Annotated in this window: 112 protein-coding genes and 1 pseudogene (2 of these 113 running past the window's edge); 62 read left to right on the plus strand and 51 right to left on the minus strand. The window is 70.2% G+C overall.

Going from position 1 to position 109,914, the window contains the following annotated elements; translation table 11 throughout:
• The 7 genes from gyrA to dnaA form a co-directional block, all read right to left on the minus strand.
• Nucleotides 1-1,748, minus strand: the 5' portion of a protein-coding gene (gene gyrA, locus ACIPY5_RS09200) for a DNA gyrase subunit A (RefSeq protein WP_400969513.1). It extends 820 nt beyond the left edge of the window; the window shows 1,748 of its 2,568 coding nt (coding positions 1-1,748); it begins with the start codon at nucleotides 1,746-1,748; its stop codon lies beyond the left edge, outside the window.
• A 45-nt stretch (nucleotides 1,749-1,793) separates the two neighbouring features.
• Nucleotides 1,794-3,881 carry a DNA topoisomerase (ATP-hydrolyzing) subunit B gene (gene gyrB, locus ACIPY5_RS09205; protein WP_400969516.1) on the minus strand — a complete coding sequence of 696 codons (2,088 nt, stop codon included), beginning with the start codon at nucleotides 3,879-3,881 and terminating at the stop codon, nucleotides 1,794-1,796.
• 118 nt (nucleotides 3,882-3,999) lie between these two features.
• Complete coding sequence (locus ACIPY5_RS09210; protein ID WP_400969894.1) at nucleotides 4,000-4,506, minus strand: DUF721 domain-containing protein; 507 nt, start codon at nucleotides 4,504-4,506, stop codon at nucleotides 4,000-4,002.
• A 22-nt stretch (nucleotides 4,507-4,528) separates the two neighbouring features.
• Nucleotides 4,529-5,839, minus strand: a complete 1,311-nt coding sequence (recF, locus tag ACIPY5_RS09215; protein ID WP_400969519.1) for a DNA replication/repair protein RecF — start codon at nucleotides 5,837-5,839, stop codon at nucleotides 4,529-4,531.
• A gap of 53 nt (nucleotides 5,840-5,892) precedes the next feature.
• The gene (locus tag ACIPY5_RS09220; protein ID WP_400969522.1) at nucleotides 5,893-6,345 is read right to left on the minus strand and encodes a GNAT family N-acetyltransferase; all 453 of its coding nucleotides are present in this window, start codon (nucleotides 6,343-6,345) and stop codon (nucleotides 5,893-5,895) included.
• Between the two features lie 4 nt (nucleotides 6,346-6,349).
• The gene (gene dnaN, locus ACIPY5_RS09225; protein ID WP_045271324.1) at nucleotides 6,350-7,489 is read right to left on the minus strand and encodes a DNA polymerase III subunit beta; all 1,140 of its coding nucleotides are present in this window, start codon (nucleotides 7,487-7,489) and stop codon (nucleotides 6,350-6,352) included.
• Between the two features lie 503 nt (nucleotides 7,490-7,992).
• The gene (gene dnaA / locus ACIPY5_RS09230; protein ID WP_400969527.1) at nucleotides 7,993-9,429 is read right to left on the minus strand and encodes a chromosomal replication initiator protein DnaA; all 1,437 of its coding nucleotides are present in this window, start codon (nucleotides 9,427-9,429) and stop codon (nucleotides 7,993-7,995) included.
• A 264-nt stretch (nucleotides 9,430-9,693) separates the two neighbouring features.
• Between dnaA and rpmH the strand changes: the two genes are divergently transcribed.
• The 9 genes from rpmH (at nucleotide 9,694) to ACIPY5_RS09275 (ending at nucleotide 15,776) form a co-directional block, all read left to right on the plus strand.
• The gene (gene rpmH / locus ACIPY5_RS09235) at nucleotides 9,694-9,831 is read left to right on the plus strand and encodes a 50S ribosomal protein L34 (RefSeq protein ID WP_105689046.1); all 138 of its coding nucleotides are present in this window, start codon (nucleotides 9,694-9,696) and stop codon (nucleotides 9,829-9,831) included.
• Between the two features lie 3 nt (nucleotides 9,832-9,834).
• A complete protein-coding gene (rnpA, locus tag ACIPY5_RS09240; protein ID WP_309341899.1) occupies nucleotides 9,835-10,167 on the plus strand; it encodes a ribonuclease P protein component in 333 nt (110 codons plus the stop codon).
• The gene (gene yidD / locus ACIPY5_RS09245) at nucleotides 10,164-10,514 is read left to right on the plus strand and encodes a membrane protein insertion efficiency factor YidD (RefSeq protein ID WP_309341897.1); all 351 of its coding nucleotides are present in this window, start codon (nucleotides 10,164-10,166) and stop codon (nucleotides 10,512-10,514) included. Before rnpA ends, yidD begins: the two co-directional genes overlap by 4 nt.
• A 3-nt stretch (nucleotides 10,515-10,517) precedes the next feature.
• Nucleotides 10,518-11,612: a membrane protein insertase YidC gene (gene yidC, locus ACIPY5_RS09250; RefSeq protein ID WP_309341895.1), complete on the plus strand. Its 1,095-nt coding sequence runs from the start codon at nucleotides 10,518-10,520 to the stop codon at nucleotides 11,610-11,612.
• A complete protein-coding gene (locus tag ACIPY5_RS09255; protein WP_400969533.1) occupies nucleotides 11,609-12,094 on the plus strand; it encodes a protein jag in 486 nt (161 codons plus the stop codon). Before yidC ends, ACIPY5_RS09255 begins: the two co-directional genes overlap by 4 nt.
• 15 nt (nucleotides 12,095-12,109) lie before the next feature.
• Entirely contained in the window at nucleotides 12,110-12,751 is a 642-nt protein-coding gene (gene rsmG / locus ACIPY5_RS09260; RefSeq protein WP_400969536.1) for a 16S rRNA (guanine(527)-N(7))-methyltransferase RsmG, read from the plus strand.
• A 685-nt stretch (nucleotides 12,752-13,436) separates the two neighbouring features.
• Nucleotides 13,437-14,360: a ParA family protein gene (locus ACIPY5_RS09265; RefSeq protein ID WP_309340354.1), complete on the plus strand. Its 924-nt coding sequence runs from the start codon at nucleotides 13,437-13,439 to the stop codon at nucleotides 14,358-14,360.
• Nucleotides 14,360-15,337, plus strand: coding sequence for a ParB/RepB/Spo0J family partition protein (locus ACIPY5_RS09270; protein WP_400969539.1), 978 nt, complete (start codon nucleotides 14,360-14,362; stop codon nucleotides 15,335-15,337). The genes ACIPY5_RS09265 and ACIPY5_RS09270 overlap by 1 nt, the downstream gene beginning before the upstream one ends.
• A gap of 100 nt (nucleotides 15,338-15,437) precedes the next feature.
• On the plus strand, nucleotides 15,438-15,776 hold the full coding sequence (locus ACIPY5_RS09275; protein WP_400969542.1) for a tryptophan synthase subunit alpha: 339 nt from the start codon (nucleotides 15,438-15,440) through the stop codon (nucleotides 15,774-15,776).
• 275 nt (nucleotides 15,777-16,051) lie between these two features.
• Here ACIPY5_RS09275 and trxA read toward each other — a convergent pair whose 3' ends face one another.
• The 5 genes from trxA to ACIPY5_RS09300 form a co-directional block, all read right to left on the minus strand.
• Entirely contained in the window at nucleotides 16,052-16,375 is a 324-nt protein-coding gene (gene trxA, locus ACIPY5_RS09280; protein ID WP_045271334.1) for a thioredoxin, read from the minus strand.
• Between the two features lie 71 nt (nucleotides 16,376-16,446).
• Nucleotides 16,447-17,400, minus strand: coding sequence for a thioredoxin-disulfide reductase (trxB, locus tag ACIPY5_RS09285; RefSeq protein ID WP_309340360.1), 954 nt, complete (start codon nucleotides 17,398-17,400; stop codon nucleotides 16,447-16,449).
• A 135-nt stretch (nucleotides 17,401-17,535) separates the two neighbouring features.
• A complete protein-coding gene (locus ACIPY5_RS09290) occupies nucleotides 17,536-18,183 on the minus strand; it encodes an IMPACT family protein (protein WP_400969547.1) in 648 nt (215 codons plus the stop codon).
• A gap of 22 nt (nucleotides 18,184-18,205) precedes the next feature.
• Nucleotides 18,206-19,822: a murein biosynthesis integral membrane protein MurJ gene (gene murJ / locus ACIPY5_RS09295; protein ID WP_400969549.1), complete on the minus strand. Its 1,617-nt coding sequence runs from the start codon at nucleotides 19,820-19,822 to the stop codon at nucleotides 18,206-18,208.
• Nucleotides 19,815-22,031 (minus strand): DUF6049 family protein, encoded by a 2,217-nt coding sequence (locus ACIPY5_RS09300; protein WP_400969552.1) that lies wholly within the window; start codon nucleotides 22,029-22,031, stop codon nucleotides 19,815-19,817. The genes murJ and ACIPY5_RS09300 overlap by 8 nt, the downstream gene beginning before the upstream one ends.
• 159 nt (nucleotides 22,032-22,190) lie before the next feature.
• Between ACIPY5_RS09300 and ACIPY5_RS09305 the strand changes: the two genes are divergently transcribed.
• The 4 genes from ACIPY5_RS09305 (at nucleotide 22,191) to ACIPY5_RS09320 (ending at nucleotide 26,780) form a co-directional block, all read left to right on the plus strand.
• Nucleotides 22,191-23,732, plus strand: a complete 1,542-nt coding sequence (locus ACIPY5_RS09305) for a methyltransferase (RefSeq protein ID WP_400969555.1) — start codon at nucleotides 22,191-22,193, stop codon at nucleotides 23,730-23,732.
• A gap of 143 nt (nucleotides 23,733-23,875) precedes the next feature.
• Complete coding sequence (locus ACIPY5_RS09310) at nucleotides 23,876-24,931, plus strand: LLM class flavin-dependent oxidoreductase (RefSeq protein WP_400969558.1); 1,056 nt, start codon at nucleotides 23,876-23,878, stop codon at nucleotides 24,929-24,931.
• A gap of 66 nt (nucleotides 24,932-24,997) precedes the next feature.
• A complete protein-coding gene (locus ACIPY5_RS09315) occupies nucleotides 24,998-25,300 on the plus strand; it encodes a hypothetical protein (protein ID WP_400969561.1) in 303 nt (100 codons plus the stop codon).
• Between the two features lie 37 nt (nucleotides 25,301-25,337).
• Nucleotides 25,338-26,780: a CCA tRNA nucleotidyltransferase gene (locus ACIPY5_RS09320; protein WP_400969564.1), complete on the plus strand. Its 1,443-nt coding sequence runs from the start codon at nucleotides 25,338-25,340 to the stop codon at nucleotides 26,778-26,780.
• Between the two features lie 3 nt (nucleotides 26,781-26,783).
• Here ACIPY5_RS09320 and ACIPY5_RS09325 read toward each other — a convergent pair whose 3' ends face one another.
• The 3 genes and pseudogenes from ACIPY5_RS09325 to ACIPY5_RS09335 form a co-directional block, all read right to left on the minus strand.
• Nucleotides 26,784-26,930 (minus strand): hypothetical protein, encoded by a 147-nt coding sequence (locus ACIPY5_RS09325; RefSeq protein ID WP_400969567.1) that lies wholly within the window; start codon nucleotides 26,928-26,930, stop codon nucleotides 26,784-26,786.
• Nucleotides 26,931-26,933: 3 nt separating this feature from the next.
• A complete protein-coding gene (locus tag ACIPY5_RS09330; protein WP_400969570.1) occupies nucleotides 26,934-28,037 on the minus strand; it encodes a hypothetical protein in 1,104 nt (367 codons plus the stop codon).
• Nucleotides 28,038-28,183: 146 nt separating this feature from the next.
• Nucleotides 28,184-28,492 (minus strand): annotated as a pseudogene (locus ACIPY5_RS09335) (PadR family transcriptional regulator); the annotation flags it as partial.
• 143 nt (nucleotides 28,493-28,635) lie between these two features.
• On the opposite strand from ACIPY5_RS09335, the gene ACIPY5_RS09340 reads away from it, so the two are divergent.
• The 3 genes from ACIPY5_RS09340 to ACIPY5_RS09350 all read left to right on the plus strand — a co-directional run bounded on the left by ACIPY5_RS09340 (nucleotide 28,636) and on the right by ACIPY5_RS09350 (nucleotide 32,127).
• On the plus strand, nucleotides 28,636-29,961 hold the full coding sequence (locus ACIPY5_RS09340) for a GAF domain-containing protein (protein WP_400969573.1): 1,326 nt from the start codon (nucleotides 28,636-28,638) through the stop codon (nucleotides 29,959-29,961).
• Nucleotides 29,962-30,114: 153 nt separating this feature from the next.
• Complete coding sequence (locus tag ACIPY5_RS09345; RefSeq protein WP_400969576.1) at nucleotides 30,115-31,665, plus strand: aldehyde dehydrogenase family protein; 1,551 nt, start codon at nucleotides 30,115-30,117, stop codon at nucleotides 31,663-31,665.
• Between the two features lie 81 nt (nucleotides 31,666-31,746).
• Nucleotides 31,747-32,127, plus strand: coding sequence for a DUF779 domain-containing protein (locus ACIPY5_RS09350; protein WP_400969579.1), 381 nt, complete (start codon nucleotides 31,747-31,749; stop codon nucleotides 32,125-32,127).
• Between the two features lie 52 nt (nucleotides 32,128-32,179).
• Here ACIPY5_RS09350 and speB read toward each other — a convergent pair whose 3' ends face one another.
• From speB to ACIPY5_RS09370, 4 genes are read right to left on the minus strand one after another with little or no spacing between them, the layout of a single operon-like run.
• Nucleotides 32,180-33,133, minus strand: coding sequence for an agmatinase (gene speB / locus ACIPY5_RS09355; RefSeq protein WP_400969582.1), 954 nt, complete (start codon nucleotides 33,131-33,133; stop codon nucleotides 32,180-32,182).
• The gene (locus ACIPY5_RS09360; RefSeq protein ID WP_400969585.1) at nucleotides 33,130-34,770 is read right to left on the minus strand and encodes a thiamine pyrophosphate-binding protein; all 1,641 of its coding nucleotides are present in this window, start codon (nucleotides 34,768-34,770) and stop codon (nucleotides 33,130-33,132) included. Before ACIPY5_RS09360 ends, speB begins: the two co-directional genes overlap by 4 nt.
• A 12-nt stretch (nucleotides 34,771-34,782) precedes the next feature.
• Complete coding sequence (locus ACIPY5_RS09365) at nucleotides 34,783-36,453, minus strand: amidohydrolase (protein WP_400969588.1); 1,671 nt, start codon at nucleotides 36,451-36,453, stop codon at nucleotides 34,783-34,785.
• On the minus strand, nucleotides 36,450-37,772 hold the full coding sequence (locus ACIPY5_RS09370) for an MFS transporter (RefSeq protein WP_400969591.1): 1,323 nt from the start codon (nucleotides 37,770-37,772) through the stop codon (nucleotides 36,450-36,452). The genes ACIPY5_RS09365 and ACIPY5_RS09370 overlap by 4 nt, the downstream gene beginning before the upstream one ends.
• 211 nt (nucleotides 37,773-37,983) lie before the next feature.
• Between ACIPY5_RS09370 and ACIPY5_RS09375 the strand changes: the two genes are divergently transcribed.
• The 5 genes from ACIPY5_RS09375 to ACIPY5_RS09395 all read left to right on the plus strand — a co-directional run bounded on the left by ACIPY5_RS09375 (nucleotide 37,984) and on the right by ACIPY5_RS09395 (nucleotide 44,694).
• On the plus strand, nucleotides 37,984-38,880 hold the full coding sequence (locus ACIPY5_RS09375) for an Lrp/AsnC family transcriptional regulator (protein WP_400969594.1): 897 nt from the start codon (nucleotides 37,984-37,986) through the stop codon (nucleotides 38,878-38,880).
• A 207-nt stretch (nucleotides 38,881-39,087) separates the two neighbouring features.
• Nucleotides 39,088-40,722 (plus strand): ABC transporter substrate-binding protein, encoded by a 1,635-nt coding sequence (locus ACIPY5_RS09380; RefSeq protein WP_400969597.1) that lies wholly within the window; start codon nucleotides 39,088-39,090, stop codon nucleotides 40,720-40,722.
• A 96-nt stretch (nucleotides 40,723-40,818) separates the two neighbouring features.
• Entirely contained in the window at nucleotides 40,819-41,895 is a 1,077-nt protein-coding gene (locus tag ACIPY5_RS09385) for an ABC transporter permease (protein WP_400969600.1), read from the plus strand.
• Nucleotide 41,896: 1 nt separating this feature from the next.
• On the plus strand, nucleotides 41,897-42,910 hold the full coding sequence (locus ACIPY5_RS09390; protein ID WP_309341072.1) for an ABC transporter permease: 1,014 nt from the start codon (nucleotides 41,897-41,899) through the stop codon (nucleotides 42,908-42,910).
• Nucleotides 42,907-44,694 carry a dipeptide ABC transporter ATP-binding protein gene (locus tag ACIPY5_RS09395; RefSeq protein ID WP_400969604.1) on the plus strand — a complete coding sequence of 596 codons (1,788 nt, stop codon included), beginning with the start codon at nucleotides 42,907-42,909 and terminating at the stop codon, nucleotides 44,692-44,694. The genes ACIPY5_RS09390 and ACIPY5_RS09395 overlap by 4 nt, the downstream gene beginning before the upstream one ends.
• 133 nt (nucleotides 44,695-44,827) lie before the next feature.
• Here the strand turns inward: ACIPY5_RS09395 and ACIPY5_RS09400 are convergent, their stop codons facing one another.
• Nucleotides 44,828-46,000, minus strand: a complete 1,173-nt coding sequence (locus tag ACIPY5_RS09400; RefSeq protein WP_400969607.1) for a hypothetical protein — start codon at nucleotides 45,998-46,000, stop codon at nucleotides 44,828-44,830.
• A 52-nt stretch (nucleotides 46,001-46,052) separates the two neighbouring features.
• On the opposite strand from ACIPY5_RS09400, the gene ACIPY5_RS09405 reads away from it, so the two are divergent.
• The gene (locus tag ACIPY5_RS09405) at nucleotides 46,053-46,259 is read left to right on the plus strand and encodes a hypothetical protein (RefSeq protein WP_400969610.1); all 207 of its coding nucleotides are present in this window, start codon (nucleotides 46,053-46,055) and stop codon (nucleotides 46,257-46,259) included.
• Nucleotides 46,260-46,284: 25 nt separating this feature from the next.
• On the opposite strand, the gene ACIPY5_RS09410 is transcribed toward ACIPY5_RS09405, so the two are convergent.
• Nucleotides 46,285-47,259, minus strand: coding sequence for a hypothetical protein (locus tag ACIPY5_RS09410; protein ID WP_400969613.1), 975 nt, complete (start codon nucleotides 47,257-47,259; stop codon nucleotides 46,285-46,287).
• Between the two features lie 4 nt (nucleotides 47,260-47,263).
• Nucleotides 47,264-48,115 (minus strand): class I SAM-dependent methyltransferase, encoded by an 852-nt coding sequence (locus ACIPY5_RS09415; protein ID WP_400969616.1) that lies wholly within the window; start codon nucleotides 48,113-48,115, stop codon nucleotides 47,264-47,266.
• A 265-nt stretch (nucleotides 48,116-48,380) separates the two neighbouring features.
• On the opposite strand from ACIPY5_RS09415, the gene rpsF reads away from it, so the two are divergent.
• The 9 genes from rpsF to ACIPY5_RS09460 all read left to right on the plus strand — a co-directional run bounded on the left by rpsF (nucleotide 48,381) and on the right by ACIPY5_RS09460 (nucleotide 55,919).
• The gene (gene rpsF, locus ACIPY5_RS09420) at nucleotides 48,381-48,746 is read left to right on the plus strand and encodes a 30S ribosomal protein S6 (RefSeq protein WP_336628120.1); all 366 of its coding nucleotides are present in this window, start codon (nucleotides 48,381-48,383) and stop codon (nucleotides 48,744-48,746) included.
• Between the two features lie 5 nt (nucleotides 48,747-48,751).
• Entirely contained in the window at nucleotides 48,752-49,264 is a 513-nt protein-coding gene (locus tag ACIPY5_RS09425) for a single-stranded DNA-binding protein (RefSeq protein ID WP_400969619.1), read from the plus strand.
• 71 nt (nucleotides 49,265-49,335) lie between these two features.
• A complete protein-coding gene (gene rpsR / locus ACIPY5_RS09430; RefSeq protein WP_040168021.1) occupies nucleotides 49,336-49,590 on the plus strand; it encodes a 30S ribosomal protein S18 in 255 nt (84 codons plus the stop codon).
• A gap of 11 nt (nucleotides 49,591-49,601) precedes the next feature.
• Nucleotides 49,602-50,054 carry a 50S ribosomal protein L9 gene (gene rplI, locus ACIPY5_RS09435; protein WP_309341056.1) on the plus strand — a complete coding sequence of 151 codons (453 nt, stop codon included), beginning with the start codon at nucleotides 49,602-49,604 and terminating at the stop codon, nucleotides 50,052-50,054.
• A 240-nt stretch (nucleotides 50,055-50,294) separates the two neighbouring features.
• Entirely contained in the window at nucleotides 50,295-51,311 is a 1,017-nt protein-coding gene (locus ACIPY5_RS09440; protein WP_400969624.1) for a Bug family tripartite tricarboxylate transporter substrate binding protein, read from the plus strand.
• Between the two features lie 84 nt (nucleotides 51,312-51,395).
• Nucleotides 51,396-51,962 (plus strand): tripartite tricarboxylate transporter TctB family protein, encoded by a 567-nt coding sequence (locus ACIPY5_RS09445; protein ID WP_400969627.1) that lies wholly within the window; start codon nucleotides 51,396-51,398, stop codon nucleotides 51,960-51,962.
• Nucleotides 51,962-53,566 (plus strand): tripartite tricarboxylate transporter permease, encoded by a 1,605-nt coding sequence (locus tag ACIPY5_RS09450; protein WP_400969630.1) that lies wholly within the window; start codon nucleotides 51,962-51,964, stop codon nucleotides 53,564-53,566. The genes ACIPY5_RS09445 and ACIPY5_RS09450 overlap by 1 nt, the downstream gene beginning before the upstream one ends.
• A gap of 83 nt (nucleotides 53,567-53,649) precedes the next feature.
• Nucleotides 53,650-55,245: an ATP-binding protein gene (locus ACIPY5_RS09455; protein ID WP_400969633.1), complete on the plus strand. Its 1,596-nt coding sequence runs from the start codon at nucleotides 53,650-53,652 to the stop codon at nucleotides 55,243-55,245.
• A complete protein-coding gene (locus ACIPY5_RS09460; RefSeq protein WP_400969636.1) occupies nucleotides 55,242-55,919 on the plus strand; it encodes a response regulator in 678 nt (225 codons plus the stop codon). The genes ACIPY5_RS09455 and ACIPY5_RS09460 overlap by 4 nt, the downstream gene beginning before the upstream one ends.
• Nucleotides 55,920-55,985: 66 nt before the next feature.
• Here ACIPY5_RS09460 and ACIPY5_RS09465 read toward each other — a convergent pair whose 3' ends face one another.
• Together ACIPY5_RS09465 and ACIPY5_RS09470 are read right to left on the minus strand one after the other, a co-directional pair.
• Nucleotides 55,986-57,329, minus strand: coding sequence for a chaplin family protein (locus ACIPY5_RS09465; RefSeq protein WP_400969639.1), 1,344 nt, complete (start codon nucleotides 57,327-57,329; stop codon nucleotides 55,986-55,988).
• A gap of 83 nt (nucleotides 57,330-57,412) precedes the next feature.
• Nucleotides 57,413-58,507, minus strand: coding sequence for a hypothetical protein (locus tag ACIPY5_RS09470; protein ID WP_400969642.1), 1,095 nt, complete (start codon nucleotides 58,505-58,507; stop codon nucleotides 57,413-57,415).
• Nucleotides 58,508-58,661: 154 nt separating this feature from the next.
• Here ACIPY5_RS09470 and ACIPY5_RS09475 point away from each other — a divergent pair, with 154 nt between their 5' ends.
• From ACIPY5_RS09475 to ACIPY5_RS09485, 3 genes are all read left to right on the plus strand, one after another.
• The gene (locus ACIPY5_RS09475) at nucleotides 58,662-59,414 is read left to right on the plus strand and encodes a SecDF P1 head subdomain-containing protein (RefSeq protein WP_400969644.1); all 753 of its coding nucleotides are present in this window, start codon (nucleotides 58,662-58,664) and stop codon (nucleotides 59,412-59,414) included.
• A 467-nt stretch (nucleotides 59,415-59,881) separates the two neighbouring features.
• The gene (dnaB, locus tag ACIPY5_RS09480) at nucleotides 59,882-61,267 is read left to right on the plus strand and encodes a replicative DNA helicase (protein WP_400969647.1); all 1,386 of its coding nucleotides are present in this window, start codon (nucleotides 59,882-59,884) and stop codon (nucleotides 61,265-61,267) included.
• A 69-nt stretch (nucleotides 61,268-61,336) separates the two neighbouring features.
• Nucleotides 61,337-61,999 carry a DUF6518 family protein gene (locus ACIPY5_RS09485; protein ID WP_400969650.1) on the plus strand — a complete coding sequence of 221 codons (663 nt, stop codon included), beginning with the start codon at nucleotides 61,337-61,339 and terminating at the stop codon, nucleotides 61,997-61,999.
• A 39-nt stretch (nucleotides 62,000-62,038) separates the two neighbouring features.
• On the opposite strand, the gene ACIPY5_RS09490 is transcribed toward ACIPY5_RS09485, so the two are convergent.
• A complete protein-coding gene (locus ACIPY5_RS09490) occupies nucleotides 62,039-62,410 on the minus strand; it encodes a nuclear transport factor 2 family protein (protein WP_400969653.1) in 372 nt (123 codons plus the stop codon).
• Between the two features lie 180 nt (nucleotides 62,411-62,590).
• Here ACIPY5_RS09490 and ACIPY5_RS09495 point away from each other — a divergent pair, with 180 nt between their 5' ends.
• Complete coding sequence (locus tag ACIPY5_RS09495) at nucleotides 62,591-63,637, plus strand: hypothetical protein (protein ID WP_400969655.1); 1,047 nt, start codon at nucleotides 62,591-62,593, stop codon at nucleotides 63,635-63,637.
• 64 nt (nucleotides 63,638-63,701) lie between these two features.
• On the opposite strand, the gene ACIPY5_RS09500 is transcribed toward ACIPY5_RS09495, so the two are convergent.
• Both ACIPY5_RS09500 and ACIPY5_RS09505 read right to left on the minus strand, forming a co-directional pair.
• Nucleotides 63,702-63,995, minus strand: coding sequence for a hypothetical protein (locus tag ACIPY5_RS09500; RefSeq protein WP_309357318.1), 294 nt, complete (start codon nucleotides 63,993-63,995; stop codon nucleotides 63,702-63,704).
• Nucleotides 63,996-63,997: 2 nt separating this feature from the next.
• Nucleotides 63,998-64,321, minus strand: coding sequence for a YciI family protein (locus ACIPY5_RS09505; RefSeq protein ID WP_400969658.1), 324 nt, complete (start codon nucleotides 64,319-64,321; stop codon nucleotides 63,998-64,000).
• Between the two features lie 120 nt (nucleotides 64,322-64,441).
• Between ACIPY5_RS09505 and ACIPY5_RS09510 the strand changes: the two genes are divergently transcribed.
• Both ACIPY5_RS09510 and ACIPY5_RS09515 read left to right on the plus strand, forming a co-directional pair.
• Nucleotides 64,442-65,089: a winged helix-turn-helix transcriptional regulator gene (locus ACIPY5_RS09510; RefSeq protein WP_400969661.1), complete on the plus strand. Its 648-nt coding sequence runs from the start codon at nucleotides 64,442-64,444 to the stop codon at nucleotides 65,087-65,089.
• Nucleotides 65,090-65,098: 9 nt separating this feature from the next.
• A complete protein-coding gene (locus ACIPY5_RS09515) occupies nucleotides 65,099-65,458 on the plus strand; it encodes a DUF1801 domain-containing protein (RefSeq protein WP_400969664.1) in 360 nt (119 codons plus the stop codon).
• Nucleotides 65,459-65,476: 18 nt separating this feature from the next.
• On the opposite strand, the gene ACIPY5_RS09520 is transcribed toward ACIPY5_RS09515, so the two are convergent.
• Complete coding sequence (locus ACIPY5_RS09520) at nucleotides 65,477-66,127, minus strand: DUF2461 domain-containing protein (RefSeq protein WP_400969667.1); 651 nt, start codon at nucleotides 66,125-66,127, stop codon at nucleotides 65,477-65,479.
• 1 nt (nucleotide 66,128) lies between these two features.
• On the minus strand, nucleotides 66,129-66,503 hold the full coding sequence (locus ACIPY5_RS09525; protein WP_309357325.1) for a TfoX/Sxy family protein: 375 nt from the start codon (nucleotides 66,501-66,503) through the stop codon (nucleotides 66,129-66,131).
• A gap of 140 nt (nucleotides 66,504-66,643) precedes the next feature.
• Between ACIPY5_RS09525 and ACIPY5_RS09530 the strand changes: the two genes are divergently transcribed.
• From ACIPY5_RS09530 to ACIPY5_RS09545, 4 genes are all read left to right on the plus strand, one after another.
• Nucleotides 66,644-67,210: a dihydrofolate reductase family protein gene (locus ACIPY5_RS09530; protein ID WP_400969671.1), complete on the plus strand. Its 567-nt coding sequence runs from the start codon at nucleotides 66,644-66,646 to the stop codon at nucleotides 67,208-67,210.
• Between the two features lie 78 nt (nucleotides 67,211-67,288).
• Nucleotides 67,289-67,444 (plus strand): hypothetical protein, encoded by a 156-nt coding sequence (locus tag ACIPY5_RS09535; protein WP_400969674.1) that lies wholly within the window; start codon nucleotides 67,289-67,291, stop codon nucleotides 67,442-67,444.
• A 137-nt stretch (nucleotides 67,445-67,581) separates the two neighbouring features.
• Nucleotides 67,582-68,526 (plus strand): Dyp-type peroxidase, encoded by a 945-nt coding sequence (locus ACIPY5_RS09540; RefSeq protein ID WP_400969677.1) that lies wholly within the window; start codon nucleotides 67,582-67,584, stop codon nucleotides 68,524-68,526.
• Between the two features lie 13 nt (nucleotides 68,527-68,539).
• A complete protein-coding gene (locus ACIPY5_RS09545) occupies nucleotides 68,540-68,914 on the plus strand; it encodes a DUF488 domain-containing protein (RefSeq protein ID WP_400969680.1) in 375 nt (124 codons plus the stop codon).
• Between the two features lie 79 nt (nucleotides 68,915-68,993).
• Here the strand turns inward: ACIPY5_RS09545 and ACIPY5_RS09550 are convergent, their stop codons facing one another.
• Genes ACIPY5_RS09550 through ACIPY5_RS09560 form a run of 3 tightly spaced genes read right to left on the minus strand, consistent with a single transcriptional unit; the run spans nucleotide 68,994 to nucleotide 70,223 of the window.
• On the minus strand, nucleotides 68,994-69,164 hold the full coding sequence (locus ACIPY5_RS09550; RefSeq protein WP_309357330.1) for a hypothetical protein: 171 nt from the start codon (nucleotides 69,162-69,164) through the stop codon (nucleotides 68,994-68,996).
• Nucleotides 69,165-69,195: 31 nt separating this feature from the next.
• The gene (locus ACIPY5_RS09555) at nucleotides 69,196-69,780 is read right to left on the minus strand and encodes a putative immunity protein (RefSeq protein ID WP_400969684.1); all 585 of its coding nucleotides are present in this window, start codon (nucleotides 69,778-69,780) and stop codon (nucleotides 69,196-69,198) included.
• On the minus strand, nucleotides 69,777-70,223 hold the full coding sequence (locus ACIPY5_RS09560) for a DUF6194 family protein (RefSeq protein ID WP_400969687.1): 447 nt from the start codon (nucleotides 70,221-70,223) through the stop codon (nucleotides 69,777-69,779). The genes ACIPY5_RS09555 and ACIPY5_RS09560 overlap by 4 nt, the downstream gene beginning before the upstream one ends.
• A gap of 90 nt (nucleotides 70,224-70,313) precedes the next feature.
• On the opposite strand from ACIPY5_RS09560, the gene ACIPY5_RS09565 reads away from it, so the two are divergent.
• The 3 genes from ACIPY5_RS09565 to ACIPY5_RS09575 all read left to right on the plus strand — a co-directional run bounded on the left by ACIPY5_RS09565 (nucleotide 70,314) and on the right by ACIPY5_RS09575 (nucleotide 72,644).
• Entirely contained in the window at nucleotides 70,314-71,027 is a 714-nt protein-coding gene (locus ACIPY5_RS09565) for a MerR family transcriptional regulator (RefSeq protein ID WP_400969690.1), read from the plus strand.
• Nucleotides 71,028-71,124: 97 nt separating this feature from the next.
• Entirely contained in the window at nucleotides 71,125-71,511 is a 387-nt protein-coding gene (locus tag ACIPY5_RS09570) for a YciI family protein (RefSeq protein ID WP_400969693.1), read from the plus strand.
• Nucleotides 71,512-71,588: 77 nt separating this feature from the next.
• The gene (locus tag ACIPY5_RS09575) at nucleotides 71,589-72,644 is read left to right on the plus strand and encodes an RNA polymerase sigma factor (RefSeq protein WP_400969696.1); all 1,056 of its coding nucleotides are present in this window, start codon (nucleotides 71,589-71,591) and stop codon (nucleotides 72,642-72,644) included.
• Nucleotides 72,645-72,673: 29 nt separating this feature from the next.
• On the opposite strand, the gene ACIPY5_RS09580 is transcribed toward ACIPY5_RS09575, so the two are convergent.
• From ACIPY5_RS09580 to ACIPY5_RS09595, 4 genes are all read right to left on the minus strand, one after another.
• A complete protein-coding gene (locus ACIPY5_RS09580; protein WP_400969699.1) occupies nucleotides 72,674-73,660 on the minus strand; it encodes a DUF4328 domain-containing protein in 987 nt (328 codons plus the stop codon).
• 73 nt (nucleotides 73,661-73,733) lie between these two features.
• Complete coding sequence (locus ACIPY5_RS09585; RefSeq protein ID WP_309357339.1) at nucleotides 73,734-74,369, minus strand: response regulator transcription factor; 636 nt, start codon at nucleotides 74,367-74,369, stop codon at nucleotides 73,734-73,736.
• Entirely contained in the window at nucleotides 74,366-75,475 is a 1,110-nt protein-coding gene (locus ACIPY5_RS09590) for a sensor histidine kinase (RefSeq protein ID WP_400969897.1), read from the minus strand. Before ACIPY5_RS09590 ends, ACIPY5_RS09585 begins: the two co-directional genes overlap by 4 nt.
• Before the next feature lie 12 nt (nucleotides 75,476-75,487).
• A complete protein-coding gene (locus ACIPY5_RS09595) occupies nucleotides 75,488-75,922 on the minus strand; it encodes a hypothetical protein (RefSeq protein WP_400969702.1) in 435 nt (144 codons plus the stop codon).
• A gap of 191 nt (nucleotides 75,923-76,113) precedes the next feature.
• On the opposite strand from ACIPY5_RS09595, the gene ACIPY5_RS09600 reads away from it, so the two are divergent.
• From ACIPY5_RS09600 to ACIPY5_RS09610, 3 genes are all read left to right on the plus strand, one after another.
• The gene (locus tag ACIPY5_RS09600) at nucleotides 76,114-76,386 is read left to right on the plus strand and encodes an antitoxin MazE-like protein (protein WP_400969705.1); all 273 of its coding nucleotides are present in this window, start codon (nucleotides 76,114-76,116) and stop codon (nucleotides 76,384-76,386) included.
• The gene (locus tag ACIPY5_RS09605; protein ID WP_400969708.1) at nucleotides 76,383-76,709 is read left to right on the plus strand and encodes a type II toxin-antitoxin system PemK/MazF family toxin; all 327 of its coding nucleotides are present in this window, start codon (nucleotides 76,383-76,385) and stop codon (nucleotides 76,707-76,709) included. Before ACIPY5_RS09600 ends, ACIPY5_RS09605 begins: the two co-directional genes overlap by 4 nt.
• Before the next feature lie 115 nt (nucleotides 76,710-76,824).
• The gene (locus ACIPY5_RS09610) at nucleotides 76,825-78,132 is read left to right on the plus strand and encodes an LPXTG cell wall anchor domain-containing protein (protein ID WP_400969711.1); all 1,308 of its coding nucleotides are present in this window, start codon (nucleotides 76,825-76,827) and stop codon (nucleotides 78,130-78,132) included.
• Between the two features lie 13 nt (nucleotides 78,133-78,145).
• Here ACIPY5_RS09610 and ACIPY5_RS09615 read toward each other — a convergent pair whose 3' ends face one another.
• Nucleotides 78,146-78,367, minus strand: a complete 222-nt coding sequence (locus ACIPY5_RS09615; protein ID WP_400969714.1) for an RNA-binding S4 domain-containing protein — start codon at nucleotides 78,365-78,367, stop codon at nucleotides 78,146-78,148.
• Entirely contained in the window at nucleotides 78,355-78,762 is a 408-nt protein-coding gene (locus ACIPY5_RS09620; protein WP_309357347.1) for a cupin domain-containing protein, read from the minus strand. The genes ACIPY5_RS09615 and ACIPY5_RS09620 overlap by 13 nt, the downstream gene beginning before the upstream one ends.
• A 141-nt stretch (nucleotides 78,763-78,903) precedes the next feature.
• Here ACIPY5_RS09620 and ACIPY5_RS09625 point away from each other — a divergent pair, with 141 nt between their 5' ends.
• Together ACIPY5_RS09625 and ACIPY5_RS09630 are read left to right on the plus strand one after the other, a co-directional pair.
• A complete protein-coding gene (locus tag ACIPY5_RS09625; RefSeq protein ID WP_400969718.1) occupies nucleotides 78,904-79,422 on the plus strand; it encodes a hypothetical protein in 519 nt (172 codons plus the stop codon).
• Nucleotides 79,419-80,285, plus strand: coding sequence for an alpha/beta fold hydrolase (locus tag ACIPY5_RS09630; RefSeq protein WP_400969721.1), 867 nt, complete (start codon nucleotides 79,419-79,421; stop codon nucleotides 80,283-80,285). Before ACIPY5_RS09625 ends, ACIPY5_RS09630 begins: the two co-directional genes overlap by 4 nt.
• Before the next feature lie 150 nt (nucleotides 80,286-80,435).
• Here the strand turns inward: ACIPY5_RS09630 and ACIPY5_RS09635 are convergent, their stop codons facing one another.
• Nucleotides 80,436-81,749, minus strand: coding sequence for a serine hydrolase domain-containing protein (locus ACIPY5_RS09635; protein ID WP_400969724.1), 1,314 nt, complete (start codon nucleotides 81,747-81,749; stop codon nucleotides 80,436-80,438).
• 442 nt (nucleotides 81,750-82,191) lie between these two features.
• Here ACIPY5_RS09635 and ACIPY5_RS09640 point away from each other — a divergent pair, with 442 nt between their 5' ends.
• Complete coding sequence (locus tag ACIPY5_RS09640; RefSeq protein ID WP_400969727.1) at nucleotides 82,192-83,547, plus strand: serine hydrolase domain-containing protein; 1,356 nt, start codon at nucleotides 82,192-82,194, stop codon at nucleotides 83,545-83,547.
• A gap of 126 nt (nucleotides 83,548-83,673) precedes the next feature.
• Here the strand turns inward: ACIPY5_RS09640 and ACIPY5_RS09645 are convergent, their stop codons facing one another.
• Nucleotides 83,674-84,339, minus strand: a complete 666-nt coding sequence (locus ACIPY5_RS09645; RefSeq protein WP_400969729.1) for a response regulator — start codon at nucleotides 84,337-84,339, stop codon at nucleotides 83,674-83,676.
• Nucleotides 84,330-86,075 (minus strand): sensor histidine kinase, encoded by a 1,746-nt coding sequence (locus tag ACIPY5_RS09650; RefSeq protein WP_400969732.1) that lies wholly within the window; start codon nucleotides 86,073-86,075, stop codon nucleotides 84,330-84,332. The genes ACIPY5_RS09645 and ACIPY5_RS09650 overlap by 10 nt, the downstream gene beginning before the upstream one ends.
• Nucleotides 86,076-86,869: 794 nt before the next feature.
• Here ACIPY5_RS09650 and ACIPY5_RS09655 point away from each other — a divergent pair.
• Together ACIPY5_RS09655 and ACIPY5_RS09660 are read left to right on the plus strand one after the other, a co-directional pair.
• Complete coding sequence (locus ACIPY5_RS09655; RefSeq protein ID WP_400969735.1) at nucleotides 86,870-87,058, plus strand: hypothetical protein; 189 nt, start codon at nucleotides 86,870-86,872, stop codon at nucleotides 87,056-87,058.
• Nucleotides 87,055-87,636: a carboxymuconolactone decarboxylase family protein gene (locus ACIPY5_RS09660; protein ID WP_400969738.1), complete on the plus strand. Its 582-nt coding sequence runs from the start codon at nucleotides 87,055-87,057 to the stop codon at nucleotides 87,634-87,636. Before ACIPY5_RS09655 ends, ACIPY5_RS09660 begins: the two co-directional genes overlap by 4 nt.
• A gap of 385 nt (nucleotides 87,637-88,021) precedes the next feature.
• Here the strand turns inward: ACIPY5_RS09660 and ACIPY5_RS09665 are convergent, their stop codons facing one another.
• Nucleotides 88,022-88,993: a J domain-containing protein gene (locus ACIPY5_RS09665; protein WP_400969741.1), complete on the minus strand. Its 972-nt coding sequence runs from the start codon at nucleotides 88,991-88,993 to the stop codon at nucleotides 88,022-88,024.
• A 106-nt stretch (nucleotides 88,994-89,099) separates the two neighbouring features.
• Between ACIPY5_RS09665 and ACIPY5_RS09670 the strand changes: the two genes are divergently transcribed.
• A complete protein-coding gene (locus ACIPY5_RS09670) occupies nucleotides 89,100-89,639 on the plus strand; it encodes a VOC family protein (protein WP_400969744.1) in 540 nt (179 codons plus the stop codon).
• Nucleotides 89,640-89,714: 75 nt separating this feature from the next.
• Here ACIPY5_RS09670 and ACIPY5_RS09675 read toward each other — a convergent pair whose 3' ends face one another.
• On the minus strand, nucleotides 89,715-90,350 hold the full coding sequence (locus ACIPY5_RS09675; protein WP_400969747.1) for a TetR/AcrR family transcriptional regulator: 636 nt from the start codon (nucleotides 90,348-90,350) through the stop codon (nucleotides 89,715-89,717).
• Between the two features lie 80 nt (nucleotides 90,351-90,430).
• Between ACIPY5_RS09675 and ACIPY5_RS09680 the strand changes: the two genes are divergently transcribed.
• Both ACIPY5_RS09680 and ACIPY5_RS09685 read left to right on the plus strand, forming a co-directional pair.
• Nucleotides 90,431-91,825, plus strand: a complete 1,395-nt coding sequence (locus ACIPY5_RS09680; RefSeq protein ID WP_400969750.1) for an MFS transporter — start codon at nucleotides 90,431-90,433, stop codon at nucleotides 91,823-91,825.
• Nucleotides 91,822-92,628, plus strand: coding sequence for a 2-phosphosulfolactate phosphatase (locus tag ACIPY5_RS09685; protein WP_400969752.1), 807 nt, complete (start codon nucleotides 91,822-91,824; stop codon nucleotides 92,626-92,628). Before ACIPY5_RS09680 ends, ACIPY5_RS09685 begins: the two co-directional genes overlap by 4 nt.
• Before the next feature lie 21 nt (nucleotides 92,629-92,649).
• On the opposite strand, the gene ACIPY5_RS09690 is transcribed toward ACIPY5_RS09685, so the two are convergent.
• Nucleotides 92,650-93,300, minus strand: coding sequence for a GntR family transcriptional regulator (locus ACIPY5_RS09690; protein WP_400969755.1), 651 nt, complete (start codon nucleotides 93,298-93,300; stop codon nucleotides 92,650-92,652).
• 78 nt (nucleotides 93,301-93,378) lie between these two features.
• Between ACIPY5_RS09690 and ACIPY5_RS09695 the strand changes: the two genes are divergently transcribed.
• A complete protein-coding gene (locus ACIPY5_RS09695; protein WP_400969758.1) occupies nucleotides 93,379-96,228 on the plus strand; it encodes an FAD-binding and (Fe-S)-binding domain-containing protein in 2,850 nt (949 codons plus the stop codon).
• Between the two features lie 247 nt (nucleotides 96,229-96,475).
• On the opposite strand, the gene ACIPY5_RS09700 is transcribed toward ACIPY5_RS09695, so the two are convergent.
• A complete protein-coding gene (locus ACIPY5_RS09700; RefSeq protein ID WP_400969761.1) occupies nucleotides 96,476-97,231 on the minus strand; it encodes an SDR family oxidoreductase in 756 nt (251 codons plus the stop codon).
• Nucleotides 97,232-97,335: 104 nt separating this feature from the next.
• Between ACIPY5_RS09700 and ACIPY5_RS09705 the strand changes: the two genes are divergently transcribed.
• The gene (locus tag ACIPY5_RS09705; RefSeq protein ID WP_400969764.1) at nucleotides 97,336-98,175 is read left to right on the plus strand and encodes a LysR family transcriptional regulator; all 840 of its coding nucleotides are present in this window, start codon (nucleotides 97,336-97,338) and stop codon (nucleotides 98,173-98,175) included.
• 57 nt (nucleotides 98,176-98,232) lie between these two features.
• On the opposite strand, the gene ACIPY5_RS09710 is transcribed toward ACIPY5_RS09705, so the two are convergent.
• On the minus strand, nucleotides 98,233-98,577 hold the full coding sequence (locus tag ACIPY5_RS09710) for a hypothetical protein (protein ID WP_400969767.1): 345 nt from the start codon (nucleotides 98,575-98,577) through the stop codon (nucleotides 98,233-98,235).
• A 32-nt stretch (nucleotides 98,578-98,609) separates the two neighbouring features.
• The gene (locus ACIPY5_RS09715; protein WP_400969769.1) at nucleotides 98,610-100,928 is read right to left on the minus strand and encodes a hypothetical protein; all 2,319 of its coding nucleotides are present in this window, start codon (nucleotides 100,926-100,928) and stop codon (nucleotides 98,610-98,612) included.
• A 166-nt stretch (nucleotides 100,929-101,094) separates the two neighbouring features.
• On the opposite strand from ACIPY5_RS09715, the gene ACIPY5_RS09720 reads away from it, so the two are divergent.
• From ACIPY5_RS09720 to ACIPY5_RS09740, 5 genes are all read left to right on the plus strand, one after another.
• Nucleotides 101,095-102,144: a LacI family DNA-binding transcriptional regulator gene (locus ACIPY5_RS09720; protein ID WP_400969771.1), complete on the plus strand. Its 1,050-nt coding sequence runs from the start codon at nucleotides 101,095-101,097 to the stop codon at nucleotides 102,142-102,144.
• Entirely contained in the window at nucleotides 102,141-103,745 is a 1,605-nt protein-coding gene (locus ACIPY5_RS09725; protein ID WP_400969774.1) for an FAD-dependent oxidoreductase, read from the plus strand. Before ACIPY5_RS09720 ends, ACIPY5_RS09725 begins: the two co-directional genes overlap by 4 nt.
• Nucleotides 103,746-103,773: 28 nt before the next feature.
• Nucleotides 103,774-105,060 (plus strand): ABC transporter substrate-binding protein, encoded by a 1,287-nt coding sequence (locus ACIPY5_RS09730; protein ID WP_400969777.1) that lies wholly within the window; start codon nucleotides 103,774-103,776, stop codon nucleotides 105,058-105,060.
• 98 nt (nucleotides 105,061-105,158) lie between these two features.
• Entirely contained in the window at nucleotides 105,159-106,031 is an 873-nt protein-coding gene (locus tag ACIPY5_RS09735; protein ID WP_400969780.1) for a carbohydrate ABC transporter permease, read from the plus strand.
• A complete protein-coding gene (locus ACIPY5_RS09740; RefSeq protein WP_400969783.1) occupies nucleotides 106,021-106,932 on the plus strand; it encodes a carbohydrate ABC transporter permease in 912 nt (303 codons plus the stop codon). The genes ACIPY5_RS09735 and ACIPY5_RS09740 overlap by 11 nt, the downstream gene beginning before the upstream one ends.
• A 31-nt stretch (nucleotides 106,933-106,963) precedes the next feature.
• Here ACIPY5_RS09740 and ACIPY5_RS09745 read toward each other — a convergent pair whose 3' ends face one another.
• The 4 genes in view from ACIPY5_RS09745 to ACIPY5_RS09760 are tightly spaced (at most 26 nt apart) and all read right to left on the minus strand, a layout consistent with a single transcriptional unit that may run on beyond the window.
• Entirely contained in the window at nucleotides 106,964-107,305 is a 342-nt protein-coding gene (locus ACIPY5_RS09745; RefSeq protein WP_400969786.1) for a CHY zinc finger protein, read from the minus strand.
• Between the two features lie 26 nt (nucleotides 107,306-107,331).
• Nucleotides 107,332-108,126, minus strand: a complete 795-nt coding sequence (locus ACIPY5_RS09750; RefSeq protein WP_400969789.1) for an ABC transporter ATP-binding protein — start codon at nucleotides 108,124-108,126, stop codon at nucleotides 107,332-107,334.
• On the minus strand, nucleotides 108,123-109,178 hold the full coding sequence (locus ACIPY5_RS09755) for a FecCD family ABC transporter permease (protein WP_400969792.1): 1,056 nt from the start codon (nucleotides 109,176-109,178) through the stop codon (nucleotides 108,123-108,125). The genes ACIPY5_RS09750 and ACIPY5_RS09755 overlap by 4 nt, the downstream gene beginning before the upstream one ends.
• Nucleotides 109,175-109,914: the 3' portion of a FecCD family ABC transporter permease gene (locus ACIPY5_RS09760; protein ID WP_400969795.1), read on the minus strand. 310 nt of this gene lie beyond the right edge of the window; the window shows 740 of its 1,050 coding nt (coding positions 311-1,050); its start codon lies beyond the right edge, outside the window — the gene reads right to left on this strand; the stop codon is at nucleotides 109,175-109,177. The genes ACIPY5_RS09755 and ACIPY5_RS09760 overlap by 4 nt, the downstream gene beginning before the upstream one ends.

Raw genomic sequence — 109,914 nt, forward strand, 5'->3', positions numbered from 1 at the left:
TAGACCCGGCCCTTGTCCGTGAAGAACAGCAGCCAGTGGTGCGTGGTGGTCACGAAGAAGTGCTCGACGAGGTCGTCGGCCCGCAGCTGCGCGCCCTTGACGCCCTTGCCGCCGCGGTGCTGCGACCGGTAGTTGTCGCTGCGCGTTCGCTTGACGTAGCCCTCACGGGTGACCGTGATGACCATCTCCTCCTCGGCGATGAGGTCTTCCATCGAGACGTCGCCGTCGAAGCCGTGCAGGATGTGGGTGCGACGCTCATCCCCGAAGCGGTCGACGATCGCCGTGAGCTCCTCGCGGATGATCTCGCGCTGGCGGCCCTCGTCGGCGATGATCTCCTTGTAGTCGGCGATCCGGGCCTCGAGCTCGGTCGCCTCGTCGATGATCTTCTGGCGCTCCATCGCCGCGAGGCGACGCAGCTGCATGTCGAGGATCGCCTGCGCCTGCTCCTCGTCGATGTCGAGGAGGCGCTGCAGGCCCTCGTTCGCCTCGGCCGCGGTGGGCGAGCGGCGGATCAGCGTGATGACCTCGTCCAGCGCGTCGAGCGCCTTGAGGTAGCCCTGCAGGATGTGCATGCGCGCCTCGGCCTTGGCCAGGCGGAACTTCGTGCGGCGCACGATGACGTCGATCTGGTGGTCGAGCCAGTGCGTGATGAAGCCGTCGAGCGCGAGCGTGCGCGGCACGCCGTCGACGATCGCGAGCATGTTGGCGCCGAAGTTGTCCTGCAGCTGCGTGTGCTTGTAGAGGTTGTTCAGCACGACCTTCGCGACCGCATCGCGCTTGAGCACGATCACGAGACGCTGACCGGTGCGGTCGCTGGACTCGTCGCGGATGTCGGCGATGCCCGTGATCTTGCCGTCCCGGGCCAGGTCGCCGATCTTCACCGCGAGGTTGTCGGGGTTCACCTGGTACGGCAGCTCGGTGATCACGAGGCAGGTGCGGCCCTGGATCTCCTCGACGCCGACCACCGCGCGCATCGTGATGGATCCGCGTCCGGTGCGGTACGCCTCCTGGATCCCCTTCGTGCCGAGGATCTGCGCGCCGGTCGGGAAGTCCGGACCCGGGATGCGCTGGATCAGACCCTCGAGCAGCTCCTCACGGGGAAGTCCGGGGTTCTGCAGCGCCCAGAGCGCCGCGTCCGAGACCTCGCGCAGGTTGTGCGGCGGGATGTTGGTCGCCATGCCGACCGCGATACCGATCGAGCCGTTCACGAGCAGGTTCGGGAACCGCGCCGGCAGGACGTCGGGCTCCTCGGTCTGGCCGTCGTAGTTCGGCGAGAAGTCGACCGTGGCCTCTTCGATGTCGCGCACCATCTCCAGCGCGAGCGGGGCCATCTTGGTCTCGGTGTATCGCGGTGCGGCGGCGCCCATGTTGCCGGGAGAGCCGAAGTTGCCCTGCCCGAGCGCGAGCGGGTAGCGCAGCGACCAGGGCTGCACGAGGCGCACGAGGGTGTCGTAGATCGCGGAGTCGCCGTGCGGGTGGTACTGACCCATGACCTCGCCGACCACGCGGGCGCACTTGGAGAACGACTTGTCCGGGCGGAATCCGCCGTCGTACATGCCGTAGATCACGCGGCGGTGCACAGGCTTGAGCCCGTCCCGCACATCGGGCAGCGCGCGGCCGACGATGACCGCCATCGCGTAGTCGAGGTAGGACCGCTGCATCTCGGACTGCAGGTCGACCTGGTCGATCTTGCCGTGGTTGTGCCCGTCGGGGCCGGTCACTGAGCCGGTCGAAGTGTCGTCAGTCATGAATCAATCTCTCGTGTGGATCGCCGCTGTCGTGGAGCATGCGGATCAGATGTCGAGGAAGCGGACGTCCTTGGCGTTGCGCTGGATGAAGCTGCGGCGGGACTCGACGTCCTCGCCCATCAGCACGCTGAAGATCTCGTCGGCGGCGGCCGCGTCGTCGATCGTGATCTGGCGGAGCGTGCGCGTGGTGTGATCCATCGTGGTCTCCCACAGCTCCTTGGCGTTCATCTCGCCGAGACCCTTGTAGCGCTGGATGCCCGCTTCCTTGGGGATCCGCTTGCCGTTCGCGAGACCGTCGTTGAGGAGGGCGTCGCGCTCGGCGTCCGAGTACACGTACTCGTGCGGCGAGTTCGTCCACTTCAGCCGGTACAGCGGCGGCATCGCCAGGAACACGAAGCCGGCCTCGATGAGTCCGCGCATGTAGCGGAACAGCAGCGTCAGCAGCAGCGTGGTGATGTGCTGGCCGTCGACGTCGGCATCCGCCATGAGCACGATCTTGTGATAGCGCGCCTTGTCGAGATCGAAGTCCTCGCCGATGCCCGTGCCGAAGGCCTGGATCATCGCCTGGACCTCTTTGTTCGCGAGCGCCTTGTCCAGGCGCGCGCGCTCGACGTTGAGGATCTTGCCGCGCAGCGCCAGGATCGCCTGGGTGTGCGGGTCGCGGCCCTGCACCGCGGAGCCGCCGGCCGAGTCGCCCTCCACCAGGAAGATCTCGCTGATCGAGGGATCCTTGCTCGTGCAGTCCTTGAGCTTGTCGGGCATCGCGGCCGACTCGAAGACGCTCTTCCGCCGCGCGGTCTCGCGCGCCTTGCGGGCGGCCATCCGGGCGGTCGCGGCCTCGACGGCCTTCGTCACGACGTTCTTGGCCTGCTTCGGGTTACGCTCGAACCAGTCGCCGAGCTGGTCGCCGACCACCTTCTGCGTGAAGGCCTTCGCCTCGGTGTTGCCGAGCTTCGTCTTGGTCTGGCCCTCGAACTGCGGTTCGCCGAGCTTGATCGAGATGACCGCGGTGAGTCCCTCGCGCACGTCGTCGCCGGTGAGGTTGTCGTCCTTCTCCTTGAGGATGTTGTTGGCGCGCGCGTAGCGGTTGACGAGCGTCGTCAGCGCCGCGCGGAAGCCCTCCTCGTGGGTGCCGCCCTCATGCGTGTTGATCGTGTTCGCGTAGGTGAACACGTTCTCCGTGTAGCCCGTGGTCCACTGCATCGCGACCTCGAGCGAGATCTTGCGCGCGGTGTCCTCCGACTCGAAGGCGATGATCTCGTCGTTGACGGCCTCGGCCTTGCGCACGTGGTTGAGGTACTCGACGTAGTCCACGAGACCGCGCTCGTAGAAGAAGACGTCGGCGCGCTGGCGGGTGACGACGGTGCCGTCGACCTCCTCGTCGACCGTGGCGCCCTCGCGCTCGTCGAGCAGCTCGATGCGCAGGCCCTTGTTCAGGAACGCCATCTGCTGGAAGCGGGTGCGCAGCGTGTCGTACTCGAACTCGACGGTCTCGGTGAAGATCTCCGCATCCGGCCAGAACGTGATGGCCGTCCCGGTCTCGTCGGTCGCCTCGCCCTTCTCGAGCTGCTGCTGCGGGGCGCCGCCGTCCGCGAAGCTGTGGCGCCAGACGAAGCCCTTCTGCTTGACCTCGACGTCGAACCGGGTCGACAGCGCGTTGACCACGGAGGATCCCACGCCGTGCAGACCGCCGGAGACGGCATAGGCGCCGCCGCCGAACTTGCCGCCGGCGTGCAGGATCGTCAGAACGACCTCGACCGTCGACTTGGTCGGGTCGGAGGAGTGCGGGTCGACCGGGATGCCGCGCCCGTTGTCGATGACGCGGACGCCGCCGTCGGCCAGGAGCGTCACGAGGATCGTGTCCGCGTAGCCGGCGAGGGCCTCATCGACCGAGTTGTCGACGATCTCGTACACCAGGTGGTGCAGCCCCCGGGGTCCGGTCGAGCCGATGTACATGCCGGGGCGCTTGCGCACCGCCTCGAGACCCTCGAGGATCTGGATCGAGTCGGCGCCGTACTCCACATCCGGAGCAGGCGCGGTCGGCTTCGTCGCGGATCCGGGTGCTTCAGCCCCCGTCTGGGTCGAGTCGTTCGCGGTCGATTCGTTCGCGTCAGAGGGGGTTTCAGGCGTCATCTGAGGGGAGGCTCCACATCGAAGATCTAGACGCTCAGTCTATCGGAAAGACCCCTTCCTGTCTCGTTGTACGCGCTTCTGCGCGCCTGAAGTCCCCCAGGACGGGATGGATCATGTCCTAACCGTAGGTATCGCGCGGACCGCGCCCTGGAGCGACTCTGGGGCCCCATTTCCACGAAGGGACGTCCGGCCCGACGAAGCGGATGTTCTGAACACCGGCCTCCGGATACCGGCGCCCGATCTCGGTGATGATCACCGCGCGCATGTACTGCAGGTTCTTCGCCCAGGCCGTCGAGTCGCACTTGACGGTGAGCATGCCGCCGTCGAGCGACACGGGCTCGGAGTGCTTCGCGGTGTCGGGACCGGCGAGCTCCGCCCACTGGAGGACGAGATCCTCCCGGCTCAGCGCCGCCTCCCAGCCCGCATCCTTGGTGAGCTTCGCGAGCACGTCGCCGAGCGTGCCGGGATCCCGGCCGGCGGTGAACGGCGCGTTCTCGTCGTCGACGAGGCGCTTCTTGCGCTTCCAGTTCTTCGAGCTCGGCTTGAGCCCGCGCAGGCGCAGGTAGGTCGCGATGGTCTCGGGCACGTCCGACTCGGGGACGTCGGGTACGGCGACGTCGGACACGGAGCGTTCCGGTTCGGAGCGTTCAGGCACGATCATCGTTCACCTCCCGGTCCTCCGTCGTGGTGGCCGTCGCCTCTGTTTCGGGGCGCATCTCTTCGTTTTGGGGCGCATCCTGCCGGGATTCCGTGGGATCCTGCGCCCCAAACGTCGATTCTGCGCCCCGAACCTCACGTTCGTCCGTGATCATGCCGGCCGAGACCCGGACGACGTGGCGGTGCAGCACGTCGGGGATGTCCTCCTCGACCGCGGCGGTCACGAGCACCTGCTCGTATCCGGCCGTGATCCCGGCGAGGCGGCGGCGGCGCTCGGCGTCGAGCTCGGCGAACACGTCGTCGAGGATGAGGACCGGATCCCCCGCGGGGGACTCCGCGCGGAGGAGCTCGGCCGACGCGAGGCGCAGCGCGAGTGCGATCGACCACGATTCGCCGTGCGAGGCGTATCCCTTCACCGGGAGGTCGCGCACCCGCAGCACGAGGTCGTCGCGGTGCGGCCCGACCAGCGTCAGCCCGCGCTCGAGCTCGGCCGAACGCTTGGCGGCGAGGGCGGTGCGGAAGAGCTCGGCCGTGGATCCGGCTCCGGCATCCTGATCCGGTCCCTGCGCCTGCCGAAGGGCGTCGCCCTCCTCGGGATCCCCGCCGCGGATCGACTGGGCCCAGTGCAGGCGGGGGTCGTGGTCCGCCCCCGCGATCGCCGAGTAGGCGCCGGCGAGACCGGGCTGCAGGTCGGCGGCGAGGCGGGACCGCGCGTCGATGATCTCGGATCCGAGCGCGATGAGCTTGTCATCCCAGACGTCGAGCGTCGTCAGGGCCTCGGCCTTCATGCCGCGGGCGCGCGCGGACTTCAGCAGCGCGGTGCGCTGGCGCAGCACCCGGTCGTAGTCGCCGAGCACGGCCGACATCCGAGGAGTGCGCTGGATGAGCAGCTGATCGGCGAAACGGCGTCGGGCCGACGGATCCCCGCGCACGATCTGCAGATCCTCCGGGGCGAACAGCACGACGTGCGCGTACCGGGGCAGGTCCGCCGTGCGACCTGGAGCGCCGTTGATGCGCGCCTTGTTCGAACCCTGGCGGTTGATCTGCACCTCGACCAGGACTTTTCTCTGTGCATGCGCGAGCCGGGCCCGGACGAACGCGGCCTCATGGCCGTCGCGCACCATGGGCGCGTCCGACGACACCCGGTGCGAGCCGAGCGTGGCGAGGAAGACGATGGCCTCGGCGAGATTCGTCTTGCCCTGGCCGTTGCGGCCGACGAGCACGTTCGGACCGCGGTGCAGCGTGAGCTCGGCGGTCGCGTAATTGCGGAAATCCACGAGGCTGAGATGCTCCACAATCACCCGAGCAACCTTACCTGCGGGCCCCGACACCGGGTGGGGCCGGAGGATCCGCCTCAGAGATCGCGTGCGACGTAGACCATGCCGCCCTCGCGGCGGATCTCCGACATGCCGGCCCGCGTCAGGACGGCGAGCGAGGCGAGGTTCGTCTCCTCGGTGTCCGCGATCGCGCGGATCGCGCCGTGGCCGGCGGCGATCCGCAGTCCCTCGGAGACGGCGGCCGTCGCGAGACCCCGGCCGCGGGCGGCGGGGACGAGCCCGTATCCGAACTCGACCGTTCCCGTCTCGTCCGGAGGCCCGAAGAATCCGAAGCCGCCGACCGCGACGCCCTCCTCGTCCCGGATCGCGTACATCGTGAAGACCGGATCCGCGCTCTCGCGGGAGGCCAGCGACCGCAGTGGCACGAGTTCGTCGGCGAACGGGTACTCCGGATGCCAGTCGTCCCCGGCCCGCTCCGCGCGCGCGACGATCCGCGCGGCGAGAGCGGGATCGATCGGATCCAGCCTCATCCGCTCAGCGGAGCAGCAGGTTCGGCTGCAGCAGGTACTTGTACGAGTCGAGGCCGGCCTGGTCGACCGACGTCTGGCTGGTGATCAGCACGGGGCTGAGCTTGTTCGCGTTGTCGGACGAGGTGAACGTGACGCGGACGAACTCGCTCTTGAGCGCACCGAGAGCCTCGAGCAGGTACTGCGGGTTCAGGCCGAGGGTGACCTCTTCGCCGTTGAGGTGCGCGTCGACCGACTCGGAGGCGCGGGCCTGCTCTCCGCCCGAGGCGTCCATCGTGACATCCGAGGTGTCGAACGTGAACCGCAGCGGCGCGGAGCGGTCCAGCACGAGCGCGACACGACGCACGGCTTCCGTGAGGTCCGCGGTGCTGACGACCGCGTGATGATCGGTCTGCTCGGGGAAAAGGCGCCTGACCGGGGGGAAGTTGCCCTTGATCAGCAATGAGGTCACGGTCTTGTTGCCCGCGGTGAACGCGATGATCTCGCGGTCGCCGGCGCCGGAGAACGAGATCTGGATCGTGCCTGCGTGGCCGAAGGTCTTGCCGACCTCCTGCAGCGTGCGGGCGGGGACGAGCGCCGTCTGCTCCGCGGCTTCGCCGTCCCACGGCACGTCGCGCAGCGACACCCGGTATCGGTCGGTGGCCACGAGGCTGAGGGTGTTCTCGCTGACCTCGAGCTGGACGCCGGTGAGCACCGGAGTGACGTCATCGCGCGAGGCGGCGAACGCGACCTGTGCGATCGCGGTGCCGAAGTCCTCGGCGGGGACGACGCCGCTGGTGCCGGTGACCTCGGGGATCGAAGGATATTCCTCGACCGGCATGGCCGCGAGGGTGAAGCGCGCGGATCCGCAGCGCACGGCGATGCCGCCGTCCTCCTCGACGGAGATCTCGATCGGGGCGTTCGGCAGACGGCTGGCGATGTCGGACAGAAGGCGGCCGTGCACGAGGATCGTGCCGGGTTCGTCGACCGTGGCCTCGATCGTGGTGCGCGCGGAGGCCTCGTAGTCGAAGGCCGAGAGGGTGAGCCCTTCGTCACCGGCCTCGATCAGGACTCCGGCCAGGATCGGCTGCGGGTTGCGCTGAGGCAGCAGCTTGACGACGAAGGACACAGCTTCGCTGAAGACATCGCGATTGACCTGGAACCTCACCGGCGCTCCTCCGTCGACTGAAGGCGGAGGAATGACACGTTCCTCCGCGCCCTGGCAGACACCAGGGGATCCCATGCTAATGCCACGCGGCGTCAGGTCCAGGTCCAAGTGCCTCGGATCCGGATCCATCCCCAACCGGGCACCCGGTGGTGATCGATGGACCGGGATTCGAAAGGAGTTCTTAACAGTGTTAACGCCTGTGGATACTGTGGATAACTCTGGGGATGCTTTGCGGCTCTAGGGAACTACAAACGTGTGAGTTGTGGAGATCCTGCGGAAACAGTGGGGTTCCGGGGGATCGTGCGCGGATCCGATTCCCCGAGTTATCCACAGATCGTGGTCCCGGATGGGGATTCCACGCCGTGCTGATCCCGAGATATCCCCAAGTTATCCACATGTGGACTTCCGGGCGAGGCGGATGCCGGAATTCGCGGCGGGATCGCCGAACGGCCCTCAGCGTCCGTCCTGCGGACGCGTGGAGGCGGCTGAGCGCGGGGCGGGCCTCAGCGCCGGCTGAGCTGGGCGGTGATCTCGGTCACCTGGTTGAAGATCGCGCGGCGCTCCTTCATGAGCTCGCTGATCTTCTTGTACGCGTACATCACGGTGGTGTGGTCGCGGTTTCCGAAGAGCTGGCCGATCTTCGGGAGGGACAGGTTGGTCCGTTCGCGGCAGAGATACATGGCGATCTGCCGTGCGGTCGCGATCTGCTGCGAACGGCTGGATCCGTACAGATCGTCCTCGGAGAGCTTGAAGTAGTTCGCCGTCGTCGTGATGATGTCGGTCGGCGAGACGATGCTGTCCTCGTCCTGGTCGACGATGTCCCGCAGCGCGGTCTGCGCCGTGGCGATGTCGAGGGCGGAGCGGTTGAGGTTGGCGAAGGCGGTGGCGCGGATGAGGGCACCCTCGAGCTCGCGGATGTTGGACGAGACCTTGGTGGCGATGTACTCGAGCACGTCGTCCGGAACATGGAGCTGCTCGCTCTGCGCCTTCTTGCGGAGGATCGCGATGCGCGTCTCGAGGTCGGGCGCCTGCACATCGGTGATGAGGCCCCACTCGAACCGGCTGCGCATCCGCTCCTCGAAGCCCGTGAGGTGCTTCGGCGGAAGGTCGCTCGTGATGACGACCTGCTTGTTGTGGTCGTGCAGCTGGTTGAAGGTGTGGAAGAACGCTTCCTGGGTCTCCGCACGGCCCTGCAGGAACTGGATGTCATCGATCATCAGGATGTCGACCTCGCGGTACCGCGCCTGGAAGGCGGATCCGCGGTTGTTGGCGATCGAGTTGATGAAGTCGTTCGTGAACTCCTCGCTCGAGACGTACCGCACCTTGACCCCGGCGTACAGGGACTGCGCGTAGTCGCCGATCGCGTGGAGCAGGTGGGTCTTGCCGAGTCCGGGGCCTCCGTAGATGAACAGCGGGTTGTAGGCCTTCGCGGGTGCTTCGGCCACGGCCACGGCGGCCGCGTGCGCGAAGCGGTTGGACTGGCCGATGACGAAGTTGTCGAAGACGTACTTCGGGTTCAACCGCGACTCGTGACGGGTGGGCGTCGGCTGCTGCTCGATGGGGGAGTCGACGCGGGTGGGCTCCTGCCGCCCCGGCACGAAGTCGGCGACCGGGATCGGCAGGGTCTGCTGCTCGACCATGTCGTGGTTGACGGTGACGCGGAAAGAGGTGACCTCGTCGCCGATGCGGGCGAGCGCTTCCATGATCGGAAGGCGCAGGCGCTTGTTGATCTGCCCCGCGGTGAGATCGTTCGGCACCTCGAGGTAGAGCGTGGCCGTCATCACGCCGGCGGGGACGGCCAGGTTGAGGAAGCCCTGGAGAGGCGCCGTGACGCGCTCGTCACGGGCGAGCTCCGCGAGAAGTTCGTCCCAGATGGGGACCTCGGACTCTGCGGCTGCGGACATGGTTCCCCCGGGCGACTCGGCACAGCGGGCGGACATGGACACGCTGCCTGTGGATAACTGCTCGTGCCACGGTAGTCAGCCTGGGCCGCGAGGGCAACCTGCGACTGGGAACCACGGACGGCGTGTCCCTGTTGAAGGATCCCTCCACAGGTGTGGATAATGATCCTTTCGGCTGCTCGGTTTGCGATGTCGGGGTGGACGTCGTAGCCTTAATCGGTTGACTTATGCCATTTCGGCAGTCTTTGTCCACCGTCTCCGGCCGCATCGATCCCGGTGACAGCTTCCCTTCCCGGAGAAATCATGAGCAAGCGCACTTTCCAGCCCAACAACCGTCGTCGCGCCAAGAAGCACGGCTTCCGCGCCCGTATGCGGACCCGCGCCGGCCGCGCCATCCTCTCGGCCCGCCGCACGAAGGGCCGTGTCGAGCTCTCGGCGTAACCCGTGCTCGCCCGCCCGCATCGCCTCGTCCGCGGGTCCGACTACCGCACGGTGGTTCGGCGCGGGCGGCGGTACGGCGGGCCGCGGTTGGTCGTCTCGGTGCTCGACACCGGTGAACAGCGCCCTGTGCGCTTCGGCTTCATCGTGAGCAAGCAAGTGGGAAACGCTGTGACCCGGAACACCGTCCGGCGACGCCTGAAGGACGCGTGCGCCCGCCAGCTCCCGCTGCCCGACGGCCTCGACATCGTGATTCGCGCCCTGCCCTCCGCGGCAGAGGCGCGTTTCGCGGATCTGCTCTCAGATCTCGCACGGGCCGTGGAACGGGGTGCGCGATGAGCGCTCTTCCGGCGTACTCACGGGGGACCGCGCATCTGCACGCTGCGGACGCGCTGCGGGCGGTCCCGCTGGTGCCGCGCAACCTCGTGCTGGGATTCCTCACGGCCTATCGCGCGGTGGTCTCGCCGCTGTACGGCGATGTCTGTGCGTACTACCCATCTTGTTCCGCCTACGCTGTAGGTGCGGTGCAGCAGCACGGCGCGGTGAAGGGCGCAGGCCTCTCGGCGTGGCGGATCCTGCGCTGCAATCCCTGGAGCCACGGCGGCGTGGACGACGTGCCACCGCATTCCGACTTCCGACACGCCCTCACGCCACGAGGATTCGTCGTACCCTCCCGAAAGGACTGATCAGTGGGTTCCGACCTCCTGTTTGCCGCGTCAACGACGCCCGCTGCCTCGAGCGGCGGCTTCGATCTGCTCGGCATCGTCATGTGGCCGTTCAAGGCGCTGGTCGAGGCGATCCTCGTCGCCTGGCACTGGCTGTTCACCGCGATCGGCCTGCCGGGCGCTGCCGGTCTCACCTGGGTGCTGTCGATCGTCGGCCTCGTGCTGGTCATTCGCGCGGCGGTCTTCCCGCTCTTCGTGCGGCAGATCAAGAGCCAGCGCAAGATGATGGAAATCGCCCCTGAACTAAAGAAAGTTCAGGAGAAGTACAAGGGCAAGCGTGACCAGCTGAGTCGCGAGGCGATGAGTCGCGAAACCATGGCGCTGTACAAGAAGCACGGCACGACGCCGATGTCGAGCTGTCTTCCGCTGCTGGTGCAGATGCCCTTCCTGCTCGGCATGTTCTACACGCTGAGCGACGTGAAGAAGCACGCGCAGGCGGGTGAAGGCGGTGTCTGGCTGCTCACGAAGCAGCTCACGAAGCAGTTCTACGACGCGACGCTGTTCGGCGTCGCCCCGCTGCACACCAGCCTCACCGACGCCGTGCAGCAGAAGCCGGCCGGCTGGGAGACCACGGTCGCGATCCTCGTCGTCCTGGTGATCCTCATGATCGGATCCCAGTTCTTCACGCAGCTGCAGATCATTTCGAAGAACCTGTCGCCCGAGGCCAAGACCGGTCAGGCGTACCAGATGCAGAAGATCATGCTCTACATCCTGCCGCTGGGCTTCATCTTCTCCGGTCTGTTCTTCCCGCTCGGCGTCGTCATCTACTGGTTCATCAGCAACCTGTGGACCATGGGCCAGCAGTTCCTCGTGCTCCGAGAGATGCCCACACCCGGATCCGATGCCGCCAAGGCGCGCGAGGAGCGTCTCGCCCGCAAGGGCAAGGCCATCAACTCCGAGGGCAAGGTCGTGCCCATGGCCGCCTACGAGGCCGAGCAGCAGAAGATGCTCGAGGACGCCGAGCGTCTGCGGGCCCAGCAGCCCAAGAGGCAGCAGCCGAAGAGCGCCAAGCGCGCGAAGAGGGATCAGGACAAGACCCCGAACGGAGACAAAGCATGACCGAGCAGGATGTCGCCGAGCCGACCGTATCCGACCTCGAGAACGAGGGTGACGTCGCCGCGGACTTCATCGAGGGTCTGCTGGACATCGCCGACATCGACGGCGATCTGACCCTCGACGTCAAGCAGGGCCGCGCTTACGTCTCGGTCGAGGCGGAGGGCGACGGTCTCCGCCTGCTTTCCGCTCCCGACACGGTGCAGGCGCTGCAGGAGCTCACCCGCCTCGCGGTGCAGAGCAGCACGGGATCCTTCTCCCGCGTGATCCTGGACGTGGCCGGCTCCCGGGATGCCCGGCGCTCGCAGCTCGAGCGTCTGGTCGACTCGGCCGTGGTGAAGCTCGACGAGGGTGCATCGCAGGCATCTCTGCCGTCGATGTCGAGCTACGAGCGCAAGCTGGTTCACGACATTGTGGCGGAGCGGGGCCTCATCTCCGAGTCCTACGGCGAGGGTCCGACCCGGCACACCGTCATCCGTCGGCACTGACGTTTCACGTGAAACATGTCTGAACCCGTGTCGTCCGAGCTCGAGCAGGAGCCGGCTGCCGCGTCGGCCCTCTTCGGTGATCGGATCGATCTGGCGCGCGCCTTCACCGCAGCGCTGTCCGAGCAAGGCGAGGAGCGCGGCCTGATCGGCCCGCTCGAGGTGCCGCGACTGTGGACCCGGCACATCCTCAACAGCGCGATCGCCGCCCCTCTGTTCCACGGCTCTGTCGCTGACGTGGGATCCGGTGCCGGACTGCCCGGGATCGTGCTGGCGATCGCTCGACCGGATGTGCGGTTCACGCTCGTCGAGCCGATGGAACGCCGTGTGGCATGGCTCGACGAGCAGGTCACGGCACTCGGGCTCTCGAACGTCTCCGTCGTGCGCGGGCGTGCGGAGGAGGTCGGGCTCAGCGGGACCTTCGACATGGTCACCGCTCGGGCGGTCAGCGCGCTGCGCACGCTTCTCCCGTGGACCGCACCCCTGGCTCGCAGCGGGGGAGAGCTCGCGCTGCTCAAGGGTGTCAATGCCGAGAACGAGATCACGGCGGCTCAGAAGCAGATCCGGAAGTTCCTGCTGAGCGACGTACGCGTCGAGATCCTCGGTGAGGGCGTGCTCTCCGAGACCACGCGCGTGCTGCGCGCGACCGTCCGCGGCTGAGTCTTTCGTTCGGGCGGCATCCCTTTGCGACTGTTGGCTACGCAGCCTCGATCAGTGGCGCCCGGGCTGCGGGGTGTGCGGTCCGCGAATCGGCGGGTTCCTTCCCGCTTCGCGGGCCCCTCCCGATATTCGCGGACCGCACACCCCTTCGCCCTCCTTCGGAATCGCCATCGTCGTGGTTGATCCGTGTAGGACGACGTACCGACCCACCTATCTGGCCGTACGTTTCACGTGAAACGTTGAGAGAGCCGAGGGTAGGTGGCTTTGTGTCTTCGGCGAAGAAGGCCTTGGCTACGCGCAATGCACATTCGACGGCGTGGCCCTACAGCCCGCGCCACCGGTCTGGGGTTCGCACCGCCTCGTTTCACGTGAAACATCCCTATCTCACCCAAGGTGACCGACCCCGGCAGGGGAGGGCGCAGGGGTGTGCGGGTGACGAACATAGGGAGGGGCCCGCGGAGCGGGAAGGAACCCTCCGATTCGTCACGCGCACACCCCGGAGCCCGGGTCCGCAACGAGGCCGAATCCCCTGAACGAGTGCCGGCCGAGGTTAGCGTCGCCCTGCGAGCGCCATGTTTCACGTGAAACATCACACTGATTCGCCGATGCACAAGGGGATTGTCGGCCGCGCAAGTTAGAGTGGAGATTCCGTCGTTTCCCCGTCGGAGATCGTCGAAAGGAGTGGATGTTTCACGTGAAACAGTCCTCAAGCACCTCGACTGCTGGATACGGCGTGGACACCCCCCTTGCGCGGGAACTCGCGGATCTGACCGCTCGCCGCAGAGCATTGGACTCCGTCACGGTTCGCTTCGATGGACCGACCCGTGTCTTCACGATCTCGAACCAGAAGGGTGGCGTCGGCAAGACGACGACGGCCGTGAACATCGCCGCGGCGATGGCGGATCTCGGGGCGAAGGTCCTGGTGATCGATCTGGATCCGCAGGGGAACGCCTCGACGGCATTGGGGGTTCCGCACACTGCGGATCTGCAGAGCATCTATGACGTGCTGATCAGTGATGTCCCACTTGTCGACGTGGTGCAGGTGAGTCCGGAGTCGCCGAACCTGCTGTGCGCTCCGAGTACGATCCACCTCGCCGGAGCGGAGATCGAGCTCGTCTCCCAGGTCGCGAGAGAGCACCGTCTGCGTACTGCGCTCAACGACTACCTGGCTGCGCACCCCGCCGACGTCGTCATCATCGACTGCCCGCCCTCGTTGGGCCTGCTCACGATCAATGCCTTCACTGCCGCGACCGAGGTCATGATCCCGATCCAGTGCGAGTACTACGCACTGGAAGGCTTGAGCCAGCTGCTCGGCAACATCCGGATGATCCAGAAGCACCTGAATCCGGAGCTCACGATGTCGACGATCCTTCTGACGATGTTCGATGGACGCACCCGTCTTGCGCAGCAGGTCGCGGAGGAGGTGCGTGGTCACTTCCCGCACGAGGTGCTGGACACCGTGATCCCGCGTTCGGTGCGCGTCTCCGAAGCGCCGAGCTTCGGTCAGACGGTGATCGCCTATGACGGACAGTCGGTGGGCGCGGTCGCCTACAGGGAAGCAGCAGTGGAGATCGCCCGTCGGGCGACGGAAAACGAGAAGGGGCACTGATGGCCAAACGCACAGGACTCGGCCGGGGGATCGGCGCACTCATCCCCACCTCGGATGCCACAGAGCGTCCTGTCGATGTGTTCTTCCCCGGCGCCCGACTCGAGGCCGTGCCCGACACCGCGGCTGCCACCAAGGTCGCGGAGCCGGAAGAGGACCTCATCGCGGTGCCCGGTGCACGTCTGATCCGCGTGGATCCGCATGACATCGTCCCGAACCCCCGTCAGCCGCGCACCCACTTCAACGAGGGCGATCTCGCGGAGCTCGTGCACAGCGTGCGCGAGTTCGGTGTGCTGCAACCGGTCGTCGTGCGCGAGAACGAAGACGGCAAATACGAGCTGATCATGGGGGAGCGGCGTACCCGTGCGGCCCGTGAGGCCGGACTGGAGTCCATCCCCGCGATCCTGCGCGAGACCGCGGATGAGGATCTGCTGCGCGACGCGCTCCTAGAGAACCTGCACCGCTCCCAGCTGAACCCGCTCGAGGAGGCATCCGCCTATCAGCAGCTGCTCGAGGACTTCGGCATCACCCAGGAGGCGCTCGCGCTCCGCATCGGGCGTTCGCGCCCGCAGGTGAGCAACACCATCCGCCTCCTGCGCCTCCCGGTCCCCGTGCAGCAGCGAGTGGCAGCCGGCGTGCTGTCGGCAGGGCACGCCAGGGCGATCCTCTCCCTCGATGACGCCGACCTCATGCAGCGTCTGGCGGACAAGGTCGTCAACGAGGATCTCTCGGTGCGCGCCACCGAAGAAGCCGCGAAGACCATCGCCGCGGCGGGCGAGGTGGCGAAGTCGGTCAAGCCGCAGGCCGGTGCGCGGCGTGCCTACCTCGACGATGTCGCAGGGAAGCTCGGTGACCGCCTGAACACCCGTGTTCAGATCGCGCTCGGGGCGCGGAAAGGCCAGGTCAAGATCGAGTTCGCCTCGATTCAGGACTTGAACCGCATCCTGGCGGAGATCGGCGAGGAAGGCTTCGGCTCCTAAGCGAGGATCCGCTGTCCCTGCCCCGACGAAGGCCCGGTGACGATCCGCGAGAGTGGATCCTCCGGGCCTTCGTCCATCTGGTGCCGCGTAGGCTTGGGGGGTGACTGAATCCCCGACGCGCCGTGCCAGCCTCGAAGTGCTGCGCGCCGAAGCGGCGGATGAGCTCGCCGTCCTCGTTCAGGAACGGCTGCTCGGGGGAGAGGACCCGTGGGCGTTCATGGAGGAGCTGCCCAGCGTCGACGAGCTGGTGGTGTTCCTGCTGCGCGCCGACGAGATCGTGGAGAACGGCGGCACCCGGCCCGACGAGGCGGGGAACTTCGACGTCCTCCGCCGGATCGCCCTGGACTACCCGGAGCTCACTCCGATCGTCTGGAGTCTGCTCGGGGACGGCCCGAAGTACCGACGGTGGGATCTCCTCGCGGACGACACGCGTCCTTGACCCGAGGCCTCTGGTCTCGTTTCACGTGAAACATCGTGCGTGCGGGTCTGTTTCGATGGCTCGCGATCCACGTCGCGGATGCGCTGGCGGATAGATCGGAACCTGCTCGACGGCCGGCTCTACATCCCCGGGGACCGTTTCACGTGAAACGGTCGAGTGCACGCGCTTGCCGAGAGGGCTCCTGGAGGCTCGGGGCGTTTCACGTGAAACATCACCCCAGAAAACGACGAAGCCCGCCCTCCGGATGGAGAGCGGGCTTCGAGGTTGTCGGTGGATCAGCCGAGGAATGCGGCCAGATCCTGCTCGAGCGCGAACTTCGGCTTGGCGCCGATGATCGTGGTCTTGACCTCGCCGCCCTGGAAGACCTTCATCGCCGGGATCGACGTGATCTGGTACTTCATGGCGAGATCCGGGTTCTCATCCACGTTGAGCTTGAGGATGGTGATCTTGTCGCCGTTCTCGGCCTGGATCTGGTCCAGGACGGGCGCGACCATACGACAGGGACCGCACCACTCGGCCCAGAAGTCGACCAGAATGGCGCCATCGGCCTGAAGCACGTCCTGCTCCCAGGTCGCCTGGCTGGTTGCCTTGGCAGTCATGATTCTCCTTTGTGAAAGCGTGAGACGCTCAGAGGCGTCAACAGCGATAGGGGCTGAAGTGTTCCCGAGGCCTAGACGAGAACGGACTCGGCGGAGGTTCCGTCCGAGAGGGCGGCGAGGAAGTGCTCGACGTCGAGTGCTGCGACCGTGCCGGATCCGGCTGCCGTGATCGCCTGGCGGTAGGTCGGGTCGATCACGTCGCCGGCGGCGAACACACCGGGGACGGACGTGCGCGAAGTGCGCCCGTCGACCCAGATCGTGCCCTCGGCGGTCAGGTCGAGCTTGCCGTGCACGAGGTGCGTGCGCGGGTCGTTGCCGATCGCGATGAAAAGGCCGTCGACGGGCAGGTCGGTGGTGGTGCCGTCGACGGTGTTGCGCAGGCGCACGCCGGTGGTGGCGTCGTCGCCCAGGACCTCTTCGACGGCGCTGTTCCAGATGAACTCGATCTTGTCGTTCGCGAAGGCGCGCTCCTGCATGATCTTGGAGGCGCGGAGCGAGTCCTTGCGGTGGATGATGTAGACCTTCGAGGCGAACTTCGTGAGGAAGGTCGCCTCCTCCATCGCCGAGTCGCCGCCGCCGACGACGGCGATCGTGCGCTCGCGGAAGAAGAACCCGTCGCAGGTCGCGCACCACGAGACGCCGTGGCCGGAGAGGCGCTCCTCGCCGGGGATGCCCAGCGTGCGGTAGGCGGATCCGGTCGCGTAGATCACGGACGCGGCCTCGAGGACCGTCCCGCTGCCGAGCGTGACCTTCTTGATCTCGCCGTCGAGCTCGAGCTCGGTGACGTCGTCGTAGAGCACCTCGGTGCCGAATCGCTCGGCCTGCTCCTGCATCTTTGCCATCAGATCGGGGCCCTGGATGCCCTCGGGGAAGCCGGGGAAGTTCTCGACCTCGGTGGTCTTCATCAGCTCGCCTCCGACCTCGACCGAGCTCGCCACGAGAACCGGGTTCAGGTTCGCGCGAGCCGCGTAGATCGCCGCGGTGAACCCCGCAGGTCCCGAACCGATGATGATGACCTGTCGCATTGCCTCTCCTTGCTGTCGCACGCTTCAACACATGGTACCGGCGCGGCATTCCGCGGAGCTGGGCGAGCCTTTCGAGGCGGGGGATGCAACTTCCACCCCGAGACGCGGGAGTGATCGTGTGAGGAGGAACCCGCGTCAGGCGACGACGTCGACGACGCGGGTCTCGCCGAAGACCGGGGCGAGGGATCCTGCCGACAACGCCGCCAGATCGTCGACGAGCAGCGCCTGGTCGGTGGGAGGCACCCAGAGGGTGAATGAGGCCACGGAGCCGTACACGACATCGCCGAAAGAGGATCCGTGCGCATCGGCCCAGTCCCTGAGGCCGTTGTCGATGCGTCCGGCGTCGCCGTGCGGAACGTCGATGCGTGCCTCGAGGAGCTCACGACGATGCAGCAGCGCTGCCTCGTCCAGCGCGTCCGAGACCGCCGTCGAATAGGCCCGGATCAGTCCGCCCGCACCGAGCTTCACGCCGCCGAAGTACCGCGTGATGACCGCGACCACGTCGGTGAGGCCACGGCGCCGCAAGACCTCGAGCATCGGGATCCCCGCCGTGCCGGAGGGTTCGCCGTCATCGGAGGATCGCGCCTGGTCACCGGTCACGCCGGTCACCATCGCGGTGCAGTTGTGACGCGCGTCCCAGTACTGCCGGCGGACGGAGGCGATCACCTCATCCGCCTCGGCCACGGATCGGACGGGGACCAGGTGGGCGATGAAGCGCGACTTCTTCACGACGAGCTCGCGCGTGAGGGGCGCGGCGATCGTGTCGGGATAGGTGCGGGTCACGAGGGTGCCTGGACGAGGGCGCTCATCGGGACGGCGCGAACCGGCGGACGAGACCCTTGAGCGCGTCGAGCTCCGGCGCGCGCAGCAGGGCGAGCAGTCCGATGTAGACCACGAGGACCACGAGGCCGACGATCGCCGCACCGAGCGCGCCGGTCAGCTGCGATGCCAGGGTCCATCCCGTGGGGCCGCCGAGAAGGAGATAGGTCCCCCATCCCGCGGCGGCAGCAGGAATCGCTGCGACCGCGAACCGCCCGATCGCGAGTGTCCAGCTCGCGGTGCCGATGCCGCCGAGCCGTCGGTGCAGCAGCCACACGGCGAGGATCGTCTGGATGGTACTCGCGAGCGACTGCCCGAGAGCGATCACCGCAGCGAGGTTCTCGACCGGGACGGTGTCCGTGGAGACCAACAGCTGAGCGCTGAAGGCCGTGGCGACGATGAGCGAGCACTGCACCAACGTGAACAGGAACGGAGTGCGCGTGTCGCCGTAGGCGTAGAACGTGCGCTGCACGATGAAGAGCACGGCGAGTGGGATGAGCGCGGGGAGGTAGGCCACGAGGACCAGAGCGGCTTCCGGGGCGTCGATGCGGAACTTCGTGAACACCCGTGATGCGGGCACAGCCGCGGCGAGCACGGCAGCCAGAGCGCCCATCAGGAAGAAGGCGAGGATGCGGATCGAACGCGTGATGTCCTCACGCACCAGGCCGTGATCGCCCGCGTGCGCATGTTCGCTGAGCTGTGTGAAGTAGGGAGTGCCGATCGAGAGCACGATGATCGAGTACGGGAGCATGAACACGAGCCAGGCATTGGCCATGACGGCGATGGACGGTCCTGCGCCCGAGGCCATGCTCGCGACATTGTTCTGGTAGATCCCGGCGCCGAGGCCCATGAGCGCCATGAGCAGGGTCCACCCGGCCATGCGACCGACGTTCCCGAGGCCCACGCCGCGCCAGCGAAAGTCTGGACGTAGACGAAGACCGGTGCGCGGCCAGAAGGCGAGCAGGATGCCAGCCTGAATGGCGATGGCGCCCGTCACAGTGACGCCGAGCCACGCGATGCGGTCCGGCGTCCACTGTGCAATGTGCTCCAGGGGTGTGCCGAACAGGGCCCCGATCACCAGGAAACCGGCGATCGAGACGATGTTGTTGGCGACTGGTGCCCAGGTGAACGGACCGAAGATGCGACGAGCGTTCAAGGTTTCGCCGACCAGTGAGTAGAGGCCGTAGAAGAAGATCTGCGGCAGGCACCAGTAGGAGAGCGCGATCGCGAGGGCCTGCTGCTCTGGCGGCCGGTGGCCCAAGGTCAGCCACACCAGCCACGGGGCTGCCAGCATCGCGAGCGCGGTCGTGATGAGGAGAACCACGGTGCCGAGCGTGAAGAGCTTGGAGATGAATGCGTTGCCTCGGTCGCTATGGGCTGCCGCCTGCACGATCTGCGGCACGATCACGGCGGTGAGCACGCCCGCGGAGATGATTGCGTATACGTCGTTGGGCAGCTGGTTCGCGACGTTGAACGCATCTGCGGCGGGCGCGGCATTGGCGCCGATGAGCCCGACCAGCACGATCGTGCGCAGCAGCCCGGTGACCCGGGACACCATCGTGCCCGCCGCGAGCAGCGCGCTTGCGCGACCGAGGCTACTCATTCGTCTCCCTGTCCGCCGGAGCGGATCCGGCATTCCCGTCTGCGAGGGCCTGCGTCTGCGGTCCCGTCTCAGGATCGGAGGCCGCGTCCGCGGGGTCCGTCGGGCCGTCCTCCGATGCGCCGGAATCGTCCATGCCGTCTGCGGCATGGACCGCGGCGGCAGCCCTGCGGCGGCGGATCGTGCGGATGATCCCCGCGCCGATGAGAAGCACGCCGAGGCTGCCGAAGACGATCAGGCCGATCGCCTCCCACTCCGCGCGGATCGTGAGTCGAGCCGTCTGCGTCGGACCGATCGCGACGCCCGTCGGACTCGTCAGCGACATGCTCAGCGTGAGTTCCGTGTTCGCCACGTGCGACTCGAGGGGGAGCCGCACGCGCGTGGTGCTCGAGGGCTGCGCCTCGACCTCGGTCTTGGCGGGCACGTCGATGCGGCTGTCGCTGGAGGACACGTTGAGCGTGACCCGCACCGGATACGGGAGGTCGTTGCGCACCCACGCCGGCACGTCGACCTTGGGGCTGATCAGGATCGGGTTCGACGGCTGGATCCCGACCGCGCCCATGGTCTTCTGCGTCGACGTGCGGTGCGTCTTGAGAGCGGCCGCGAAGTCCTCGGGCGTCGTGTGCACGCCGACCCCGAGCAGGCGCAGCATGGAGATGCGCTCGCGCACGGTGAGGTCGGCCGGGCGCTCCAGGATCGTGGCGAACTGGGCCAGGCGATCCGCGTCCGCGTTCAGGGCGACGACCGCGGCGGCACGGTCCTCGGCGGACTCCGTCGAGACCGTCAGCTCCGTGGGCGCGCCGGACAGCACGCGGTCGAGCCGGCCGTCCTGCCCCCCGCTGAACGTGGTGATGGCGCTGGACAGCCCCTCCTCGGATCGCGTGTCCGCACGGGAGAGTCCGGCGAGCACGGTCGAACCCGGCGCGTCGAACCACAGCATCGCGTTCGCTTCGGTCAGTGCGCCGCCGCGTGCCACCGCATCCGACTGGCCGGCGGCGGTGCTGAGCGCCTCTGACACGGCTTCATCGCTGACGAGCACCGGGGCTCCGTCGACGGCGCCGCGCGAAGCGACGGGCGCATCCTTCGCTCCCGCGGCGAACGTCGTCGACGGGAGGATGGAGAGCGTGCCGGTTCCGGGCGCGCCGTAGTGCGACATCGTCGCGATCTGACCCGCGGTCACCTGACCGCGCGGCCACAGGATGTCGGTGCGGGCGCCGGCGATCGCCGCGGGCGAAGCCGGACTCTGCCCGGGAGCCGCGGTCGTCGACGGGGTCGGAGCAGGAGTCGTCGGCGTCTTGCCCGTGGGATTGACGAAGGGGTCGAAGTCGTCGACCGTGAGCGGCGCGTTCAGGCCGGCTGCCGCCTGGGCCGTGGCGTCCGCATCGCCGAACTGCAGCGTGAAACGCTCGTTGGGCAGGGCCTCGAGACGCGCGAGCCATGCCGCCGCCGTGGCGGGGGCACCGGCGCCGAGCACGCGGATCGCCGCGGGGATCGACGGGTCGACGGCGAGCACGGCCCCCGTTCCGGCCACGCCGTTCAACTGCGCCGTGAGTGCGCCGGCGGGCGCGGTGAGGGCGGTGAGCTCGGCGGCGCTCAGCAGGTCGCCGGCCGGCGTCGCGGTGAAGGGCACCACGGTGATGACCGTCGCCGGCGCGCCCTGCGCGACCACGAGGGCGCTGCGCGCGGGGGCGGGAGCGTCCGTCAGCGCCGGGGTGGTGTCGAACCGGGCCTGCAGGGGGTAGACGCCGGGTGCGAGCGCGCCGACGTCCGTCCCGGGGACCACGACCTGGGTGCGCGAGGTCCCCTCGGCATCCAGCACGGTGGTGCTGACGTCGCCGATCGGACTGAGCGCCGGAGCGTCGCCGGATCCGTCCAGCCAGGCGCCCACGGCACGGCGGTCGCCGAGCGGAGCCCGTCCGAGCTCCAGGTGCACCGTGCCCGCGCCGAGGCCCGTCGTGGCGTCGTTGCGGAGGATGAGCGTCGCCGTCAGGGGCGATCCGGGCGCATAGGAGCCGTTCCCGTCCGGCTGGAGGGAGAGCTGCACGCCGGCGTGCTGCGGCGTCGGCGTCGGACTCGGCGTGGGCGTCGCCTCTGCCGACGCGGGCGATGCCGCGACCAGGGGGAGTCCCAGACTCAGCGCGACGAGGAGAGCCCCCGCCGTGCGGCGCAGGCGCCGTCGCGGAGAGGCGGGTTCGGTCTGAGTGGAAGTCATCGGGGATCCGTCGGGCGCGGGGCGCGGGGGAGTGCCGGTGGAGTGCTGGCCCTGAGATTCTAGGCGGCGCGCCGTGCCGATCCCTGGAGGCGGGCAGGGTGCGCGGCATCCCTCCACCGCTGTCGCGTGTGCGCGCGGCGTCGCGCGTAGGCTGACGCCGTGGTCCGACACCTGCTGCCCCGCCCCGATTCCGTGCTCTGCGCGGCGCTCGCCGCCGATCTCGATGCCGCCGACCTGCGCTCGGAGCCGTTGCGTGCCGCGTGGGGCGCGGAGGCCGACGACGCCCTGGCCCGCGGCGTCCGCTCTCCGCTGCTGCGTGCGATCGAGGGCCGCACCGACGCCCTGGCCACGCTCGGGCGCCTGTTCGTGCTGGGCATGCCGCAGCCCGAGGCCGACGTCGCCGCAGCGCTCGCTCGTACCGGGCTGGAGGGCCTCGAGTCCCTGGGCCTCGGCTATCGCGAGGACGGGCGCGTGGTGCCGGCCGCCCTGATCCGACCCCAGTCGTTCGTCGACGCCGACGGTGTCGGGGAGTGGTGGATCGCGAGCGACCTCGACGAGCTCGCCCTGCACCACCTGGACGGGGGCGGCGCGCTGCCGCCCGACCACGTGCTGGGCGTCGGCGGCGCCTCCCGCACCCTCGCGTCGCTCGTCATGCCGGTCGAGGTCGAGCGCGCCCTGGACCTCGGTACGGGCTGCGGAATACAGGCGCTGCTCGTCGCGCGGCACGCCGGAACCGTCATCGCGACGGACATCTCCGCGCGCGCCCTCGCCTATGCCGAGCTCAACGCGATGCTCGCCGGCGTCCGCAACATCGAGTTCCGCCAGGGCAGCATGTTCGAGCCGGTGGCCGGGGAGAGCTTCGGGCTCATCGTGTCGAATCCGCCGTTCGTGATCACGCCGCGCGGCGCCGGCGTGCCCGAGTACGAGTATCGCGATGGCGGACTCGTGGGCGACGCGCTCGTCGAGGCGTTCGTCACGCAGGCTCCGGCTCATCTCGTCCCCGGCGGATCCGCGCAGCTCCTCGGCAACTGGGAGTCCCTCGGATCCGCGCGAGGGATCCGCCGTCTGGAGTCGTGGATCGCACCGGAGCTGGACGCCTGGGTCGTGCAGCGGGAGACGCTGTCGCCGCTCGGATATGCGGAGCTGTGGATCCGCGACGGCGGCACGACGCCCAGGGATGCCGCGTTCGAGCCGCTCCTGGATGCGTGGCTGGCGGACTTCGCCGCCCGCGGCGTGACCGAGATCGGGTTCGGGTACGTCCTGATCCGCAGACCTGCGGTTCTGGAGAGGGGCGAGACCGCCGCCGCGCCGCTCCGCCGGTTCGAGACGGTTCCGCAGCCGGTGACGAGCGTCGGCAGAGCGTTCCGCGACGGCCTCGCCGGGCACGACGCGCTCGCCGAGGGGATCCCGGACGTACTGCTGGTGGCCGCGGATGTGACCGAGGCCCGCCATCACATGCCGGGCCAGGAGGCGCCGAGTGTGATCGAGCTGCGCCAGGGCGGTGGTTTCGGGCGCACGATCTCGGTCGACCCCGCTCTCGCCGGCTTCGTGGGCGCGTGCGACGGCGATCTCAGCGTCACGCAGATCGCGGCCGCGCTCGCCGACCTCTTCGAGGTCCCCCTCGTCGACCTCTGGGCGGACCTCGAGCCGCGCCTGCGCGTCCTCGTCACGGACGGCTTCCTGATCCCCGCCGACCGATGACCCAGATCCGATGACCCAGATCCGCGAGACTCCAATTGGGCGACGAGACTGCGGTTCTGCAGTGCAGTCTCGTCGCGGAGTTGGAGTCTCGCGGATCGAGGAACCGGGGAATGTGAGGCACAGTCCATGCGTTTGAATGAATCATGAAGGCTTTCGGATTCCTGTCCTTCGGGCACTACGCGAACGTGCCCGGATCCGTCACCCGCACGGCCGGGGAGATGCTGCACCAGACCATCGAGATCGCGCAGGGCGCGGATGAGATCGGCGTGAACGGTGCCTACGTGCGCGTGCACCACTTCGCACGCCAGGCCGCCTCGCCCATGCCGTTGCTCTCCGCGATGGCCGCGACCACGAAGCGCATCGAGGTCGGCACCGGCGTGATCGACATGCGGTACGAGAACCCGCTGTACTTCGCGGAGGAGGCCGCCGCCCTCGACTTCATCGCCGACGGCCGGATCGCCCTCGGCGTGAGCCGCGGCTCACCCGAGACCGCGCTGCGCGGCTATGAGACGTTCGGCTACGTGGACGAGGAGGATCGCGAGCGCGGCAGCGTGCTCGCCCGCGACAAGTTCGACCTGTTCCTCGAGGCGATCGACGGCGCCGGCGTCGCGCCCGGCGATCCGCGGATGGTCGGCGAAGGCCGCTACCTCCCGGTCGAACCGCGCTCCGAGAGCCTGCGCGACCACATCTGGTGGGGATCCGGCTCCCGCGCGACCGCCGAGGAGACCGGCCGGAAGGGCCTCAACATGATGAGCTCGACGCTCGTCACGGAGGCGACCGGCCAGCCCTTCCACGAGCTGCAGCGCGAGCAGATCGACCTCTTCCGCGCCGCGTACAAGGACGCCGGCCACACCGGCACCCCCCGGGTGTCGGTGAGCCGCAGCGTGTTCCCGCTCATCAGCGATCAGGATCGGGCGTACTTCGGGCTGCGCAGCGAGGAGAACGGGGACCAGATCGGCGTGATCGACGGGTTCCGCTCCACGTTCGGCAAGACCTACGCGGCCGAGCCCGACGTGCTGATCTCGCAGCTGAAGCAGGACGAGGCCGTGATGGCGGCCGACACCCTCATGCTGACGATCCCGAACCAGCTCGGGCCCGAGTACAACCTGCACGTGCTGCAGGCCTTCGCCGAGCACGTGGCGCCGGCGCTCGGCTGGAAGCCGAACACCGAGGGCCCGGTGCAGGGCGACCCGGTCTGAGTCCAGGCGCAGGCCTCGAGGGGCGGGCATCACGACGATGCCCGCCCCTCGCCTACGCTGTCGGACATGACCGACTACTCGACCGAGGCGCAGGTGCGCCGCATCTCCGAGGAGTTCGCCCGCAAGCGCTCCCGCATGTTCGTGGCGTTCGCCTGCATCGAAGGTGCGCTGCTGGCGGGTGCGGTCATCGTGATCTATGTCCTGAACCTCGTCGATCCCGACGTCGGCGTCTGGATCCTCGTGGCGCTCGCGCTGATCGGATCGCTGGTCCTCAGCACCGCGATCGTGCGGCAGATCAAGGCCCAGCAGCAGGCGATCCGGGATGCGGGCGGCACGCCGTTCCCCGGCTCGACCGGCCCGACCTTCTGACGTATCGGGGCGAGCCCGCCCCGGTACCCTTGAGACCATGCTCAACATGGCCGATTCTCTCGCGCGCCTGGGCGCCCTCGCCGAGAATCCGGTCGTGCGGACCCTGGCCACGGCGTTCGCCGACGCCGGGTTCGACCTCGCCGTGGTGGGCGGTCCGGTGCGCGACGCGCTGCTCGGCCGTCCCACGCACGACCTCGACTTCACCACGAACGCGCGTCCCGACGACATCCTCCGCATCGTCACGCCGATCTCGACCACGCAGTGGGACATCGGGCGCGAGTTCGGCACGATCGGCGCCAGGGTGCCGTCGCCCGATGGTCCCGCCGAACAGGTCGAGATCACGACCTATCGCGCCGACGCCTACGACGGCGTGACCCGCAAGCCCGTCGTCTCGTTCGGCGATGACATCCACGGCGACCTCGTGCGCCGCGACTTCACGGTCAACGCCATGGCGTTCCTGGTGCCGCAGCAGAAGCTCGTGGATCCGACCGGGGGAGTGGAGGATCTGCTCGCGGGCCTCCTGCGCACCCCGACCGCTCCGGAGGTGAGCTTCGGCGACGATCCGCTGCGCATGCTGCGAGCCGCCCGCTTCAGCGCGCAGCTCGGCTTCCGCATCGAGGACGCCACGCTGGCCGCGATGGCCGAGCTGCGGTCGACGCTGAGCATCGTGAGCCCGGAGCGCATCCAATCGGAGCTGATCCGCCTGCTGCAGTCCGACGATCCGGTGCGCGGGATCCGCGTGCTCGTCGAGACCGGACTCGTCGACGAGTTCCTGCCCGAGGTGAGCGCGCTCCGACTCGAGATCGACGAGCACCACCATCACAAGGACGTCTACGAGCACTCCCTGACCGCGCTCGAGCAGGCGATCGCGCTTGAGCACGCCCGCCACCCGGACGAGCCGGCGGATGCCGTGCTGCGTCTGGCGGTGCTGCTGCACGACATCGGCAAGCCGCGCACCCGCAAGCTCGAGCCGGGGGGCGTCGTGAGCTTCCACCACCACGACGTGGTGGGATCCCGGCTGGCACGCAAGAGACTGCAGGCCCTGCGGTTCGACAAGGAGTCGACCGACGCGGTGGCGAAGCTCATCGAGCTGCACCTGCGCTTCTTCGGCTACGCCGAGGGCGCGTGGACCGACTCGGCCGTCCGCCGGTATGTCCGCGACGCCGGCGACCAGCTCGAACGGCTGCACATCCTCACGCGCGCCGATGTCACCACGCGCAACAAGCGCAAGGCCGGTCGCCTCGCCGCGGCCTACGACGACATCGAGGCGCGGATCGCGACCCTGCGCGAGCAGGAGGAGATCGACGCGATCCGCCCCGAGCTCGACGGCAACGACGTGCAGCGCATCCTCGGCATCGCCCCGGGTCGAGAGGTGGGCGAGGCGTACCGGTACCTGCTCGAGCTGCGCCTCGACGAGGGCCTCATCGGCCCCGAGGCCGCCGAGCAGCGCCTGCGCGACTGGTGGGCAGCGCGCGGCTGAGGCTCAGCGCAGCCCGGGGATCCGCGGATCCCGGTCCGCCGCGACCGGTCCGTCTTCCTCCCGGTCGCGGGCCTCGCCGGGGTGCTCGCCGCGCAGCGCGGCCTCCACGAGGTGGGTGAGATCGATCGAGACGATCCGCGGCGCGGCCATCGCTCAACCCGCCGGGGTGGGGGTCGGGGTCGGCGCGGCCACGGACGGCTGCGGGGTCGGGGTTGCGGTGCCGGACGTCGCGGGGTTCGTCGCCCCGGGCGAAGGTTCGGGTATCGCGATCATCCGAGCGGGAGCTCGCAGGAACGGCGGCTTCGCATCCACATAATCCCCGATGGTGTCCGCCGCGCCCGAGGGCTCGTACTGCGCGACATGCAGCGGATAGATGTTCCAGATCGGGCGGCCCTGGTTGTCGCGGAACGGCACCGTGACCATGTCGGCGGACTGCCAGGGGCCATTGACGCCGTTGCTGAGGTCGGCGCTGTCGGATCCGTACAGGTTCACCGGGGTCCCCTTGTCGGTGTAGAGCTGCGCACCGGTGATGGGGTTCCCGTCCCGGTCGTAGACGAAAAGGTTGCCGATCTGGGCGCCATCCAGGAGGAGGCCGCGTGGGGCCTCATACGAGTAGTCGCGCACGCTGGTCGAGTTGACGACGATCGTGGTGAAGTACCCGAAGAGTGCGGGCATCGCGAGGAGCGCGATGATGCTCGCGACGACCCGGACGTGCCGCAGCCAGTTCTTGGGGAGCCAACGTCCACGCCCCCACTGCACGCTGACGAGCGCGAACAGGACGACCAGTGCCCAGGTGTACACCTGGGCCGGCATGCCGGAGTATCCGGTGAGCGTTCGGGGACCGAGACCTGCGGGGAGGAGGACCAGCGCGGCCAGCACCAGGCCGCGCAGCACCCACCACACCGGGCGCAAGGCGATCAGCAGATCCAGCAGCCAGGCGCCGAACGCCGAGGATCGGATCCGCCCCGCTGCTCGCCCCGCCCTCGCGGCGATGCGCTCGTGCCATGGCGTCTTCGTCTCCGCGGCGAGCGGGCCGCGCTCCGGCAGACCTGCCGCCGAACGCAGCTCCTCGGCGTACGCAGCCGGATCGCCCAGCTCGATCGCGCCGTCATGATCGGCGGCCTGATCGGTGAGGTCTCCGACGAGGCCCTCGACGAGGTCGTCGACCTCGTCGGCGGGCAGGTCCGCGAGCTGGGCGCGGACGGCGTCGGCGAACGCGCGGATCCGTTCCGCGGCCGTCAGGGTGGTCTCGTTCATCGCTGCGCTCCTTCGGAGAGGATCCCGGTGGGTTCGGCGGGGGGATGGAACAGGGCGGGTGCTGCGGCGCCGGAGGCCGCGTCGGATCCGGGCGGAGCGGCGTCCGCGAGAGGGGCGGCAGCGGCGGAGGGCGGGACGTGCGGGGCGAGCAGGCCGGACATCGCCACGGCGAAGTGCGACCACGTCGCGATCTGCTCGTCGAGCATGTGCTTGCCCTGCCCGGTGATCGCGTAGTACTTGCGGTGCGGCCCGCCGTCGGAGGGCACCACATAGCTCGAGAGCGCTCCGCCCGAATAGAGGCGGCGCAGCGTCCCGTAGACCGAAGCGTCGCCGACGTCGCCGATCCCGGCGTCGCGGAGGCGCCGCACGATGTCGTAGCCGTATCCGTCCTCATCGCGCACGACGGCGAGCACTGCGAGATCCAGCACGCCCTTGAGCAGCTGCGTCGTATCCATTCCGCCTCCTCCGCCACGGCCCCGTGGCTGCGTCGCTCCGCACACTACCACGTGAAGCGCAGTAGTGCCGAGAGCGGCACAGTCGGGGAGCGGAATCGCGGTCGTACACTGGACCCACTCCGTCGCCGATGATCGGAGACCCTGTGTCCTCTGGCTGGCAGCCCTCTCGCGACCACGCGCCTGCGGCGTCGCGCCTGCTCATCGAGCGTGCGCACGAGGAGCTCGTCGCGGGCAACATCGACGACGGCCGGCTGCAGAACGTGCGCTCGCTCGTGCGGGAGTCGTGGGAGAGGTCCTGGCGCCAGCGGGTCGGTGCGGAAGGTCTCCCGCCGCTCGACTTCACCGCGGACGCCCTCGACGCCTATCGGCGCGCGCATCCGCTCGCGGGTGCGATGGACACGATCCGCGCCCTGCTGCTGCCCGGTTCCGTCGACGATGCGGGCGTCATCGTCGCGGTCGGCGACCACGCGGGGCGGCTGCTCTGGGTCGAGGGCGATCTGAACCAGCGGATCCTGTCCGGCGAGATGGGCTTCGTCGAGGGCGCGAACTGGTCGGAGCGCGCGGTGGGCACCTCCGCTCCCGGCACCGCGCTCGAGCTGGGCGCCTCCGTGCAGATCCACGGCGCCGAGCACTACAACCGACTCGTGCAGCCGTGGTCGTGCACCGCCGCACCCGTGTTCGATCCGGAGGACCGTCGCATCCTGGGCGTGATCGACGTGACGGGCGGGGCCGAGGCGGCGAGCCCGCAGGCGCGCATGCTGGTCGACGCCACGGCTCGCGCCGTCGAGGCCGAGCTGCTCGTGGCGCGGCTGCGGGCCAGGGCCGAGCCGGCCGCCCTCGCCCCGGCCCCACGGCGTCGCCCTGTACCCGAACGTGCGGCCCTGCGGGTGCTGGGCAGGGATCGGGCCAGACTCGAGGTCTCTTCGGGCGATGGTGAACGGTCCGTCGCGCTCAGCGCGCGGCATGCCGAGATCCTGCTGCTGCTCGCCGTGCACCGGCAGGGTCTGTCGGTCGAGCGCCTCGCCGAGCTGGTCTACGGCGAGGGATCCTCGGCCGACACGCTGCGGCCGGAGATGGTGCGCCTGCGGAAGGCGCTGGAGCGGATCTGGCCCGCACTCGTGCCCGAGTCGCGCCCCTACCGCCTGCCGGTGCCGTTGGAGACCGACGCGCAGGACGTGCTGTCGTTGCTCGACCGCGGGGCGCACCGCGTGGCGCTCTCCGCCTACCGCGGCCCCGTGCTGCCCGACTCGACCGCCCCCGGGGTGGAGGAGTACCGCGAGACCGTGCGCTCGACCCTGCGCGAGACGATGCGCACCGAGGCGAGCGTCGACGTGCTGCTGTCGTACGCGGAGATCCCCGAGGGATCCGAGGACGCCGAGATCCTGCGGCTCTGCCTGGAGCTCCTGCCCGCGCGCTCGCCGAAGCGGGCGGGCCTGGTCGGCCGGATCGAGCGCCTGGAGCAGGCCTGACCCTCGGGTCGCGACGTCGCCCCGACCCCGAGAGGGGCAGCGTCTGCAACCCGTTGCAACGTGACGCACCGGGGTGCAACCTCCGCGCGCCTACCGTCGAGGCACACATCCACCCGCGCGGCGATGCGGCCGCGGAACGTCGAAGGAGACGCGATGACCATCATCGAGGAGAGCGTGTCGACCGCCTATGCAGCCCCGGGGCAGCCGGGCGCGCTCGCGAACTACCGCCCGCGTTACGGGCACTACATCGGCGGCGAGTTCGTCGAACCCGTCAAGGGGCAGTACTTCGAGAACATCAGCCCCGTCAACGGCAAGCCGTTCACCGAGGTCGGACGCGGCACGAGCGAGGACATCGACCGCGCCGTCGACGTCGCCTGGCAGGCGTTCGCGAGCTGGGGCAAGACCAGCCCGACGGAGCGCGCCAACGTCTTGAACCGGATCGCCGACCGGATCGAGCAGAACCTCGAGGCGATCGCGATCGCCGAGACCTGGGAGAACGGCAAGCCCGTGCGCGAGACGCTCGCGGCCGACATCCCGCTCGCCGTCGATCACTTCCGCTACTTCGCCGGCGTGCTGCGCGCGCAGGAGGGCGGGATCAGCCAGCTCGACGAGAACACCGTCGCCTACCACTTCCACGAGCCGCTCGGCGTGGTCGGTCAGATCATCCCCTGGAACTTCCCGCTGCTCATGGCGACGTGGAAGCTCGCCCCGGCGCTCGCCGCGGGCAACTGCGTGGTGATCAAGCCGGCCGAGCAGACGCCCGCGTCGATCCTGTTCCTGTTCGAGATCATCGGCGACCTGCTGCCCGCCGGCGTCGTGAACATCGTCAACGGCTTCGGCATCGAGGCCGGAGCTCCCCTGGCGCAGCACAGGAGGATCCGGAAGGTCGCCTTCACCGGCGAGACCACGACGGGCCGCCTGATCATGCAGTACGCCTCGCAGAACCTCATCCCCGTCACGCTCGAACTCGGAGGCAAGAGTCCGAACGTCTTCTTCGAGGACGTCGCGAGCTCGACCGCCGACCCGTACTACGACAAGGCGCTCGAGGGCTTCACGATGTTCGCGCTGAACCAGGGCGAGGTGTGCACCTGCCCGTCGCGCGCGCTCATCCAGCGCTCGATTTACGACGGCCTCCTCGCCGACGGCCTGGAGCGCGTGAAGAAGGTCGTACAGGGCAACCCGCTGGATCTCACCACGATGATCGGCGCACAGGCGTCGAACGACCAGCTCGAGAAGATCCTCAGCTACATCGACATCGGGAAGCAGGGCGGCGCGAAGCTCCTCACGGGAGGAGAGCGGGTCGACCTGGGCGGCGACCTCAGCGAGGGGTACTACGTCGCCCCGACCGTGTTCGAGGGCACCAACGACATGCGGATCTTCCAGGAGGAGATCTTCGGACCGGTGCTGTCGGTCACGAGCTTCTCCGACTTCGATGACGCGATCTCGATCGCGAACGACACGCTCTACGGGCTCGGCGCCGGAGTGTGGAGCCGCAGCGGTGACACGGCCTACCGGGCCGGCCGTGCGATCGAAGCGGGTCGCGTCTGGACCAACACCTACCACCAGTACCCGGCGCACGCCGCGTTCGGCGGGTACAAGCAGTCGGGCGTGGGCCGTGAGAACCACAAGATGATGCTCGACCACTACCAGCAGACGAAGAACCTCCTCGTCTCCTATGCCGAAGGGCCGATGGGCTTCTTCTGATCCGGATCCGTCCCCCCACCGGTCGTTGAGCGAGTCGAAGCGTCGCTCAACGACCGGTGGGGCATACGAGAGGAGCGGGTGATGCCCGAGTTCCACCGCGTCGACGTCTCGGCGGAAGCGGCGGCGCTGCTGCGCACGCTCACCGCGCAGCACGGTCCGCTGATGTTCCATCAGTCCGGGGGCTGCTGCGACGGCTCCGCACCCATGTGCTATCCGGTCGGGATGTTCCTGACCGGATCCGGCGACGTGCTGCTGGGCGACCTCGAGATCGGTCTCGACGAGACGGTGCCGGTCTACATGTCCGGGTCGCAGTTCGAGTACTGGAAGTACACGCACCTCACGATCGACGTCGTCGACGGGCGCGGATCCGGCTTCAGCGTCGAGTCGCCGACCGGCAAGAGGTTCCTGACCCGCTCGCGGATGCTCGATCAGGCCGAGCTGGAGCACTTCGCCCTGGCCTGAACGGATCAGGGGCCGCCGTCGAAACGACGGACGGCCCCCGATACCGCGGAAGTCAGCGGGTGCGGTCGATCTGCATCGCCAGCAGGGTGATGAGCTCGTAGACGACGTGGCTCGCCGCGATACCAGTCATCTGCGCGTGGTCGTAGGCGGGCGAGACCTCGACGACGTCCGCGCCCACGATGTTCGTGTCGCGCAGGCTCCGCAGGATCCGGAGCAGCTCACGGCTGGTGAGGCCGCCGGCCTCCGGCGTCCCGGTACCCGGCGCATGCGCGGGGTCGAGCACGTCGATGTCGATCGAGACGTACAGCGGTGCGTCGCCGATGCGGGTCAGGATCCGCTCGATCGCGGCCTCGACGCCGTGCTCCTCGATCGCCTCGCTGGTCACGATCGAGAATCCGAGGCGGGCGTCGTCCTCGAGGTCGCTCTTGTCGTAGAGCGGGCCGCGCGTGCCGACGTGGCAGCTCGCGGTCATGTCGATGAGGCCTTCCTCGCTCGCGCGGCGGAACGGGGTGCCGTGCGTGATGGGCGCGCCGAAGTAGGTGTCCCAGGTGTCCAGGTGCGCGTCGAAGTGCAGCACGGCGACCGGCCCGTGCGTGCGGGCGACCGAGCGCAGCAGCGGCAGCGCGAGGGTGTGGTCCCCGCCGATCGTGACGATGCGGGATGCACGCTCGCGGAGGGCGGTCACCGCCCGGTCGGTCTCCTCGACGGCCTCGGTGATGTCGAACGGGTTGAGGGCGATGTCGCCCGCATCGACGACTTGGGTGCGCGCGAAGGGGGAGAAGTCCTGGGCCGGGTTGTACGGGCGCAGCAGACGCGAGGACTCGCGCACGTGCGAGGGACCGAACCGCGTGCCGGGGCGGTAGCTCACGCCCGAGTCGAACGGGGCCCCCACCACGGCGATGTCGGCGCGCTCGACCTCCTCCAGCCGCGGCAGGCGGGCGAAGGTTGCGAAGCCCGCATAGCGGGGGGTGAGGGAGGCATCGACGGGGCCGATCGGAGTGGTCATGCACGGTCCTTCTGTTCTTCCGGGGAATGGGACGGGGCGGGCTGCACGACGTGCACGAGCCGGACGCCGCCGGCGGCGATCGCGGCGCGGATCGCGGGGGCGAGGTCGTCGCCGGCGGCGACCCGTTCGCCCTGGGCGCCGAAGGCCCGCGCCAAGGCGGCCCAGTCCGGCTGCACGAGGTCGACCCCCACCGGGGTCATCCCGCGATCCACCTCGTTCTGGCGGATCTCTGCGTAGCCGCCGTTGTCGACGCACACGATCGTCAGGTCGAGGCGCTGCTCGACCGCCGTCACGATCTCGTTGACGGCGAACATGAGCGCGCCGTCGCCGACGACCGCCACGATGGGGCGCTCCGGCTGTGCGACGCGAGCGCCGATCGCCGCGGGGAGGCCGTACCCGAGCGTCGCGTACGTGGGCGTGTAGAGGAGCGCGTGCGGGCCGGAGCGGCGGAGCACGTTCGCGAGCGCGAGGTAGACGATCTGCGACGAATCGCCCGCGACGATCGCGTCGTCGGGCAGCGCCGCGGCGATCTCCTCGGCGAGGGCGACGGTCGTCGGAGCGGCGTCCCGGATCTCCCGGAGGATCTCGGCACGGACGACGTCGAGCGCAGGCGTGCGCGGCGCGACGGGAGGCAGGGCGTCCAGGATCCGCTCGAGGACCGCGCGGGCGTCGCCGCGGATCCCGACCGCGGGGTCCAGGTTCTTCGCGAGCTGCGCCGCAGCGATGTCCACCCGCACCACGGCGCCGCGCGCCTCCAGCCGCGGCGCCCACAGCTCGGCCTCGCCGAGCTTGGATCCCACGACCAGGAGCACGTCGGCGTCTTCGGCGACCGCGCGGGCCGCCGCGAGGCGCAGGTTCGCGCCGAGCGCCAGTGGATGGTGCTCGTCGACCGCGCCCTTGCCGTTGAGAGTGGTGAGCACGGGGGCGCCGAGGCGTTCGGCGAGAGCGGTGAGCGCAGCGGCGGCACGGGTCGCACCACCGCCCGCGACGATGACCGGCCGCTGCGCCGCCCCGAGCAGGGCGGCGGCTTCGGCGACCGCCTCCGCGTCTCCGCCGTCGGCGGCGGGAAGGGGACGGGGCAGGCGGTCCGCCGCGGGAACGCCGGCCGGAGCTTCGAGCACGTCCAGCGGAACCTCGATGTGCACGGGCCGCGGGCGTCCGGTGCGGAACAGTGCGAACGCGTCGTGCACGGCTGCGACCGCCTCCGCGGCCGAGCCGACGCGGCGCGACCACTCGGCGATCGCGCCGACCATCGCGGAAGCGTCCTTGGTCTCGTGCAGGGTGCCGACATCGGCGAACTCCGCACCGCGGGCGACGCCGGGGGAGAGCACGATCAGCGGACGCGACTCGCAGAACGCCGTTCCCACGGCGCTCATCGCGTTCTGCAGTCCGGGACCGGAGGTGGTGATCACGACGCCGGGGAGTCCGGTCTGCTGCGCCCAGCCATCGGCGCCGTAGCCGGATCCCTGCTCGTGCCGGTTCGTCACGACCCGGAACCCCAGGTCGGCGAGCGGGCGGTAGAACTCCAGGTTGTGCGTGCCGGGGATCCCGAACACGGCGCTCACCCCGTAGCCGCGGATCGTCTCCAGGACGGCGCGGCCGGCGGTGTCGGCGTACGGGTCGGTCTCGTTCGTCATCTGTTCGTCCCCTCAGGCCGCGCGGTGCCGCGGCTCGCCGTCGACCCAGGTCTCGAGCACCCGGATGCGACCGATCCGCTCGGGATCCGCCTCGAGCACATCCTCGTCCAGCACGACGAAGTCGGCGAGCTTGCCGACCTCGAGGCTGCCCAGGTCGTCCTCGCGGCCGAGCGAGACGGCGCCCTCGATCGTGTGCGCGCGCAGGGCGGAGAGGGCCGAGATCCGCAGGTCGTCCGGACCGAGGCGGTGGCCGCGGCGGGTGACCCTGGTCACGGCCGCCTGGATCGCCTCGAGCGGGATCGGGTCGGCGACGGGGGCGTCGGACGAGATCGTGACCGGAACCCCGGCACGTTCGAACTCGCCCAGCGGGTTGAAGCGCTCGCCGGGTGTTCCGATCGCCTCCTCGACGCCCTCGCCCCAGTTGTAATAGTGCTGGGGCTGATTGACCGGGCGGATCCCGGCCGTCGCCATGCGCGCGATCTGCGCGGGGGTGGGCAGCCCGCAGTGCTCGATCCGGTGACGCGCGTCGTCGTCGGGATGCTCCGCGAGGGCGGCCTCGATCGCCGAGACGACCATCTCGATCGCCGTGGGCGACTGGGCGTGCGTCGCGGTCTGCAGCCCGGCCGCGTGCGCGCGCCGGATGAGCGCGGCGTACTCGGCGGGCTCGTGGTACAGCTGCCCGGTGCGGCAGGGGTCGCCCACATAGCCGTCGGGGAAGTACGCGGTCCAGCCGCCGAGGGTGCCGTCGGCGTAGAACTTGATGCCGGCGAAGCTGAGGTGGGCGTTGCCGAACTGGCCGACGAGCCCCATCTCCAGCGCCTCGTCGAGCAGGTGCGAGAGCAGGTACATCGACACCCGCAGCGGCAGCCGTCCGGCCTGCGCGAGTCGCAGGTACATGTCGAACTCGCGGCGGCTCACCTGCGCGTCGCCGATCGCGGTGACGCCGCCCGCGAGGAAGCGGGAGGTCGCGACGTCGAGCTGACGCAGGTGCTCCTCCGGCTCATCCGCGAGGTGGAAGTTGGGGCCGTGGTGGCCGACCTTCACGCCGTGCACGCCGGTGAGGATGTTGCAGGCCGCGTCCGAGAGCTCGCCGGTGAGCTCGCCATCGGCGTCGCGGAAGAACTCGCCGCCCGCGGGGTTCGGCGTGCCGCGGTCGATCCCGCTGCGCTCCAGCGTGTAGGAGTTCACGACCCCGCCGTGCCCGGAGGCGTTCATGAGATACACCTCGCGGTCGGTCGCGACCTGGTCGAGCTCGAACCGGGTAGGGTGGCGCTGCTCGGCGAGGTTGCGGTGCTCGTAGCCGTAGCCGCGCACCGGGCGCCCCGCAGGGAGCGCGGCGGCCGCCTCCTGCAGCAGCGCGACGATCTCGGGGATGCTCCCGGCCTTCTCCGGGCCGCAGTCCACCCACGTCATCATCTGGCCGTACATGAGGGGATGCGCGTGCGCATCGATGAAGCCCGGTACGACCGTGGCTTCGCCGAGGTCGACCCGCTCCGGCGTCAGCCCGGCACCCTCGGCCGCGGCCGCGCACTCGGCGGGCGAGCCGGTGGCGAGGATCCGCCCGCGATCGACGAGCATCGCCGTCACGGTCGTGGCGGAGGGGTCGAGCAGGTGGATCGCGCGGGCGAGGACGAGCCGGGGGGTCGTCTGGCGGGACTGGTCGAAGGGGACGAGCTTTCTCATGGCAGCCTGTTCGCGGTGGTGTCGGTGCGGGCGGTGAAGGAGGACGTGACGGGGGCCTCGTCGGAGTGCTGGGGAGCCAGCCTGGTGCAGATGCCGGCGAGCACGGCCATGCCGACGAACATCGCGATGACGGACCAGATGCTGCCCGTCCAGGCGACGAGCTGGGTCGCGAACCACGGGGAGAACCCGGCCCAGACCGCCGCGCCGACGCCGTAGGAGAGCGCGATCGACGTGTAGCGCGCCTGCGGGCGGAACATCTGCGCGAGGATCGCGGCGATCGGCGCATAGGTCGCGCTCATCGCGATGCGCACGAGCGAGGCGAAGAGGAAGATGAGCGGCTCGACCCGGCCCGGCATGAGCAGCAGGAACGGCGTGAAGGTCAGCACGGAGGTGAGCAGGCCGATGTACATGACGTTCTTGCGGCCCCACTTGTCGCCGAGCCACGCGACCGGAAGCGTCACCACGAACTCCACGAAGGAGGCGATGGTCATCGCGTCGAGGATCACCTGCTCGCTGATCGAGATCGGCGCCCCCGTCGCGTAGGCGGTCGCGAAGGTCGTGGCCAGGTAGTACCCGCCCGTCGAGATCGGCAGGATGCCGATGCCGAGCAGGATCGGACGCCAGTTGGCGCGGAGCGCGAAGGCGAGCGGCATCGACTGCTTGCGGCCCTCGATCTTCTCCTCGAAGACGGGCGACTCCTCGACGCGGTAGCGCACCCAGAGACCGACGGCGATGAGCACGATCGAGAGCAGGAAGGGGATCCGCCACCCGCCGTTGCGGATGAAGTCGTCTCCACCGCGCGACATGATCGCGAAGATGCCGGAGGCGAGCAGGGCGCCGGCCGGGTTGCCGAGCTGGGTGAAGCCGCCGTAGAACGTCTTCGACTTCTCCGGCGCGTGCTCGACGCTCATGAGCACGGCGCCGCCCCACTCGCCGCCGACCGCGAGTCCCTGGAGCGCACGCAGCAGGATCAGCAGGATCGGGGCGAGGATGCCCACGTTCTCGTAGGTGGGCAGGCACCCGACGAGCACGGTCGAGGCGCCCATGAGCAGCAGGGTGATGACGAGCGAGACCCGACGGCCGAGCTTGTCGCCGATGTGGCCGAACAGGATCCCGCCGATGGGGCGGACGAGGAAGGCCACGGCGAAGGTGGCGAATGCCGCCGAGGTCTCCGCGAGCGGATCCTTGCTGGGGAAGAACAGCGGGCCGAACACGAGGGCGGCCGCCGTGGCGTAGACGTAGAAGTCGTACCACTCGATCGTGGTGCCGACGAAGGCCGCGAGCCCGGCGCGCCGGGCCTTTGCGTGGGTGGAGGTCATGCCCGCTCCTTTGCGGTGTCAGGGATGCGAAGGATGCTAGGGCCGGATCTGCACCTGCGCAATGTCAAAAGTTGCGTGCGAATGGACCCCGACTGAAGTAATGTTCGCGAGAGTTCGCATCCTGATTCCGTTCCACGTCAATCCCGGGATCATGACTGCGATTGTGACAAATACGGAATCCAAACCGGGAAAGTCGGGGATCGCCTGAATCATGACCGATTTCGATGCAGAACTCATCCGCGCGCTCCGCGAGGACGGGCGCGCGAGCATCCGCTCGCTCGCCGTCGACCTCGGCCAGACGAGGACCGCGGTGGCGTCCCGGCTGCGCCTGCTGCTGGGCGACAAGACGATCCGGATCATCGGCGCGGTCGATCCGTTCTTCCTCGGGCAGCACGTGATCGCGCATGTCTCGATCCGCACCGCCGGCGCGAGCGCCGGGGTCGCCGCTGCGCTCCAGGCGCGGGAGGAGACCGTGTTCGTGTCGGCGATCGGCGGCGTCTACGACCTCGTGGCAGAGGTGCGCCTGGGCACGATGTCCGAACTGCACGCGGTGATCGAGGACATCAGGGCGATCCCGCAGGTGCTGGACGTGAGCACCCTCGTCTACACCTCGGTCGTCAAGGGCCCGTTCGTGTCGAGCTACCGCGGCGACGTCGTGCTGGACGAGACCGACACCGCCCTGATCGAGCTGCTGCAGGAGGACGGACGGATCAGCTTCCGGGCGCTCGGCGAGGTCGTCCGACTCTCGCCCTCGGCGGTGGCGACGAGGGTGCAGCGGCTCCGTGCCGCGCACGTCATCCAGATCGGCGCCGTGGAGGCCCGCGGCCCGGCCCACCGGAGGCAGTCGATGGGCGTGGGGCTCAGCCTGCTCGGCGACGACGACGCCGTGCTCTCGATCGTGCGCACCTGGCCCGGCGTGGACTTCGCCGCGCGCACGATCGGCCGCTTCGACGCCGTCATCACGTTCGTGGAGCCCACGCCCGGGGCGCTGCATGCCGGTCTCGAGCAGCTGCGCTCGCTGCCCGGGGTGTCCCACACCGAGGCGTGGCTGCATCTCGCGGTGCTCAAGGAGGACTACGCCCGCCAGTTCCCGCACGTCCCGGAATAGCGCGGGATCCCGGGCTCCCGGGCCAGCCGGATCCGCGTCGGTGGAGCGGCAGGAAGATCTGCGGTCGACATCACGTCTCGGCGTCGGATCTCCCGTGAAACGCCGAGCCGTGTCTACAATCGGGTGTCCCGTGCGCCGTGAACCCTGACGGCCATGGATGTTGCGGCCGCGCTGAACTGCGGCCACGGAACCGATACAGAGGTGTATATGTCATTCCACAGCACTCGAGGCCGTCTCGGCCTCGCCATCGGCGCGCTCGGCGCCACGGCCCTCGTTCTCGCGGGCTGCGCGACGAGCAGCACGGGCGGCGGGGGATCGACCGGGGGGTCCTCCGGCAGCACGATCACGGTCGGCACGACCGACAAGATCACGTTCCTCGACCCGGCCGGCTCGTACGACAACGGCTCGTTCGCGGTGATGAACCAGATCTACCCGTTCCTCATGAACAGCAAGTACGGCACGGCGGAGGTCACCCCCGACATCGCCGAGTCGGCCGAGTTCACCTCGCCGACCGAGTACACGGTGAAGCTCAAGAAGGACCTCAAGTTCGCGAACGGCGACCCGCTCACTTCGGCGTCCGTCAAGTTCTCCTTCGACCGCATGGTCAAGATCAACGATCCCAACGGCCCGGCCTCGCTGCTCGGCAACCTCGACTCCACCGAGGCTCCTGACGCCACCACGGTGGTCTTCAAGCTGAAGAACGGCAACGACCAGATCTGGCCGCTCATCCTCTCGAGCCCCGCAGCCCCCATCGTCGACGAGAAGGTCTTCTCGGCCGACAAGGTCACCGACGACGACACCATCGTCAAGGGCAAGGCCTTCGCCGGTCAGTACGAGATCACCGACTACAAGAAGAACCAGCTCATCTCCTACAAGCCGTACGCCGGTTACCAGGGCGAGCTGGGCAAGGCCGCCAACAGCCAGGTCAACGTCAAGTACTACGCGGACGCGTCGAACCTGAAGCTCGCGGTCGGCAACGGCGACATCGACGTGGCCTTCCGCAGCCTGTCGGCCACCGACACCGAGGACCTGAGCAAGAACAAGAAGGTCAAGCTGGTCGAGGGCCCCGGTGGTGAGATCCGCTACATCGTCTTCAACTTCAACACGATGCCCTACGGCGCGACGACCCCCGAGGCCGACCCGGCCAAGTCGCAGGCGGTCCGCCAGGCGGCGGCCGACCTCGTCGACCGCGCGGCGATCGCGAAGGACGTCTACAAGGACACCTACAGCCCGCTGTACTCCTTCGTCGCCGACGGCATGGCCGGCGCGACCCAGCCGCTGAAGTCGATGTACGGCGACGGCAACGGCGGACCCTCGCTCGACAAGGCGAAGAAGGTCCTCGCCGACGCGGGCGTCACCACGCCGGTCACGCTGAACCTGCAGTACAACGGCGACCACTACGGCCCCTCCTCGGGCGACGAGTACGCCGCGATCAAGGCTCAGCTCGAGCAGGGCGGTCTGTTCGCCGTCAACCTGCAGAGCACCGAGTGGACGCAGTACTCGAAGGACCGCACCGCCGACGTGTACCCGGCCTACCAGCTCGGCTGGTTCCCGGACTACTCCGACGCCGACAACTACCTGTCGCCGTTCTTCCTCACGAAGAACTTCCTCGGCAACCACTACGACAACACGGCGGTCAACGACCTGATCGTGAAGTCGCAGACCGAGACCGACAAGGACAAGCGCATGGCCGACCTCGCACAGGTGCAGGACATGGTCGCGAAGGACCTGTCCACCCTGCCGCTGCTGCAGGGCAAGCAGGTCGCGGTCGTCGGCACGGGTGTCAACGGCACCACGCTCGACGCCTCGTTCAAGTTCCGCTACGCGCCGCTGACGAAGTAGCGCACCCTCAGACGGGGCACCGCCGCACTCGCGACGGTGCCCCGTCTTCGTTCCCGGGGCGCAATGCCGCGCCCGCCCTCCTCACGAAGGTTCTCCATGGCCGTTGATGTCCTCGCCGCAGATCCCGCGGCGACGCGCCCCAAGTCCTCCGGAGGAGGACTGTGGCGCTACATCCTGATCCGCCTCGTGCTGATCATCCCCACCGTCCTCATCCTGATCACCCTGGTCTTCTTCCTGATGCGGGTCACCGGCGACCCGATCACCGCGGCCCTCGGCGGTCGCCTCCCCGCCGACCAGCTCGCGCAGCGCGTGCACGAGGCCGGATACGACCGGCCGGTCCTGATCCAGTACTTCGAATACCTCGGCAACATCCTGCACGGTGACTTCGGCACCACCATCACGGACGGCCAGAAGGTCACCACGGTGCTGCTGACCTACGGATCCGCCACGCTCGAGCTCGCGATCTACGCGCTCATCGTCGCGTTCGTGGTCTCGATCCCGCTCGGGCTCGTCGCCGCGCACCGCCGCGACAAGTGGCAGGACGCGTCGCTGCGCATCATGGCGATCCTCGCCTACGCCACGCCGATCTTCTTCGTCGGCCTGCTGCTGAAGCTCGTCTTCTCGGTGTGGCTCGGCTGGATGCCGGTCTCCGGGCGCGCGAGCACCCAGACCGAGCTGCTGATGAGCGGCGTCAGCACTCCCACCGGCATCTACCTGCTCGACGCGATCCGCCTCGGCAACGGCCCGGCGATCCTCGACGTGCTCTGGCACGCGATCCTGCCCGCGCTCGCGCTCGGCCTGCTGACCGCCGGCATCTTCCTGCGGCTCATCCGCACGAACGTGATCGGCACGCTCGGCCAGCAGTACGTCACCTCCGGCCGCTCCCGCGGCGTGAGCGAGTACCGCCTGGTCACCAAGCACGCGTTCCGTCCGGCCCTCATCCCGATCATCACGGTCATGGGCCTGCAGATCGCGCTGCTGCTCGCGGGGGCCATCCTCACCGAGACGACCTTCGAGTGGAAGGGCATCGGATTCATGCTGAGCGAGTACCTGAAGGCCCGCGACTTCGTGGCCGTCCAGGGCATCGTCGTGATGATCGCGGTGATCGTCGCGGTCACGAACTTCATCGTCGACATCGTCGCCGCCGTGATCGACCCGCGGGTGAGGTACTGAGATGACCATCGACAACACACCCGAACCCGTGATCCACCGCGACCTGCCGACGCCGAAGACCGAGGCGCTCGCCGCCCAGGCCCCTCGCAAGCGCCGTTGGAGCGAGCGGCTCCCCGTGGTCTCGCAGCTGCGCCAGAGCGTCGGACTGCAGCGCGGAATGCTCGTCGCCGGCCTCGTCATCACCGGCGTCTTCGTGCTGGTCGCGATCCTCGCTCCGTTCATCGCCCCGTACTCGTGGGCGCAGCAGTCCGCGAACGGAGTGAAGTTCGGCACGCAGCAGCCGCCGAGCGCCACCAACATCCTCGGCACCACCGTGAGCGGGTTCGACGTCTTCTCCCGCGTGATCTGGGGCTCCCAGACCGCCCTGCTCGTGATCCTCGCGGCGATCGCCTGCTCGATCTTCATCGGCATCGCGCTCGGCCTGGTGTCGGGGTACTTCGGCGGGTGGCTGGATCGGACGCTCGTCGTGATCGCCGATGCGATCTACGCGTTCCCCTCGCTGCTGCTCGCGATCGTCATGTCGATCGTGATCAGCCGCGGCCAGTCGAACCTGTGGTCGGGCATCATGGCCACGGCCCTCTCGATCACGGTCGTGTTCGTGCCCCAGTACTTCCGCGTGATCCGCGCGGAGGTGGTGCGCGTGCGCGCCGAGCCGTTCGTCGAGTCGGCGAAGGTCATCGGCGTGCCGACCGGGCGGATCCTGACCCGTCATGTGCTGCGCAACTCGACGCGCTCGCTGCCGGTCGTGATCACGCTGAACGCCTCCGAAGCGCTGCTGACCCTCGCCGGGCTCGGCTTCCTCGGCTTCGGCATCGAGGCGACCTCGGCCGCGGAGTGGGGCTACGACCTGAACCGCGCCATTGCGGACGTCACCAGCGGCATCTGGTGGACGTCCATCTTCCCCGGCCTCGCGATCGTGCTGGTGGTGCTCGGCATCACCCTCGTCGGCGAGAGCCTGAACGACCTGAGCGATCCGCGACTGCGCACCCGCCGTCGCGCGGGAGGTGCGGCATGACCGGCACGACCATGAACACCGGCCTGCCCGACGTGGCGGACATCCGCGGGCTCAAGGTGCGCTTCGCGACCGACGGCGACCCCGTCGACGCGGTCAAGGGCATCGACATCCAGGCGCACGCGGGCGAGGTGCTCGCGATCGTCGGCGAGTCCGGATCCGGCAAGACCGTCACCGCCAACGCGCTGCTCGGCCTGCTGCCGGAGACCGCGACGATGTCGGGTGCGGTCATCGTGCGCGGCCGCGGTGGCGAGACCGACGTGGTGCATGCGTCGGCGGCCAAGCTGCGCGCGATGCGCGGGCGCGACGCGGCGATGGTGTTCCAGGAGCCCTCCACCGCGCTGAACCCGGTCTACACGGTCGGCTGGCAGATCGCCGAGGGCCTGCGCGCGCATCACGACGGCCGGCTCTCCAAGAAGGAGGCGAAGGCCAAGGCGATCGAGATCCTCCGCAAGGTGGGCATCCCGGATCCGGACAAGCGCGTCGACGAGTTCCCGCACCAGTTCTCCGGCGGGCAGAAGCAGCGCATCGTGATCGCGATGGCCCTCGTGCTGAACGCCGGGCTCATCATCGCCGACGAGCCGACCACGGCCCTCGACGTCACGGTCCAGGCCGAGATCCTCGAACTGCTGCGCGCCTGCCGCGACGAGTTCGGCGCGACGATCGTGCTCATCACGCACAACATGGGCGTGGTCGCCGACCTCGCCGACCGTGTCGTCGTGATGCTGCGCGGCGACATCGTCGAGCAGGCCGCGGTGCGGGACCTCTTCGCGAACCCGCAGCAGGACTACACGCGGGAGCTGCTCGCCGCCGTGCCGCACGTCGGCCAGGGCAAGTCGGCCCTGGGGGCATCGGTCGTCGAGCGAGCGCAGCGAGACGGAGCGCCGCACGCCGCGGATCCCGTTTCGTCTCGGTCGCCTTCGGCGTCCTCGCTCGACGACCGGGATGAGGCGCCGGAGGGCAGCCTCATCGTGGCGCGGGCGTGTGAGATCGGCTACCCGGGCCGCTTCGGACGAGGCGGCGTCGTCGCGGTCAAGGGCGTCGATTTCCACGTCGGCCCCGGTGAGGTCGTGGGCCTCGTCGGCGAATCCGGATCCGGGAAGACCACGATCGGTCGCGCCGTCGTGGGCCTCACCACGGTCGTCGGCGGATCGCTGCGCGTGCTCGGCCAGGAGATGAACGGCGTGAAGCAGCGCCAGCTCACCCCGTTGCGCCCCGAGATCGGATTCGTGTTCCAGGATCCGGCGACGAGCTTCAACCCGCTGCTGTCGATCGCCGAGTGCATCGCCGAGCCGCTCGTGGTGCACGGGAAGGCGTCGAGCGTCGCCGTCGCCCGTGCCCGCGTGGACGAACTGCTCGACGCGGTGCGGCTGCCGACGAACTTCGGCGACCGGTTCCCGCACGAGCTCTCCGGCGGACAGCGCCAGCGCGCCTCGCTCGCCCGCGCGCTGGCCCTGGATCCGAAGCTGCTCATCGCGGACGAGCCCACGAGCGCGCTCGACGTCTCGGTGCAGGCGAAGGTGCTCGACCTGTTCGTGCAGTTGCAGGCCGAGCTCGGTTTCGCATCGCTGTTCATCAGCCACGACCTCGCCGTGATCGACGCCGTCGCCGACCGGATCATCGTGCTGCAGCACGGCCGGATCCAGGAGCAGGGCACGACCGCGCAGGTGCTGAACGACCCGTCGAACGCCTACACGAAGGAGCTGCTGGCGGCCCTCCCGGTGCCCGATCCGGTCGAGCAGGCCGAGCGCCGTGCCCTGTGGCAGGCGGTACGCCGCAGGGCCTGACGCGCGCCCTCGATCGGGTCGTTGAGCGACGACCCCGATCCGGCGCGACGGAGACGAAACGCGGTGCTCTTGCGAGAGCGCCGCGTTTCGTCTCTCCTTCGGCTCGCTCAACGACCCCGGAGCAGACGACGCGTCAGTGTCCGAGCACCAGGCGGAACACGAGCCAGGCGATCCCGACGCCGGCGAACACCAGCACCGACACCCAGGGGAAGGCGCGCTTGAGCCGGCGTCCGCCGGGCGCGACGCCGGGCGGGGGAGACCACGGCTGGGCAGGATCTCCGGGCGTCGGCGCGACCGGCCCGGCGAACTGAGCCGGGGCCGACGCCGCGGCGGTGGCCGGAGAGGCGCCGGACTCGTCCGGCGCGGTGACGCCGTCGCCGCCGGTGGCCGTGCGCAGGCGCTTGTCGCGCCAGCGCGCCCACTGCTGCAGCTTCGTGAGCACCGCGCCCACGGTGCCGAACATCTGCGCCCACACGGCCGGATCCAGAGTGGTGACCTGACGCTTCTGGGCGTAGAGGAAGAGCCAGTCGTCGACGATCTCGACGTCGAACGACGACGCGCTGTCCATGAACCGGGCCATGATGTCGGGCGTGAACAGGTAGAGCGCGTCGCGCTCGTAGCCGGCCGGACAGTAGAGGGCGAAGTACCGGTCGAAGTCGCCCTCGAGCGAAAGACGCTGGTGGCCGTCGTAGCTCGCGGGCAGGTTGGATCCGAAGAATCCGTTGTTGGACTGGGCGTCCAGCACGATGTTGGGCAGCGGCACGTCGAGCTTGATCGCGATGTAGCCCCACTCGTGCGTCTGGCTCTCCTTGCCCGAGCCGGTCGTGTATCTGAAGTTCGCGAACTCGACGAAGCGCGGTGAGGAGCCGCGCACCAGATCCGTGGCGATGCGGCTGTGACCGAGGTCGAACAGCATCCCCGGCAGCTGCGGATCCTTGAGCTCCGGCAGGTAGGTCATGGCGTTCGCGCTCGCGAACCCGGCGAGCCGGTAGCCCCGCACGAGCTGACGGTTCCACCAGGCGATTCCGCCCCACACGGCGAGCCCGACCACGACGAGGATCAGCAGCGGCACCACCACGCCGCCGGAGGAGCCGAGCGCGACCGTCAGGAAGACGCTGAACACGCCGAAGCCGACGAAGGCGATGAACAGGACGACCACGAGGAAGAGCACGATCTGGCCCGTGCGAGGGCCCTGACCGCTCGCCCTGGCCTCGCGCGACCACGCGGCGAGCCGCGCGCGGTCGACCGGTTCGGTCAGCGCACGGGCGTCGAAGGGAGCGGCGGCGCCCGGCTGCGGAGTGGTCACCCGTCCACGCTATTCCGAGACCGCTGCTTTCCGGAGATGACGGTGCATCTTCGTGGACGTCGGAGCCCTCACATTCCAGGCAGGGATCGGGCGCTCCGTCGGGGTGAGTGATCTGCAGATCGCGGCGACGGCGATCCGGCACTCGCACGCGCAGCAGACGGTCACCGTCGTGCACTACGACGCCGACTTCGAGAACGTCGCACGGGTCGCGCCGGAGTTCTCGCATCGATGGATCGTGCCCAGGGGGACCGTGGCCTGACGCGCACCGAGCGCATCCGGCCGGCTCAGGGATTCACGTCGTCCGCGTCCCACTGCAGGTTCGCGCCCTCGGGGATCGGCAGGGCCTCGAGCCGGTCGTCCGCGCACAGGGCGGCGATGAGGGCCCGGGATCCGCCGACGACCGTCGAGTCGAAGTCGATCTCGCTGACCAGGATCCAGGCGTGATCCGCCGGCCAGATCAGGTTCGGATGCAGCGCGCTGGGCGGGAAGCCCCGCTCCTCGGCGATCTTGTCGCTCCAGGGGACGAAGGCCACCCAGTCCGGATCCGCGAAGGTGCGCGGCGGCGCGGCGAAGAGCACATGGTCGCGCTGCGGGAGTTCGAGACGGGCGCCTTCGGAGATCTCGCGGGAGAGGATCCCGTCCTGCCAGACCGCCTTCTGGTACGGGTTGTTGAACGGATCGTGGATGCTCTCGGCGAGCATGGCCGCGTGCGCCTGGACGGGGTCGTCGGTGAAGGTCAAGAAGGCGCGACCGGTGGACCCGAAGCCGCCCAGCAGGCCGCCGTGCCCCTCCCAGACGGCGGCGAACCCGTCGTCCGGGGTCGTCGTGTGCGCGACGAGGTGCTCGGCGACGGGGGCGAGGAGTGCGGGCGGCAGGTCGCCTTCGATCGGCCCGTGGAACTCCCGGCCGTTCGGAGCGCGGCGGTGGCGCCAGTCCTCGCCCTCGGGCGTCCGCACGATCCGGTTCCACTGCGCGAGCGGATGCAGCACCGTGCCGAACGCCGCGGCCGCGTCCGCCCACGTCGCCTGCTCGTCGCGGAGCCCGGAGAGGATCCGCGCCTCCTCGTCCTCCGGCATCGCGCGCAGCTCGTCATGCGTGGGCACGACTCCGCCCGGCACGCTCCGCACCCAGGGCGGATGGAAGATCCGGGCATACGCCTCGAACCCGCGCGGCACGACCGAGTGCATGTCGGATCCGATGACGGGATCCAGCCGTTCCCGGATCCAGCGGCCGACCTCGACGTCGTCTTCCCAGCGCATGCGCTCAGTCCTTCGTCGCGACGATCGTGAAGGTGCAGGGGATCAGGTCGCGCTCCGCGTCCGGCCAGACGAATCCGCCGTCCGCGGGCAGCATCCGCGGACTGAACCGCCACGGCAGCGTCCTGCCCTCGTCGAGGCGACGGATCCGCAGCCCGGCTCCGATCAGGGCGTTCACGACGGAGGAGAGCGGATGCGGCCATTCGTACGTGCGCGGATGCGCGACGGTGCCATCGCCGGCGTAGGTGCTGTCGTCGTCCCAGGCCTGGGCCTCCCCGGTGTCGAAGTAGGGATAGCGGAGCACCGGCTCGTCGCGGGTCTCGTCGAGCGCGTACAGCACGGGGTGCCCGTCGCGGATGTAGAACGTGCCGCCGGGGCGCAGCAGCCCGGCGACCTGCGCGGCCCAGCGCTCGAGATCGGGCAGCCAGCAGATGGCGCCGATGCTCGTGTAGACGAGGTCGAACTCCGTGCCGACCGCCGCCGCGGCGTCGAGCACGTCGGTCTCGACCCAGTCGGCGTCGAGGCCGAGCCGGGTCGCGAGCGCGGCGGCCGTCTCCAGAGCGGGCGCGGAGAAGTCGACCCCGGTCACCCGCGCGCCGAGCCGGGCGAAGGAGAGGGTGTCGGTGCCGATGTGGCACTGCAGGTGGCAGACATCGAGGCCGTCGAAGCCCTCCGGCAGGAACGGCGCGAGCCCTGCGGCGTCTTCGCGCACGACGTCGGAGAGGTGGGCCGGATCATCGAACGCCTGGAGCCCGTAGGCCTCCGCGTGCAGCGCGACGCGGTCGTCCCAGTTCTCACGATTGGCATCCCGCGCCGGCTCCCAGTCGATCCGCACGGCGTTCACAACGGGTTCGCTCATGCCGCCACGCTACTCGGCCGCTCCCGAGCGCGACCCGTCCGGGTGCACGACGGATGAACGGATGCACGACGGATCCGCCGTCTCGTTCGTGCATCCGTGATCCGGTCGTGCATGTGTGACTTCCTCGGCGCCCGATTCGGCGCACCCGGCCGGATCCGCTAAGCTGTTCAGGTTGCCTGGGCGAATCATGCCCTGGCACGTGCTACACACCCTCCTGCTTCCGGGAAAGTCCCGGAAGCCGTTCTAGTCCGAAGGAGGTGGGTAAGTGACGCACCAGTACGAGCTCATGGTCATTCTGACCCCCGAGCTGGACGAGCGCCAGGTTGCCCCCAACCTCGACAAGTTCCTGAAGGTCATCACCAACGATGGTGGCTCGATTGACAAGGTCGACATCTGGGGCAAGCGTCGTTTCGCCTACGAGATCAACAAGAAGACCGAGGGCATCTACGCCGTCGTGAACTTCACCGCGACCAGCGAGGCCACCAACGAACTCGACCGTCAGCTGAACCTCAGCGAGCTCGTGTTCCGCACCAAGGTGCTGCGCGCTGAAGAGGCGCATGCGATGGTCGCCGCCGAGGCCAAGCGGGCCGAGGAGAAGGCCGCTCGCAAGCCCAAGGCCGCGAAGGTCTAAGGATCATGGCCGGCGAGACCGTCATCACCGTGGTGGGAAACCTCACCGCCGACCCCGAGCTGCGGTACACGCAGAACGGGCTGCCGGTGGCGAACTTCACCATCGCGAGCACGCCGCGCACCTTCGACCGCCAGGCGAACGAGTGGAAGGACGGCGATGCGCTGTTCCTCCGTGCGTCCGTGTGGCGCGAGTTCGCCGAGCACGTGGCGGGTTCGCTGACGAAGGGCATGCGGGTCATCGCATCCGGACGCCTGCGTCAGCGGTCCTACCAGGACCGCGAAGGCCAGAACCGCACCGCGATCGAGCTGGAGGTCGACGAGATCGGCCCCTCGCTCCGCTACGCGACCGCCCAGGTCACCCGTGCCGCCTCGAACGGCGGCGGCGGGAACTTCCAGGGCGGCCAGGGCGGCGGACGCCCGCAGCAGCAGGTCTCGGAGGAGCCGTGGTCGACGCCCGGTTCCTCGAGCGCCGATGCGTGGAGCACTCCCGGCTCGTTCGGCGACGACACGCCTTTTTGAGCGTCGTCTCCGGACACAACAAGATTCCGGATCCTGACGGATCCGAAAACCATTTCTCGTAAGGAAGACTCATGGCTGGAAAGTCGAGCGGCGACCGCCGCAAGCCGCGGAAGGGCGCGAAGAACGCCGCTCCCGCGAAGTCCATCCGCGTGGGTGTCATCGACTACAAGGACGTCGCGACCCTCCGCAAGTTCATCTCGGAGCGCGGCAAGATCCGCGCCCGTCGCATCACCGGTGTTTCCGTGCAGGAGCAGCGTCTGATCGCCAAGGCGATCAAGAACGCTCGCGAGATGGCTCTCCTGCCCTACGCCGGCGCTGGCCGCTAAGGGGTACCGACATGGCAAAGCTGATTCTCACGAATGAGGTCGCCGGGCTCGGTAGCGCCGGTGACGTGGTCGAGGTCAAGAACGGGTACGCCCGCAACTACCTCGTGCCGCAGGGTTTCGCTGTCGCGTGGACGCGCGGTGGCGAGAAGCAGGTCGAGCAGATCCGTGCCGCCCGTCAGGCGCGCGCGATTCACGACCGTGACGACGCCGTGGCGCTGAAGAACGCGCTCGAGGCCGCCAAGGTCCGCCTGGCCGTCAAGGCCGGCGCCGAGGGCCGTCTGTTCGGCTCGGTCAAGACCGCCGATGTCGCCGCCGCCGTCGAGGCCGCGGGCATCGGTGCGATCGACAAGCGCAAGGTGCACATCACCACGCCGATCAAGTCGGTCGGCGAGCACGAGGCCACCGTTCGTCTGCACGACGACGTGACCGCCGTGATCACGCTGCAGGTCGTCGCCGCCAAGTAATTCATGGCGACGCTGTAAGCGCCGACACCCTGTCAGGGGCCGTCTCCTCCGGGAGACGGCCCCTTTCGCGTACCCGGGATCCGCGAGGGGCGTGCCAGGAGATCCGCGGAGAAGCCGCGGGCTTTTCTTAATGACCAGAACCGGTTCCGGGAGAGGTGCCTCAGTACATTCATCGGGTCCGGCAGCGTCGCCGGCTCCGCACACCGGCGAAGGCGCCGGTGACAGTGAAAGGCATCGTCCGTGAAGATCTCGACATTCGCCAGGGCCGCGGCGGTGGGGACGGTTCTGCTCCTCGCCCTGACGGCGTGCAGCTCCCCGAAGACCGACAAGACCGCCACGGCCGACTCCGGCGCCGCGGCGTTCGCCCCGCTCACCCGCCTCGAGCTCATCGCACCGGCCGCGCCGGGCAGCGGATGGGACCAGACCGCACGCGCGACCCAGGGCGCGCTGCAGACCGATGAGCTCGCCAAGACCGTGACGGTCAACAACGTGCCGGGCGCCTCTGGCACCGTCGCCCTCGCCCAGGTCGCGCCCAAGAAGGGCCAGAAGGACCTGATGATCATGTCGGGGCTCGCGATGATGAGCGGCGTCGTCACGAACGGCACCTCGGTCTCCCTCGACGACCTCACCCCGATCGCCCGTCTCGTCGGCGAGCATGAGGCGATCGTCGTCCCCAAGGGCTCGCCGTTCGCGAACGCCGACGACCTCTTCGCGGCGATCAAGAAGGATCCCAAGTCCGTCGCGATCGCCGGCGGCTCCGCCGGATCCGCCGACCATCTCTTCATCGGCCTGCTCGCGCAGCATTACGGAGTGAAGCCCTCCGACGTCAACTACGTGCCGTACTCCGGCGGCGGCGAGGCCACCACCGCTCTGCTCGGCGGCAAGGTGCAGGCGGGCATCGCCGGCACGGGCGAGTTCGCGGCGCAGATCGAGAGCGGCGAGCTGACCGGGCTGCTCGTGTCGTCGCTGAAGAACGACGGCGCCCTCACCTTCGCCCAGGCGGCGGGGGAGATCGATCCGAAGCTCGAGTTCGCCAACTGGCGCTCGATCATGGCGCCGGGAGGGATCGACGCCAAGCTGCGCACCCAGTACCTCGCCGCGATCGAGAAGATGCACGCCGGCGACGCGTGGAAGGCCGAGCTGAAGAAGAACGACTGGCTCGACAACTACATCGCCGGCGACGAGTTCGCGGGCTGGCTGAAGACCGAGAACACCCGGGTGCAGAGCGTCCTCAAGGACCTCGGTCTCGCGAAGTAGCACCGGCGCTCGCGGAGGAGGACATCCGCCTCCTCCGCGAACCGCCTTGCCTGCGCCGCATCAAGCCGCATGAAGGAGCATCCGATGAGCGACGTCTCTTCGCCCCAGGGAACCGCCACGCAGGAGGACCCGAACCCGGAAGACCTCGGGGCCGCACCCCGTCCGACATCGACGAGAGGACTCGGCGAATGGGCCGTCGCCGCGGCCGTGCTCGTCCTGGGCGTGGTCGTCCTCCTCGACGGTCTCGGCCAGCGCCAGTCGACCTCCGCATCGGGGATCGGCGCCGGCTTCATGCCGATCGTCGTGGGGAGCCTGCTGCTCGCGCTCGCGGTGGTGCTGGCCGTGCAACTGGCCCGCGGGCGGCGCGGTGAGCCGGAACAGGCCGAGGGTGACGTCGACGTCACCCGCACGCACTGGACCGCACTCGGCATCGCCGCCGCCGGCCTGCTGTTCTTCCTGTTCACCGTGGAGCCGCTCGGCTTCATCCCCGCGACCACCGTGATGTTCTTCCTGATCTCCCTCGCGATGGGTTCCCGCCGGTATCTGACCGCGCTCGTGATCGCTCTGGCGACCGCCTGCGTGATCTTCTTCTCCTTCACGAAGCTGCTCTCGATCGATCTGCCCGCGGGCTTCCTGGAAGGGATGATCTGATGCCCGGCCTCGAAGGACTCATGCACGGGTTCGAACTGGCGTTCCAGCCGCAGAACCTGCTGTTCGCACTGATCGGCACGATCGTGGGGACGCTCGTGGGCGTGCTGCCCGGGATCGGCCCGGCGCTCACCATCGCCCTGCTGCTCCCGCTCACCTACTCCGTCGATCCGTCCGCCGCGTTCATCATGTTCGCCGGCATCTACTACGGAGCGATGTACGGCGGTTCGACGACGGCGATCCTGCTGAAGACCCCCGGCGAATCGGGATCCGTCATCACGGCGATCGACGGCAACCGGATGGCGCGGATGGGAAGGGGGGCCACAGCTCTGGCGACCGCGGCGATCGGATCCTTCATCGCCGGCACGATCGCGACGATGCTCGTGGCGTTCTTCGCGCCATGGATCGTCGACATCGCGGTGCAGCTCGGCCCGCAGGATTATCTCGCCCTCATGGTGGTCGCCTTCCTCACCGTGAGCGCACTGGTCGGCAGCTCGCCGCTGCGCGGGCTCATCTCCATGGCGGTGGGCCTTGCGATCTCGCTCGTCGGCATCGACTTCCAGAGCGGGCAGCAGCGCCTCACCTTCGGCCTGCTCCCGCTGCTCGACGGCATCGACACCGTGGTCCTCATCGTCGCGCTCTTCGCGATCGGGGAACTGTTCTACGTCGTCGCGCACCAGTCGACGCTGATCTTCAAGGTCATGCCCTTCGCGGGGCGGTGGATGAACCGCGAGGACTGGCGGCGCTCCTGGAAGCCCTGGCTGCGCGGCACGGCGATCGGATTCCCCCTGGGTGTCATCCCCGCCGGAGGATCCGAGATCCCCACGTTCCTGTCGTACACGCTGGAGCGCCGGCTTTCCCGGCGCCCGCAGGAGTTCGGCCACGGCGCGATCGAGGGCGTGGCGGGTCCTGAGGCGGCGAACAACGCGAACGCGGCCGGCACCATGGTGCCGCTCCTCACCCTCGGGATCCCGACCTCCGCGACCGCCGCGGTGATCCTCGTGGCGTTCCAGCAGTACGGCATCCAGACGGGGCCCCAGCTGCTGGAGACCAACGGGCCGCTGGTGTGGAGCCTCATCGCGAGCCTCGTGGTCGCCAACGCGATCCTGCTGCTGCTCAACCTCCCGCTCGTGGGGCTCTGGGTCAAGCTGCTGAAGATCCCCAAGCCGTACATGTTCGCCGGCATCGCGACCTTCGCCGTCCTGGGCGCCTACGCCGCGGGAGGGTCGACCTTCGACGTGGGCCTGCTCCTCGTACTGGGCGTGCTCGGATACGTCATGCGCCGGTTCGGATACCCCGTCTCGCCGCTCATCGTCGGGGCGATCCTGGGGCCGATCGCCGAGGTGCAGTTCCGGCGTGCGCTCGACATCGCCGGCGGCGATCCCGCCACGCTGATCTCCACCCCGTTCACCTGGGCGATCTACGGCACGCTCGCCCTGGTCTTCATCCTCACCTTCGCGCTGCGCCGCCGGCCGTCCAAGCGCGACGTCCTGGTCGAGGTGGGAGGACTGCCCACGACGCTCACTCCCACGATCGAGGTGCCGGAGTCCGCCGCCGACGAGGCCCCGGAGCGGGAGGCGGCGCGCACGAAGAGCGATCAGGGGTGAGCCTCGCCCAGCGCACGAGCGGCGCCCTCGCGGAGACTCCCTTCTCCGGAGGGCGCCGCATCCCCGCGTGGGACACTGGTCACGTGCGTCGATCGATGTCGTTGAGCACGCAGCTGCTGGTGCTGCAGATCGCCATCGTGCTCGTCATCGTCGCAGGGACCGGCGCTGTCGCCGCCGTCCTCGCTGCCCAGGCGAACCGGGACGCCTACCGGGACCGCATGGTCGCGATCGCGCAATCGGTCGCCGGCCTGCCCACGGTGGTGGAGGCGCTGCTGGCACAGGATCCCCAGGGTCAGATCCAGCCGATCGCGGAGGCCGTGCGGAAGTCGTCCGGGCTCAGCTACGTGGTCGTGACGGACGATCACGGCATCCGCTACTCCCACCCGAATCCGGACCGCATCGGCGAGATGGTCTCGACGGATCCCTCGGTCGCGCTCTCCGGAAAGGTCCAGATCGAGACGCAGACGGGCACGCTGGGCGAATCCTGGCGCGTGAAGGTCCCCCTGCGCGGGCCGGACGGCGCGGTGATCGGGATCGTCTCGGTCGGGATCTTCGAGGTCGATCTCCAGGCGCAGTTCGTCGACGACCTCCCCGGCCTGATCATCGCGCCGATCGCCGCCGCCGTCATCGGCGTGATCGGCTCGGTCTGGATCGGCTGGCTGCTGCGCCGGCGCATCTACGGCCTCGAGTCCGAAGAGATCCGCACGATGCTGGACACCAGGGAGGCGATGCTGCACGGCATCCAGGAGGGCTTCATCGCCGTGGATGCGGACGGCCGGCTCGTGGTGGTCAACGACGCGGCCGCACGGCTTCTCGGCGTGGAGTCGGACCAGATCCTCGGCAAGGACGCGGCCGAGGTGCTCGACGAGGAGCTGGCGGGGTTCCTGCTCTCCGGCGAGACCGCGGAGACTCCTGTGCTCTCGGGCGAGCGCGTGCTCGTGGTGCACGGCGCCGCGGCGCGCGTGAAGGATCGCGACGTCGGGCACATCGCGATGCTCCGCGACCGCACCGAGCTCGAGGAGACGCTGCGCGATCTGAGCGGCGCGCGCAGTCTCGCCGATGACCTGAGGGCGCAGTCCCATGAGTTCTTCAACACGCTCCAGGTGCTCAGCGGCCTGCTCGAGACGGATCAGACCGACGCCGCGCTGTCGTTCATCCACCGCGTCGGCGGAGGCGGGGCTCTGCCCGCGGGGCAGCTGCTGCACGGCATCGACGACATCGAGGTCTCGGCGCTCGTGCTCGCCAAGTCCGCACGGGCGCAGGAGCTGGGGATCGATCTGGTCGTGGATCCCGCCTCGCATCTGCGCGAGGTCGAGCAGGACGACGACCTGTTGACGATCGTCGGCAACCTGCTCGACAACGCGATCGAGGCCCTCGAATCCCGGGGCGGGCGCGTGGTGCTGCGGATCAGCGATGACGTCGCGCCGGACCGGATCACGGTGAGCGTCGACGACGACGGCCCCGGGGTCCCGGCGCACCTGCGCGACGCGGTCTTCGAGATGGACGTCTCGGACAAGGGATCCGTGCCGCGCAAGGAGAGGCGGGGCATCGGGCTCACGATCGTCAAGCGCGTGGCGCAGCGGCTGGGCGGCACGGCGGTCGCCGAGGCCTCCGTGATCGGGGGCGCGCGCTTCGTGGTCGATGTGCCATGGGCGTTCGAGGCGGGGTCGCCGCGATGAGTCCCGCACGGGTCGTGATCGTCGAGGACGATCGGATGCTCGCCGCCCTCAACGCGACGCTGGTCGACGCCCATGCTGGCTTCGAGGTGGTCGCGGTCGCGCACACCGCGTCGGCGGGCCTCAGGGAGATCGAGCATCATCGCCCCGATCTGCTGCTGCTCGACGTGTACCTCCCCGACCTGAACGGCCTCGAGCTGCTGCGCCGGCTGCGGACCACACGCACCGACGTGGAGGTGATCGCGGTGACCGCGGCCCGCGATCTCGAGACGGTCCGCCGCGCGCGTGTGCTCGGTGTACGTCACTATCTGGTGAAGCCCTTCACGAAGGTCGATCTGCACCGCAGGCTGAACGAGGTGCAGCGGGCGCTCAGCATGACGGCGGGGGACGTCGACCTCGATCAGCGCGCGGTCGATCTGATGCTGGGCGGCGGATCCGATGATGCCGCGGCAGCACCCAAGAACCTCTCCGCCGCGAGTCTGCAACGGGTCGCGACGCTCCTCGACGACGCAGAGGGGGACATGTCGTCGGCGGAGATCGCCGACGCCCTCGGGATGTCGCGGGTGAGCGCGCGCCGCTATCTCGACCATCTCGCCACGATCGGGCAGGCCGAGGTCGCCCCCCGCTACGGAGCGGTGGGGCGACCGGAGAATCGCTATCGCGCGATCCGCCGCTAGCGCTTCCGCGGACGCTCACGGCGGTGCGGCGGCCACCCCTCCTGGGCCGTCGCGCCGCCGAACCGGTCAGCGGGTGAGCGTGCGCCGCGTGAGGATGCCGCCTCCGATCATCATGAGCAGCAGCGCCGCCAGGACCAGCGGTGCCGGGGACGCCCCGCCCGTCTGGGCGAGACCCGGGCCGCTCTGCGCGGCCATCAGGTGCGACACCGGGACGAACGCGGCTCCGTGACCCCCCGGGGTTCCGGGCGTTCCCGGGGTGCCGGGAGTGCCGGGAGTGCCGGGAGTTCCGGGCGTTCCCGGGGTTCCGGGCGTTCCCGGGGTTCCGGGGGTTCCGGGGGTTCCCGGGGTGCCGGGCGTCGTCGTGGTGCTGGTGCTGGTGCCGACCACGGCGATCGCGTTGCCGCCGATCGTGATCGGCACGGTCACCGGCAGCACGAGCTGGGTGCCGCCGAGCAGCGATCCGATTCCCGACGTCGTCGGTTCGGAACCACCGCCCGAGCCGCCCGTTGCGGGTGCGGATCCGGTGGTGCTTGCCGTGCTGCGGCCGAGCACCGCGAGCGCATTGTCTGTGGCGGTGACGGGTGCGGTGACGGGGGCGATGATCTGGGTGCCTCCCAGGATCGCGTCGTCGCCGCTGGTGCGCGGCCCGGTGCCGGTCGGGGCGCTCCCGCCGACTGCGGGTGCGGATCCGGTGGTGCCGGCCGTGCTGCGGCCGAGCACCGCGAGGGCGTTGCCGACGGCGGTGACGGGTGCGGTGACGGGGGCGATGATCTGGGTTCCGCCCAGGATGGCGTCGTCGCCGCTGGTGCGCGGTCCGGTGCCGGTCGGGGCGCTTCCGCCGGTTGCGGGTGCGGATCCGGTGGTGCTTGCCGTGCTGTCGCCGAGCACGCTCACGGCATTCCCTGTGATCGTGATCGGCACGGTCACGGGGACGATCGCCTGGGTGCCCGAGAGGACCCCGTCGTCGCCGCTCGTGGTCGCGGCCGGTGCCGGAGGCGTCGTCGTCGCGGGAGGCGCGGCCGGTGCGGCGGCGGGTGCCGTCGCCGTGCTCTGCGACTCGCCCAGCACGCTGATGGCGTTGTCCGCCACGGTGATCGGCACGGTCACGGGGACGATCGCCTGCGTGCCCGATCCGACGCTGTCGTCACCGGACGTCGTGGCCGGTGCAGGCGCGGGTGCGGGGGCAGGCGCCGGCGCGGCCGGGCCGGTCGCCGTCGAGACCCCGAGGACCGAGATCGCATTGCCGGTCACGCTGATGGGGATCGTGATCGGCGCGACGACTTGCGTCCCGGATCCGATCCCGTCGTCTCCTGAGGTGTGGTCGGCCGCGTTCGCGGCCGTCGCGCCGAGCAGGGTGATCCCGCCGGCGATGAGCGTGCCCCACAGGGCATGCTTCACGAAAGTGCGCATGGTGCTTCTCCTGACTTCGAATCGATGGGGGGAACGCGCGGAATCGCGCGTCTGCTGCTGCCGCGAAGGTAGCCCGGATCGACTCAGTCAGGAGAGACGTCGGTGGCGAACACCGGGGAGGAAGGCAGGGCGTCGTCGGCAGCGCCGCCGGCGGGCACGGAGAGCCCGGGCGCGGCGGTCGTGAGAGCCGAGAAAGCGGCGAACCACGGAGCCGCGCCGCCGCCGGTTCCGGCGGAGGACGAGGAGGTCCCCGCGCCGACGGGAGCCGCCCACGGATCGGGCGCGCTCGGAGTTGTCGGCGCGGACGGGGGCGAGGCGGCGGAGTGCGGAGGGCCGGAAGCGGGCAAGGCGTCGCGGAGCGCGCCGACGGTTCTGTCGATGCTCCGCACCGGCGGTCCTGCGGCGGACCCTGCCACCACGCTCGTGATCGGCGGCGGGAGTGCCGACGCGGAGGCGAGCGGAGTCGAACCCGGCATGCCAGGATCAGCCGCGCCGCCGGGCTCGGTCGGCGGAACGACCGGCGGAACGGTCGGGCTCACCGCGCCCAGCACGGGAGCGAGGGATCCGGTCACGTGGTCGACGGCCCCGCTGACCCTGTCGATCACCGCGGGGAGGCCGAGCTGTGTTGCCACCTCGCCCACGACGGGGACCGATGTGAGGGCGGTGACCACCGGGGCGGTGAGCGACGAGACGGGTGACGACCCGAGGGCCGTCGACACGGGGGCGAGCGCATTCGGAACGGCGGTCGAGACGGTGCTCCCGAGATCCGACACGGCGTTCGCGATCTGATCCGCGACGACCGGGGTGGAGGAGGCGGCATCCGCGAGCGCGGACCCCACATCCTGTACGACGCCGGATGCGGATGCGGATGCGGGGCCAGCGGACGTGCTGGAAGAGCCCGTCGCGGGGGCGATGGCCTGCACGGCGCTCTGCACGGGAGTGACGACGCTGTCCACCGTCGCGGCGACTGCGTTCACGGTCCCGCTGACGGCGGACGTCACCGCGGACGAGGCATTGCCCACCACCCCGCCGGCACCGTCGAGCAACCCTCCCGAGTCGTCCGCGTGCGCGGATGAGGATCCGAGGATCACGGAGAGCGCGGCCCAGCCCAGGGCGAGGAAGGCGCCGGAGAGCAGACCGACACGGAGCCGGTGACCGGTCGAAGCGGTCACGTCCACGGTCACCTCCTCCAGAACCCCAGAAACAATGCGAGGACGACGTCGCTTGGCGCCGACTGTACGCCCGTCGGCGGTGCACGTCCAGGGGTCTGCCGAGCTCTTTCGAGACCGCGCGCTCCAGGGATCTCCCCGACGCCGGGTTAGGCTCCGGAGCATGAGCCGCTCGATCCGTTCCTGCGTCCTCGTCGCCGCGGTCGTCCTGCTCGCGTCGGGCTGCAGCGCCTTCCCCTTCGCGGCGCCGGCGCTGTCGGACGAGGTCGTGCTGAGCGTTCCGAGCGGTGAAGCAGGTACGGTCGCCGAGCAGCTGGGGCATCGCCTCGACGTCGCCCAGATCACCGAGCACAGCATCAGCACCGACGGCGATACGGTGACGGTGCGCTACAACCCTCCGCGGAAAGGCGGGAAGCCGACCGCCGTGAGGCCGGAGCTCTTCCAGGCCGCGGGGGTACTCGGGATGAGGCCTGTCGTCGCGGTGGCGGCCGGTGCCTCCGCGTCCGACTCCGCGTGCACGGCCGATGCCGCGAGCTGCACTGCCGAGACCGCGTACAGGGAGATGCTCGAGCTGGGACGATCGTTCGTCACGAACAAGCATCTGCGCACGGCGCAGCCCGTCGATGCGCAGGGGCAGTGGGCCGTGCAGCTCGACTTCACGAAGGACGGCGCGGCAGCGCTGAAGACGCTGACGGATGCGGTCGCCTGCCAGGACGATGCATCGCTGCAACGGTTCGCGATCCTCGTCGACGGGAAGATCCTCACGGCTCCCCAGCTCGCACTCGAGTGCGGGGCGTCCCTCGGGGAATCGGCGCAGATCGCCGGCGGTCTCGACCGCGATGACGTCACCCAGCTCGCGGCGCTGCTCAGCACGCCGTTGCCGGAGGGCGTGACCGTGGTGTCGTCGAGGCCGTGAGCCGCACCGCCACCTGAGCGGGTCTCCGCACTCGTGCGCTCGGATGAGCGGCGCCACACCCGCCGAAAAGCCGACTTGACAAACTGGTGGACGCGTGGGTGTTGTCCCCAAGTTGTGCACATCCGACCATCCGTGGCGTGAACCTTAAACACTCGGTTGAACCAGGATTCCATCCACAGGCTGGGGAATAGGAAAAGTGCTGGTCCTGGGCGAATAAATAGTCAGGCGTCGCAACCCTCCCCACAGTTATCCCCAGGTGTTCTGCACAGACACTCCAGAGTTTCCCGCAGACTCTCCACAGAGTTATCCACAGGCACTCTTGCATGGGGAGAACGGTGCTTCTAGCGTTGTCGAGCATCCCGATGTCGGACCTTGGTGATGTGCTTTGTGCGGCGGGGATCATCCCGCCCCGAGCATGGATCCGACAGGGATGTGCTCGGCAGTCGGTGGAGAAGAAGGGGGCGCGCGTGTCGATCGCGGACATCGCGGAGGAGCGGCTCGGTTCAGGGCGCGGTCCCGAGCGGACCCCGCCGCACGACCTCATGGCCGAGCAGAGCACCCTCGGCGGCATGCTGCTGTCGAAGGACGCGGTCGCCGACGTGATCGAGTCGCTGCGCGGATCCGACTTCTACATCCCCAAGCACGAGCTGATCTTCGACGCCGTGCTCTCGCTGTACTCGCACGGCGAGCCCACCGACGTCATCGCCGTCACGGATGAGCTCATCAAGACCGGCAACCTCTCGCGCGCGGGCGGGGCCGACTACCTGCACTCGCTGACGTCGATCGTGCCGACCGCCGCCAACGCCGGCTTCTACGCCGGGATCGTCTCGGAGCGCGCGATCCTGCGCAAGCTCGTCGACGCCGGCACCCGCATCGTGCAGATGGGGTACGACGGCCAGGGCGACGCGACCGACCTCGTCAACACCGCCCAGGCCGAGATCTACTCCGTCACCGGCACCGAGACCGCTGAGGACTACGTGCCGCTCACCGTCGCGGTCGATGCCGCCGTCGAGGAGATGGAGGCCGCGAGCGGCCGCGACGGATCCATGACGGGCGTGCCGACCGGGTTCCGCGAGCTCGACGAGCTCACGAACGGCCTGCACGGCGGCCAGATGATCGTCGTCGCCGCTCGACCCGCGATGGGTAAGTCGACGCTCGCGCTCGACTTCGCCCGGGCGGCCTCGATCGGCAACAACCAGCCGTCGATCTTCTTCTCGCTCGAGATGGGCAAGGCGGAGATCGCCATGCGCCTGCTCAGCGCCGAGGGCGCCGTGCCCCTGCAGAACCTCCGCAAGGGCACGCTCGACCAGCGCGACTGGACGACCGTGGCCTCGACCCGCGGGCGCATCAACGACGCGCCGCTCTACATCGACGACAGCCCGAACATGACGCTCGTCGAGATCCGTGCGAAGTGCCGCCGACTCAAGCAGCGCGTCGGTCTGAGGATGGTCGTCATCGACTACCTGCAGCTGATGACGAGCGGCAAGAAGGTCGAGTCCCGTCAGCAGGAGGTCTCCGAGTTCTCCCGTGCCCTGAAGCTCCTCGCGAAGGAGCTGCAGGTGCCCGTGATCGCGCTCTCGCAGCTGAACCGTGGTTCCGAGCAGCGGCAGGACAAGAAGCCCGCGATCAGCGACCTGCGTGAGTCGGGCTCGATCGAGCAGGACGCCGACATGGTGATCCTGCTGCACCGCGACTCCGTCTACGACAAGGACGTGCGTCCCGGCGAGGCCGACCTCATCGTGGCGAAGCACCGTAACGGCCCCACCGCGACGATCCAGGTCGCCTTCCAGGGCCACTTCTCCCGCTTCGCCGACATGGCCAGCGACTTCCAGGGCGGCGGCGACTTCCACTAGTCGGGCTGCCGCCGCGCGGTGAGGGAAACACCAGCGGGCTCTTGCCATTGTGGCCTTGTGGATACGAAGGTGGACCCCGGCAGGGGTGCAAGGCCCGTGAGTGAGCCGGCGTTCCGTTCTGCTCTTGCTGGGCTGGGATGGGTCGGCATCGCGGGAGCACTGGGGTTCCTGTGGGGTGGGGCGACCTCCTTCGCGCAGGGATCCCTGCCGGAGGAAGTGGTGTCGTTCGCGAACTCGGTGTCCGGCTGGACCGTGCCGACGTTCCTCTGTGTCCTCGTCGCGGGGAGGTGGCGTATGCCTCGGACTCCGACGGTCGCCGCGTTGATGGGCATGGCGATGTTCTCCCTGCTGCTTCAGGGGTACGCGGTGGTCTCCACCGCGCGGGGGTTCCCGGACTCGTACGGGCCCGGAACCTTCTTCTTCTGGGCGGCGGTGATCGGCGGGCCCATCATCGGCGTCTGTGCGGCCTGGCAGCGTTCGGAGCACCCGTGGCAGAGAGCCCTAGGGCTCTCCGTCCTTGTCGCGATTCTTCTGGGTGAGGGCGCGTACGGGTTGCTGTTCCTGCTCGGCACCACGAGCTGGGTGTACTGGACCGGGGCGCTCGTATCCGGCATCGTCGTTCTGGGCGCGGGGATGATCTTCCGCGTCACGCGATCGCGCTGGCGGGCCTTGCTCCTGGCTCTCAGCGCTTGCGGCGCCGGCGCGTACCTCCTGCTGTTCTGGCCACGCTGAACCCCTCGTGTCGGCCACGTACGTGTGCGGGCGGCGACGTCAACCGATCGGACTGCCGCCGTGCGGCCGCGCCATGTACCACTCGGTGAACTCTTCGGCGCGCCCGTCCTCGTCGATCTGGACGATCCAGAGGTTCAGGTAGTCGCGCTCCGCGGGGTACTCGGTGCGCCCCTGCACCAGGAACCAGCCCGCGTCCTCGCGGAGGATGCTCCATTCGAACGTCCATGAGCCCGGCTCATCCAGGTCTTCCAGCCACCCCGCCACGATCGCGTCCCGGCCGACGCGGGGCTCGGAGTCGGGGTTGGTGAAGTACCTGGCGTCCGCGCCGAAGAGCGCTCCGATCTGCTCAGGATCGTTGGAGCGCCATGCCGCCACGTAATCCGCTGTCCACTTCGCGCCCGCCGTCGTCATGGATCCTGCCTACCGCCGTCGGGCGCGGGGGTCAATGTCGTCGCGGCCTGCCACGGGCCGCGACGCAACCGCCCGCAGGGGCTGTCCAGGCGCTGCCGGATACCCTCGAAGCGGCGAGTGAAGCCGCACGAAGGCCCATCGGGCCGAGACGACCGTCCACAGACCACCACCGGGGATCCCATGTCGACCACCGAAACTCCACGACCCGACGAGACGCGCACACCGGGTCTCACCCGCCGCTCGATGATGAAGGGCGCCGCCTGGTCCCTCCCGGTCCTCGCGGCGACCGCGGCTGCGCCCAGCCACGCGGCATCGGTCCCCGTCACCCCGCCCTGCCCGACGTTCGACGCCTGCGGTCTGTACGGATCCTCGGGGAGCGTGGTCTTCCGCTACTCGGGCTCGCCCGCGACCACGGGCGGCGGCTTCACGGTCAATGAGAACAGCGGGCCCTTCGCCGGCTCGTACTGGTCGTCGAATCTCGCGTTCGGACCATACGTGTCGCCCGATTGCACCGGAGTCTCGTACGTCTTCTACGGATCGCGGTACAACAACTCCTTCCTCAACATCTACCGCGCCAAGGCGGGGGCGGCCGGTCAGAACCCCACCGTGGAGGTCGTCGGTCCGATCCCCTCGGGTCCGTCCTGGGCGGCCTGGGGCGGAATGGCCTGCGATCCGTTCGGCGACCTGTGGATGATCTCCAACCTCACCGCGCTGTCGACGACGCAGATCGCCCGGGTGACGCCGCAGACCGCGAGCACGCTGAGCAGCACGTTCGTGATGAGCGCCGTCGGGCTCGTCGCCGGCGGACCGAACGCCGCGGTCGCCGCCTCCGGCACGATCGTGCCGGACATCACCTTCACGGGCGACGGACGGATGTACGGGCTGATCTACAGCACGGCGGCCGGCAGCTCCGGGCAGGTCTGGCTCTGCGAGTACCTCACCGACACCTTGACGGCAGGCGGGAAGATGACGATCTCGCCGATCCGGCAGGTCACCGGACCGGCGGCGACGGTCAGCACCTCGAACTACGGGTTCGCCTGGCTCGGGTCAGCCACGACGGCGGACAGCGGCGCGTTCTACGCGGTCAACGGCGGTACCGGGGAGCTCTACCGGATCGACCCCGCAACGGGCGTCTCGGTGAGCGCAGGGACCAAGACCTCGCCGGCCACCTACGACTACGCGGCGACCGATCTCGCCTCGGCCCCCGTCGGGGGCTGCAGCATCTGAGCGCCGCAGACGCGCTGCCGGCCGCCGCTCTGTTCGCCAGAGCGACGGCCGACGAGCGATCGCGTCAGAGGAGCTGGTTGATCTGGAGCGTGCCGCCCCGCGAGACGAAGGGGTGCGATGCGAGCGCATCCTGCACCTCGCCCACGGTGTCGGCCTCGAGGATCGAGTAGCCGCTGAACGCCGGCGCGGGAGCCGGCTCCTGCGCCGAGACATCGCCGACGTGGCTGACCGGCGCGCCAGGATCCACCACGATCGGCCCTGCCTGGGCGAGCCAGGCGCCGAAGGCCGCACGCGCGGCCTCCATCTGCGCCGGATCGGGATGGCCCATACCCGCGTACGTGACCAGGAACCTCGCCATCGTCACTCCATCCCGGGGACGCCGAGCAGCTCGAGGGCCTCGATCGTGCCTCCCCAGGTGAGATGCGGGTGGCCCTCGAAGAGCGCCGTGAGGGCCTCGGGCGACTCCGCCTCGATGATCGAGTAGCCGCCGATGAACGTGGTGGCGCCCGGGTCGGCTCCGCTCACGGTCTGCGTCGGCGAACCGAGGTCGACGATCGCGTCACCGGCGCGCTGCGCCCAGTCCATCCACGCCTTCATGCCCTCGGCGGCAGCCGCAGGATCCTGATCCTGCATCTGCTCCGCGGCGGAGACCCCCGACCGGTACAGCACAAGGTACTTGCTCATTTCGCATCCATTCCTGGTTGGCGGCACGGAGCTCCGTGCCGACCGATGGGCCGCGCGCCGTCATCGGCCGCTAGCATTGGAACTATACGATTCATATAGTTGCTACGAAAGGGCTGAGAAGTGACGTCTCGGAGCTACCGCGAGCTGTGCCCGATCGCGCGGACGTCGGATCTGCTCGGGGAGCGATGGACCGTGCTCATCATCCGCGAGCTCCTGCTCGGCCCCAAGCGCTTCTCGGACTTCCGCGAGCGGCTCCCCTCGATGGGTACCAACCGACTGTCCGAACGGCTCACGACCCTGTGCGACGCCGGCGTCGTCGAGCGTCTCGGCCGTACCGAGGGGTACGCGCTGACGCCCTGGGGGGAGGGGCTGCGGCCGATCCTGTTCGACATCGTCCGCTGGGGCTTCCCGCTCCTCCTGCAGCGCGAGGAGGGCGACGCGTCGCGCGCGGAGATCATCACGCTGGGGCTCACCGCGCTCCTCCCACCCGCGGCGGATGCGATCGGCGTCCGGGAGACCTACGCGTTCTCGATCGACGACGAGCGCTTCCACGTCTCGTTCGAGGAGGGCCGGTACCGCGCGGCGTCCGGGTTCCCGGACGCACCCGCGGATGGCACGGTCACCGGATCGATCGCGGCCTTCCTCGACACGGTGATGGGCGGCGAGGGCGGGGCGGAGCAGCTGCAGATCGTCGCCGATCCGGCCGCGCGCGATCGGATCCTCGCCCTTCTGGGCGCACCGGCCGTGCTGGCGGCCGCGCATGCGTAGGGTGATGCCGTGAGCAACCGGAACCCCGAGGTCGATGCCTGGCTCGCCGCCTACGACAACCCGCAGCGCGATCTCGTCGCGCAGGTGCGGGAGGTCGTCCTGGGAGTGGATCCCGCCATCACCGAGGCGATCAAGTGGCAGGCGCCGACGTTCATCTTTCGCGGCAACATCGCCTCGTTCTTCCCGAAGTCCAAGAAGACCGTGACGCTGATGTTCCACCAGGGTGCGACGATCGCGGATCCCGGAGGCCTCCTCGAAGGGGACGGTGCGGTCTCGCGTGTGGCCCGTTTCGCGGATGCCGCGGAGCTCGAGGCGAAGCGCGAGGCGCTGACCGCGATCATCCGGGCGTGGGTCGACGACCGACGCTGAGCGCCTGCGGTTCGCGTCTCAGCGACGCCCCTCCCTCGTGCTGGCGCCGACGTTCTCGTCGAGCCACCGCACCAGCGGGCGGGCGGCGCGGAGCACCGCGACCACGTGGTCCGCGGCCTCCGGGGAGTGCAGCCAGGGCGTCGTCGGGTCCCAGTGGACCCGGGCGGCGAGGTCCTTGTTCCGGAGCAGTTCGATGCGCGGATGGTCCTTCGCGTATCCGCGTGGGGCGGTGGCCAGGCGATCGTGCGAGGTGACGTCGATGCCCGACGCCTCGAGGTCGCCGATGATGGCTTCGAGTCGAGGGCCCGTCTCGTCGTCGGCGACGGCGGAGCGCAGGCGCGTCAGCTGGTCGGCGGCCAGCATGTGGCACCCCGCGCCCGTGCCGAGTCCGCGGGCGGAGAACTCGACGTAGCCCTGGCCGAGCATGGCTCCGATCGACGTCTTGTAGGGCGACTTGTCGGCGCTGAAGCGGATGTCGCGGTTCGGGCGGAAGATCCGTCCCTCGCCGAACTCGCCGGACAAGTCGTCGAGCAGGGCCTGCATGGGCGCGAGGACCTCGGCGTCGTAGACCGCGCGGTTGCGGGTCCAGTAGTCCTTGCTGTTGTCGGCTTCGAGGCCGATGTAGAAGGCGCTCGCGCGCTCCGACCACCCGGGGAACGTCGCGCTCATGTCAGGCCTTCTTCCTCGGGGCACGTGTCTTGGGCTGCTTGGCCGGAAGGCGCCCGACCTGCTCGAGCGCGGCGGACACCCATTCCGCGGCGCGCTCCGGGTCGCCCCGCCACTCCGGCGGCAGCGCGAGATAGCCGCCCATCGGCCTCTCCGCAGGGCCGAACGGGCCCACGCCGGGGACGTCCCGCAAGGCGCTGAGCGAGTCCTCGTCGACGAGGCGCACGCCGAGATCGTCGCCGAAGAGCCCGGCGAACATGTTGCCGTTCACGAACGCGCCCAGGTTGCCGAACATCGGCTTGACCTCGACGCCGGGTGCCGCAGGGATGACGCTGCGGAAGAAGTCCTTGGAGTCCTCGGACGGTCGCGGGATCTGCATGGCTCTGTTATCTCACGTCCGGCGGGGGAGCGTAACCCGCGGATCCCTTCCGCAGGCGACACCCCCGACCTAGACTCCTGCGCGAAGCCTCCGCACGCACCGGAGATCCTCGGCGCCCCGGCGGAGCTGAAGGAGAAGACATGCAGAACCTGACGATCGACTTCATCTGCTCCCTCGACGGCTACGGCGCCGCGGAGGGCTGGCCCGGACTGTGGGGGATGGGCGGTCCCGAGTACTTCGAGTGGCTCGGCACCGCGCCGGATAAGGACTATCCGATCCTCATGGGGGCGACCACGTACCGCCTCATGTCGGGGTTCGCCGCGGGAGGCGAGGAGGGCGTGGGCGTGCTGGGCGCGATCCCGAAGTACGTGTTCTCCTCGACCCTCGACGAGCCGCTGACCTGGGCGAACTCGACCCTCGTCCGCGACGATGCCGTCGACGTCGTGCGACGGCTGAAGGAGGAGTCCGATCGCCCGCTGCGCACTCTCGGCAGCATCGCGCTCTGCCGCGCTCTGCTGAACGCGGGACTCGTCGACCGGTACCGCGTCGTGCTCTTCCCGGTGATCACGGGCGCCACGGGACGGGATCGGATCTTCGAGGGCTACTCGGACGTGCGGCTCGAGCTCGTCGAGTCGCGCACGTTCGACGGGCGGCTGCAGCTGCTCGAGTACATCCCGACGGTGCTCGACGGACCGCCCGGACGCTGAAACCCATGCGCCGCAGGTCGCGGAGGCGCATCCTGGACTCAGGTGCACGCAACAGCGCGCGAACGCGAGGAGGACCGCATGGGGCACGACAAGAACGACGAACTGCGCGAAGACCGTGAGGACCAGGAGGAGCGTCGACAGCACCATCGCGACGAGACCTTCGCGGAGACCGGCGACGTCGACGACGAGGGATCCCAGGACGAGCGCCGCAAGGAGGGCCTCGACCGGCTGTGACCCTGCGCCGCCACGGGAGGATGCGCCCGGAAGCCGGTCGTGTCGGGCGCATTCCGCCGCCCGTCGCGCTTGAAGCACGCGCGGGCCCGTGACAGGCTGACCCTGCGTCGCGAACGCGCGCGGAGGGGACGGATCCGATGGTCACGCAGCAGGTCGTCGCACCGCCCGCCCGGGCGGCGCTGTTCCTCGTCTTCACGGTGCGCGAAGGGGGCGAGGATGTCGTGCGCGACCTTCTCGCCGACCTGTCCGGCATCACTCGCTCGGTGTCGTTCCGCACGCCGTCCGACCACCTGAACGCCGTGCTCGGCATCGGCGCGCTGCTCTGGGACCGGATGTTCGGCGCGCCCCGGCCGAAGGCGCTGCACCCGTTCGAGGCGCTGCACGGCCCGCGCCATGTGGCCCCCGCGACCCCGGGCGATCTGCTCCTGCACGTGCGCGCCCATCACATGGACGTGTGCTTCGAGCTGTGCCGCCAGGTCGTGGACCGCCTCCGCGGTCATGCCGACGTCGTCGACGAGACGCACGGCTTCAAGTACTTCGACGAGCGAGACCTGCTCGGCTTCGTCGACGGCACGGAGAATCCCGAGGGATCCGCCGCCGCGGCCGCGGTGCTCATCGGCGACGAGGATCCGGACTTCGCCGGCGGCAGCTACGTCATCGTGCAGAAGTACACGCACGACCTCTCGTCGTGGGGCGAGCTGCCCGTGCACGAGCAGGAGAAGGTCATAGGCCGCAGCAAGCTCGAGGACATCGAGATGCCCGATGCGGTCAAGCCGCGGAACTCGCACGTGCACCTCAACACGATCGAGGACGCAGACGGCACGCAGCGCCAGATCCTGCGCAGCAACATGCCGTTCGGCGAGCTCGGCAGCGAGGAGTTCGGCACCTACTTCATCGGCTACGCGGCGGATCCGGAGGTGATCGAGCGAATGCTGCGGAACATGTTCCTCGGCGACCCGCCGGGCAACACCGACCGGATCCTGGACTTCTCCACGGCGCGCACCGGATCGCTCTTCTTCGTTCCCACGGTGGACTTCCTCGACGACGTGCCGCCGGCTCCGGCCGCCCCGGCCGCCCCGTGACAGGAGCCCGGGGATGACGACGAGCGGAGCGCCGCGGGTCAGGGTGCGCCGCATCTACGACCCGGTCGAACCGGACGACGGCGCCCGCGTGCTCGTGGACCGGCTGTGGCCGCGCGGGGTGAGCAAGGAACGCGCCGACCTGCACGAGTGGTGCAAGGACGTGGCGCCCTCGACCGAGCTGCGCCAGTGGTACGCGCACGACCCCGAGAGGTTCGCCGAGTTCGCGCGCCGCTACCGCGACGAGCTCGCGGATCCGACGCGCGCCGAGGCGCTCGACGGGCTGCAGGCGCTCCTGCGGCAAGGGCCGGTGACGCTGCTGACCGCGGCCAAGCGCTCCGACATCAGTGAGGCGACCGTGCTGCAGGAGGTGCTGCGCGGATCCGGGTGACAGGATCCGGGTGACAGGACCCGGCGGGGCGGCCCTCGGCGGGGCGGCCCTCGGCGGGGCGGCCCTCGGCGGGGCGGCCCTACTTCCGGACGTCGCCGCTGTCAGGCTCCTCCTGCTGCTCGAGCGGCTCGTCGGGCTCGAACGAGGCGTCGTCCGTCTCGCTGTCCTCGACCGCGGCGGCGGCCTGCTCCTTCGCCTCCGCGAGCGCTTCGGCCTCGCGCTTCTCCTCGCGTCGCTTCTCTCCGAACATCGCGTCTCCTCTGCATCGGACGGCTTCGGTGTCACCCTACGCCCGGCGCGCTCGGGCGTAGGGCGACTCCGGGGCGAACGTCCAGTGCCTCTTGGATGTCGCGGATGATCGCCCCGAGCTCTCCGGAGGCGAGCAGCCCCTGCCCGAGGGGGCCCGAGCCATCCGTCCCCACCGGAGGGAGTCCGCGCAGGGCCGCCGCGACCCCGTCGGACAACCGTCCGCGCTGCCAGAGGAGCTCTGCCGCGAGCGCCGCCGACCGGTCCTCGGCGGCGGCACCGGCGGCGCGCGCGGCGTAGGCCGCTGCCCCCAGGGCGTGCGCTCCCATGTGTGCGACTCCCGCCGCCTGCGCCGCCGCACGGGCGGCGGACACGGCTCCGACGGAGGACGCGGCGTGCGCGGCCCGGCCGGCGACGAACCGGCGGCGGATCTCGCCCGCCGCATCGAGCTCGCCGCGGGAGAACGCCCGCGCCCTGGCGATCGCGTCGCGCGGGCGGTCATCGCCGGGTGCCTCCGCCTCGAAGAGCGGCAGCACGTGCTCGGCGCAGGTCGCGGCCCACTCCGCCACGAGGCGCCGGTCCGCTTCGGACAGCGACTGCGCGGAGAGCGCCCGGCTCATCGCCCGCTCCGGTCCCGTCGCTCCGTGCGGGCGCGCGCCGCGTCGTGCGCCTCGCGCAGCAGCGCGAGGACCAGCGCTGCGGTCCCGGATCCAGGGTCGACCACGCTCACCCAGCCGGCGTCGCCGTACTGCGGGTGCCGGGCGAGGGCGTCGCTCGCGGCCGGATCCTCGCCGAGGAGAAGCTGCCCGGCGCGCTCCCGTCCGACATGGATGTTGACCCGGAAGCGATCGGGCGCATCCAGGGCCGAGGCCCGGTCGTCGGGATAGTCCTTCGTGACGATCGTCCCGTAGGGCTGGGTGCGTTCCGGCACGGCGCCGTCGGGGGCGTAATAGAAGAACGCGTCGCCCCACGCGATCTCGGGAAAAGGGCCTCCGGGCTCCGGGGCGAGGACGAGGACGCCGTCGAACGTCCTGACATGATCCACGATCTGCTGCATCTCCATCCCTCCATCGTGAGGTTGACGTGCTTATGTGGACTCATGCACTCAGCGCTTCCGGAATCACCGGGGATCAGCGGTGCCAACCCTCCAGGGGTGTTCTCCACCGCGGAGGTCGGGCGGCTCGCCGGGTACTCGGTGCAGCAGGTGCGCGACCTCGAGCGCCTCGGGGTGCTCCCACCCGCGCCGCGTGCTGCCAACGGCTACCGCCGTTACGACGCGCGCCATGTGATCGCGGTCAGGGCCTATCGCGCCCTGGCCGCCGCGATCGGTCCGGTCGCGGCGAGGACCGTGCTGCCGGCGCTGGCGGCCGGACCGATCGACGACGCGGCCTCCCGCATCGACGAGCTGCACGCCGATCTCGCTCTTGAGCGGCGCAGGGTGCGCGAGGCGCTCCGCGGTCTCGACACCGTGCTGGCAGAGGTCGCGGAGGAGTTCGACGACCGCGATGTGATGACCATCGGCGAGCTCGCCCAGGCCCTGGGCGTGCGTGCATCCGCGCTCCGGCACTGGGAGCGCGAGGGACTCGTCCGCACGACCCGATCCGCGGGCTCCGGCGCCCGGAGCTTCGGTGCGCTCGCCGTGACCGAGGCGCGCATCACCGCAGCCCTCCGGGCCGGCGGGTACGGGATCCCGGCGATCCGCAGCATCCTCCAGGAGGTTCGCGCACACGGGGACCCCGGCGACGCGCAGCGGATCCTGCAGCAGCGACTCGCGGAGCTCACCCGCCGCAGCGTCGCCCTCCTGGAAGCGGCGGGCCCGTTGCACGATCTCCTCACGTCGACGCCGGCTGAGACGCGCGGGGAGTGATCCTCACCCTCCCGATCCGCGCCTCCGCGGAGGAGGATGTCGATCGGCGGATCCTTGGATCGTCACCATGATGTCGATACCTACGAAAGGACGGATCATGCGTTACACGCTTCTGCTGCAGTATCCCGAGATGAGCGCCGAGGACCTCGGCCCCGAGGCGCTCGCCGAGGGCATGCGCGCCTTCGATCTCTACGCCAAAGCCCTGGACGACGCCGGTGTCCTGCGCAGCGCCGACGTGCTGCACCCCTCCACGGCGACGACGACCGTGCGCGTGCGCGAGGGACAGCCTGTCGTCCAGGACGGGCCGTTCGCCGACACCAAGGAGCAGCTCGGCGGCAGCTTCGTGATCGAGGTGGACGACCTCGACGCCGCAATCGCCTGGGCGGCCCAGGCGCCGTCGGTCGCCTGGGGCGCGGTCGAGGTGCGCCCCGTGGCGACCCACTTCGCGGACGGCGCCTGGCAGGGCGCCTCCCCGGTCCAGTAGGCGCCCGTGCTGGCACTTTCGCCGACCATCGCGCTCGCGCGCCGGATCCGCCGGATCCGAGAATCCCGGGAGGCGGCGTGAGCGCGGCCGAGGAGGCGCGGGCCGCCGCCGAGCGCGCGGTCCGCGCCTCCTACGGCAGGCTCGTCGCGCTCCTCGCAGCGGGGAGCGGAGACCTCGCGCTCGCCGAGGACTGTCTCGCCGACGCCCTCGAACGCGCCCTGCGCACCTGGCCCGATGCCGGCGTGCCGGACAACCCGGAAGGATGGCTGCTCACCGTGGCCCGCAACAGACTGCGCGACGTGTGGGACTCGGCGGCGCGCCGCACGAGCGCCCCACTCGACGACGCTCTGGGCGACGCCGATCCCGGCAGGGACGTGGCCGCCCTCGTCGAACGGGGAGACGCGATCCCGGACCGCCGCCTGGAGCTGCTGTTCGCGTGCGCGCACCCCGCGATCGATCAGGGCATCCGCACGCCGCTCATGCTGCAGGCCGTGCTCGGCTTCGATGCCGCCCAGGTCGCGCGGGCGTTCGACGTCGAGCCCGCGGCCATGGCGCAGCGCCTCGTGCGGGCCAAGCGGAAGATCCGCGACGCCGGGATCCCGTTCGCCCTCCCCGTGCGCGCCGACATGCCCGCTCGCACCACCGCGGTGCTCGAAGCGATCTACGGCGCCTACGCCCTGGACTGGCTGGACCGGCACGACGACGTGCGCACGTCGCTCGCCGACGAGGCGCGCTGGCTCGCCGTCCTCACCGCGACCCTGCTCGACACGGATCCCGAGGCGTGGGGGCTCGCGGCGCTGCTCACGCTCGCGCAGTCCCGTGCGCCCGCGCGCCTCGGCGATCGCTGGCCCGCGCTCGACGAGCAGGATCCGGCGCTGTGGGACCGTGAGCTCATCGCGGAGGGCGAGGCGCTGCTGCATCGCGCGGCGCGGCTCAGCGGCGTCGCCGGGGGCGGTGAGCCCGGGCGGTTCCAGCTCGAGGCGGCGATCCAGTCCGTGCACTGCGACCGGGCCCGCACCGGGATGACGGACCGGGCGGCGCTGCTGCGGCTCTACCGCGGACTCGTGCGGATCGTGCCGACCCGCGGCGCGAGGGAGGCGCTCGCGGCCGTCGAGGGGCGAGACGAGGACTAGGCGCGGCCGGCCGGGGAGATGCGGCCCGATCAGCGTCGCTTCGGGTCGATGGCGTCGGTGATGCGCGCGACGATGATCCAGGCGAACACCGCCGCCGCGATCACGAGCAGTTCGCCCAGCATGGAACCGGCCAGGGCGCCGGTCAGCCCTGGGATCGACCTCGCCGAGGATGCGGCCTGAGTCGCGAACGTGCTCACCAGATTCGACGCGAGCCACAGCGTCCACCAGGTGCCTCTCACCCCGCCGCTCAGCTCGGCGCGAGAGCTGCGTGCGAGATCGGAGACGTTCTGGAACGGGAAGAACAGCGACACGACCGGGATGAACCACGACCCGACGTGCCAACCCGGACTGCGCCGCAGACCACTCCGCGGAACGGACGCGGCGGCGCGGTACTGCCAGACGACCCAGCAGATGCCGGCCGCGAGGAGCACGCCGACGGAGAACAGGCTGAGCGCCACGGAGACCCGGTCATAGGCGTTGAGCGCCTCGGCACCGACCGATCCGCTGTTGTAGGCGTCGAGCGTCATGATGCCCCACCCGTCGATGAGGACGGTCACCAGCGACAGGGCCGCGTAGACCGCGATCAGGATGCGGGTCGCCGTTCCGATGCCGCGCAGCGGACGGAGGGCGGTCGGCGCCGACATCCAGACGCCTGGTTGCATCGCCGGGGCGCCGGGAGACCCGGGCTGAGCGGCCGGGTACGTCGGGGCAGTGGGGTAGGTCGGGGCGCCCGGATAGGTCGGGGCGACCGAGTACGGGGTCTGCATGCCCGAGGGCGTTCCCGGGGCGCCCGGATAGGTCGGCTGGGAAGCGGGGGAGGTCGGCTGGGCGGCGGGGGAGGTCGGCGCGGCCGGGTACGCGGGGGCGGCGGGCTGCGCGCCGTGGCGCTCTCCCGGCGCGGCCGGGGGCGCGTATCCGCCGGCGCCGTAGGCAGGCGATGGCGGCGGTGGTGGGAAGGCAGGAGCGCCGTAGGGAGGCTCCGGCTGCGGGGCGGCAGGAGGCTGGGGTTCGCTCATGGGAGTCCTCGTGTTCGACGGCGATCGAGATCTTGCCGAACGCTATCAGTCGGCGGCCGACCCGGGGAGGCTGTCAGCGCGTCGTGTCGAGGAGGCCCCGTCGGAAGCCTTCGGCGACCGCCGACGCCCGGTCGCCGACGCCGAGCTTCGCGTAGATGCTCAGCAGGTGCGTCTTGACCGTGCCCTCGCTCACGTGCAGGCGGTCGCCGGCCGCGCGATTGGTCGCGCCATCGGCGATGAGGCCCAGGATCTCGAGCTCCCGCGGCGTGAGCAGGCTCGCCTCGGGGGTGCGCACGCGCCCGACCAGGCGCGACGCCACGTCGGGAGAGAGCACCGTCTTGCCCGCGGCAGCCCCGCGGATCGCGGCCAGGAGCTCATCGCGCGAGGCGTCCTTGAGCAGATACCCGGTCGCCCCGGCCGCGATGGCGGGCAGCACGTCGGCGTCGGCGTCGAACGTCGTCAGCACCACCACCCGGCTGGGGATGCCGCGGCGCGCGAACTCGCGCAGGGCCGCGACGCCGTCCATCCGGGGCATCCGCAGATCCATGAGCACCACATCGGGCGCGAGCACCTCGGCCAGCGCGATCGCCTCGGCGCCGTCCGAGGCCTCGCCGACGACCTCGATGTCCTCCGCGGATCCGACCATGCCGACGATGCCGTCCCGCACGACCGGATGATCGTCGACGACGAGCAGGGTCAGCGCGCTCATGCCGGCACCTCCGCCCGCACCACGGTGCCGCGCCCGGGGCGGGCCTCGACGGTGAGGATGCCGGCGGACGATTCCAGCCGCTCGCGCATCGCGATGAGTCCGTAGCCGCCGGATCCCGCCGCGGCGTTCTGCAGGCGCTCGACGGCATCGAAGCCGCGGCCATCGTCCCGCACCTCGAGGCGCACGCCGGCGGGATCCGTCCGCAGAGCGATCGTCACCCGGTGCGCCGCGGCGTGCTTCTCCACGTTCGTCAGCGCCTCCTGCGCCATGCGCAGCAGGGCGACCTCGGTCTCGGTCGGCAGCGGGCGCGCGGTGCCGGTCACCGTGACCGCGGACGGGACGCCGGTGCGCGCCGACCACGAGCGCGCGACGCCGGAGAGGGCGTCGGCGAGCGAGGTCTGCTCGAGCGCGGTGGGGCGCAGGGCCTGCACCGATCGGCGCGCCTCGGCGAGCCCTTCGCGGGCCAGGCCGAGAGCGGACTCGGTGTGACGGCGGCGGATCGCCTCGTCGGAGGCCTGCTCGGCCGCCTGCAGCTGCGTGATGATGCCGGTGAAGCCCTGGGCGAGCGTGTCGTGGATCTCCCGGGCGAGGCGGGCGCGCTCATCCTGCACGGCGGTGCGGTGCAGGGTCTGCTCGGCGCGATGCAGGCCGAAGGACAGCCCGCACATCACGACGACGTTCAGCAGGATCACCGCGATCGTCCCCGCGACGCCGGCCGGATCCCCGCGGAACCCGGAGCTCTGCGCGAGGCCCGCGACGACGGCGGTCCCCGCGACCGGGAGCAGTTCCCACGGCCAGTCGACGAGCGAGTACGCGAACGAGAACGTCGCGATCGCGAGGAACCCGAACGTGCCCTCGCGGAGTACGAGCAGGAGGTTGAGCGCGATCGCCCCGGTCAGGAACACCGCGATCGCGGCGGGTCGATCGCGCCAGCGGAACGGCAGGGTGCGCATCACCAGGACCCACAGTCCGTAGGTCGCGCAGAGTGCCAGCGTCGGCCCCAGCCGGGACCACTGCCCCCACTGCACGGGCACCACGAAGGCGACGAGCAGCCCCAGCACGACGTACGGGGCGATCGCGAGCACGCTCCGCCAGCGCGAGTCCATCACGGCCCGACCCTACGCCGTCTTCGGGAAATGAGCGCTCATGCGGGGCAGGTTCACCAGGATCGCGACCGGCAGCAGGAGCAGTCCGCAGACCGCCTGCTCGAGCCGCACCCAGTCGGGGAGGAAGCCCGGGATGGAGACGATCACGACGACGGCCGTGACGATGATCGGGCTCACGATCCGCAGACGCACCCAGGCGCCGCGGGATCCGCGGGCGGCGGAGATCGCGATCGCCAGCACGACGATCGCGCTCGCCAGCACGAGCGAGCAGCGGATCCAGATCGCGGTGTCGAAGCCGATCCCTGCGGCGCTCGCGACGCCGAGGTAGGCGATCATGGCGGCGCTGACGGCGACGAAGGCCGCGCTGAGGAGGAGGACGGGGCGGAAGGCCGCGCGGCGGGTGGTCTCGAGGACGCGGCCGGCGGTGTGGGGGAGTGTCTTGTTCATGTCTCCAGCGTCCTCAGGCGCGGGATCGCGGGGATCCACCGATCGGCCAGGGTCGCGCACCGATCGGTCGGGGCTCCGTGGGCGCGGACTCAGAGAACGGTTCGGTCCGCACAGATCGCGTCGCCCGTCCGTTGCACACCGATCGCGTGAATCGCGGCCCCGGGAAGGCCCCGCCCGCCGACCATGGGGTCATGGCAGAGCGCATTCGATCGAAGTCGACGTTGTACCGCTCATCGTTACATGTAACGATGAGCGGTATGGGCGTCAACGATCGGGTAGGTGAGTATCGGCGACGCATGCGCGAGCGCGGCTTCCGTCCGATCCAGGTCTGGGTGCCCGACGTCCGGAACGCCTCGTTCGCCGGGGAGGCGCAGCGCCAGGCCGCGCTGATCGCGGGCGCGGCATCTGCGACCGAGGATCAGGCCTTCGTCGAGGCCGTGTCGGTCGAGTGGGATGACGAGTGATCCGCGGCGAGCTGTGGACGGTCGCCGGAGGCGTGTACGCGTCGAAACCCCGGCCGGCGCTGATCATCCAGGATGACCTGTTCGCCGGCACAGAATCGGTGACCGTGCTGCCGCTGACCGGCGCCTTGATCGATGCGCCGTTGCTGAGGGTCCGTGTCGGCCCCGGGGAACTCTCCGGGCTGACCAAGGAGAGCGACATCATGATCGACAAGGCCACCACCGTTCGTCGCCAGAACGTCGACGCTCGGATCGGGCGGCTGTCCGCGGACCAGATGACTCAGGTCGAGCGGCTGCTCATGGTGTTCTTCGGAATGGCGCGCTGAGCCCGTACACCCGCGAGGCTGAGGCCGTGCACACGCGAGGAGGGGCTAATAGTCTGCTCTCAGCTCATCCGCGAGGCTCCGCCCCGACCGAGCATCTCGACGAAAGGGACGCGCCATGACGAGCGATGAGGATCCGGCGGCGCGCATCGCGCGGCTCGAGACGGAGAACGAGGCGTTGCGCAGCAGTGCGGAACGGCGATCCGGGGCGTGGTGGCGCAGCGCGGGCTCGGCGATCCTGATCGTGCTCGGCCTCGTCCTCGGATCCGTCAGCGCCGTCACCGGCTACGTCAACGCGCTGCTCACCGACACGGACCAGTTCGTCGCGACCTTCGCCCCTCTCGCCGCGGATCCCGCGGTGCAGACGGTCCTGGTGAACGCGACCAACGAGGTGATCGACCGGCAGGTCGACATCCCCGCCCTCACGGGAGACGTCTTCGACGGCCTGCGCGCCCTGGACATGCCGCCCAAGGCCTCGGCGGCGCTGGGCCTGCTGGAGGCCCCCGTCGCCCAGGGTGCGCAGAATCTCGTGCACGGCATGGTCCAGAACGTGATCGTCTCGCCCGCGTTCGCCGAGGTGTGGAAGCAGGCGCTGAGCGTCTCGCACACGCAGGCGCTCGCCGTGCTGCGAGGCGCCCCCGACGCCGCGCTCGCCGCAGGGTCGGACGGGGCGCTGCGGCTGCAGCTGGGTCCCATCCTCGACGGCGTCCGCACCCGCCTGCTCGCCGAGGGCGTAACGTTCGCCCAGGCCATCCCGACGACGGACCAGACGATCGTGCTCGTCCACAACGCGTCACTGGGCAAGGCCGTGACCGTGTACGGCCTCGTGGTGACGGTGTCGACGTGGCTGCCGTGGATCGCACTGGCACTGCTGCTCGCGGGAGTGCTGGTGGCGCGGCGTCGTCGGCGCACGGTCCTGGCCGCCGGCATCGCCGCGACCGTGATCATGGTGCTCATGCTGGCGGCGGTCGCCCTCGGGCGCGCGGTCGGGGTCGGCGCGCTCGCGTCCGGCGGATCCGTCATCACGCCCGCAGCCGCCGGATCCGTGTTCGACCAGATCACGGCGCCGCTCACGCAGCGCATCCTCGCGCTCGGTCTGCTCGCCCTCGTGGTGGCCCTCGTCGCGTGGGTGATCGGCTCGTCCCGGTCGGCTCTGGCAGTCCGCCGCGCCGGAGGTCGCGTCGCCGGCGCCGTGCGCCCCGGATCCTCCCGCACGTCGGACGACGGCGCACCGACCGCGGCAGCCCGCCTCGGCGGCTGGATCGACCGCTCGCACCGGTGGATCCTCGTCCTGGTCGCGCTGGTCGCCGCGGCCGTCGTGCTGCTCGTGCACCCGCTCACGGCCTGGCTCGTGCTGTGGGTGCTGCTGGGCGCGGTGCTCGTCCTCGTCGCGGTGGAGTTGCTGCGCCGGCCCGCGCGGGCCTGACGCGCGTCGGCCGTCAGGGGCGGACGCGCACCGTACGACCGTCGTACGTCACGAGGTCGCCGTCGACGAGCTGCCGGCCGCGGCGGCGGTCCACCTCGCAGTTCACCTGCACGTATCCGTCGATGATCGCCTCCTTGGCGTCCCCGCCGGAGTCGAGCAGTCCGGCGAACTTCAGGAACTGTCCGAGCCGGATGCTCTCGCCGCCGATGGAGACGTCGTCGTTCACACCGCCCACGGGAACGTGCGCTCCTTGTCGAGCTCGCCGTCGCGCCCGATCGCGGTGAGGCTGTCGCCGCCCCCGCGCAGGCACAGCCACTTCAGCGGTCGGTCGGCATCGACCGCGCTGTGCACGGCCCGCCAGGTCTCGGGTGCGACGCGCACCACGGTGCCCGCCTGCACGTCGACCACCTCGTCGTCGAGAGCCATCTGACCGTGGCCCTCGAGGAAGACGTAGAGCTCCTCGAACCGGTCGTGCCGGTGCCAGAACGGTGAGCCGGAGCCCGGATCCGTCGCGTTCGCCGACATTCCGAGGTATCGTGCCGACTCCCCGTCGACGAACCTCTTCCCTGTCCCCTCCGCGACACCCCAGGTGTCGATGGCACCGATCTCGCTCACGTCATAGCCGCTCATGCCGCCACGCTATCCCAGGGCAGCGACGCCGCGGCTGATCCGCACCGAATGCAGGACCTCGCCCCGTCTGCAGACATGGCGAGAGCACGAGATGACACAAAAACCTGTCATTTCCGATGAGTCAGGCGTAGCATCCATCGCATGACCACTCTCGAGGATCGCCTGGCCTATGCGGAGCGGGTCGGCGCCGTCTGGGCCGCGCGCTATCGCGTCGCCCCCGTGACCGGCCGGATCGCGGGCTATCTGTACGTGTGCGAGCCCTCGGCGCAGACCATCGAGGAGCTCGCGACCGCGCTGCAGGCGAGTCGCACGGCGATCGTCGGCGGCGTGCAGACGCTCGAATCCCGCGGTCTCGTGCGGCGCACGCGCACCGCGGGGGAGCGGGCCGACCGGGTGCGCATCGTGTTCGACGAGGCGCGCGGATTCGACCCCGCCCCCTACCGGGAAGCGGCGGACATCGCCGCCGCCGGACTCGCGCTGCTCGGCGAGGACAGCGCCGACCAGCGCGCGCTGCTCGAGCGCACGGCCACGCTCAACGCGTACCTCGCGGAGCGGCTGCCGCAGGTGCTGGCCGAATGGCAGGCGCTCCAGGAGCCCCAGGGCAAGACCGCCGCGCATGCCGCCCAGGATGCGCAGGCGATGAAGGAGGGCCCGCGATGACCGCCGTACCGCGCACGATCGCGCTGAGCGACGGGCGGACCCTCGCCTGGTACGAGCTCGGCGACGCGACGGGCCGTCCGTGCCTGTTCCTGCCGGGGTCGTCGAGTTCGGGTCTCGCCGGGGCGCCGCTGCACGAGGCGGCGATCCGCGCCGGGATCCGCCTGATCTCCCTCGACCGTCCGGGGCTCGGGCATTCGGACCGGGGTCCGGTCCGGGCGCTCGAGGACTGGCCGGCGGACGTCGTGGAGCTGCTCGACGCCCTCGGGGTCAGTCGCGCCGGCGTGCTCGGCCACTCGGCGGGCGGGGCGTTCGCGCTCGCCCTCGCGCGGGGCGTCCCGGAGCGCGTGTCTGCCACGGTCGTCTGCGCCGGATCCGGACCCTACGACGAGGCGTGGTACCGCGAGGCGGCCGCGCAGTCTGCGACGTCGCGCGTGTTCTACGGGCTCGCGCGGCACGCGCCGCGGCTGTTCGGCGCGCTGCTGCAGTCGAGCACGGCGCGCACGCCGCCCGCGATCGACCGCACCCTTGCGCTGATCTCCCGAGGCACTTCGCCGGATGCGGAGTTCGCGCGCACGCACCCCGACGACACGAGGCCCGCCCTCGAGGCCGTGGCGGACGGATTCCGGCAGGGATCCGGCGGTCCGACCGACGACGCCCGGCTCGTCTGCCTGCCGTGGGGGTTCCGCGTGGAGGACGTGGCGGCGCCGGTCGTGTGGTGGCACGGCGAGCAGGACGGCAACGTGAAGCCCTCCTCCGGGCAGGCCATGGTCGCCCGGCTCCCGCAGGTGACGGCGCACTTCGTCCCCGGCGGGCATGCCGTGCTGTTCGCGGATCCGGATCCGATCCTCGCCGCGTTCGCGTAACACCCGCGACCAGCAGGTCGACGCCCCCTCGCAGCATCCACGCCCCCCTGTGGTGGCGTCTATGCGAGGGGGCGCCGACGCTCAGAGGGGGCGTCGACGCATCCCGCTCCGCGAGCCCGGTGAGCCCGGCGAACCCGGCGAGGCGGCTGCCTACTTCTTCTGCGGGGCGAACGGGGTGCCGAGCTCCTGCGCGAGGGATTGGAAGATCCGGGTCGCGGGAGAGCTGCAGGGCAGATCCGTCGGGTTGTCGGTCAGTGTCCTGGCACCGCTCGGGCAGTCGCCGGAGGGGATGTCGCTGTTGACCATCGTGATGATCGTGGTGTCGTCCTTCGTGCTGTAGAACATCGAGGTGTTGTAGCCGGGGAGCTCCCCGGTGTGGCCGACCCAGCCGTTCTGGCAGCCCCAGCCGATGCCGTAGCCGCCGTTCCCGGGTCCGTTGAACTCGCGGAACGACGTGAGCCGCTCGATCTGGTCCTTCGCCGGCACGAGACCCGCACCCGTCGCCTCCGCGCGTCCGAACGTCAGCAGGTCCTGAGCGCTCGAGATCAGCTCACCGGCCGTCCAGCCCCAGGAGGGGTTCCAGTTCGTCGTGTTCGCCGGATTCTCCGGGGAGCCGTGCCCGCCCTGCAGGGTGAACCCCTGCGCGTGCGGATCCGGGAACGCGGCGGATCCGGCCGGGAAGATCGTGTGCGTGAGGCCGAGCGGGGTGAGGATCTTCTCCGTCAGCACGTCCTGGTAGCTCTTGCCCGTCACCTTCTCGATCACGAAGCCCAGCAGGATCGTGTTGGTGTTCGAGTAGTCGAAGGCGGTCCCGGGCGCGAAGTCCTGCGGCTTCAGGCTCAGCCCGGCCTTGAGCAGCTCCTCCGGCTTCCATACCCGGTCGGGCTCGGAGAAGAAGATCTTCTGCCAGGCCTCGTCCTTCGTGTAGCTCGTCACAGAGCTGCTCATGTCCGCGAGCATGCGGATCGTGACCTCGTCGCCGCGCGGCACGCCGTCGACGTACCTGGAGATGGGGTCGTCGAGGCTCAGCTTGCCCTCGGCGGCGAGCTGCAGCGTCAGCGTGCCGGTGAAGGGCTTCGTGATGGATCCGACCCGCTGGTAGATGTCGGTCGTCATCGGGGCGCCGGTGGAAGGATCCGCCACGCCGTAGGCCTTGAGGAACAGTCCCTTCGGCGATTGCACGGCCACGACCGCGCCCTTCGCCGAGGTCTGCGCGAAGGCGGCCTGCGCGGTCTTGTCGATCGTCGCGGTCAGATCGCCGGGGAGCGGGGTCGTCGGCAGGTCGGTGGTGCGCGTCACGACGGCGGCGGGGTCGGCGACGCAGGTCGACACCGCGGGCACCGTCGACGAGGGTGTGCCGGCGCCCGTCGCCGTGGGGCCGGTCGAGGGCTGCGCCGAGCAGCCGGCGAGCACGAGCAGGGCGGCCGCGAGCGCGATCGGCCTTGCGAGACGAGCGGTGACCATGGCGGAGCTCCTTCCGGCGATCGGTCCTCTCCCACAGGAGACTCTGACACCCGCGGCGTCCGCGAGGAATAGACGTAGGCCCATTCCGGTGCGCGCCCGGTCCCGGGAGACTGGGGTTCGCATGGGGATGCTCGAGGGGGATCGGGGGTCGGAGCCGCGCATGCGGTGTTCCTGCGTGTGCGACGAGGAGGCTCACGATGATGGCGGCGACCGGAGTGCGGCGGGGCGCGGCGGCGGCCGCCCTCCTGGCGAACGGAATGATCGCATCGGGATGTGCGAGCGGCGGCGCTTCGGGAGCCGTCGCGCCTCCGTCCGCATCCGCGGGCAGCGCTGCACCGGGCAGCGCGACCACGGCGCCCGCGCCCTGCGTGCGCTGCCGACGGGCGCCCGCCCGCGGCCACGATCGCCACGTCGCTCCTGAAGAGCATCTACGGAGGTTGAGATGATGTCGTCCCCCCGCCGCGCCCCGCGCAGCCCCCGCCGCGCCCCGCGCAGCCCCCACACCCCGCGCGACCTGCGCCGGATCCTGGCACTCGCCGCCGTCGCCGGAGCGCTCGTCCTGGCCGGGTGCTCCGGTCCTTCCGGCGCGTCATCGGGCACGCCCTCGCCGTCCGCGTCCGCGGCGAGCACGGCGGCGGCCGCCTGCGTCGCCGATCCGGCCAAGACGATCGCCGCGAAGCCCGGCGCGAAGACGATGTCGGCGCTGTCCGCTCAGACGGTCGCCTCGCTCGACGCGGCGGCCGCCAAGGCGTTCGCCCTGGGTGCCTCACCGGGCGCGATCGTCGGCGTGCGGACACCGGAGGGCACCTGGACGAAGGCCTACGGATCCGCGGATCCGGCCGCCGGCACGCCCATGCAGGTGGGCATGCACACCCGGATCGCGTCGCTCACGAAGATGTACACCGCGACGATCGTCCTTCAGCTCGCGCACGAGGGCGCGCTGAAGCTCACCGACACCATCGCGAAGTACGTGGACGGCATCCCGAACGGCGACAGGATCACGCTCACCCAGCTGGCCGACATGACCAGCGGCGTCGCGAGCTACACCATGAACGAGAAGCTCCTGCAGAAGTACTTCGCGGATCCGACCGCGGTCTACACGCCGGAGGAGGTCATCGAGGCGGGTGCCGCCGTCTCGCCCCTGTTCCCGCCGGGGGAGAGCTTCGCGTACTCGAACACGAACACGGTGCTGCTGGGGAAGGTGATCGAGAAGGTGACCGGCAAGGACATCGGCGCGGTCATGCAGCAGCGGATCTTCGACCCGCTGCACCTCACGAACACGTCGTGGCCCGGCACTTCGGCCGCGCTGCCGGAGCCCTATGCGCACGGATACACGCTGAACGGCAACACCGCGACCCCCGATGCGCCGGCCGACTCCACGGACTGGAACCCGTCGTGGAGCTTCACCGCCGGCGAGATCATCTCCGACATCGACGATCTGCTGACGATGGGCCGTGCCCTCGGCACCGGCCAGGGGCTCGTGGACGCGAAGACGCAGAACCTGCGGCTGACGTCCTTCTCGCCGATCGGCTACGGCTTCGGGCTGAGCTGCTCCCAGGGCTGGGTCGGACACACCGGCGACCTCTCCGGCTACAACACCTCGCTCTTCTACGACACGGCGACCGACACCACAGTCGCCGTGCAGACCAACAGCGACATCGCCTCGGGCGGCTGCACGACCTCGCCGACGCTCACCGACGATCCGGGCGACGCCATCTGCCAGACCCCGGCGGTGCGGCTCCTGGTCGCCCTCACCACCGAGCTCGGCACAGCGTACGCGCCGCCGCCGCGGTCGTAGGCGTCGGCTCCGGTCAGCGCAACCGCCCGCCGGGGTCGTTGAGCGAGCGCAGCGCCCGCCCGGGGTCGTTGAGCGAGCGCAGCGAGACGAAACGCGGCGCTCCCTCGAAGCGGGGGGCGGATCCCGCTAGCGGTACTCCTCCGCGACGGAGGCCAGGAAGCGCAGGACCGCGAGCACCCGGCGGTGGTCCTCGCCGTCGACCGGCAGGCCGAGGGCGGTGTAGATGTGCGAGGTGTGCTGCACGACCGCCTTCTCGGAGAGGAACAGCTCGGTCGCGATCCGCGCATTGCTGCGCCCCTCCGCCATGAGCGAGAGCACCTCGAGCTGGCGCGGGGTGAGGGATCCGACCGCGCCGCTCGCGCGGCTCGCGCGGGTGACCAACACGGCGACGACCTCGGGATCCAGTGCCGTGCCCCCGGCGGCGACGCGCCGGAGGTCGGCGGTGAACGTCGTGACGTCGGCGATGCGCTGCTTGAGCAGATAACCGAAGCCGCCGCCGTTCTGATCGAGCAGCTCGGTCGCGTAGCGGCGCTGCACGTACTGCGAGAGCACGACGACCGGGATCCCGGGATGCGTCTCGCGGATCCGGAGGGCGGCGATGAGCCCTTCGTCGGAGTGGGTCGGCGGCATCCGGATGTCGGTGATCACGAGATCCGGTTCGAGCAGATCCACCTGCTCGAGCAGCGCTGCGGCGTCGCCCACCGCGGCCACGACCTCGAAGCCGTCCTGCGCGAGCAGGTGGCGCAGCCCCTCGCGCAGCAGCACCTCGTCCTCGCCGATGATCACGCGCATGGCAGCTCCACCCTCACCTCGGTGCCGTGTCCCGGATCCGATCGCATCCGCAGGCTGCCGCCCAGGGCGTCGACGCGGTCGAGCAGACCGCGCAGGCCTGCGCCGCGCTCGACGCTCGCCCCGCCCACCCCGTTGTCGCGCACGACGATGTGCAGCCGGCCCGCGTCCGCATGCAGGGCGACGCGCACCCAGGATGCCTTCGAGTGCTTGACGGTGTTGGTCAGGGTCTCGGCGATGATGAAGTACGCGGTGTGGGCCGTCGTCGATGAGATCGCGGCATCCTCCACGTCGGTCTCAAGGGTCGCGGGGATCGCCAGCCGGTCGACGAGATCCTCCGCGGCGGCGGTCAGCCCGCGTTCGGTGAGGGTGACCGGCAGCACGTTGTGCACGAGACGGCGGAGGTCTGCGGCGGCCTCGTCGATGCCGTGCCGCAGTCGCGCCGAGGCCTCGCTGGTCTCCGAGCTCGCGTCCGGGGCGTTGGCGATGGTCTGCGCGGCGAGAGCCAGCAGGACGAGCTGCACCTGGATGCCGTCGTGCAGGTCCTGGGCGATGCGCGAGCGCTCCCGGTCGGCGGTCTCGACGAGGCGGATCCGCGACTGCGTGAGCGCGTCGTTGCTCGCGAGCAGCTCGGCGGTGAGCCGCTCGCGATCGATCGCGATCGCGAGGACGTCGCCCGCGCGTCGCACCGGCGCCGGATCGGCGGTCAGCCGGGTGTCGTAGACGATCGCGCCCACGAGCCGGGAGTCCACCCGGATCTCGCACCAGCCGCGGTCGGGTCCGCGCTGGGCGGGGTCGACCGGGCCGCCGGTCTCGTCGACGAATTCGTCGCGCTCGGCCGACCAGTAGACGACCCGCAGCGAGTCGTCGCCGAGCGTGCCGGCCAGGGCGCGGGCAACCGCGGGGCCGCCGGCGCCGGTGATGCCGAGCCAGGCGCTGAGCGGCTCGAGCGCTCCGGTGCGGCGGAACCCGCCGAGCAGCACCCCGAGCAGGAAGGCGACCGGGATCGCCGCGGAGACGATGAGCTGGGTCACCCCGCCGAGCGACGGATCCCACCCCAGCGCGCCGACGATCGTGGGGGCGAAGGCGAGCAGCAGAACGGCGACGATGCCGTAGCCGAACAGGGGCAGCAGCACGCGCCGGTGGCCGGGATCGGCGACCACGAGGCGGCGGGTGAGGACGATCGCGGTGAGCACCATCACGGTGATCCCCAGGGTCTTCTGCACGGCGGCGACCGCCGGGACCGCGCTCGGGGCGGTCGCGGAGAGGATGACGAGGGCGAGCTGGAGCACGGGGCAGGCCACCCAGCCCAGGACGACCGTGATCACCGACAGGCGTCCGCGCAGGCGCCCGGACGGGAAGGCGTGCAGCAGATGCATGGTCATCGCGAGCGGGCTCGTCGCGAAGATCGCGCTCAGCACCGAGAGCGCGTCGACGCCGAGGTTCACGAGCCCGGCGAGGAACAGCGCGATCCCGCCGATCACGAGCAGCAGGCCCGTGTTGTTGTGCGGGCGGCGCCACCAGGCGAGGAGGCCCGCGGCGACCCAGATCCAGAACACCCCGGCGAACAGCGCGACTACCCAGAGGGTGTCGGGGGTCCGCAACCCGATGCCGAGCTCGACCACGCCCAGCAGGACCGCGAACGCCGCGATCATGACGAGCGCGGCCGGCAGCGGGCGCTCCGAGCTGCGGCGCGGGCGCACGACGGAGGGCGGGTCGACGGTTCCCGGATCCGCCATCGCCTCTCCTCCTCGCCCCGCGCGACGTGCTGCTCCCGTGATTCTCCGCGGTGCGCGCTGCGCGGTCCTGGGTCCTCGGTCCTCGGTCCTCGTGGTTCTCCGGCCCTCGCGATGCCTGGTTCTCCGGCCCTCGTGATGCGTGGTCCTCGCGATGCGTGGTCCTCGCGGTGCGTGGTCCTCGCGGTGCGTGGTCCTTGCGGTGCGTGGCCCTCGCGGTGCGCACGACGTGCACACCCCATGATGTCGCGGCGCAGACGTGGTGACCATGGGCCTGGGTCCCGTGCCGCGGTGTTCGGCCGCGTGCGAGGCGCTCCGCTTTCGCTCGCTCCGCTCGCTTGCCTCGCTTGGGGGGCATGCGCCCCCTTCGCTTGCTGCGCGGGGTCCTGCCATGTCGACGCCCCCTCGCAGCGTCGACGCCCCCTCGCGGTGACGTTCGTACGAGGGGGTGTGGGTCGCGGGAGGGGGCGTCGGCGAGGCGGAGCGGATCCACGCCCCGCTCCGCTGACCCCCTGCTCCGCTGGTGCCCCGTCGGTCCGCTGGCATCCTTCTCCGTCGGCGCCCCCTCGCAGCGTCGACGCCCCCTCGCGGTGACGTTCGTACGTGGGGGCGCGGATCGCCGGAGGGGGCGTCGGCGCGCGGGCTGTCGCGGAACGCGCGGCGGAGTAGGTTCAGGGCATGGCCGCGGAGATGGAGCATCGGATCCTTGCGGAGGATCTGCGGGCCGCTGTGTCCGGCGGCGTCGACGCGCACGCGACGCTCGGCGCCATGAACATCGGGGCGGGCGTGACGCCGCGGTGGCAGCGCCGTACGCGGAGCTCGCGCGCACCGTCGGAGAGGCCTCGTACGGGGTGACCGACGAACAGGTCGCGGCCGCACGACGGCAGGCCGGATCCGATCGGGGAGCATTCGAGGTCGTGATGGCGGCGGGTGTCGGCGCGGCGCTGGGATGCCGCGATCCGGGCGATCGAGGAGGCGGCGGATGAGGCTCGCTGAGATCGAGCACGGCGACAGCGTGGCGCACCGCCTGCTGATCCGCGCGATCTCCCGCATGGCCGGCTACCGGCTGCCCGATGCGGCCAGGGTCGCGTTCTACGACCGCGGTTTCGCGGGGCCGGCGCTGGGCCGGTGGACCCAGAAGGCGATGCGCGGGCCGAGCACCTGGACCGTGTCGGAGCGCGAGCTGATGGCGGCGATGGTCGCGAGCTGGAACAGCTGTCCGTTCTGCGTGGGGGCCCACAGGGCGATCTCGGTGCGCGGCATGGACCCCGAGGTGGTCGACGCGGTGCTCGCGGACTTCCGCACGGCGCCGATCGACGAGCGGCTCCGCGCCGCCCTCGTCTTCCTGGAGCGGATGACGAAGGATCCGGACGAGCTCTCCGTGGCAGATGCCCGCGTGGCGCTCGGTGCCGGCGTCACTGCGGCCGAGCTCGAGGATGCGGCAGCCGTCGCCGCGGTCTTCGCGGTGATCACGCGCAACGCGAACGCTCTCGACTTCGAGATCCCGACCGCGGAGGAGTTCGATCGCGCCGCGGGGATGCTGCTGCGTCGCGGATACTCGTGAGCGCGGGGAGCGTGCTCGGCGCTCGCGAATTGCCACGTCTCGTTCCGCTGATGCCCCCTCGCAGCGTCCGCGCCCCCACGCAGTGACGGGTCTCAGAGGGGGCGTCGACGCCCAGAGGGGGCGCCGACGATGAGGAGCGGATCCACACCCTGATCCGCGGTTACGTTGCGCCGCGGGCACCGCCCTGCTCCGTTGAGGACCTGCTCCGCTCGCGCTTCGTCGCGCCGCCGGCATCCTTCTCCGCTGACGCCCCCTCGCAGTGTCCGCGCCTCCTCGCAGTTGCGTGCCTCAGAGGGGGCGTCGGTCGTGGGAGGGGGCGTCGACGCACTCGCAGCGCCAGCCCCGTCACAGCGCGCCAGCCCCGCGCCGGCGCCGCGCCTGGTGCTCAGGCGAAGCGGACGGACTGCTGGATCCGGGTGCGCACGTCGAACAGCTCGGTGCCGCCGATCGTCCGGGATCCGGGAACGCCGGACCGCAGCAGCGTGCGGAGAGTGCTCCGGCGCGCGACCACCACGGTCGTGCCGCGGATCGCGCCGAGGGGCGTCGTCGCCTGGGCCAGGTCGTCATCGGGGAGCACCAGGATCGCCCCGCCGAAACGCACCCGGGCGGCTCGCGCCACCGTGCGGACCTGCGTCACGAGCGCCGTGATCGGGGCGCGCGGGCCGGCGCCGGATCCGATGATCTCGCCGCCGCGGAAGCGCGCGATCTCGCCGAAGTCGGCCGACATCAGACCGTAGAGTCCGGACGGTCCGAGCACGATGTGGTCGAGCGTGTCGGGGGGCGCCGGAGCCGCGCTGCCGGCCGCCCCGCCCGCGCCACCCAGGCCGCCCGCGCTGCCCGGAGCGCCGGGCACCGCCACATCGTGCCAGGCGGTGAAGCCCATGCCCAGATCGGCGACCGAGCGGGCGGTGTCCTCCTCGGCGAGGGCGTTCGCGAGGATCCGGCGCAGCTCGCGGGGGATCGTGCGCACGAACGCGGGATCATACGGATCCGGCACCTCGGATCCCGCCCACGCGTTGACCTGCGCGACGTAGTGACGACGTCGGCTCGCGCCCGCCTCGCCGTAGGCCTTCGCGCGGGGTCGGGTATCGGTGCGCACGGCCGGAGCGCGCCAGCCGTCCCACGCGACCTCGTCTTCGGAGAATCCGTGCCCCCGGTCGTAGGCGGCGCGCAGCTCGGGCGTGCCGACGAGCTCCCAGGCGCGCTGCACCTGGACGAACACCGTCGTATCGCCGCCGGTATCGGGGTGCGTGCGGCGCAGCTGCAGTCGGTAGGCGCGGCGCAGCTCCTCGTCGCCGACGGTCGCGACGACGCCGAGCACCTCGTACGCGGAGGCGGAGAGCGGGCTGTCGAACATCGCCCTCCTCGGGTGGTCTGCAGCGGCGGAACGGCGGAATACAGGGTATCCGGTCGGATGTCGGTGGCCGCTCGTAGGCTCGCGATGACGAAGAGAGGATCCCCTGATGGCGATGATCGACTCCGCGACACCGATCGGCTACACGAGCGTCGCCCCCTGGGTGGTGACGGACGACACCGGCGCTCTTCTCGACTTCATCGCGGGTGCCTTCGAGGGGGAGGAGCTCGCGCGAGTGCAGACCGCGGACGGCTCGATCGGCCACGGTGAGATCCGGGTCGGGGACACCGTGGTGCTGGCCTTCGACCGGCGTCACGACTGGCCGGTCATGCCGAGCCTGCTGCGCGTCTGGGTGGCCGACGCCGACGCGGCGTTCGCCCGGGCGCTGGAGCGCGGCGCGACGGTCGTGACCGAGCTCGGCGACAACGCCTTCGGTCAGCGCGGCGGACGCGTGAAGGATCCGTTCGGCAACATCTGGTGGGTCACCGCCCAGGTGGAGGATGTACCGGAGGACGTCATGTGGCAGCGCCTGCAGGAACCGCACTACGCCGAGAACATGCGGTACGCGCAGGAGTCTCTCGACGCGGCGCTGACCGGGGCGGCATCGAGCTGGAGCAGCGCGCCGCTGCGCTCCGACGACCGTCGCTGAGAGCGGGCGCGGCATGGACCGAGCGGGAGGGCGCCCGGCGGTGCCCGTCCGAGGCGGGCCGGCATCCCCGTCCGGTCAGGTCGTGCTGTTGAACGTGACCCACTCGTCCCAGGTGAGCGGGGTGCCGCGCTGCGTCGCGCGACCCGCGGCGACCTCCGCGAGTCCGGCGAGGTAGAGATCGAGCTGGCGGAGGTTGAGCTCGACCGCGCGCTCCTGCCCGACCGCGAGGTGCGGCCGGAGGTGGCTCAGGGTGATCATGATCTCGCCGGACGAGTAGTCCGCGGGGACCAGCCCGCGGGACAGATCGAGGGCGATCAGGGCCTCGAGCGCATCGCGCAGCCGGTCCGCGGCGGCGTCGATCTCCGGAGAGGTCGGCAGCAGCAGGCCGAAGGTCGTGGCGAGCGGGCTCGCGGCCTCCTCGAGATGACGCTGCAGGAACCGGCCCACTGCGAAGGGCGGGCGCTCGCGGGCCACCTCGATCGCGATCGTCGTCACGTCGTCCAGGGCGAGCAGGCGCAGCGCGTGCACGAGTTCGTCCTTCGAGCGGTACCGGCGGTAGATGGTGCCGACGCCCACGCCGGCGCGCTGGGCGATCGCCGAGGTCGGCGCGTCGAACCCGCGGGCGGCGAACACGTCGCGCGCGGCTTCCAGCACGGTGCGGTCGTTCGCACGCGCTTCGCGGGCACGGCCGCGGTCGGGGAGTCCGTCCATCCCCCTCAGGCTAGCGATCCTCGCGGTCATCGGATATCTTGATCGGAACGGAGCGCTCCGTTCCGATAGAAGGGAACCCGATGACCTCCTCGATCCCCCTCGTCGATCTCGACGACCGCCCGGTCGTGCGACGGGGCATCCTGCCCGCGCTGCTCTGCGCCGTGCTGGCGTACTCGCTCATGCAGACGCTGCTCGTCCCCGCTCTGCCGCAGCTCGCCGCGAGCCTGCGGCTGGATGCTGCGGGCAGCGGTTGGATCCTCACCGCGTATCTGCTGAGCGGCGCCGTCGCGGCGCCGGTGCTCGGGGCGCTGGGTGACCGCCACGGCCATCGACGGGTGCTGCTCGTCTCGCTCGCGACGTTCATCCTCGGCGGGATCCTGTGCGCGCTCGGCGGCGGATTCGCCGTCTTCCTGCTGGGGCGCGTGCTGCAGGGTGCTGCCACCGCGGCCTTCCCGCTCGCGCTCGCGATCGTGCGGCACCACCTCCCGGTCGAACGTCAGCCGGCCGCGATCGGGTGGCTGAGCGGCGCGCTGGGGCTGGGGGCGGGGATCGCCCTCGTCATCGGCGGCGTGATCGCCGAGGTCTCCAGCTGGCAGTGGCTGTTCGCCGTGGGCGCGCTGCTCGGCGCCGTCGCCCTTGTCCTCGTCGCCATGCTCGTGCCGCGGCGATCCGTTCGTGCGGGGAGCGGATCCCGCATCGACGTCGCGGGCACCGCCCTGCTGAGCGCCGGCCTGCTCGCCCTGCTGCTGGCGGTCGCGCAGGGCGCGGCGTGGGGACCGCTCGTCACAGCGGCGCTGCTCGTGCTCGCGGCCGCGCTGCTCGCGGCCCTCTGGGGAGTCGAGCGACGGATCCGCGAACCGCTCATCGACGTGCGCGTCCTGGCGCGGCCGGCGATGGTGCTGGTGAACCTGCTCACGCTGATGCTGGGCTTCATCCCTTACGCCTTCTACGTCGGGCTGCCGGCGCTGTTCCAGGCCCCGCCGGGGACCGGGTTCGGGATGTCGGTCGCCGCGACGGGGCTGGCCATGCTGCCGGGCGCCGTGCTGGTCGTCGTCGGCGGGCGGCTCGCCCCGGCGCTGCTGAGCCGGGTGCCGGCGGCGGTGGTGGCGGTGATCGCCCTCGGGGTGATGGCGGGCGGCAGCGTCGGTTCCGCGCTGATGGCCGGATCCTTCCCCGCGATCGTCGTGTTCTTCTCCCTGGTGGGGCTCGGCAATGGTCTGGGGTTCGCGCTCACCGCCGACTTGGTCTCGCGCATGGTGCCCCGTGACGAGATCGCGGCCGCGGTGGGCGTCAACGGCGTGCTGCGCACGATCGGGTCGGCACTCGGTGCTCCGGTGACCATGCTCGTCATCGGAGGAGCGCACAGCGCATCGTCGTTCGTGGTGCTCTTCGCGGTCGCCGCGGGAGTCTCGGTGCTCGGCGCTCTCGTCGGCGGAGCGATCCGGATCCCCCGGCCGGGTACCATTCCCGGGTGAGATCCCCGATGAGCCCCGACCATCCGCTGCAGCAGGACTACGAGGTGCGCTTCGACTGGGCGCGCGAGGGCCTGCGTTCGATCGCGCAGGGAGCGGGCGTCATCGTCGTGATCGACGCGATCTCGTTCACCACCACCGTGGAGCGCGCCGTGACGGAGGGGCTCGAGGTGCAGCCGTTCCCCGGCACGCGCGCCGAGGCCGAGCGGATCGCCGCCGAGCACGGGTTCGCCGAGGCCGGTCTGGCCGGGCCGCGCGGGGGAGCCGGCGTGACGCTGTCGCCGTCGAGCGTGACCGTCGAGAACGTCGCCGCCTTCGGCGCGACCAGGGCCGTGGTGCCATCGTTCAACGGATCCCGGCTGTCGGCGGCGGCCGCGCGGTTCGGCGTGCCGGTGCTCGCCGCATCGCTGCGGAACCGCTCCGCCGTCGCGCAGTGGATCCTCGACCACCAGCACGCCGTCGGTCACCGTGTGAAGGTCGCCGTGGTCGCCGGCGGCGAGGTGCGCGACGACGAGACCGTGCGGTTCTCCGTCGAGGACCTGCTCACCGCGGGCGCCGTCATCGACGCCCTCGGAACGCGCGGCATCGACGCCTGTTCCCCGGAAGCGGCCGCGGCCTGCGCCGCCTACACGGGCTTGGCGCGGGCGACCCGGCACCTGTTCACCGCGTCGTCGAGCGGCGTCGAGCTGCGCGAGGAGGGGCAGGGCGCGGACGTCGAGCTCGCCGCCCAGACCGACGTGTCCTCGACCGTGCCGGTGCTCGTGGACGGCGTATACCGGGTGGCGGATCCGGGCATCGGAGTCTGAGCGGCGGGTTCCGCGGCGTCCTCAGTCGCTCAGCGCCTCCACCAGCCGTTCCTCCGCGGAGCCGAGGTGCTCGTGCAGGAGCCGGGAGGCGAGATCCCCGTCGCGATCGCGGACGGCGTCCAGGATCGCACGGTGCTGTGCCGCGATGTCGTGCGCGTCGAGCAGGCGGCGATCCTGCACCTGGGCCATGCAGAGGCGCGTCTCGTCCAGCAGTGTGCGATACATCCGGGAGGTGCGCTCGCTCTCGATCCCGTCGATGAGGGCGGTGTGGAAGCGGATGTCCGGATCGACGGTCGCGGGGTCCGGTCTCGGAGGCATGGCGCTGATCTCGTCGTTCGCCGCGATGGCCGCCGCCGGGATGCGCGCGTCGGTCGCGAGCTCCCGCAGCGCCATGCTCTCCATGCGGGCGCGGGTGCGATAGACGTCGCGCACCATGCCCGCGTCGATCGCGGCCACGCGGGCGCTGCGGTGCGCGGTCCGCACGAGCAGTCCGCTCGCGACGAGCTGCTCGATGGCCGCCTTGGCGCTCGGGCGGGCGATGCCGAACTCTGCGGACACCCACGCCTCGGTGACTGCCGTGTCGCCGGCGAGTGTCCCGCTCAGGATCCGTTCGCGCAGCACCCGGCTGGTCGCCTCGACGACGCCGACGATGTCCAGAGCGCTGTTGATCATGGCAACAGCGTAGAAGATGTGAGCGCAATCGGTATGCTTGTCAGACAATCTTGTTCGCGCTGCCGCGAGGAGTTCCGCATGTCCGCCACCCTGACCTCGCCACTGGACGAGGCCGCCCTCGGCCCCGGCGTCCGGGTCGCCTCCCGCACGATCGACCGCTTCGCCCGGGCGCACGACGCCTCGCACTACCTGCTCGTGCCGGACGCGGTGCTCGTCCCGCAGGATGCGGCGTCCGTCGCTCGCGTGTTCGACGCCGTGCGCGCAGCGGGCCGCGCCCTGACGTTCCGCTCCGGCGGCACGAGCCTCAGTGGACAGGGCGTGACCGGCGACGTCATGGTCGACACGCGCTCGGCGTTCCGCGGCATCAGCGTGAGCGCCGACGGGACCTCCGTCGCGGCTCAGCCCGGCGCGACCGTGCGTCAGGTGAACACGCGACTGGCGCGGTTCGGGCGCAAGCTCGGGCCGGATCCGGCGAGCGAGATCGCCTGCACGATCGGCGGCGTGGTCGCGGACAACTCGAGCGGCATGGCCTGCGGCATCGTGGAGAACTCCTATCGCACGATCGAGTCGATGCTGCTGGTGCTACCGAGCGGCACGATCCTCGACACCGCGGCACCCGATGCCCTCGCTCAGCTGCGGGATCGGGAGCCCGAGATCGCTCACGGGCTGCAGCATCTGCGCGATCGCCTCCGCGGCGACCCCGCGCTGAGCGCCGAGGTCGCGCGCCAGTTCTCGATGAAGAACACCATGGGATACGGCCTCAACTCCCTCCTCGACTTCGACGACCCGGTGCGGATCCTGGAGCACCTCGTGATCGGATCCGAGGGAACGCTCGCGTTCGTCGCGGAGGCGCGGTTCCGCACGATCCCGATCCAGCCCGCGATCTCGACCGGGCTGCTCGTCTTCGACACGCTCTCCGACGCGATGGCGGCGCTACCAGGCCTGACCGCGCTCGGGCTGGCCACGATCGAGCTCATGGACGCGGCCTCGCTGCGCGTCGCGCAGGGGCTCCGCACGGTGCCCGACGCGATCGCCGGGATCGACGTGCAGGGACACGCGGCGCTGCTCATCGAGGTGCACGCCGCGGATGCCGACGCACTCCCCGAGGGCAAGGGGGCGGCGCTCGCGCACGTCGCGTCCCTGCCGCTCACGACGCCGGCGCGGATGACCGAGGATCCGGCCGAGCGCGGCGAGCTCTGGACCGTCCGCAAGGGCCTGTACACCGCGGTCGCGGGAGCCCGCCCGTCGGGCACGACGGCGCTGCTCGAAGACATCGCGGTGCCGGTCGAGCGCCTGCTCGGCGTGTGCGAGGGGCTCACGGCGCTGTTCGAGAAGCACCACTACGAGGGCTGCGTGATCTTCGGGCACGCGAAGGACGGCAACGTGCACTTCCTCGTCAACGAGCGTTTCGACGACCCGGAGGCGCTGCGCCGCTACGAGGCCTTCACCGAGGACCTCGTCGAGCTCGTGCTCGCCCAGGGCGGGACGCTCAAGGCCGAGCACGGCACGGGCCGCATCATGGCGCCGTTCGTGCGGCGGCAGTACGGCGACGTGCTGACCGACATGATGTGGGAGATCAAGGGCCTCATCGACCCGGACGGGATCCTGAATCCGGGTGTCGTCCTCTCCGACGATGCGGGCTCGTATCTCGCCGACCTCAAGCTCGTGCCGACCGTCGAGAGCGAGGTCGACCGCTGCGTCGAGTGCGGCTACTGCGAGCCGACCTGCCCCAGCAAGGACGTCACGCTCACCCCGCGGCAGCGCATCGTGCTGCGCCGCGACATGACGGCCGCGCTGCACCGCGGCGAGGTCGAGGTGGCGGCCGAGATCGCGCGGGACTACGACTACGACGCCGTGCAGACCTGCGCCGTCGACGGCATGTGCGGGGTCGCATGCCCGGTCGACATCAACACCGGCGACCTCGTGCGACGGCTGCGCGCCGAGGAGGCCGGCCGGTTCGAGCAGGGCGTCTGGAATGCCGCGGCGAAGGGCTGGGGTGCGATCACCCGTGGCGGCGGCTTCGCGCTGAACGTCGCTCAGGCGCTGCCGGCGCCCCTGGTGACCGGCGTGACCAAGGCCGCCCGTGCCGTGCTCGGCGCCGACACGGTGCCGCTCTACGACGCGGGCCTCCCCGGGGGCGGTTCGCGCGCGCCGCAGGCCCAGAGCCCCGTCGACGCGCAGGCCGTGCTGTTCGGATCCTGCATCGGGACGATGTTCGGCGCGGAGCAGGACGCCGACGGCGTGCACGGCGAGGGCTCCCGTGAGGCCGTGCGGCTGCTGCTGGAGCGGGCGGGGATCTCCTACAGCGTGCCGCCGGATGCGGGCGGACTCTGCTGCGGCACCCCGTGGAAGTCCAAGGGTCAGCTCGACGGCTACACCACGATGAGCGAGCGCGTCCTGCCGGCGCTGTGGCGGGCGAGCCACGAGGGTCTGCTGCCCGTGGTCTGCGACGCCGCGTCGTGCACCGAGGGACTGCACGTCATGCTCGCCAGGGCCGTCGCGGAGCGCCCGGAGTACGCCGCACTGCGGATCGAGGATGCGACCACCTTCCTGGCGCGGGAAGCCCTGCCGAAGCTGACGGTGCGGGAGCGCATCGGATCCGTCGCGGTGCACCCGACGTGCTCGACCACGCAGCTCGGCGCGAACGACGCCCTGCGCGCGCTCGCCGCGGCCGTCGCCGAGGACGTGTACGTGCCGGAGGGCTGGGGCTGCTGCGCGTTCGCGGGCGACCGCGGCATGCTGCATCCCGAGCTGACCGCGAGCGCCACGGCCGTCGAGGCGGCCGAGATCGCGGCGGCGGGGATCGACCGCGGCGGCTTCGACGCCTTCGTCTCGGCGAACCGCACCTGCGAGCTCGGCATGAGCCGCGCGACCGGCCGGCCGTACCGGCACGTCGTCGAGGTGCTCGAGGAGCTGACCCGGCCCTGACCGGGCTCCAGAAACTTTGGAATTATCTTTCCGTATAATGAAAGCCTGCTAGAATCGGCGAGCTCCTCGCGGGACCTCGCGAGGAGCTGTTCAGCGCGGTGAGCCTTTTCCCTCCCCAAGGTCTCATGCTTCACCGACGCGGAGCACAAGGGGCCATCCCGCGTAGGCAGGATGGCCCCTTGTCGCACGCCGCCGCTCAGGGGCGGCGAAAGAGGGAGTGGCTGATAGCCCTCCGACCGGCGCTGATCTACCGCGCACCGATCGTCGCTCCACCGTCGGTCACGAGTATCTGGCCTGTGGTGTAGCCGTTGGTCATCAGGTAGGTGAACGCCAGAGCGATATCTTCGGTCGTGCCGACCCGCGCGAGAGGGATGCTCGTGGCAGCGTCCGCGAAGAAGACGTCTTGTTCATCGGCCGACATCCCGCGCCAGAGCGGACTGCGGACGAGGCCGGGAAAGACGGCATTGACTCGTACGGGTGCGAGTTCGCTGGCAGCGGCCCGGGTGAACGCTTCGATCGCACCAAGTGCAATCGCCGCTGCCGTGAACCCTGGAGCGGGACGCAGCAAGCCGGCTCCGCCGCTCAGTGTGATCGAGTGGCGCACGAAGGGCAGCGCCGCACGGACGGCGGCGACCGCACCCCAGAGGCGCACGTCCAGGAAGTCTCGCATCGTCTTGATCTCGCTTTCCGCGAGCAGGTCGAAGCTCAACGCGTCACCTGCAGTGTAGGCAAGGTGATCGTGCGGGCCGACGAGGTCGAAGAGTTCCCCGATCGCCGCCGGCTCGCGCACGTCGAGCACGTGCCCCGTGCTCGATTCCGGCAACTGGGCGAGCGCTGCGGCGACGGCCTCGGCGTCCCGGGAAGCGACCACGATCTCCGCGCCGAGCGCAGCGGACCGCCGTGCCGTGGTCAAGCCGATGCCCGAGGTCCCGCCGATCACGACCACCCGCTGACCTGCGAGTTCGTTTCCCGTGTCGTGTGGGCGTAGAGCGGTGTTCATCATGGGGCGGGGTACTTTCTGTGAGATGGACCTGACACGTCCACCCTCGCGTCCGTGGGCCGCATCGGTCCAAGACCTCTTCGAGCCGGGCGTCATACCCTGCAGGTATGGCACACGAGTTTGATCTGAGGAAGCTGCGCTACTTCGTCGCCGTAGCCGAGGAAGGGAACTTCACTCGTGCGGCGCTCTTCCTGCACATCGCCCAGCCGGTGCTCAGCCGTCAGATCAAGGAGCTGGAACGCGAGCTCGGTGGCGCTCTGCTGATTCGTCATCCGCGCAGACTGGAGTTGACGCCGGCGGGCAGCAAGCTCCTCACGGACGGGCGGCGGCTTCTCGCCGCTGCAGCGTCCCTATCCGAAGGCGTACGTAGCCTTGCGGCCGGGACCCGTCGCCTCACCATCGGGCACCACCGCGCCGTCTCAGTCCGCCCGATGGTCCAGGCGTTCCAGCATGCTCGCCCCGGCGTGGAGGTGACCGTCGTACCGCTCGACCACGGCAAAGAGGCCCATGCGGTGATGTCGGGGGAGGTCGACCTGGCCGTGGTCTGTCTCCCCGTGCCGCCAGAAGGGGTCACCACGACCGTGCTCTGGGAGGAACCGACGATGGTCGCCCTGTCGGCGGCTCATGCACTGGCGCAGCGGTCGACCGTGACGCTTGCGAATCTTGCGCCTTTCGACCGCATCCGGTTCGACTCGGACGAACTCGGCGGTCGAACGCTCCGGGATGCTGACGATCGTCTCGACTTCCTCGCCGACAGCGCCAGTGTGCACCTCGTGCCGTCCCTCGTCGCGCAGCGCTATCGTCACCCGGATGTGAACTTCATCCCCGTCACCGACGCCCCACGCACTCCTGTCGTCGCCCTCCACGCCGCCAGCCGCGAGGCAGCACTCATCGGCGACTTCATCGCGGTCGCCGTGGCGCGCAACGTCATGGCGGGTGACAGCTAGCAGGCGACCCGCTCCTCGGACCTCCGAATGCGACCGCCGCCGGAGCCTGCCGGCCGGTCAGGCGCCGAGCCGCCGACCGGCCGCCTTGGCGACGCGCGCGAAGTACTCGCGGAACACGCCCTCTGCTGCCTGCGGCAGCACGGCGGAGGGCGTGTGCGTGAACACGAACGGCACCGGCTGCGTTCCGAAGAGCGGGACGTCGTCCGCCTCCACGAAGCCGAATCGCAGCCGGCACCTGTCGGCGCGGCGCGCATCGAACTGGACCGCGAGCCAGCGCACCGGCGTCCGGAAGTGGAAGTCGGTCGTCGGCGGGAACTCGAACAGCTCGAAGATGCCGCGATCGAGGCGCAGGAAAAGCTTCTCGTGCTCGAGCTCGATCGGCTCAGCGGTTGCGGGACTCATATCGCCTCCGGTTCATCGTGGGTCGGATCCTGTCATGCGCCGAGCTGCGTGCCGCTGCAGTCGAGACCACGATAGATGCGGGGTGCACCGTCGAGGGTGAGGGCCACGGTCCCCGCGCCGGCGGCGAGGGCCGTCTCCTGTCCGATGCAGTCGATCCGGGTCACGCTCGTTCCCGTGACCGGGACGACGAGCGTCGTCTTGGTCGGCCACGGATCCAGCCAGAGCTCCGGTGCGGGGAAGGTGCTCCCCGCGGGGTCGTGATCGGCGTTCAGGATGTAGCCGTCCGCGCGATTCCACAGCACGGCGAACCCGCCATCCGGCGCGTCGAAGAGCAGACCCTTGTTGTGGTCGTCGGCGAAGTCGAGCCAGCGGACGAAGGTGGCGCGGTCGAGCAGGCGTGCCGCGTTCGCGTAGGCGAGCAGGGACGGCTTCGCGCTGGTGTCGCGGTTCATGAGGCCGTAGTGGTACTCGGCGTCCGCGGGGTTGGCGACCTGCGGACTACCGAGGACGCTGTCGTGGAACTGGTACCAGCACACGCAGCGGACGCCTTCCGCCTTCGCGAGAGCGAGGCTCAGGAACACGTTCTCCGCGGCGTGCCGGTAGGTGTCGTACCACCACGCGTTGGGCTTGGTGCAGGCGTACGCCTCTGTCATCCAGATCTCCTTCGGCCCGTACTGCGCGACGAGGGCCTTCAGCCTGCGGAGGCCGCCGAGGAAGTTCCAGTACGTGCCGTTCGCGCCTGCGTCCACGGGATCCTGCGGAACGTAGTCGGGCGTGAAGTTGCCCCGGCCGGGGTGGAACGCGATGCCGTCGATGAGGTCCCATCCGCCGGCCGCGTGGAAGTTCTGCACCCACGGCTCGTCCATGCCCGCGAGCCCGTTGTTCAGGAGCTTGAGTGAGGCCCCCGTGGCGACGACGCGATCGTGGACGGGGCGCAGCGCCTTGTCGACGTACGCCTGCGCGGCGGTCCCCGTGTTGAAGGGGCGGTTCAGCTCGTTGCCGACCTCGAAGTACTCGGCACCGGCCGCCACCGCGGTCGCCGTGTTGGTGGCTGCCCAGGTCGTGGCCTCCGCAGCCGTCGCGGTCAGTGACGGCTGCAACTCGATGTTGTGCGTCATGCCGCGCGCGTCGAACGCGGACGGCGGCAGACCGGGGCCGCCGTCGTACGAGATGCGAACCCGGTCGACTCCGATGCTCTGCCAGAGGTCGAGCACGGCCGTCGCGGTGGGGACCTGGAGCCAGGGGTAATTGGCCATCCCGAACATGCTGGTCGCGGTCGCGGGATGGTCGCGGGGCGGGATCGCGGCGAGGTTGGTGCGGGCGAAGGCCTCCGTCCCGCCGGAGACCGCCGCGACCTCGGTGACGATGAAGCCGGAACCCGGCGCTGTCAGGGTGAAACTGTGATCCAGCGTTCCCGAGGCGGGCACGACGACGGGCACCGTATGGCTCGCAAGGATCGTCCCGTCGAAGTCGCGCGCCCACCACACCAGGTCGACCGCCCGGTCGGCCGTGGTGCCGTTCGCGACCTGCGCGGAGACCGTGAGCTGCTGCCCCGCGGAATCCCACAGTCCGAACGGCCGGTCCGTCCAGACCTCGATCCCGAGGTCCTGCGCCGTGCCGATCGATGCGACCGCCGAGGGGCGCTTGTCGCTGAAGAAGAAGTCCGCCCGGCTCACGACGGTGCCATCGGACTGGAGTGCGCCGGGCGCGTGCACCCACGTCGAGTTCGTCCAGGACTGGCGGGAGCGATCGAGGATGAGCAGCCCGTGCAGCGCGCCCCAGGCCGAAGTGTGCGCGACGCCCACCGCGTCCTCGAAGGGGATTCCTCCGCCCGTGTCCCTCTTCCATTCGGTGAGGGCGACATAGCCGTCCGGCTCGGTCGCGGAGAGGATCGCGCGGCTGAACAGGAACCCGTCCGGGATGAAGGCGCCGGATCCCGAGGCGTGCCATTCGAGTCGCACGTGCCGGGTGCTGATCGAGAAGAGACCGTAGACAGCGATCGTGCCCGCGGCGGCGGGCATCGTGTAGTCCATCCGGATCGCGGGGGTGCCGTCGGCCAGTGTCACGAGCACCGGGGTGCCGCCCGTGGACACCTGGATACCGGTGGCGGTGTCCTTGGTCTGGAACTTCGAGCCCTGCATGCGGATCACGCCCGAGCCGTCCCTGATCGCGACGCGACCTCCGGGGCTGGCCACGATGCTCACGCCGTCCGCGCTGAGCGTCACGTCGCCCGCTGCGGCATTCGCCCTGATCGGATTCTGCGCCGCGACCAGCAGCGCTCCTGCCGCGAAGGTCGCGCCGAGGAATCCTCGGCGGGTGAAACCCGCGGTGCTTTCGTTCCCGTTCGTCATCCGGATCTCCTTTGATCGCGATAATGCGCATTAGCGCCAGAACGGTCCTCAGTCTGATCCCCCGTTCATGTCGATGTCAAGAAGGGTTGCGCTTCCTGAAGATACGCATTAGCGTCGTGGTCATGCCTTGGTGATAGGCATTATCAACCAGACGCGGAGGACCGGCATGTCGGGGAAGACGGGCAAGACGACCCAGAAGGAGATCGCGCGGATCGCCGGGGTCAGCCAGACGACAGTGTCGCTCGTGCTCAACGATCGGGACGGCACGAACGTCCGGATCCCGGAGGCGACCAGGGAGCGGGTGCGACGCGCGATCGAGCAGACGACGTACGTGGCCGATCCCGCCGCGCGGAGGCTCGCGGGGCTCGACAACAAGATCCTCGGCGTCTTCACCTACGAATCCGCGCTCACCACGGAGAGCATGGACTTCTATGGTCCGCTGCTCAACGGGATCGAACGGGCCGCCGAGCAGCACGACTGCGATCTCCTCTTCTTCACGAGCTCACCCGTCGAGAACGGGTCGCGCCGGCTCTTCCACCGCAACACGCGACTGCGTCTCGCCGACGGCTGCATCCTGCTCGGCCAGCACATGGACGGCGAGGAGCTGGCCCGGCTGGTCAGCGAGGGCTTCCCCTTCGTCGCCGTCGGACGACGCGACGAGGCCGAAGCCGTGCCGTACGTCGGGATCGACTACCGCGCGCTCACTCGGGATCTGATCGCGAGGGCCGCCGAACTGGGGCACACGACCGCCGTCTACGTGCACGGGGACAGGGACACCCCCTCGTCCCGCGATCGGCTCGCCGAGATCGAGGCGGCGGAAGAGTCCGGGCCCCTGTCCTTCCGCTCCCTGCCGGACGTCGGCGGTGACCTCGCGGCGTCCGCGCGCACGATCGTCGAGAGCGGTGTCACGCTCGTGGTCGCCGAAGACGCCTTCGCCGCCGAAGATCTCGCACTCTCTCTCGAGCGTCTCGGCGTCTCTCTGCCCGGCGACATCTCGCTCGCGGCGCTCGGTGAGGTGCAGAGCCACACGATCGGCGGGCTGCGCCTGTCCGGATTCCACACCCCGCGCCAGCGGATCGCCTTCGAGGCGCTGAGCCTGCTGCGCGAGCTGATCGCGGCGGCGCCCGAGGACGCGGGGACGATCGACCGGCAGCGGCTTCTCAACGGCTCCCTCGAGCTCGGCGAGACGCTCGTGGCGCGTCGGGCGGACGCATGAGGGTCCTCCGTGCGGACGTCGCCGTCATAGGAGGCGGACTCGGGGGCATCGCCGCCGCCCTCGCCGCCCTCGGTCGCGGGAAGCGCGTGATCCTGTCGGAGGAGCATGCGTGGCTGGGCGGCCAGCTCACCTCCCAGGCGGTGCCGCCCGACGAGCACATCTGGGTCGAGCAGTTCGGCGTCACCGCGCGCTACCGGGCCCTCCGCGAGGGGATCCGCGCGCACTACCGCTCCTTCTACCCGCTCACCGACGCCGCCCGCCGCGACCCCCGGCTCAATCCCGGACTCGGACGCGTGAGCCGGCTCTGCCACGAGCCCCGGGTGGCCGTCGCGGTGATCGCGCAGCAGCTGGCCCCTCACCTGTCCAGCGGTCGGCTCACGATCCTCCAGCCCTACCTGCCGACGTCGGCAGCGGTGGCCGAGCACCTCGTCTCGTCCGTGATCCTGCGCCAGGCCGAGGACGGCACGGAGGTGCAGGTCGAGGCGCCGTTCATCCTCGACGCCACCGAGACCGGCGAGCTCCTCCCGCTCACCGGCACCGACTTCGTCCTTGGGGTCGAGTCGCGCGCCGAGACGGGCGAGCCGAGCGCCCCGGAGGACGCGGATCCCGGCAACGTCCAGTCGATCTCCTGGTGCTTCGTCTTCGACCACATCGAGGGTGCCGACTTCACGATCGAGCGACCGGCGGCCTACGACTACTGGCGCGAGTACGCCCCGGCATTCTGGGGCGACCGTCTGCTCTCCTTCACCGCGCCGCAACCGCGCACGCTCGAGCCGGAATCCCGCACCTTTCACGTCAACCCGCCCTACGGCACGGGTGCCGGGGAGGACCCTCGGCAGGATCCCGGCGACCTCGACCTGTGGGAGTTCCGCCGGATCATCGCCCGTCAGAACTTCCAGCCCGGCGCATACGAGAGCGACATCGTGGTGGCCAACTGGCCGATGCTGGACTACCTGGACGGGTCGATCATCGACGATCCGGACGCCGAGACCCATCGCGCGGCAGCCAAGGAGCTGTCCCGCTCCTACCTGTACTGGCTGCAGACCGAGGCGCCGCGTCCGGACGGCGGCACGGGCTGGCCCGGGCTCCGCCCCAGGGGCGACCAGACGGGCACCGCCGACGGATTCGCGCAGGCCCCGTACATCCGGGAGTCCCGGCGCATCAGGGCGATCACCACCGTGGTCGAGCAGGACATCTCGGTCTCCCACCGCGGGCACGCCGGGCCGGCGACGTTCGACGACTCCGTCGGGATCGGCATGTACCGGATCGATCTGCATCCCTCGACCGGCGGCGACAACTACATCGACGTCGAATGCGCGCCGTTCGAGATCCCGCTCGGAGCGCTCGTGCCGGTAGAGACGCGCAACCTCATCCCCGCCGCGAAGAACATCGGCACGACCCACATCACCAACGGGGCCTATCGGCTCCATCCCGTCGAGTGGAACATCGGGGAGTCCGCGGGCGAACTCGCGAGCTTCTGCATCGACGAATCCACGCTTCCGAGACACGTGCTCTCGGACCAGGAACTGCGACAGCGGTTCCAGAACCGGCTCGTCGAGTCGGGCATCGAACTCCACTGGCCGGAGATCCTCGGCTACTAGCGAGCCCCTCCTATCAAGAAAGCCCCCCATGAACACAGCAAAGAAGCTGGTCGGCGCTGCTGCCCTGGCGACGGCCGCGATCGTCGCGATCACCGGATGCAGCGCCACCCCGAGCACCCCCGCACCCACCACCGCCGCCCCGGACAGCGTGGCTCTCCGGATGACGGTGTGGACCTCGAACGAGGCGCAGCTCGCGTTGTTCGCCTCGATCGCCGACGACTACAAGGCCACGCATCCCGAGATCAGGTCGATCACCTTCGACAGCCTCCCGTTCGCCGACTACAACACGACCCTGACCACGCAGATTGCCGGCGGCAACGCTCCCGATCTCGCCTGGATGGGGGATCTGTCCAAGGATCTGATCGCCTCCGACGCCCTCCTCCCGCTCACCCCCGTGCTGAAGGAGACCAAGGGATGGGGGTACGACGATCTGCTCCCCAGTGCGACTGCGGAGTTCTCCAAGGACGGGCAGCTCTACGCGTACCCGTTCTCGAACTCGCCTTACGCGCTCTACGTCAATAAGGACCTCCTCGCCGCCGCGGGCCAGTCGCTGCCCTCCTCTGGGCTGACCTGGGACGAGGTGTCGAAAGCGGGGGCGGCCGTGAACACGGCGACGGGGAAGGCGGGGTTCGTCATCCGCGACTTCGACTTCTCCGCGTGGAACACCCTCGCCACGGTCTGGACCGGCTGGGGGGCGAGCGCGTGGAACGCCGACGGCACGAAGTGCACCTTCGACGACAGCAAGATGGTCGACGCGTTCACCTTCCTGCACGACGCCGTCTTCAAGGACTCCGCCATGCCCGGGCCCGGGACCAAGGCCGACTTCTTCGCCGGTGACTCGGCCTTCACGGTCGCCCAGGTCTCCCGGGCCTCGCTCCTCACCGGGGACTTCGGATACGAGGTCCTCCCTCTGCCGGCCGGCCCTGCCGGACCCTACTCGGTGATCGGGCAGGCCGGCGTGGGCGTCCTGCGCACGAGTGCACACCCGCAGGAGGCGAGCTCCTTCCTCGCCTATCTCACCGGGCCGGAGAACAGCGCCAAACTCTCGCAATTCTTCCCGTCGGCGCGCACCTCGCTGCTGACCGGCGAGAAGCTCGCGGCGAACAACAAGAAGCTCACCGCCGAGCAGCTGCAGACCGTGGTCGTCGATCAGGTCGCCGGGGCGGTCACCCTGCCCAACCACACCAGCCCCGCCGAGATCGCGCAGAAGGGCAAGACCGCCCTGGATGCGATGTGGAGGCCGGACGCGGACGTGAAGAAGGTGCTGACGTCGGTCTGCTCCGCGATCACCCCGCTCCTCGCGGGCGGACGATGACCGCCGCGGGCCCCGTCGTCGGGGAGGCGCGCTCCGGCGCTTCCCCGGCCTCGGCCGGACCGCGTCCCGTGTTCGCGCGCCGCAGGAGGTTCTGGACGATGCGACGCCGGGACGCGGCCGCCGGATACCTCTTCACCGCGCCGCAGGTGATCGGCGTCGTGCTCTTCGTGCTGATCCCGGTGGGCCTCGCGATCTTCTACAGCCTGAACAAGTGGAACATCTTCACCGGACAGCTCAGCTTCGTGGGCGGGGCGAACTACGCCGCGCTCGCCGCGGATCCGCAGCTGCCGAGCGTGCTGGGCGCCACCGTGGTGTTCTCCTTCGGCGTGGTCGTGCTCAACATCGGACTCGGGCTCGGCCTGGCCGTGATGCTCAACCGACGCTTCCGCGGGGTCACCTTCTTCCGCACCCTGTTCTTCTCCCCGGTGGTGATCTCGGTCGTCGCCTGGACCCTGGTCTGGGGCTTCCTCCTCCAGGACAACGGAGGGATCAACGCACTGCTTGCGCAGCTCGGGATCCACGGACCGAATTGGCTGCAGGAGGGGCCGACGGCGATGGCGGCCGTCATCGTGACCCAGGTCATCCGCAGCGTCGGCGTGAACATGGTCCTGTTCCTGTCCGCCCTGCAGGGCGTGCCGGGCGAGCTGTACGAGGCCGCGCGCATCGACGGCGCCGGCAACCGCACGATCTTCACGAGCATCACGCTGCCTCTCATCTCCCCGACCCTGCTGCTCACGAGCATCATCACGATCGTCGGCGCGCTGCAGGCGTTCGCGCAGATCGCCGTGCTGACAGAGGGCGGTCCCGCGCTCTCCACGACGGTGCTCGTCTACTACGTCTTCCAGCAGGCGTTCACGTTCAACAACATCGGCTACGGCTCGACCCTCGCACTGATGCTGCTCACGTTCGTCATGCTGCTCACCGTGCTGCAGTGGCAGCTCCGAAGGAAATGGGTCTTCTATGAGCACTGAGACGCTCACCGACGCGCCGGCGAGGATCCGTGTGCAGGCGTCGCCGATCGCGCGGACTCGGTCCTCTCGTGGCCGGATCCTCCGCCGGATCGTGCTCTACGTCGCCCTCGGAATTCTGGCGCTGCCGTTCGTGGTGCCGACGATCTGGATGATCGCTTCCTCGTTCAAACCGCTCAACCAGATCTTCGCCGCGCCGCCCTCGATCTTCACCGCTACGCCGACCTGGGATGCGTACGTGCAGGCGTTCGGCTTCCAGCCCTTCGCCCGCCAGTACGGCAACAGCGTCTACATCGCCGTCGTCGTGACGCTCATCGTGCTGCTGGTGTCGAGCCTCGCCGGCTACGCCTTCGCGCGCGTGCGATTCCCGGGGCAGAACGTGCTCTTCCTGATCGTGCTCGTCGGACTGCTGGTGCCGGGTGAGGTGACGATCGTCCCGCTCTTCCAGATGTTCAAGAGCGTGGGGCTGATCAACACCCATTGGCCGCTGATCCTCGTCACGGCGCTGGCCGCGCCGTGCGTACTGGCGACCTTCATCATGCGGCAGTTCTTCATCGCCCTGCCCGTCGAGCTGGAAGAGGCCGCGCGGCTGGACGGACTCGGCCGCCTGGCGATCTGGTGGCGGATCTGCCTGCCGCTCGCGAAGCCCGCCCTCTCGGCCGTCGCGATCCTCACGTTCCTGGCGTCCTGGAACCTCTATCTGGAGCCCACCGTCTATCTGACCTCCCCGGATCTGTTCACGCTGCCGCAGGCGCTGACCCGCTACACCGACGCGTACGGCGGCGAGATGTGGAACACTCAGCTGGCCGCTGCGACCATGACCGTGGTGCCCGTGCTGGTGGTGTTCCTGATCGCACAGCGGCAGTTCGTCGAGGGGCTGGCCCACTCCGGGCTGAAAGGCTGACAACCGGATGCGGCGGCCGTGGCGGCGCCCCTCAGGTCCTGTCCGGCGAGGCCTCGAAGTACAGGTCGGCGTGCAGGGCGCAGCGTGGATTGAACGAGGCGGCGCACCGCGGGCAGGCGGTCACACCGAGGTACTCGCGGATCTCGAGCTCGTGGCGGCAGACGCCGCACAGCACGGCCCTCGCGTCCTGTTCGGCGGACGGCCACGGCCGGGCCGGGTGGCCGGCCGTCTCCTCGTGGCAGAGGTGGCAGGGGTAGTACTCGCCGCAGCAGGCGAACCGGATCGCGACGACGTCGAGGTCGGTGCGGTAGTGCACGCAGCGGGTCTGCGCATCGACGGGCCGCCCCTTGATCTCGACGTCCGCGGTGCCCATGCCACGATCCTAGGCGCGACGCGCGGTCAGTCCCGGTGCACGTCCACCGGCACGATCATCGGCGTGCCGGCGACCGGATCCGGGATCACGACGGCCTCCAGGTCGAACACCTCGCGGAGCAGCTCGACCGTGACGACGTCGGCGGGAGCGCCTTCGGCGACGATGCGGCCGTCGCGCATGGCGACCAGATGGTCGGCATAGCGGGTCGCGAGATTGAGCTCGTGCATGACGACGACGACCTGGGTCCCCCGCTCGCGCGAGAGTCGCACGAGCAGCTGCAGCAGCTCGACCTGGTGTGCGAGATCGAGGTAGGTCGTGGGCTCGTCGAGCAGCAGGATGTCGGGCTCCTGCGCGAGCGCCATCGCGACCCAGGCGCGCTGCCGCTGACCGCCCGAGAGCTCGTCGATCGAGCGCTCGGCGAACTCCGCCATGCCGGTCACCTGCAGCGCATCCGCGACCACCTCGTCGTCGCGGTGGTCGCGCCCGCCCAGCCAGCCGCGGTGCGGCGTGCGGCCGCGGTCGACGAGGTCGGCGACGCTGATGCCGTCCGGCGCGACCGGCGCCTGGGGTAGCAGACCCACGATGCGAGCGACCTCCTTGGTGGGCAGGTGCGCGATCGCGGATCCGTCCAGCAGCACGGATCCGCTGCGCGGCTTCAGCAGCCGCGCGAGCGTGCGCAGCAGGGTCGACTTGCCGCAGCCGTTGCCGCCGACGATCATCGTGATCCCGGAGCCCGGCAGGGCCAGATCCAGGCCTTCGATGACGGGATCGCCGTCGTAGCCGACGGTCAGGTCGGTCGCTTCGAGGGTGTGCGAGCTCATGCGCGCGTGCGTCCTCTCATCAGGAGCCACAGCAGGAACGGTGCGCCGATCGCGCCGGTGATCACGCCGACGGGCAGCGTGATCGGGAACAGGTGCTGCCCGACCGCATCGCCGGCGAGCACGATGATCGCGCCGAGGAGCGCGGAGACCAGGGGGAGGGCTGCATCGCGCCGGACGAGGCGCAGGGCGATCGGACCGGCGAGGAACGCGACGAACGAGATCGGCCCGGTCAGCGAGGTGGCGACGGCGATGAGCAGCACCGCGCACAGGATCAGCAGGATCCGCGAGCGCTGCGGACGTGCACCCAGCGCGGTGGCGGAGTCGTCGCCGAGGCGGAGAACCGGCAGCGTGCGCGCCGCCAGCAGCGCGATCACGAGCAGCGCCAGGAGCGCGGGCGCGGTCGGCCCGAGCTGATCCCAGAGACTGCGGCTGAGGGATCCGGCCATCCACACGGTCGCCTGCTCCGCCGCCTTGACGTCGGAGCGGGTGAGGACGTAGCTGATCACGGCCTGCAGCGCCGCGGCGACGCCGATGCCGACGAGGACGAAGCGCAGACCGGAGAGGCCTCGTCGATAGGCGAGGACCCAGATCAGGAGGGCGGTCACGAGCCCGCCGGCGATGGCGGCCCCCGAGACGACGAGTCCCGAGGCGCCGAAGAACGAGATCGCGGTGATCGCCGCGGCGCTGGATCCTGTGCTGATGCCGATCACGTCGGGGCTCGCGAGGACGTTGCGCAGCAGGGTCTGGAACAGCATCCCGCCGAGGCCGAACGCGGCGCCGGCCAGCAGTGCGCCGACCGCGCGAGGAAGGCGCAGCTCGACCACGGCGAAGGTCACGCCCGGCACGGTCTGGCCCCCGAGAGCGCGCAGCACGTCAGGCAGGGCGAGGGTCTTCGCGCCGAACACGAGAGCCGCCCCGAACAGGACGACCGTGGCGACGGCGAGCACCGCGATGAGCGCGGTGTCGCGGGCCGTGCGACGGCGTCGGGCGGCGCGGAGCCGATCTGCAGACGCGGATGCGGCGGTAGGGCGTGCGGTGTCGAGCGCGGTCACAGTCCGACCGACTTCCGCCGGCGCAGCAGCGCGATGAAGACCGGGGCTCCGATGACGCCCGTCACGATGCCCACCTCGAGCACGCCCGGGCGCGCGAGGATCCGGCCGATCACGTCGCAGACGAGCAGGAACGTGGCTCCCGCCACGGCGGACAGCGCCACGATCCAGCGGTAGTCCGCGCCGACGAGGAACCGCACCGCGTGCGGCACGGCCAGTCCGACGAAGCCGATCGGTCCTGCGAGCGCCGTCGCCGTGCCGCACAGCAGCACGACCGCGAGCACCGCGGTGAGGCGGGAGGCGCCGACCCGCACGCCCAGCCCGCGGGCGACGTCGTCGCCGAGCGCGAGTGCGTTCAGGCGACCGGAGCAGGCGACCGCGAGCACGGCCCCGAGGGCGAGGAAGCCGCCCAGCTGCGCGAGCGAGGAGAACGATGCGGCGGTCAGGGATCCGACCTGCCAGAACCGGAAGCTCTCCAGCGTCGATTCGTCGACGATGAGGATCCCGGTGATGACGGCCGTCGCGATCGCGGCGACCGCCGCACCCGCCAGAGCGAGCGTCACCGGGGTCGCGCCTCCGGGGCTCGCCGCCGCGGCGCCGTAGCCGATGACGACCGCCACGGCCGCTCCGGCCAGGGCGCACCACACGATCACGAGCGGCGCCTGCCACCCGAACAGCGTCATGCCCAGCACCACGAACAGCGACGCCCCGGCGTTCACGCCGAGCAGGCCGGGATCCG

The organism is Microbacterium sp. NPDC089698 (assembly GCF_044749045.1).
In the GTDB taxonomy this organism is placed as follows: Bacteria; Actinomycetota; Actinomycetes; order Actinomycetales; family Microbacteriaceae; genus Microbacterium.

Bases quoted from the DNA above. Each gene is read 5' to 3' on its own strand.
- ACIPY5_RS09300 (WP_400969552.1), bottom strand. From the start codon at position 22,031: ATGACTTCCACTCAGACCGAACCCGCCTCTCCGCGACGGCGCCTGCGC.
- ACIPY5_RS09595 (WP_400969702.1), bottom strand. From the start codon at position 75,922: ATGAACAAGACACTCCCCCACACCGCCGGCCGCGTCCTCGAGACCACC.
- ACIPY5_RS09680 (WP_400969750.1), top strand. From the start codon at position 90,431: ATGACCTCCTCGATCCCCCTCGTCGATCTCGACGACCGCCCGGTCGTG.
- ACIPY5_RS09410 (WP_400969613.1), bottom strand. From the start codon at position 47,259: ATGCGCTGGGAAGACGACGTCGAGGTCGGCCGCTGGATCCGGGAACGG.
- trxA (WP_045271334.1), bottom strand. From the start codon at position 16,375: ATGACTGCCAAGGCAACCAGCCAGGCGACCTGGGAGCAGGACGTGCTT.
- ACIPY5_RS09635 (WP_400969724.1), bottom strand. From the start codon at position 81,749: ATGGTCACCGCTCGTCTCGCAAGGCCGATCGCGCTCGCGGCCGCCCTG.
- ACIPY5_RS09580 (WP_400969699.1), bottom strand. From the start codon at position 73,660: ATGAGCGAACCCCAGCCTCCTGCCGCCCCGCAGCCGGAGCCTCCCTAC.
- ACIPY5_RS09360 (WP_400969585.1), bottom strand. From the start codon at position 34,770: ATGACGAACGAGACCGACCCGTACGCCGACACCGCCGGCCGCGCCGTC.
- ACIPY5_RS09395 (WP_400969604.1), top strand. From the start codon at position 42,907: ATGACCGGCACGACCATGAACACCGGCCTGCCCGACGTGGCGGACATC.
- ACIPY5_RS09460 (WP_400969636.1), top strand. From the start codon at position 55,242: ATGAGTCCCGCACGGGTCGTGATCGTCGAGGACGATCGGATGCTCGCC.
- ACIPY5_RS09740 (WP_400969783.1), top strand. From the start codon at position 106,021: ATGAGCACTGAGACGCTCACCGACGCGCCGGCGAGGATCCGTGTGCAG.
- ACIPY5_RS09625 (WP_400969718.1), top strand. From the start codon at position 78,904: ATGACCACTCTCGAGGATCGCCTGGCCTATGCGGAGCGGGTCGGCGCC.
- ACIPY5_RS09560 (WP_400969687.1), bottom strand. From the start codon at position 70,223: ATGGAGATGCAGCAGATCGTGGATCATGTCAGGACGTTCGACGGCGTC.
- ACIPY5_RS09675 (WP_400969747.1), bottom strand. From the start codon at position 90,350: ATGGACGGACTCCCCGACCGCGGCCGTGCCCGCGAAGCGCGTGCGAAC.
- ACIPY5_RS09255 (WP_400969533.1), top strand. From the start codon at position 11,609: ATGACCGAGCAGGATGTCGCCGAGCCGACCGTATCCGACCTCGAGAAC.
- speB (WP_400969582.1), bottom strand. From the start codon at position 33,133: ATGACCACTCCGATCGGCCCCGTCGATGCCTCCCTCACCCCCCGCTAT.
- ACIPY5_RS09445 (WP_400969627.1), top strand. From the start codon at position 51,396: ATGAGCGACGTCTCTTCGCCCCAGGGAACCGCCACGCAGGAGGACCCG.
- ACIPY5_RS09710 (WP_400969767.1), bottom strand. From the start codon at position 98,577: ATGAGTCCCGCAACCGCTGAGCCGATCGAGCTCGAGCACGAGAAGCTT.
- ACIPY5_RS09520 (WP_400969667.1), bottom strand. From the start codon at position 66,127: ATGAGCGCGACGTTCCCCGGGTGGTCGGAGCGCGCGAGCGCCTTCTAC.
- ACIPY5_RS09315 (WP_400969561.1), top strand. From the start codon at position 24,998: ATGACCGACTACTCGACCGAGGCGCAGGTGCGCCGCATCTCCGAGGAG.
- ACIPY5_RS09600 (WP_400969705.1), top strand. From the start codon at position 76,114: ATGGCAGAGCGCATTCGATCGAAGTCGACGTTGTACCGCTCATCGTTA.
- ACIPY5_RS09550 (WP_309357330.1), bottom strand. From the start codon at position 69,164: ATGTTCGGAGAGAAGCGACGCGAGGAGAAGCGCGAGGCCGAAGCGCTC.
- ACIPY5_RS09330 (WP_400969570.1), bottom strand. From the start codon at position 28,037: ATGAACGAGACCACCCTGACGGCCGCGGAACGGATCCGCGCGTTCGCC.
- ACIPY5_RS09590 (WP_400969897.1), bottom strand. From the start codon at position 75,475: ATGGACTCGCGCTGGCGGAGCGTGCTCGCGATCGCCCCGTACGTCGTG.
- rpmH (WP_105689046.1), top strand. From the start codon at position 9,694: ATGAGCAAGCGCACTTTCCAGCCCAACAACCGTCGTCGCGCCAAGAAG.
- ACIPY5_RS09705 (WP_400969764.1), top strand. From the start codon at position 97,336: ATGGCACACGAGTTTGATCTGAGGAAGCTGCGCTACTTCGTCGCCGTA.
- ACIPY5_RS09500 (WP_309357318.1), bottom strand. From the start codon at position 63,995: ATGGCGAGGTTCCTGGTCACGTACGCGGGTATGGGCCATCCCGATCCG.
- ACIPY5_RS09505 (WP_400969658.1), bottom strand. From the start codon at position 64,321: ATGAGCAAGTACCTTGTGCTGTACCGGTCGGGGGTCTCCGCCGCGGAG.
- ACIPY5_RS09380 (WP_400969597.1), top strand. From the start codon at position 39,088: ATGTCATTCCACAGCACTCGAGGCCGTCTCGGCCTCGCCATCGGCGCG.
- ACIPY5_RS09475 (WP_400969644.1), top strand. From the start codon at position 58,662: ATGAGCCGCTCGATCCGTTCCTGCGTCCTCGTCGCCGCGGTCGTCCTG.
- ACIPY5_RS09320 (WP_400969564.1), top strand. From the start codon at position 25,338: ATGCTCAACATGGCCGATTCTCTCGCGCGCCTGGGCGCCCTCGCCGAG.
- ACIPY5_RS09545 (WP_400969680.1), top strand. From the start codon at position 68,540: ATGACGACGAGCGGAGCGCCGCGGGTCAGGGTGCGCCGCATCTACGAC.
- ACIPY5_RS09525 (WP_309357325.1), bottom strand. From the start codon at position 66,503: ATGCAGATCCCGCGACCGTCCGAGGACTCCAAGGACTTCTTCCGCAGC.
- ACIPY5_RS09735 (WP_400969780.1), top strand. From the start codon at position 105,159: ATGCGACGCCGGGACGCGGCCGCCGGATACCTCTTCACCGCGCCGCAG.
- ACIPY5_RS09530 (WP_400969671.1), top strand. From the start codon at position 66,644: ATGCAGAACCTGACGATCGACTTCATCTGCTCCCTCGACGGCTACGGC.
- ACIPY5_RS09465 (WP_400969639.1), bottom strand. From the start codon at position 57,329: ATGCGCACTTTCGTGAAGCATGCCCTGTGGGGCACGCTCATCGCCGGC.
- dnaA (WP_400969527.1), bottom strand. From the start codon at position 9,429: ATGTCCGCCCGCTGTGCCGAGTCGCCCGGGGGAACCATGTCCGCAGCC.
- ACIPY5_RS09425 (WP_400969619.1), top strand. From the start codon at position 48,752: ATGGCCGGCGAGACCGTCATCACCGTGGTGGGAAACCTCACCGCCGAC.
- ACIPY5_RS09645 (WP_400969729.1), bottom strand. From the start codon at position 84,339: ATGCGCGTGATCATCGGCGAGGACGAGGTGCTGCTGCGCGAGGGGCTG.
- ACIPY5_RS09750 (WP_400969789.1), bottom strand. From the start codon at position 108,126: ATGAGCTCGCACACCCTCGAAGCGACCGACCTGACCGTCGGCTACGAC.
- trxB (WP_309340360.1), bottom strand. From the start codon at position 17,400: ATGCGACAGGTCATCATCATCGGTTCGGGACCTGCGGGGTTCACCGCG.
- ACIPY5_RS09535 (WP_400969674.1), top strand. From the start codon at position 67,289: ATGGGGCACGACAAGAACGACGAACTGCGCGAAGACCGTGAGGACCAG.
- rpsR (WP_040168021.1), top strand. From the start codon at position 49,336: ATGGCTGGAAAGTCGAGCGGCGACCGCCGCAAGCCGCGGAAGGGCGCG.
- ACIPY5_RS09630 (WP_400969721.1), top strand. From the start codon at position 79,419: ATGACCGCCGTACCGCGCACGATCGCGCTGAGCGACGGGCGGACCCTC.
- ACIPY5_RS09490 (WP_400969653.1), bottom strand. From the start codon at position 62,410: ATGACGACGGCGGGCGCGAAGTGGACAGCGGATTACGTGGCGGCATGG.
- ACIPY5_RS09325 (WP_400969567.1), bottom strand. From the start codon at position 26,930: ATGGCCGCGCCGCGGATCGTCTCGATCGATCTCACCCACCTCGTGGAG.
- ACIPY5_RS09660 (WP_400969738.1), top strand. From the start codon at position 87,055: ATGAGGCTCGCTGAGATCGAGCACGGCGACAGCGTGGCGCACCGCCTG.
- ACIPY5_RS09720 (WP_400969771.1), top strand. From the start codon at position 101,095: ATGTCGGGGAAGACGGGCAAGACGACCCAGAAGGAGATCGCGCGGATC.
- ACIPY5_RS09350 (WP_400969579.1), top strand. From the start codon at position 31,747: ATGCCCGAGTTCCACCGCGTCGACGTCTCGGCGGAAGCGGCGGCGCTG.
- ACIPY5_RS09450 (WP_400969630.1), top strand. From the start codon at position 51,962: ATGCCCGGCCTCGAAGGACTCATGCACGGGTTCGAACTGGCGTTCCAG.
- ACIPY5_RS09610 (WP_400969711.1), top strand. From the start codon at position 76,825: ATGACGAGCGATGAGGATCCGGCGGCGCGCATCGCGCGGCTCGAGACG.
- ACIPY5_RS09540 (WP_400969677.1), top strand. From the start codon at position 67,582: ATGGTCACGCAGCAGGTCGTCGCACCGCCCGCCCGGGCGGCGCTGTTC.
- rsmG (WP_400969536.1), top strand. From the start codon at position 12,110: ATGTCTGAACCCGTGTCGTCCGAGCTCGAGCAGGAGCCGGCTGCCGCG.
- ACIPY5_RS09665 (WP_400969741.1), bottom strand. From the start codon at position 88,993: ATGTTCGACAGCCCGCTCTCCGCCTCCGCGTACGAGGTGCTCGGCGTC.
- ACIPY5_RS09385 (WP_400969600.1), top strand. From the start codon at position 40,819: ATGGCCGTTGATGTCCTCGCCGCAGATCCCGCGGCGACGCGCCCCAAG.
- ACIPY5_RS09270 (WP_400969539.1), top strand. From the start codon at position 14,360: ATGGCCAAACGCACAGGACTCGGCCGGGGGATCGGCGCACTCATCCCC.
- ACIPY5_RS09690 (WP_400969755.1), bottom strand. From the start codon at position 93,300: ATGATCAACAGCGCTCTGGACATCGTCGGCGTCGTCGAGGCGACCAGC.
- ACIPY5_RS09345 (WP_400969576.1), top strand. From the start codon at position 30,115: ATGACCATCATCGAGGAGAGCGTGTCGACCGCCTATGCAGCCCCGGGG.
- ACIPY5_RS09745 (WP_400969786.1), bottom strand. From the start codon at position 107,305: ATGGGCACCGCGGACGTCGAGATCAAGGGGCGGCCCGTCGATGCGCAG.
- ACIPY5_RS09640 (WP_400969727.1), top strand. From the start codon at position 82,192: ATGATGTCGTCCCCCCGCCGCGCCCCGCGCAGCCCCCGCCGCGCCCCG.
- ACIPY5_RS09620 (WP_309357347.1), bottom strand. From the start codon at position 78,762: ATGAGCGGCTATGACGTGAGCGAGATCGGTGCCATCGACACCTGGGGT.
- ACIPY5_RS09365 (WP_400969588.1), bottom strand. From the start codon at position 36,453: ATGAGAAAGCTCGTCCCCTTCGACCAGTCCCGCCAGACGACCCCCCGG.
- yidD (WP_309341897.1), top strand. From the start codon at position 10,164: ATGAGCGCTCTTCCGGCGTACTCACGGGGGACCGCGCATCTGCACGCT.
- ACIPY5_RS09725 (WP_400969774.1), top strand. From the start codon at position 102,141: ATGAGGGTCCTCCGTGCGGACGTCGCCGTCATAGGAGGCGGACTCGGG.
- ACIPY5_RS09555 (WP_400969684.1), bottom strand. From the start codon at position 69,780: ATGAGCCGGGCGCTCTCCGCGCAGTCGCTGTCCGAAGCGGACCGGCGC.
- ACIPY5_RS09390 (WP_309341072.1), top strand. From the start codon at position 41,897: ATGACCATCGACAACACACCCGAACCCGTGATCCACCGCGACCTGCCG.
- ACIPY5_RS09715 (WP_400969769.1), bottom strand. From the start codon at position 100,928: ATGACGAACGGGAACGAAAGCACCGCGGGTTTCACCCGCCGAGGATTC.
- ACIPY5_RS09700 (WP_400969761.1), bottom strand. From the start codon at position 97,231: ATGATGAACACCGCTCTACGCCCACACGACACGGGAAACGAACTCGCA.
- ACIPY5_RS09695 (WP_400969758.1), top strand. From the start codon at position 93,379: ATGTCCGCCACCCTGACCTCGCCACTGGACGAGGCCGCCCTCGGCCCC.
- ACIPY5_RS09370 (WP_400969591.1), bottom strand. From the start codon at position 37,772: ATGACCTCCACCCACGCAAAGGCCCGGCGCGCCGGGCTCGCGGCCTTC.
- gyrB (WP_400969516.1), bottom strand. From the start codon at position 3,881: ATGACGCCTGAAACCCCCTCTGACGCGAACGAATCGACCGCGAACGAC.
- ACIPY5_RS09650 (WP_400969732.1), bottom strand. From the start codon at position 86,075: ATGGCGGATCCGGGAACCGTCGACCCGCCCTCCGTCGTGCGCCCGCGC.
- ACIPY5_RS09415 (WP_400969616.1), bottom strand. From the start codon at position 48,115: ATGAGCGAACCCGTTGTGAACGCCGTGCGGATCGACTGGGAGCCGGCG.
- ACIPY5_RS09375 (WP_400969594.1), top strand. From the start codon at position 37,984: ATGACCGATTTCGATGCAGAACTCATCCGCGCGCTCCGCGAGGACGGG.
- ACIPY5_RS09585 (WP_309357339.1), bottom strand. From the start codon at position 74,369: ATGAGCGCGCTGACCCTGCTCGTCGTCGACGATCATCCGGTCGTGCGG.
- ACIPY5_RS09730 (WP_400969777.1), top strand. From the start codon at position 103,774: ATGAACACAGCAAAGAAGCTGGTCGGCGCTGCTGCCCTGGCGACGGCC.
- ACIPY5_RS09310 (WP_400969558.1), top strand. From the start codon at position 23,876: ATGAAGGCTTTCGGATTCCTGTCCTTCGGGCACTACGCGAACGTGCCC.
- ACIPY5_RS09495 (WP_400969655.1), top strand. From the start codon at position 62,591: ATGTCGACCACCGAAACTCCACGACCCGACGAGACGCGCACACCGGGT.
- ACIPY5_RS09265 (WP_309340354.1), top strand. From the start codon at position 13,437: ATGTTTCACGTGAAACAGTCCTCAAGCACCTCGACTGCTGGATACGGC.
- ACIPY5_RS09220 (WP_400969522.1), bottom strand. From the start codon at position 6,345: ATGAGGCTGGATCCGATCGATCCCGCTCTCGCCGCGCGGATCGTCGCG.
- murJ (WP_400969549.1), bottom strand. From the start codon at position 19,822: ATGAGTAGCCTCGGTCGCGCAAGCGCGCTGCTCGCGGCGGGCACGATG.
- ACIPY5_RS09570 (WP_400969693.1), top strand. From the start codon at position 71,125: ATGCGTTACACGCTTCTGCTGCAGTATCCCGAGATGAGCGCCGAGGAC.
- ACIPY5_RS09670 (WP_400969744.1), top strand. From the start codon at position 89,100: ATGGCGATGATCGACTCCGCGACACCGATCGGCTACACGAGCGTCGCC.
- rplI (WP_309341056.1), top strand. From the start codon at position 49,602: ATGGCAAAGCTGATTCTCACGAATGAGGTCGCCGGGCTCGGTAGCGCC.